Annotated in this window: 123 protein-coding genes, 1 tRNA gene and 1 other RNA gene (1 of these 125 running past the window's edge); 35 read left to right on the top strand and 90 right to left on the bottom strand. The window is 66.6% G+C overall.

All coding sequences use genetic code 11. The annotated features are described in order from the left end of the window. From N8I71_RS15065 to N8I71_RS15045, 5 genes are all read right to left on the bottom strand, one after another. On the bottom strand, positions 1 to 907 hold the 5' portion of the coding sequence (locus N8I71_RS15065; protein WP_262878831.1) for a LegC family aminotransferase. It extends 278 nt beyond the left edge of the window; only the first 907 of its 1185 coding nucleotides appear in the window; the start codon lies at positions 905 to 907; its stop codon lies off the left edge, out of view. Between the two features lies 1 nt (position 908). Continuing rightward, complete coding sequence (locus N8I71_RS15060; protein WP_262878830.1) at positions 909 to 1919, bottom strand: NAD-dependent 4,6-dehydratase LegB; 1011 nt, start codon at positions 1917 to 1919, stop codon at positions 909 to 911. Between the two features lie 83 nt (positions 1920 to 2002). Then, the gene (gene hisH, locus N8I71_RS15055) at positions 2003 to 2647 is read right to left on the bottom strand and encodes an imidazole glycerol phosphate synthase subunit HisH (protein ID WP_262878829.1); all 645 of its coding nucleotides are present in this window, start codon (positions 2645 to 2647) and stop codon (positions 2003 to 2005) included. Then, complete coding sequence (hisF, locus tag N8I71_RS15050; protein ID WP_262878828.1) at positions 2644 to 3417, bottom strand: imidazole glycerol phosphate synthase subunit HisF; 774 nt, start codon at positions 3415 to 3417, stop codon at positions 2644 to 2646. The genes hisH and hisF overlap by 4 nt, the downstream gene beginning before the upstream one ends. After that, complete coding sequence (locus tag N8I71_RS15045) at positions 3417 to 4742, bottom strand: N-acetyl sugar amidotransferase (RefSeq protein WP_262878827.1); 1326 nt, start codon at positions 4740 to 4742, stop codon at positions 3417 to 3419. The genes hisF and N8I71_RS15045 overlap by 1 nt, the downstream gene beginning before the upstream one ends. Positions 4743 to 4904: 162 nt before the next feature. On the opposite strand from N8I71_RS15045, the gene N8I71_RS15040 reads away from it, so the two are divergent. Beyond that, a complete protein-coding gene (locus tag N8I71_RS15040; protein ID WP_262878826.1) occupies positions 4905 to 6302 on the top strand; it encodes a hypothetical protein in 1398 nt (465 codons plus the stop codon). A 67-nt stretch (positions 6303 to 6369) separates the two neighbouring features. Here N8I71_RS15040 and N8I71_RS15035 read toward each other — a convergent pair whose 3' ends face one another. The 5 genes from N8I71_RS15035 to hemF all read right to left on the bottom strand — a co-directional run bounded on the left by N8I71_RS15035 (position 6370) and on the right by hemF (position 11531). Continuing rightward, positions 6370 to 7071, bottom strand: a complete 702-nt coding sequence (locus tag N8I71_RS15035) for an acylneuraminate cytidylyltransferase family protein (protein ID WP_262878825.1) — start codon at positions 7069 to 7071, stop codon at positions 6370 to 6372. Continuing rightward, the gene (locus N8I71_RS15030; protein WP_262878824.1) at positions 7068 to 7682 is read right to left on the bottom strand and encodes an HAD family hydrolase; all 615 of its coding nucleotides are present in this window, start codon (positions 7680 to 7682) and stop codon (positions 7068 to 7070) included. The genes N8I71_RS15035 and N8I71_RS15030 overlap by 4 nt, the downstream gene beginning before the upstream one ends. Then, positions 7679 to 9223, bottom strand: coding sequence for an N-acetylneuraminate synthase family protein (locus N8I71_RS15025; RefSeq protein ID WP_262878823.1), 1545 nt, complete (start codon positions 9221 to 9223; stop codon positions 7679 to 7681). Before N8I71_RS15025 ends, N8I71_RS15030 begins: the two co-directional genes overlap by 4 nt. A 7-nt stretch (positions 9224 to 9230) precedes the next feature. Next, positions 9231 to 10328, bottom strand: coding sequence for a Gfo/Idh/MocA family protein (locus N8I71_RS15020; protein ID WP_262878822.1), 1098 nt, complete (start codon positions 10326 to 10328; stop codon positions 9231 to 9233). Between the two features lie 321 nt (positions 10329 to 10649). Beyond that, positions 10650 to 11531 carry an oxygen-dependent coproporphyrinogen oxidase gene (gene hemF / locus N8I71_RS15015; protein WP_262878821.1) on the bottom strand — a complete coding sequence of 294 codons (882 nt, stop codon included), beginning with the start codon at positions 11529 to 11531 and terminating at the stop codon, positions 10650 to 10652. A 338-nt stretch (positions 11532 to 11869) separates the two neighbouring features. Between hemF and N8I71_RS15010 the strand changes: the two genes are divergently transcribed. Beyond that, entirely contained in the window at positions 11870 to 13276 is a 1407-nt protein-coding gene (locus N8I71_RS15010) for a D-alanyl-D-alanine carboxypeptidase family protein (protein ID WP_262878856.1), read from the top strand. A 63-nt stretch (positions 13277 to 13339) separates the two neighbouring features. Here the strand turns inward: N8I71_RS15010 and ccoS are convergent, their stop codons facing one another. The 9 genes from ccoS to ccoN form a co-directional block, all read right to left on the bottom strand. Then, complete coding sequence (ccoS, locus tag N8I71_RS15005) at positions 13340 to 13498, bottom strand: cbb3-type cytochrome oxidase assembly protein CcoS (RefSeq protein WP_262878820.1); 159 nt, start codon at positions 13496 to 13498, stop codon at positions 13340 to 13342. A 7-nt stretch (positions 13499 to 13505) separates the two neighbouring features. Beyond that, positions 13506 to 15713 carry a heavy metal translocating P-type ATPase gene (locus tag N8I71_RS15000; RefSeq protein ID WP_262878819.1) on the bottom strand — a complete coding sequence of 736 codons (2208 nt, stop codon included), beginning with the start codon at positions 15711 to 15713 and terminating at the stop codon, positions 13506 to 13508. Between the two features lie 22 nt (positions 15714 to 15735). Beyond that, the gene (locus N8I71_RS14995; protein ID WP_262878818.1) at positions 15736 to 16221 is read right to left on the bottom strand and encodes a FixH family protein; all 486 of its coding nucleotides are present in this window, start codon (positions 16219 to 16221) and stop codon (positions 15736 to 15738) included. Continuing rightward, positions 16218 to 17639 carry a cytochrome c oxidase accessory protein CcoG gene (ccoG, locus tag N8I71_RS14990; protein WP_262878817.1) on the bottom strand — a complete coding sequence of 474 codons (1422 nt, stop codon included), beginning with the start codon at positions 17637 to 17639 and terminating at the stop codon, positions 16218 to 16220. The genes N8I71_RS14995 and ccoG overlap by 4 nt, the downstream gene beginning before the upstream one ends. Positions 17640 to 17894: 255 nt before the next feature. Beyond that, complete coding sequence (locus N8I71_RS14985; RefSeq protein ID WP_262878816.1) at positions 17895 to 18323, bottom strand: hypothetical protein; 429 nt, start codon at positions 18321 to 18323, stop codon at positions 17895 to 17897. A gap of 298 nt (positions 18324 to 18621) precedes the next feature. Further along, positions 18622 to 19536: a cytochrome-c oxidase, cbb3-type subunit III gene (gene ccoP / locus N8I71_RS14980; RefSeq protein WP_262878815.1), complete on the bottom strand. Its 915-nt coding sequence runs from the start codon at positions 19534 to 19536 to the stop codon at positions 18622 to 18624. Then, positions 19533 to 19748, bottom strand: coding sequence for a cbb3-type cytochrome c oxidase subunit 3 (locus N8I71_RS14975; protein ID WP_262878814.1), 216 nt, complete (start codon positions 19746 to 19748; stop codon positions 19533 to 19535). The genes ccoP and N8I71_RS14975 overlap by 4 nt, the downstream gene beginning before the upstream one ends. A 15-nt stretch (positions 19749 to 19763) precedes the next feature. Next, the gene (ccoO, locus tag N8I71_RS14970; protein ID WP_262878813.1) at positions 19764 to 20495 is read right to left on the bottom strand and encodes a cytochrome-c oxidase, cbb3-type subunit II; all 732 of its coding nucleotides are present in this window, start codon (positions 20493 to 20495) and stop codon (positions 19764 to 19766) included. A gap of 14 nt (positions 20496 to 20509) precedes the next feature. Continuing rightward, positions 20510 to 22111, bottom strand: coding sequence for a cytochrome-c oxidase, cbb3-type subunit I (gene ccoN / locus N8I71_RS14965; RefSeq protein ID WP_262878812.1), 1602 nt, complete (start codon positions 22109 to 22111; stop codon positions 20510 to 20512). A gap of 211 nt (positions 22112 to 22322) precedes the next feature. Between ccoN and N8I71_RS14960 the strand changes: the two genes are divergently transcribed. Beyond that, positions 22323 to 23162 (top strand): universal stress protein, encoded by an 840-nt coding sequence (locus tag N8I71_RS14960; RefSeq protein ID WP_262878811.1) that lies wholly within the window; start codon positions 22323 to 22325, stop codon positions 23160 to 23162. A 115-nt stretch (positions 23163 to 23277) separates the two neighbouring features. On the opposite strand, the gene fnrL is transcribed toward N8I71_RS14960, so the two are convergent. Next, positions 23278 to 24021: a transcriptional regulator FnrL gene (fnrL, locus tag N8I71_RS14955; RefSeq protein ID WP_262878810.1), complete on the bottom strand. Its 744-nt coding sequence runs from the start codon at positions 24019 to 24021 to the stop codon at positions 23278 to 23280. Between the two features lie 84 nt (positions 24022 to 24105). On the opposite strand from fnrL, the gene hemN reads away from it, so the two are divergent. Further along, positions 24106 to 25461: an oxygen-independent coproporphyrinogen III oxidase gene (gene hemN, locus N8I71_RS14950; RefSeq protein ID WP_262878809.1), complete on the top strand. Its 1356-nt coding sequence runs from the start codon at positions 24106 to 24108 to the stop codon at positions 25459 to 25461. Between the two features lie 24 nt (positions 25462 to 25485). On the opposite strand, the gene N8I71_RS14945 is transcribed toward hemN, so the two are convergent. From N8I71_RS14945 to N8I71_RS14925, 5 genes are all read right to left on the bottom strand, one after another. Then, entirely contained in the window at positions 25486 to 27090 is a 1605-nt protein-coding gene (locus N8I71_RS14945) for an ABC transporter ATP-binding protein (protein ID WP_262878808.1), read from the bottom strand. Next, positions 27087 to 28361 (bottom strand): ABC transporter permease, encoded by a 1275-nt coding sequence (locus N8I71_RS14940; protein WP_262878807.1) that lies wholly within the window; start codon positions 28359 to 28361, stop codon positions 27087 to 27089. Before N8I71_RS14940 ends, N8I71_RS14945 begins: the two co-directional genes overlap by 4 nt. Before the next feature lie 4 nt (positions 28362 to 28365). Continuing rightward, positions 28366 to 29520, bottom strand: a complete 1155-nt coding sequence (locus N8I71_RS14935) for a microcin C ABC transporter permease YejB (protein WP_262878806.1) — start codon at positions 29518 to 29520, stop codon at positions 28366 to 28368. Positions 29521 to 29526: 6 nt separating this feature from the next. Then, positions 29527 to 31458: an extracellular solute-binding protein gene (locus N8I71_RS14930; RefSeq protein WP_262878805.1), complete on the bottom strand. Its 1932-nt coding sequence runs from the start codon at positions 31456 to 31458 to the stop codon at positions 29527 to 29529. A 183-nt stretch (positions 31459 to 31641) separates the two neighbouring features. Next, positions 31642 to 32151 (bottom strand): c-type cytochrome, encoded by a 510-nt coding sequence (locus N8I71_RS14925; protein WP_406676106.1) that lies wholly within the window; start codon positions 32149 to 32151, stop codon positions 31642 to 31644. A 117-nt stretch (positions 32152 to 32268) separates the two neighbouring features. On the opposite strand from N8I71_RS14925, the gene N8I71_RS14920 reads away from it, so the two are divergent. Together N8I71_RS14920 and N8I71_RS14915 are read left to right on the top strand one after the other, a co-directional pair. After that, on the top strand, positions 32269 to 33099 hold the full coding sequence (locus tag N8I71_RS14920; protein ID WP_262878803.1) for a prephenate dehydratase: 831 nt from the start codon (positions 32269 to 32271) through the stop codon (positions 33097 to 33099). A gap of 12 nt (positions 33100 to 33111) precedes the next feature. Continuing rightward, complete coding sequence (locus N8I71_RS14915; protein WP_262878802.1) at positions 33112 to 34065, top strand: DMT family transporter; 954 nt, start codon at positions 33112 to 33114, stop codon at positions 34063 to 34065. Between the two features lie 4 nt (positions 34066 to 34069). On the opposite strand, the gene N8I71_RS14910 is transcribed toward N8I71_RS14915, so the two are convergent. Both N8I71_RS14910 and nudC read right to left on the bottom strand, forming a co-directional pair. Then, positions 34070 to 34543, bottom strand: coding sequence for an SRPBCC family protein (locus N8I71_RS14910; RefSeq protein WP_262878801.1), 474 nt, complete (start codon positions 34541 to 34543; stop codon positions 34070 to 34072). Beyond that, complete coding sequence (gene nudC, locus N8I71_RS14905) at positions 34540 to 35592, bottom strand: NAD(+) diphosphatase (protein ID WP_262878800.1); 1053 nt, start codon at positions 35590 to 35592, stop codon at positions 34540 to 34542. Before nudC ends, N8I71_RS14910 begins: the two co-directional genes overlap by 4 nt. A 151-nt stretch (positions 35593 to 35743) precedes the next feature. On the opposite strand from nudC, the gene N8I71_RS14900 reads away from it, so the two are divergent. The 5 genes from N8I71_RS14900 to N8I71_RS14880 all read left to right on the top strand — a co-directional run bounded on the left by N8I71_RS14900 (position 35744) and on the right by N8I71_RS14880 (position 41577). Next, positions 35744 to 37678 carry a bifunctional 2',3'-cyclic-nucleotide 2'-phosphodiesterase/3'-nucleotidase gene (locus N8I71_RS14900; RefSeq protein WP_262878799.1) on the top strand — a complete coding sequence of 645 codons (1935 nt, stop codon included), beginning with the start codon at positions 35744 to 35746 and terminating at the stop codon, positions 37676 to 37678. Between the two features lie 230 nt (positions 37679 to 37908). Continuing rightward, positions 37909 to 38886, top strand: coding sequence for an ABC transporter substrate-binding protein (locus tag N8I71_RS14895; protein ID WP_262878855.1), 978 nt, complete (start codon positions 37909 to 37911; stop codon positions 38884 to 38886). A 72-nt stretch (positions 38887 to 38958) separates the two neighbouring features. After that, a complete protein-coding gene (locus tag N8I71_RS14890; protein ID WP_262878798.1) occupies positions 38959 to 39822 on the top strand; it encodes an ABC transporter ATP-binding protein in 864 nt (287 codons plus the stop codon). After that, on the top strand, positions 39819 to 40586 hold the full coding sequence (locus tag N8I71_RS14885) for an ABC transporter permease (RefSeq protein ID WP_262878797.1): 768 nt from the start codon (positions 39819 to 39821) through the stop codon (positions 40584 to 40586). The genes N8I71_RS14890 and N8I71_RS14885 overlap by 4 nt, the downstream gene beginning before the upstream one ends. 97 nt (positions 40587 to 40683) lie before the next feature. Next, positions 40684 to 41577, top strand: a complete 894-nt coding sequence (locus N8I71_RS14880) for a dienelactone hydrolase family protein (RefSeq protein ID WP_262878796.1) — start codon at positions 40684 to 40686, stop codon at positions 41575 to 41577. A 138-nt stretch (positions 41578 to 41715) separates the two neighbouring features. Here N8I71_RS14880 and N8I71_RS14875 read toward each other — a convergent pair whose 3' ends face one another. Both N8I71_RS14875 and ypfJ read right to left on the bottom strand, forming a co-directional pair. Continuing rightward, positions 41716 to 42816, bottom strand: coding sequence for a TauD/TfdA family dioxygenase (locus N8I71_RS14875; RefSeq protein ID WP_262878795.1), 1101 nt, complete (start codon positions 42814 to 42816; stop codon positions 41716 to 41718). Between the two features lie 128 nt (positions 42817 to 42944). After that, a complete protein-coding gene (gene ypfJ, locus N8I71_RS14870) occupies positions 42945 to 43781 on the bottom strand; it encodes a KPN_02809 family neutral zinc metallopeptidase (RefSeq protein WP_262878794.1) in 837 nt (278 codons plus the stop codon). Between the two features lie 97 nt (positions 43782 to 43878). Here ypfJ and ffs point away from each other — a divergent pair. After that, positions 43879 to 43975: signal recognition particle sRNA small type (gene ffs, locus N8I71_RS14865), an RNA gene on the top strand. Positions 43976 to 44102: 127 nt separating this feature from the next. On the opposite strand, the gene N8I71_RS14860 is transcribed toward ffs, so the two are convergent. Both N8I71_RS14860 and N8I71_RS14855 read right to left on the bottom strand, forming a co-directional pair. Next, positions 44103 to 44408 carry a hypothetical protein gene (locus N8I71_RS14860; protein ID WP_262878793.1) on the bottom strand — a complete coding sequence of 102 codons (306 nt, stop codon included), beginning with the start codon at positions 44406 to 44408 and terminating at the stop codon, positions 44103 to 44105. A gap of 96 nt (positions 44409 to 44504) precedes the next feature. Then, positions 44505 to 44846, bottom strand: a complete 342-nt coding sequence (locus tag N8I71_RS14855; protein ID WP_262878792.1) for a hypothetical protein — start codon at positions 44844 to 44846, stop codon at positions 44505 to 44507. On the opposite strand from N8I71_RS14855, the gene N8I71_RS14850 reads away from it, so the two are divergent. From N8I71_RS14850 to N8I71_RS14835, 4 genes are all read left to right on the top strand, one after another. Beyond that, entirely contained in the window at positions 44825 to 46726 is a 1902-nt protein-coding gene (locus N8I71_RS14850; RefSeq protein WP_262878791.1) for a DNA polymerase III subunit gamma/tau, read from the top strand. The genes N8I71_RS14855 and N8I71_RS14850 overlap by 22 nt on opposite strands. A gap of 106 nt (positions 46727 to 46832) precedes the next feature. Then, on the top strand, positions 46833 to 47177 hold the full coding sequence (locus N8I71_RS14845; RefSeq protein ID WP_262878790.1) for a YbaB/EbfC family nucleoid-associated protein: 345 nt from the start codon (positions 46833 to 46835) through the stop codon (positions 47175 to 47177). A 7-nt stretch (positions 47178 to 47184) separates the two neighbouring features. Continuing rightward, positions 47185 to 47802, top strand: a complete 618-nt coding sequence (gene recR, locus N8I71_RS14840; protein ID WP_262878789.1) for a recombination mediator RecR — start codon at positions 47185 to 47187, stop codon at positions 47800 to 47802. Between the two features lie 3 nt (positions 47803 to 47805). After that, positions 47806 to 48873, top strand: coding sequence for a class I SAM-dependent methyltransferase (locus N8I71_RS14835; RefSeq protein ID WP_262878788.1), 1068 nt, complete (start codon positions 47806 to 47808; stop codon positions 48871 to 48873). Positions 48874 to 48986: 113 nt separating this feature from the next. Here the strand turns inward: N8I71_RS14835 and N8I71_RS14830 are convergent, their stop codons facing one another. Next, positions 48987 to 49631, bottom strand: coding sequence for a ribonuclease T2 (locus N8I71_RS14830; RefSeq protein ID WP_262878787.1), 645 nt, complete (start codon positions 49629 to 49631; stop codon positions 48987 to 48989). A 149-nt stretch (positions 49632 to 49780) separates the two neighbouring features. On the opposite strand from N8I71_RS14830, the gene N8I71_RS14825 reads away from it, so the two are divergent. Further along, on the top strand, positions 49781 to 50551 hold the full coding sequence (locus tag N8I71_RS14825) for a DUF1013 domain-containing protein (RefSeq protein ID WP_262878786.1): 771 nt from the start codon (positions 49781 to 49783) through the stop codon (positions 50549 to 50551). A gap of 18 nt (positions 50552 to 50569) precedes the next feature. Here N8I71_RS14825 and N8I71_RS14820 read toward each other — a convergent pair whose 3' ends face one another. Genes N8I71_RS14820 through clpS form a run of 3 tightly spaced genes read right to left on the bottom strand, consistent with a single transcriptional unit; the run spans position 50570 to position 52773 of the window. Continuing rightward, positions 50570 to 51379, bottom strand: a complete 810-nt coding sequence (locus N8I71_RS14820) for an SDR family NAD(P)-dependent oxidoreductase (RefSeq protein WP_262878785.1) — start codon at positions 51377 to 51379, stop codon at positions 50570 to 50572. After that, a complete protein-coding gene (locus N8I71_RS14815) occupies positions 51376 to 52407 on the bottom strand; it encodes a class I SAM-dependent methyltransferase (protein ID WP_262878784.1) in 1032 nt (343 codons plus the stop codon). The genes N8I71_RS14820 and N8I71_RS14815 overlap by 4 nt, the downstream gene beginning before the upstream one ends. A gap of 21 nt (positions 52408 to 52428) precedes the next feature. Next, on the bottom strand, positions 52429 to 52773 hold the full coding sequence (gene clpS, locus N8I71_RS14810; RefSeq protein WP_406676105.1) for an ATP-dependent Clp protease adapter ClpS: 345 nt from the start codon (positions 52771 to 52773) through the stop codon (positions 52429 to 52431). A gap of 85 nt (positions 52774 to 52858) precedes the next feature. On the opposite strand from clpS, the gene N8I71_RS14805 reads away from it, so the two are divergent. From N8I71_RS14805 to N8I71_RS14795, 3 genes are read left to right on the top strand one after another with little or no spacing between them, the layout of a single operon-like run. After that, a complete protein-coding gene (locus tag N8I71_RS14805) occupies positions 52859 to 53581 on the top strand; it encodes an HAD family hydrolase (RefSeq protein WP_262878783.1) in 723 nt (240 codons plus the stop codon). Then, positions 53578 to 54189 (top strand): CDP-alcohol phosphatidyltransferase family protein, encoded by a 612-nt coding sequence (locus N8I71_RS14800; RefSeq protein WP_262878782.1) that lies wholly within the window; start codon positions 53578 to 53580, stop codon positions 54187 to 54189. The genes N8I71_RS14805 and N8I71_RS14800 overlap by 4 nt, the downstream gene beginning before the upstream one ends. After that, positions 54189 to 55307 (top strand): glycine cleavage T C-terminal barrel domain-containing protein, encoded by a 1119-nt coding sequence (locus N8I71_RS14795; protein WP_262878781.1) that lies wholly within the window; start codon positions 54189 to 54191, stop codon positions 55305 to 55307. The genes N8I71_RS14800 and N8I71_RS14795 overlap by 1 nt, the downstream gene beginning before the upstream one ends. Positions 55308 to 55312: 5 nt before the next feature. Here the strand turns inward: N8I71_RS14795 and N8I71_RS14790 are convergent, their stop codons facing one another. From N8I71_RS14790 to N8I71_RS14770, 5 genes are all read right to left on the bottom strand, one after another. Then, positions 55313 to 55972, bottom strand: a complete 660-nt coding sequence (locus N8I71_RS14790; protein ID WP_262878780.1) for a DUF4386 domain-containing protein — start codon at positions 55970 to 55972, stop codon at positions 55313 to 55315. A gap of 122 nt (positions 55973 to 56094) precedes the next feature. Further along, on the bottom strand, positions 56095 to 57348 hold the full coding sequence (locus N8I71_RS14785) for a DEAD/DEAH box helicase (protein WP_262878779.1): 1254 nt from the start codon (positions 57346 to 57348) through the stop codon (positions 56095 to 56097). A 309-nt stretch (positions 57349 to 57657) separates the two neighbouring features. Next, entirely contained in the window at positions 57658 to 59586 is a 1929-nt protein-coding gene (locus tag N8I71_RS14780) for a PhoX family protein (protein WP_262878778.1), read from the bottom strand. Between the two features lie 129 nt (positions 59587 to 59715). Then, complete coding sequence (locus tag N8I71_RS14775; protein WP_262878777.1) at positions 59716 to 60699, bottom strand: NAD(P)H-quinone oxidoreductase; 984 nt, start codon at positions 60697 to 60699, stop codon at positions 59716 to 59718. Positions 60700 to 60811: 112 nt separating this feature from the next. Beyond that, complete coding sequence (locus tag N8I71_RS14770; protein ID WP_262878776.1) at positions 60812 to 61492, bottom strand: COQ9 family protein; 681 nt, start codon at positions 61490 to 61492, stop codon at positions 60812 to 60814. Between the two features lie 117 nt (positions 61493 to 61609). Here N8I71_RS14770 and rpsU point away from each other — a divergent pair, with 117 nt between their 5' ends. Then, positions 61610 to 61816 (top strand): 30S ribosomal protein S21, encoded by a 207-nt coding sequence (gene rpsU, locus N8I71_RS14765; protein WP_025310998.1) that lies wholly within the window; start codon positions 61610 to 61612, stop codon positions 61814 to 61816. A gap of 134 nt (positions 61817 to 61950) precedes the next feature. On the opposite strand, the gene N8I71_RS14760 is transcribed toward rpsU, so the two are convergent. Further along, a complete protein-coding gene (locus tag N8I71_RS14760) occupies positions 61951 to 62628 on the bottom strand; it encodes a cobalamin B12-binding domain-containing protein (protein WP_262878775.1) in 678 nt (225 codons plus the stop codon). 573 nt (positions 62629 to 63201) lie between these two features. Here N8I71_RS14760 and N8I71_RS14755 point away from each other — a divergent pair. Next, entirely contained in the window at positions 63202 to 64290 is a 1089-nt protein-coding gene (locus tag N8I71_RS14755; RefSeq protein ID WP_262878774.1) for a response regulator, read from the top strand. Positions 64291 to 64537: 247 nt separating this feature from the next. Here the strand turns inward: N8I71_RS14755 and N8I71_RS14750 are convergent. The 4 genes from N8I71_RS14750 to N8I71_RS14735 form a co-directional block, all read right to left on the bottom strand. Continuing rightward, positions 64538 to 64614: transfer RNA gene (locus N8I71_RS14750), tRNA-Arg, on the bottom strand. Positions 64615 to 64670: 56 nt separating this feature from the next. Continuing rightward, positions 64671 to 66056: a sensor histidine kinase gene (locus N8I71_RS14745; protein ID WP_262878773.1), complete on the bottom strand. Its 1386-nt coding sequence runs from the start codon at positions 66054 to 66056 to the stop codon at positions 64671 to 64673. A 22-nt stretch (positions 66057 to 66078) separates the two neighbouring features. Beyond that, a complete protein-coding gene (locus N8I71_RS14740; protein ID WP_262878772.1) occupies positions 66079 to 67494 on the bottom strand; it encodes a dihydrolipoyl dehydrogenase family protein in 1416 nt (471 codons plus the stop codon). A gap of 30 nt (positions 67495 to 67524) precedes the next feature. Then, a complete protein-coding gene (locus N8I71_RS14735; RefSeq protein WP_262878771.1) occupies positions 67525 to 68259 on the bottom strand; it encodes a TVP38/TMEM64 family protein in 735 nt (244 codons plus the stop codon). Between the two features lie 166 nt (positions 68260 to 68425). Between N8I71_RS14735 and N8I71_RS14730 the strand changes: the two genes are divergently transcribed. The 4 genes from N8I71_RS14730 to yidD all read left to right on the top strand — a co-directional run bounded on the left by N8I71_RS14730 (position 68426) and on the right by yidD (position 69835). Further along, positions 68426 to 68917: a DUF523 domain-containing protein gene (locus N8I71_RS14730; protein ID WP_262878770.1), complete on the top strand. Its 492-nt coding sequence runs from the start codon at positions 68426 to 68428 to the stop codon at positions 68915 to 68917. A 152-nt stretch (positions 68918 to 69069) separates the two neighbouring features. Further along, the gene (gene rpmH, locus N8I71_RS14725; protein ID WP_025311815.1) at positions 69070 to 69207 is read left to right on the top strand and encodes a 50S ribosomal protein L34; all 138 of its coding nucleotides are present in this window, start codon (positions 69070 to 69072) and stop codon (positions 69205 to 69207) included. 23 nt (positions 69208 to 69230) lie between these two features. Continuing rightward, positions 69231 to 69617 (top strand): ribonuclease P protein component, encoded by a 387-nt coding sequence (rnpA, locus tag N8I71_RS14720; RefSeq protein WP_262878769.1) that lies wholly within the window; start codon positions 69231 to 69233, stop codon positions 69615 to 69617. Next, positions 69614 to 69835, top strand: a complete 222-nt coding sequence (yidD, locus tag N8I71_RS14715) for a membrane protein insertion efficiency factor YidD (protein ID WP_262878768.1) — start codon at positions 69614 to 69616, stop codon at positions 69833 to 69835. The genes rnpA and yidD overlap by 4 nt, the downstream gene beginning before the upstream one ends. Here the strand turns inward: yidD and N8I71_RS14710 are convergent. Both N8I71_RS14710 and N8I71_RS14705 read right to left on the bottom strand, forming a co-directional pair. Then, positions 69832 to 70365 (bottom strand): DUF3833 domain-containing protein, encoded by a 534-nt coding sequence (locus N8I71_RS14710; protein ID WP_262878767.1) that lies wholly within the window; start codon positions 70363 to 70365, stop codon positions 69832 to 69834. The genes yidD and N8I71_RS14710 overlap by 4 nt on opposite strands. Before the next feature lie 71 nt (positions 70366 to 70436). Then, positions 70437 to 71327 carry an alpha/beta fold hydrolase gene (locus N8I71_RS14705; protein ID WP_262878766.1) on the bottom strand — a complete coding sequence of 297 codons (891 nt, stop codon included), beginning with the start codon at positions 71325 to 71327 and terminating at the stop codon, positions 70437 to 70439. Between the two features lie 97 nt (positions 71328 to 71424). Between N8I71_RS14705 and ttcA the strand changes: the two genes are divergently transcribed. The 8 genes from ttcA to N8I71_RS14665 all read left to right on the top strand — a co-directional run bounded on the left by ttcA (position 71425) and on the right by N8I71_RS14665 (position 79459). Continuing rightward, complete coding sequence (gene ttcA / locus N8I71_RS14700; protein WP_262878765.1) at positions 71425 to 72276, top strand: tRNA 2-thiocytidine(32) synthetase TtcA; 852 nt, start codon at positions 71425 to 71427, stop codon at positions 72274 to 72276. A 141-nt stretch (positions 72277 to 72417) separates the two neighbouring features. Then, complete coding sequence (locus N8I71_RS14695; protein ID WP_262878764.1) at positions 72418 to 73950, top strand: GGDEF domain-containing phosphodiesterase; 1533 nt, start codon at positions 72418 to 72420, stop codon at positions 73948 to 73950. A gap of 132 nt (positions 73951 to 74082) precedes the next feature. Next, positions 74083 to 75912, top strand: a complete 1830-nt coding sequence (gene yidC / locus N8I71_RS14690) for a membrane protein insertase YidC (RefSeq protein WP_262878763.1) — start codon at positions 74083 to 74085, stop codon at positions 75910 to 75912. After that, a complete protein-coding gene (locus N8I71_RS14685) occupies positions 75909 to 76652 on the top strand; it encodes an MOSC domain-containing protein (protein ID WP_262878762.1) in 744 nt (247 codons plus the stop codon). Before yidC ends, N8I71_RS14685 begins: the two co-directional genes overlap by 4 nt. Next, complete coding sequence (yihA, locus tag N8I71_RS14680; protein ID WP_262878761.1) at positions 76649 to 77302, top strand: ribosome biogenesis GTP-binding protein YihA/YsxC; 654 nt, start codon at positions 76649 to 76651, stop codon at positions 77300 to 77302. Before N8I71_RS14685 ends, yihA begins: the two co-directional genes overlap by 4 nt. A 92-nt stretch (positions 77303 to 77394) precedes the next feature. Continuing rightward, positions 77395 to 78255, top strand: coding sequence for an acetylglutamate kinase (gene argB, locus N8I71_RS14675; RefSeq protein WP_262878760.1), 861 nt, complete (start codon positions 77395 to 77397; stop codon positions 78253 to 78255). After that, the gene (locus N8I71_RS14670) at positions 78248 to 78919 is read left to right on the top strand and encodes a ferredoxin (RefSeq protein WP_406676104.1); all 672 of its coding nucleotides are present in this window, start codon (positions 78248 to 78250) and stop codon (positions 78917 to 78919) included. Before argB ends, N8I71_RS14670 begins: the two co-directional genes overlap by 8 nt. A gap of 27 nt (positions 78920 to 78946) precedes the next feature. Next, positions 78947 to 79459, top strand: coding sequence for a SixA phosphatase family protein (locus N8I71_RS14665; protein WP_262878759.1), 513 nt, complete (start codon positions 78947 to 78949; stop codon positions 79457 to 79459). Between the two features lie 112 nt (positions 79460 to 79571). Here N8I71_RS14665 and N8I71_RS14660 read toward each other — a convergent pair whose 3' ends face one another. From N8I71_RS14660 to N8I71_RS14610, 11 genes are all read right to left on the bottom strand, one after another. Continuing rightward, on the bottom strand, positions 79572 to 80375 hold the full coding sequence (locus N8I71_RS14660) for an amino acid ABC transporter ATP-binding protein (protein WP_316249255.1): 804 nt from the start codon (positions 80373 to 80375) through the stop codon (positions 79572 to 79574). Positions 80376 to 80389: 14 nt separating this feature from the next. Continuing rightward, the gene (locus tag N8I71_RS14655; protein WP_262878758.1) at positions 80390 to 81706 is read right to left on the bottom strand and encodes an amino acid ABC transporter permease; all 1317 of its coding nucleotides are present in this window, start codon (positions 81704 to 81706) and stop codon (positions 80390 to 80392) included. A gap of 1 nt (position 81707) precedes the next feature. After that, positions 81708 to 82925, bottom strand: a complete 1218-nt coding sequence (locus N8I71_RS14650; protein ID WP_262878757.1) for an amino acid ABC transporter permease — start codon at positions 82923 to 82925, stop codon at positions 81708 to 81710. A 141-nt stretch (positions 82926 to 83066) separates the two neighbouring features. Beyond that, positions 83067 to 84083, bottom strand: coding sequence for an amino acid ABC transporter substrate-binding protein (locus tag N8I71_RS14645; protein ID WP_262878756.1), 1017 nt, complete (start codon positions 84081 to 84083; stop codon positions 83067 to 83069). Positions 84084 to 84320: 237 nt separating this feature from the next. Next, positions 84321 to 85037, bottom strand: a complete 717-nt coding sequence (locus tag N8I71_RS14640) for an ATP12 family chaperone protein (protein WP_262878755.1) — start codon at positions 85035 to 85037, stop codon at positions 84321 to 84323. Then, positions 85034 to 85714 (bottom strand): HAD-IA family hydrolase, encoded by a 681-nt coding sequence (locus N8I71_RS14635; RefSeq protein WP_262878754.1) that lies wholly within the window; start codon positions 85712 to 85714, stop codon positions 85034 to 85036. Before N8I71_RS14635 ends, N8I71_RS14640 begins: the two co-directional genes overlap by 4 nt. Next, positions 85711 to 86751 carry an RluA family pseudouridine synthase gene (locus N8I71_RS14630; protein WP_262878753.1) on the bottom strand — a complete coding sequence of 347 codons (1041 nt, stop codon included), beginning with the start codon at positions 86749 to 86751 and terminating at the stop codon, positions 85711 to 85713. The genes N8I71_RS14635 and N8I71_RS14630 overlap by 4 nt, the downstream gene beginning before the upstream one ends. Beyond that, positions 86748 to 87128: a fluoride efflux transporter CrcB gene (gene crcB / locus N8I71_RS14625; protein ID WP_262878752.1), complete on the bottom strand. Its 381-nt coding sequence runs from the start codon at positions 87126 to 87128 to the stop codon at positions 86748 to 86750. Before crcB ends, N8I71_RS14630 begins: the two co-directional genes overlap by 4 nt. 91 nt (positions 87129 to 87219) lie before the next feature. Further along, the gene (locus tag N8I71_RS14620) at positions 87220 to 88539 is read right to left on the bottom strand and encodes a replication-associated recombination protein A (RefSeq protein ID WP_262878751.1); all 1320 of its coding nucleotides are present in this window, start codon (positions 88537 to 88539) and stop codon (positions 87220 to 87222) included. A 35-nt stretch (positions 88540 to 88574) separates the two neighbouring features. Beyond that, positions 88575 to 89162 carry an acyl-homoserine-lactone synthase gene (locus tag N8I71_RS14615; protein ID WP_262878750.1) on the bottom strand — a complete coding sequence of 196 codons (588 nt, stop codon included), beginning with the start codon at positions 89160 to 89162 and terminating at the stop codon, positions 88575 to 88577. A gap of 84 nt (positions 89163 to 89246) precedes the next feature. After that, a complete protein-coding gene (locus N8I71_RS14610) occupies positions 89247 to 89858 on the bottom strand; it encodes a helix-turn-helix transcriptional regulator (protein ID WP_262878749.1) in 612 nt (203 codons plus the stop codon). Between the two features lie 146 nt (positions 89859 to 90004). Here N8I71_RS14610 and N8I71_RS14605 point away from each other — a divergent pair, with 146 nt between their 5' ends. Continuing rightward, positions 90005 to 90202 carry a hypothetical protein gene (locus N8I71_RS14605; RefSeq protein ID WP_262878748.1) on the top strand — a complete coding sequence of 66 codons (198 nt, stop codon included), beginning with the start codon at positions 90005 to 90007 and terminating at the stop codon, positions 90200 to 90202. 95 nt (positions 90203 to 90297) lie between these two features. Here the strand turns inward: N8I71_RS14605 and rplQ are convergent, their stop codons facing one another. The 32 genes from rplQ to N8I71_RS14445 all read right to left on the bottom strand — a co-directional run. Beyond that, positions 90298 to 90723, bottom strand: coding sequence for a 50S ribosomal protein L17 (gene rplQ / locus N8I71_RS14600; RefSeq protein ID WP_262878747.1), 426 nt, complete (start codon positions 90721 to 90723; stop codon positions 90298 to 90300). 114 nt (positions 90724 to 90837) lie between these two features. Next, positions 90838 to 91854 (bottom strand): DNA-directed RNA polymerase subunit alpha, encoded by a 1017-nt coding sequence (locus tag N8I71_RS14595; RefSeq protein WP_262878746.1) that lies wholly within the window; start codon positions 91852 to 91854, stop codon positions 90838 to 90840. 111 nt (positions 91855 to 91965) lie between these two features. Beyond that, entirely contained in the window at positions 91966 to 92355 is a 390-nt protein-coding gene (rpsK, locus tag N8I71_RS14590; protein ID WP_262878745.1) for a 30S ribosomal protein S11, read from the bottom strand. Positions 92356 to 92370: 15 nt separating this feature from the next. Further along, complete coding sequence (rpsM, locus tag N8I71_RS14585) at positions 92371 to 92739, bottom strand: 30S ribosomal protein S13 (protein WP_262878744.1); 369 nt, start codon at positions 92737 to 92739, stop codon at positions 92371 to 92373. Positions 92740 to 92965: 226 nt separating this feature from the next. Beyond that, positions 92966 to 93607: an adenylate kinase gene (locus tag N8I71_RS14580; protein WP_262878743.1), complete on the bottom strand. Its 642-nt coding sequence runs from the start codon at positions 93605 to 93607 to the stop codon at positions 92966 to 92968. Further along, positions 93604 to 94971, bottom strand: coding sequence for a preprotein translocase subunit SecY (gene secY, locus N8I71_RS14575; RefSeq protein ID WP_262878742.1), 1368 nt, complete (start codon positions 94969 to 94971; stop codon positions 93604 to 93606). The genes N8I71_RS14580 and secY overlap by 4 nt, the downstream gene beginning before the upstream one ends. A 130-nt stretch (positions 94972 to 95101) precedes the next feature. After that, entirely contained in the window at positions 95102 to 95575 is a 474-nt protein-coding gene (gene rplO, locus N8I71_RS14570) for a 50S ribosomal protein L15 (protein WP_262878741.1), read from the bottom strand. 263 nt (positions 95576 to 95838) lie between these two features. After that, positions 95839 to 96027, bottom strand: coding sequence for a 50S ribosomal protein L30 (rpmD, locus tag N8I71_RS14565; protein WP_262878740.1), 189 nt, complete (start codon positions 96025 to 96027; stop codon positions 95839 to 95841). Between the two features lie 5 nt (positions 96028 to 96032). Further along, positions 96033 to 96617: a 30S ribosomal protein S5 gene (rpsE, locus tag N8I71_RS14560; RefSeq protein WP_262878739.1), complete on the bottom strand. Its 585-nt coding sequence runs from the start codon at positions 96615 to 96617 to the stop codon at positions 96033 to 96035. A gap of 219 nt (positions 96618 to 96836) precedes the next feature. Beyond that, positions 96837 to 97196: a 50S ribosomal protein L18 gene (rplR, locus tag N8I71_RS14555; protein ID WP_262878738.1), complete on the bottom strand. Its 360-nt coding sequence runs from the start codon at positions 97194 to 97196 to the stop codon at positions 96837 to 96839. A gap of 11 nt (positions 97197 to 97207) precedes the next feature. Further along, positions 97208 to 97741: a 50S ribosomal protein L6 gene (rplF, locus tag N8I71_RS14550; protein WP_262878737.1), complete on the bottom strand. Its 534-nt coding sequence runs from the start codon at positions 97739 to 97741 to the stop codon at positions 97208 to 97210. 13 nt (positions 97742 to 97754) lie between these two features. Continuing rightward, on the bottom strand, positions 97755 to 98147 hold the full coding sequence (rpsH, locus tag N8I71_RS14545) for a 30S ribosomal protein S8 (RefSeq protein ID WP_262878736.1): 393 nt from the start codon (positions 98145 to 98147) through the stop codon (positions 97755 to 97757). 12 nt (positions 98148 to 98159) lie between these two features. Further along, positions 98160 to 98465: a 30S ribosomal protein S14 gene (rpsN, locus tag N8I71_RS14540; RefSeq protein ID WP_262878735.1), complete on the bottom strand. Its 306-nt coding sequence runs from the start codon at positions 98463 to 98465 to the stop codon at positions 98160 to 98162. 19 nt (positions 98466 to 98484) lie between these two features. Then, entirely contained in the window at positions 98485 to 99045 is a 561-nt protein-coding gene (gene rplE, locus N8I71_RS14535; RefSeq protein WP_262878734.1) for a 50S ribosomal protein L5, read from the bottom strand. After that, entirely contained in the window at positions 99038 to 99349 is a 312-nt protein-coding gene (gene rplX / locus N8I71_RS14530; protein ID WP_262878733.1) for a 50S ribosomal protein L24, read from the bottom strand. Before rplX ends, rplE begins: the two co-directional genes overlap by 8 nt. Beyond that, complete coding sequence (gene rplN / locus N8I71_RS14525) at positions 99349 to 99717, bottom strand: 50S ribosomal protein L14 (RefSeq protein ID WP_088650278.1); 369 nt, start codon at positions 99715 to 99717, stop codon at positions 99349 to 99351. Before rplN ends, rplX begins: the two co-directional genes overlap by 1 nt. Positions 99718 to 99799: 82 nt before the next feature. Next, entirely contained in the window at positions 99800 to 100033 is a 234-nt protein-coding gene (gene rpsQ / locus N8I71_RS14520; RefSeq protein WP_262878732.1) for a 30S ribosomal protein S17, read from the bottom strand. A 2-nt stretch (positions 100034 to 100035) separates the two neighbouring features. After that, positions 100036 to 100242, bottom strand: a complete 207-nt coding sequence (rpmC, locus tag N8I71_RS14515; protein WP_262878731.1) for a 50S ribosomal protein L29 — start codon at positions 100240 to 100242, stop codon at positions 100036 to 100038. Between the two features lie 147 nt (positions 100243 to 100389). Further along, positions 100390 to 101022 carry a sulfotransferase family protein gene (locus tag N8I71_RS14510; protein ID WP_262878730.1) on the bottom strand — a complete coding sequence of 211 codons (633 nt, stop codon included), beginning with the start codon at positions 101020 to 101022 and terminating at the stop codon, positions 100390 to 100392. Between the two features lie 57 nt (positions 101023 to 101079). Then, on the bottom strand, positions 101080 to 101703 hold the full coding sequence (locus N8I71_RS14505; RefSeq protein ID WP_262878729.1) for a TIGR02466 family protein: 624 nt from the start codon (positions 101701 to 101703) through the stop codon (positions 101080 to 101082). Positions 101704 to 101742: 39 nt separating this feature from the next. Continuing rightward, a complete protein-coding gene (locus N8I71_RS14500) occupies positions 101743 to 102261 on the bottom strand; it encodes a GNAT family N-acetyltransferase (RefSeq protein WP_262878728.1) in 519 nt (172 codons plus the stop codon). Positions 102262 to 102295: 34 nt separating this feature from the next. Then, complete coding sequence (locus tag N8I71_RS14495; RefSeq protein WP_262878727.1) at positions 102296 to 102964, bottom strand: dimethylsulfoniopropionate lyase; 669 nt, start codon at positions 102962 to 102964, stop codon at positions 102296 to 102298. A gap of 91 nt (positions 102965 to 103055) precedes the next feature. Next, positions 103056 to 103469 (bottom strand): 50S ribosomal protein L16, encoded by a 414-nt coding sequence (rplP, locus tag N8I71_RS14490; RefSeq protein WP_262878726.1) that lies wholly within the window; start codon positions 103467 to 103469, stop codon positions 103056 to 103058. A 13-nt stretch (positions 103470 to 103482) separates the two neighbouring features. Continuing rightward, positions 103483 to 104187, bottom strand: coding sequence for a 30S ribosomal protein S3 (gene rpsC / locus N8I71_RS14485; protein ID WP_262878725.1), 705 nt, complete (start codon positions 104185 to 104187; stop codon positions 103483 to 103485). Then, entirely contained in the window at positions 104187 to 104567 is a 381-nt protein-coding gene (gene rplV / locus N8I71_RS14480) for a 50S ribosomal protein L22 (RefSeq protein ID WP_262878724.1), read from the bottom strand. The genes rpsC and rplV overlap by 1 nt, the downstream gene beginning before the upstream one ends. 3 nt (positions 104568 to 104570) lie before the next feature. Beyond that, complete coding sequence (gene rpsS, locus N8I71_RS14475) at positions 104571 to 104849, bottom strand: 30S ribosomal protein S19 (RefSeq protein ID WP_262878723.1); 279 nt, start codon at positions 104847 to 104849, stop codon at positions 104571 to 104573. Positions 104850 to 104852: 3 nt separating this feature from the next. After that, the gene (gene rplB, locus N8I71_RS14470; RefSeq protein WP_262878722.1) at positions 104853 to 105695 is read right to left on the bottom strand and encodes a 50S ribosomal protein L2; all 843 of its coding nucleotides are present in this window, start codon (positions 105693 to 105695) and stop codon (positions 104853 to 104855) included. A 160-nt stretch (positions 105696 to 105855) separates the two neighbouring features. Then, positions 105856 to 106152, bottom strand: a complete 297-nt coding sequence (locus tag N8I71_RS14465) for a 50S ribosomal protein L23 (protein ID WP_262878721.1) — start codon at positions 106150 to 106152, stop codon at positions 105856 to 105858. Next, on the bottom strand, positions 106149 to 106769 hold the full coding sequence (rplD, locus tag N8I71_RS14460; RefSeq protein ID WP_262878720.1) for a 50S ribosomal protein L4: 621 nt from the start codon (positions 106767 to 106769) through the stop codon (positions 106149 to 106151). The genes N8I71_RS14465 and rplD overlap by 4 nt, the downstream gene beginning before the upstream one ends. Continuing rightward, on the bottom strand, positions 106766 to 107617 hold the full coding sequence (gene rplC, locus N8I71_RS14455) for a 50S ribosomal protein L3 (protein ID WP_262878719.1): 852 nt from the start codon (positions 107615 to 107617) through the stop codon (positions 106766 to 106768). Before rplC ends, rplD begins: the two co-directional genes overlap by 4 nt. A 15-nt stretch (positions 107618 to 107632) precedes the next feature. Next, entirely contained in the window at positions 107633 to 107941 is a 309-nt protein-coding gene (rpsJ, locus tag N8I71_RS14450; protein ID WP_168624037.1) for a 30S ribosomal protein S10, read from the bottom strand. Between the two features lie 142 nt (positions 107942 to 108083). Continuing rightward, positions 108084 to 108260, bottom strand: a 177-nt coding sequence (locus tag N8I71_RS14445; protein ID WP_454824047.1) for an EF-Tu C-terminal domain-related protein, incomplete at its 5' end; no start/stop codon positions are given.

Raw genomic sequence — 108260 nt, 5'->3', positions numbered from 1 at the left:
AGGCCTTTGTGTACTGGCCGGCGAGGCGCCGCTTGCGGGCGAGCCGATCCGGCAATGCCTCCATCTGCGCGACGCCGAGTGCGGCGTTGAGGTTGGGCAGTCGATAGTTATAGCCGACCTCGTCATGGTCGAAGGCCCAGCGATGCGGCCTTTTCGCGGTGGTCACGAGGTGCCTGGCCCGGCGCGCCCATTCGCCGTTCGAGGTGATGACGGCACCTCCGCCACCGGTGGTCAGGATCTTGTTGCCGTTGAAGGACAGCGCCGCGATCTGGCCGAGGCTTCCGCATGGACGGTCGTGATAGAGGCTGCCGAGCGCTTCGGCCGCGTCCTCGACGACGGGGAGACCGTAGTCCTCGGCGACCGCGTTCAGCGCCGCCATGTCGACCGGATGGCCGAAGACATGCATGGGAACGATGGCGGCGAGGCGCCGTCCCGTGTTCCGATTGACAAGCCCGTTGCCCGTTCGCTCGGCCACGCGCGCCAGGTGTGCGGAGAGTGCGAGCGGACACAGGCCCAGCGTCTCGATGCTGCTATCGAGGAAATGCGGCACCGCCCCGGCATGGCAAACGGCATTCGCCGTGGCCACGAAGGACAGGGCCGGCACCAGGACCTCGTCACCGGGCCGCACGCCCGCAACGATCAGGGCGATCTGCAGCGCGCTGGTGCCGTTCACGGTGGCGACGGCGTGCTCGGTCCCGCAGGCCTCCGCAACCGCCGCCTCGAACGCATCGACATGCGAGCCGACCGAGGAAACCCAGCCGCTATCGATGCAATCGGTCACCATCGCCCGCTCACGAGGTCCGAATTCGGGCGCGTGCAGCGGTACGGGATCGCTCGTGCCGATGGCCGCCCTGACGCGGGCGGTCAGGTCGGCAACAAGGTCGGCGGGCGTGACAGCAATGGCCATTTCAGATGTTGTAACGATCGATCTTGTAGGCTGCGAGGTTCGCAGGATCCTCGAACCAGCGTGCCGTCTCCTCAAGACCTCTCTCGAACCCCTCCGGCCCGCCATAGCGCGGCTCCCAGCCGAACAGACGCCTTGCCTTCGTCGTGTCGGCGAACAGCCGGTCGACCTCGCTGGCTTCGGGCCGCAGGCGTTCGGCTTCGCATACGATCTCGATCTCGGCGCCCATGACCCTTGCGATCGCCGCCGCCGTGTCTTCGACGGAGATCTCGAAACCCGAACCGATGTTGACGACCTCGCCGATCGCGTCGTCGCATGCCGCGATCGCGGCAAAGCCCCGCGCGGTGTCACGGACGAAGGTGAAGTCGCGGGTCGGCGAAAGCGCACCAAGCTTGATGGTGCGCGCGCCGCTCGCGACCTGGCCGATGATGGTGGGGATGACCGCGCGCGCCGATTGCCGGGGTCCGTATGTGTTGAACGGCCGCAGCACCGCCACCGGCACGTCGAAGGACCGGTGAAAGGCCAGCGACATCTGGTCGGCCCCGATCTTCGTCGCGGAATAGGGCGACTGCCCCTTGAGCGGATGCGCCTCGTCCATGGGCACGTATTCCGCGCTTCCGTAGACTTCGGACGTGGAGGTGGTCACCAGGCGCTCGACACCCTGTCGCCGGCAGGCCTGAAGGACGTTGAGGGTACCCGTGACGTTGGTGGCGACGTAGGCATCCGGCGCGTGATAGCTGTAGGGGATGGCGATCAGCGCGGCGAGGTGCAGAACCACCGCGCATCCCTGCACGGCATCCGCCACGCCATGGGGATCGCGGACATCGCTTGCGACGACTTCGATCGCATCGCGGACCTCGGGCGGAGCGCCGTCCAGCCAGCCCCAAGAATTGAAGGAATTGTACTGAACCAGGGCACGCACATCGTGGCCGGTCTCGACGAGATGCTCCACCAGATGCGATCCGATGAACCCGTCCGCGCCGGTGACCAGGATCTTTGCGCCGCTGAGTTTCATCAAGCCCAACCACCGTTGTTCGCGCTTCCCCTACGGAATTCGCCTGTCAGGTTCAACCGTTTCCCACGGCCGCCAAAACCCCGCTAGAACGCCATGAAGCGTTGCAGGAACCGCTGCCCCTCGCCGGCGGACCGTTCCGGATGGAACTGCACGCCGAAGACATTGTCCTTGCGCAAGGCCGCGGCGATGGCGCGCCCCTCGACGGCGATCTCGCCGCAGAGATGGCCCGGGTCGGCGGGCCGTACGCTGTAGCTGTGGACGAAATAGTAGAAGGGCGTCCGGGCCTCCTGGGGGAAGGGCGTATCCGCCCAGTCCGAACCTTCGCTGGGCTGGACCGGGTGCCAGCCGATGATCGGCACGCGCATCGGTGGCAATCCCGGCACGGCTTCGGGGACCCTTTCGACCGTTCCCGGCACCACGCCGAGGCCCGCATGATCCCCGAACTCCTTGCCGGTCTCCATGAGCACCTGCATCCCGACGCAAATGCCCAGAAACGGCCTCTCGGCCTCGATGTGGCGGACGACCGCCTCGTCGAGACCCGTCTCGCGCAACTTCGTCATCACGTCGCCGAACGCGCCGACACCGGGCAGGATCACCCTGCTTGCGCCCGCGATGGCGGTATGGCTGCTCGTCAGGTACGCATCCACGCCGATCCGCTTGAGCGCGTGCAGCACCGAGTAGACGTTGCCGCTCCCGTAGTCGACGACGACGCAGGTCTGACCTGTCATGCGGGCCCCTCCACGAGATCGCGCACCGAACAGCCCTCGGCGCGCAGGACGTCGCGCAGGTCTTCCATGCTGACGCGACCCCAGTGCAGGGCTTGCGCCACGGAGACGCCCGAGGCCTGGGTGCCGCGGATGAGCGCGCTGAGATGGTCCGGGTCGCCAAGTCCGCCACCGGCGATCACCGGAATGCGCACCGCATCCGAAACCGCCCGGACCAGATCGAGATCGAGCCCCTTGCCCATGCCTTCCGTGTGGATCGCGGTAAGGACGATCTCGCCGGCGCCCCTATCCTCGACTTCCTTTGCCCATGCCACCGCGCTTAGGCCGGTCTTGTTGCGGCCGTTGTCCGTCATGACGTGCCAGTCGGATCCCTGCCGCACGGCTTCGATCGAGATCACGGTCGCCTGAGCCCCGAAGGTCTCCGACATCGCGTTGACGAGGTCCGGGTTCTGCGTGGCAGCCGTGTTGATGGCGACCTTGTCGGCCCCGCATTTCAGAAGCGTTTCCGCATCTCCGAGTTGCCGAACGCCGCCGCCCACCGTCATCGGCACGAAGACCCGCGATGCCGTCTCCTTCAGCGTGTCGACCAGGGTGTTGCGCCCGTAGAGGCTGGCCACGACATCCATGAAGATCAGTTCGTCGCAGCCCGCCTCGGCATAGCGCTCGGCGAACTCGGCCGGGTCGCCCACCTTTCGCCAGCCTTCCATCTGCACGCCCTTGATGAGCTTGCCCATCTTGACGTCAAGCCGGGCGATGACGCGCAGGTTCCGCATCACGCCTCCTGCGTGATCCGGTGCCGCAGCGACCATCCGTTCTCGTCGCGTTGCCACAGATGCGGCGACCGGAACCTGTCGGTGAGCGCTTCGAAATACTCACGCGTCATCATCGGGTGTTCGAACATCTTGTGGGCGACCGGGAAGGATTTCTCGTCGATCGAGAGATAGGCGAAAATCTCGTCGGCCCACCGCTCCGGGAACTCGCCGTCGTAGCGATGGATCAGCGCCACCGCCTCTTCGCGTTCCAGGTCGCCCGAGCGGACCTCCTGGCTCGCATCATAGGTCGCGCGGCCGATCCCGAACTTGATGTACGTGGTGTAGTAGTGAAGGTCGTCGATCTTGTCGTCGATCGAGTTGTACTTCGAAAAGGTTCCCGCCGTCCGCTCGGGGGATGCACGGAAACCGCCGTTCTCGACGGCGAAGTAATAGGCCGCCTGGGGGTGCCATTTCAGGTAGTAGCCAAGGTAGTGCACTTCGGCGCCGAGGGCGTCCAGCTGGCTGACATCACTTGGCAGATAGGGCGAGAGATCGGCCTGGCTGAGACCGAATTCCGCCTTGAGGCTGGCGACGGACTCGCCGCCGAGAAAGAGGTTCTCCTCCGACTCCGTGGCGAAGTATTCGAAGGACCGCTTCGCGCTGGAATTGTCCTCGATCGGATTCCCGTATTCGGCTTCGTTCTCCCCGTAGAAGATGAGGGGGATGCCCATCTGCAATGCCATCTTCGGCGCAAAGCACTTCTGGCCGATGATGAAGGGCTGGAACGGGTGGAAGATGTTTTCTACCGCCAACCGCGTCAGGAGACGTTTTGAACGCCCCGACGGCGTCATCAGGTAGTTGTCCATGCCGGAATGGATCCAGGCGTTGAAATTGTGCCAGCCCCATTCTGTGTAGATGTTCGGAGCCCAGGTCACCGTCAGCGGGTTCATTCCGTATTTGTATTTCAGCATCCAGGACTGGTAGAAACTGTCCTTCCCCCCGGAGCCGGGCACGAGGCAGTCGTAGCTGCCATTGCGGCTGCGGAACCTGTCGCAGAGCGCGATCAACTCCCGCTCTCGCTCGTCCCAGTCGATCTCGGTCGCCTTGAGCCGCGCGGTCTTGCAGGCGTCGCACTCTCCCGCATCGTCGAAACGGATGGTCGTCTTCGTCGAGGTGGCCGTGTGCTTGAACTCGACGGCCGAATTCGGCCGCTGGTTCGACATGCCGCAAGAACTGCAGAACCGGATATCGGCGGGAAGGCCGTACTTGCGCGGCGGATCGTTGACCTGGGGCGCAAAGTCGGTGAGTGGCAGGTCTGTCGTCAGCGCGCTCGGTTTGAAGGGCATCGTCTCTCCAGCGGGCCGGGAACCCTGGACAAGGTCAGTCGTGAGATCGCCCGGTTTGACAACGCGGCATGGCCGAAGTCAACGCTCGGGCGGCGGTTTTCCGCTTTGCGTTCGGGCGCGGCGCTCGCTACTCAGCCTGCGTCAGCCGGAAGAGAGACCGCGATGCGTATGAAGCCCAAAATCCTGTTCGCGGTCACCGGACAGGAATTCGTGCGGAACTACTTCTCCACGGCCGCCCTGGCCGCGCTCGAGGCCGAGGCCGACGTGACCTTCCTGGTTTCGGACAGGCTGACCGATCCCGCTCCGGTCACCTCGGGGAACCGCAAGGTGCTGTTCTTCAGGTCGGACCCGCGCAAGACCAAGGCGCAGATGAACATCTACAAGGTGCTCATGTGGCGGTTCCGGCACCTGTCGAGCACCTTCCGGTTCCGCGCGGACCGGATCTTCGCGCCAAAACGGGCCTATCAGCCATGGCGCCCCGACACGATCTTGAAGAATTTCGACGCGTTTCGCGAACGGCTGGGGATCGCCTATCGTCGCCTGAGACTGCGGATCCTCGGCTCGCGGCTTGTCTTCCCGCTCTACCGCCGGATGTTCATCGATACGCTCAAGCCATCGCCCGACATCGCCGCCGCCTTCGCCCAGGTGCGGCCCGATCTGCTGGTCGCGCCGTCCAACGCCTACGAGCCCGACGGCAACGAGATGATCCTCCAGGCCCAGAAGGACGGCGTGCCGAGCCTCTTCCTGATCGACAACTGGGACAATCTCTCGAGCAAGGCGGTCCTGATGCAGCGCCCCGACCACCTGGCGGTCTGGGGCGAACAGACATTGGGCCACGCGACCGACATCCAGTCCTACGACGCGGCCGACGTGACCATTCTCGGCACACCGCGCTTCGATGCCTATTTCGAGGCACGCGATACCGAGCTTCCGTCGCCTTTCGACCACCCCTACATCCTTTTTCTCGGCACCTCCCTCGCCTTCGACGAGGTCGAGGCGCTCAAGCATATCGATGCGATCATGTCGGCGGACCCCGTCCGTTGGCAGGGCGTCAAGCTGGTGTATCGCCCGCACCCCTGGCGCCAGAGCCGCGACACCATCGCCGATACCCGGCTCGAGAACGTCATCCTCGATCCCCAGCTCGCGGACAGGCACCTGACCGGGGAACGACACACGGGGTTCCAGCCCGATCTGTCCTGGTACCCCCGTCTCCTCGCCAATGCCGAGTTCACCCTGGGCGGGCTTACCTCCATGCTGATCGAGGCGACGATCTTCGGAAAACAGTTCGTCGCGTTGACCTATGACGACGGAAAACACGTGACGAACCAGAAGACGGTGCTGGAACGCTCCGAGCATTTCCGCGGGGTCGAGCGTATCCACACCGTTTCGTTCTGCCGCGAGAAATCGGACGTGGAACCCCTGATGCGGGCCGCCTGGGACGGACGCAAGACCATCGACCGCGACCGGGTCGACAGGGAACGAAACTACATCCTGTTTCACGACGGCAAGGCCTATGACCGGAGGCTTGCCGAGCTCTGCGCGAGCTTGCTCGAAGAATGAGGCGTGTAGACCGCCCCGCTGGGGCTCTGCCCGGGCGGATGATGCGCCGGCGACGGCGGGGCGGCGATCACTTGCGCCGCAGGTGTGCCTCGACCAACTCGATGTCGTCCAGGGTGTCGATGGACACATGCACGTCTTCGATCACGACGGCGCCTGTGTCCGGCCCCATGATCGAGCCGTGGTGCAACAGGCAATCGCGCGTGAACGCGTAGGCCACGCCATTCCGGTGGTAGACCGGCGAAAGCTGCTGGCGCGCGATGATGCCGGCGCCGCGCGGATCGAAGAAGGACATCCGCCCGTCGTCCACCGACAGCTGCTTGAGCGGATGGTATTTCAGGTCCGTGGGCGACACCGTCCAGACGGCATCATGGCCGCCCTCGACGAGCTTCACGACCGTGTCGCGCACGTTGGCCGCCGTGCGAAGCGGCGAGGTCGGTTGCAGCATGACCACGATGTCGTAGCGGCAATCGTCGATCCGCTCCATCTCGATCAGGGCGTGGTGCAGCACCTCCCAATCGCCGACGCGGTCGCCGGACAACGCCTCGGGCCGGCGAAACGGAGCGGCGAGGCCGTGGGCCTCGGCCTCGGCCGCGATGCCCTCGTGATCGGTCGAGACCACGCTTCGGTCGATCTCGGGCACGGCGGCGGCGACAGCGGCCGCGTGCGCGACGAGCGAACGGCCTCCGACCTCGCGCAGGTTCTTGAGCGGAATGCCCTTCGAGCCGCCCCGGGCCGGCACGACGGCAAGGACGCGGCGCCCACCGATCATTGCGTCAGGACCTCCCGGAGCTCGTCGAGCGCGTAGAGCCGGCAACCGGAGAGCCGGTCGCCCACCGCGAAGAAGCGCGCGCCACACTCGGCGGCGCTGTCGCGGTCGTCCTCGCCGTCGCCGACAACGACGATGCGTCCGGGCGCCACGCCGTGTTCGCCGATCAGACGGCGAAGCGTCTCCGGTTTCGTCGCCGGGCGGCCGTGCAACCCGTCGAAGTGATGCGCCCATCCGCGCGCGTCCACGATCCTCTCCAGCGAGACAAGCGGGGTGGCGGAGCTGACGCGCAGATCCGCCCCCAATCCGCGCAGGGTTTCAAGAAGCACGGTCGCGCCCGGCATCTCGGGCGCGACCGTCACGCGATCATCGACAAGACGCGTATAGTCCTCCGCGATCCGGGCCCCTTCCGCTTCGGGCAGGCCGAGAAGGGCGGCGAAGCGATCGGCCACGGTGTAGCGGTCCGCGCCGGGAATGGCGCGGGCGTCGCGCATCGCTTCGGGACCGCCGGAATACCGGGCCGCGATGACGTCATATCCCTCGGATTTGATGGCGTTCGACTCCACGAGCGTGCCGTCGAAATCGAAAACAACGATATCGCACCCGAGCGTCATCGTGCCTTGAGTGCCTCGTTCAGCTGGAAGCGACCCCAGTGGTCGACGACCGTCTTGCGCTCGGAATGTTCCAGCCGGTTGATCGCCGGATCCCGGTAGACGGAGTCGCCGCGATGGGCGGTCGTGGAGATCTCCTCGAAGATGCAGCCGCCTTCGGTCCAGAAGCGATGCCAGACGCCCGGCCGCACCGTAAGCGTGTCACCCGGAACCAGCGTGCGCACCTGGCCGTCGAGCTCGATGCTGAGATCGCCGTAGACCACGAGGAAGGTTTCCTCCTTCAGCTTGTGGTAATGCAGCGGATGCGACTGTCCGGGAAGCTGGACAAGGATCTTCTTGGCGTATTCGCGGTTGACCACTGTGATCAGGACGGCGCCCACCTCGTTGAAGCGCTCCACCCCGTAGTGATGCGAATACTCCGTGGTGAAATCGTGGTTCAGGGGGACCCGTGCCTTCGTCAGCAACGCCTTCACCTCGTGCACGGCGCGTTTCAGCACCGCCTCGCGCCCGCGCTCGGGGACAGAGACCGCCTCGGGCGTCAGGGGCGCGTCGGCCGCGATCGCGGCGGTGGCCACCATGCCATCCGTCCATGCGCCCGAGGCCAGCTGCCCCTCGCGCCGCGGGAATGCGAAATAGACGTCCTCGGCCCGGATCGCCTGCCCCTTCTCGATGGGACCGCGCGCGAAGATGCCACGCGCAAGCCCGTCGATTGCCTCGGCCTCCTCGGGGCGGGGTGCGCCGCGGGAATGGCTGCCGATGATCGTCCGCGCGCGTGTCCAGGCGGCCAGCCAGTCGCGCGTCTCATCGGGTGTCGCGGAATAAGCGTTGAGCGTGATGTCGTCGGTCGGCACGCCGACGTGACGCTCGAACATCTCGGCGCCCAGCGCCTGTGCGAGGCCAACATGGACGGTATCGGCGGGGTTCTCGTGGGTCGACCAGCCGATCACGACGCCGCGGTAACGTTCCTTGAACTCGGCGATGTTGCCGAGATTGCAGGCGTCGTCCGGCGTCGGGTAGATCGACACGCAATGCATCAGCGCGAAGTCGCAGGCGCGGTGCTGCAGGAAGCTGTAGAGCGCGTCCACCTCCTGGATGGTGAGCCCGCCAGTCGACGCGATCACCGGCAGGCCGGAGGCGGCCACGCGCTCGAGCAGCGGCCAGTCGGCGGCCGAGCAACTCGCGACCTTGATGATGTCGAAGCCCATGCGCTCGATCTGGGCGACCGAGGCCTCGTCGAAAGGCGTGCACATGGCCAGCATGCCCTGCGCGCGCACTTCGGCCAGCATCTCCTCGTAGGCCTTCCAGGGCAGGCGCGTCGAAAGGAACCGCGGCACGTGCTTGTTGGTCGAGGATTTCTGGTCGTCGGGGTGAACGAAGTCAGGCAGATCGCGGAACTGGAACTTCATCGCGGCGCGCACGCCGGCCTCGGCCACCGCCGCTCCATGCTCGCGGATGACCCGTTTGCCGTGCTCGACATCGCCCTGGTGGTTGTTGGCGAGATCGAGAACGAAGAGGTCGCGGAAATCGAAGTTGTTTTCGGTCATTCCTGCCTCACTCCGTCGATAGGGCTTCCGGGCGGCAGCCCTTTTCATGGTCGATGCGCACGCGCCGGCCGGTCCGGTCGCTCAGGTGCGCCGCCGCGATCACCAGCATCGTCTCCAGCCCGCGGTCGAGCGAGATCGGGCTGTCCGCCCCGCTATCGAGGCAGGCGTCGATGTGGGACAACTCGCGGATGAAGTCGTCGGGCCGTGTCTTGGAGACATCGAAGGTCTCGGGCGTCTTGCCGTCCATGGCCTCGACAACCCGGTCGATGCCCGGTTCGGCGCCACACTGCCATTCCACGAAACCGCCCTCGAACTGCAGGCGGGCGGACTTCCGGGTCGGCTTCGTCACCACGTCCTGCGTGCACTGGCCGATCAGGCCGCTTTCCGTCTCGAGGTGCATCGCGCACAGCCGGTCGTAGTCGACGCGCCCGTCGCGCACCCAGTCCATCCGAGCCGAGACCGCGGTGACCCGGCCCGCGCCGATCTGGTGGGCGAAATACTGCCACAGGTTGATCGCGTGGGAATGCTCGCCACTGGCGCCGCCACCGCGGGCAGAGAAGCCGAGGTAAGTCTCCCAAGGGCCCGCAAGCCAGGGATGGGCCGAGAAGATGCCGCCCCAGTACTCGCGGAAATCGACGTCGAGCGTCATGATCTGCCCGAAATCCCCGGAGGTCCCGCGCGCGCCCGCGCGTTCCGCCGCCGCGCCGACGACGTGATCGTATCCGGTGAAGGCCCGCACGCCTGCATCCTTCGCCGCCTGCCGCAGCTTCTCCGCCCCTTCGAGGCCAGGTCCGCACAACGGTTTTTCGACGAGGATCGCGGCCGGTTTCTCCTCCAGCGATGCGAGGGCGAGGTCCATGTGCACATCGGGCGGCGTCCCGATGCAGATCAGGTCGAACCCGCCTTTCGGCGCCTCTTCGGGAGTGCAGAGCGTGATCGCCTCGTCCCAGGCCCCATAGCGCGATGGATAGATCTCTTCCCTTGTCCGCGCGAGCGCACCGGGGTCGATGTCGCAGATCGTGACGGACCAGCCGAGCCGTCGTGACGCGTTCGCCAGGTGATTGCCGATCGATCCCGCCCCGAAGATCTTTACGTTTCCGATCATTTGAGGACTGCCCCCGCGCCTTGCCTATTGGCGTCCCTGCTACTTGAACGCGCCTCTCGCTTCCAGATCAAACTTCGGACCGAAGCCCCATCGGCAGGCGCCGGCAAAAAAGCGAAACGACGGCCTTCGGCCTTTCCGGGTGCCCCCGCACGAGCCCGCGTCATTCCCCGTTCGCGGCTCTTTCCCGCAAGGGCCTCGGGACCTGCGCACCACGGCGACAGATCCCTCGGAACCCGCCGCGATGCCGTGACGATGGCCGGACCCAAGTGGGCAACGGACGGTCCCCGCGATCGGGGAAGGTCGGGCGTGGCTCCGTCCGCCTTACGTCCACTTCGCGACAGGCGGCAGGCTCATCAGGACCGCGTTTGCGTCGTGTCCCGTCTCCAGCCCGAATTTCGTCCCCCGGTCGTAGACCAGGTTGTACTCGGCATAGAGCCCACGGTGCACCAGCTGTGCCTCGCGGTCGGCCTCGGTCCATTCGGTATGACGGCGCTTTTCCACGCAGGGCACGAATGCGGGCAGGAAGGCGCGCCCCACGTCCTGGGTAAAGGCGAAGTCCGCGTCCCAGTCGCCGGTGTTCAGATCGTCGTAGAATATGCCGCCCACGCCGCGGGCGCGGTGGCGGTGGGGAACGTAGAAGTACTCGTCCGCCCAGGCCTTGAACCGGTCGTAGTAGTCGGGCTGATGGCGGTCGCAATGGTCCTTGAGGACGGCATGGAAATGCGCCGTGTCCTCCTCGTACTCGATCGCGGGGTTGAGGTCCGAGCCGCCGCCGAACCACCACGCCACGGGGGTCCAGAACATGCGCGTGTTCATGTGGACGGCCGGCGCGTGCGGGTTGCGCATGTGGGCGACCAGGCTGATGCCCGAGGCCCAGAAGGTCGGGTCATCCTTCAGCCCCGACAGGTCCTTGCGCGCCGCCATCGCCTGCACCGCGCGGTCGCCGAGCTGGCCGTATACCGTGGAGACGTTGACGCCCACCTTCTCGAAGACGCGGCCACCGCGCATCACGCTCATCAGGCCGCCGCCCGCGTCCGAGCCGTCGTCCGAGTGGCGCCGCGTCTCGCTCACCTCGAACCGGCCTGCGGGCAAATCGCCACCCTGGGTGTCCTCCAGCGCCTCGAAGGCGGCGACGATCTCGTCGCGCAGCGTGCGGAACCAGGCGGACGCGCGGGATTTGCGGTCGTCGAATATGTCCTTCATGGCCGGAACTCCTCGGTCTCTTTGCCTTTCGTTACCACCTGGAGGCGAGGGATGCCACGCGGACAATCGTCGCTCTCGCGGCATGTGGCCGCGTCCCGGGGCGACCGGCGTTGCAACCGGACGTCACATGGAGAAATGCGGCGAAAGGCCGATTTCGGCAGTGGATTTCCGATGCCGTTTTGCCTAAGGTGCCGCAAGAAAGCCGCGACAGACGGCACACATAGGCAGGAACGAGCAGTTTCGTGACCACCACACGTTTCACGACCGCCCTCTTTGGGCTGATCCTCGTCGTGTGCCTGGCCCTCGCGGGTCCGGTGCGGGCAGCCCCTTATGCCGCCATGGTGATGGATGCGCGCACCGGCGAGGTGCTGCATTCGCGCAACGCCGACACGCGGCTGCACCCCGCCTCGCTGACCAAGATGATGACGCTCTACATCGCCTTCGAGGCGGTGCGCCTGGGCGAGATCGATCTCGACACCGAGGTGCGCATATCGGCAAACGCCGCGGCCGAGCCGCCTTCGGAACTCGGTCTGCGCGCAGGCTCCACGATCCGCTTCCGCTTCCTCATCCGCGCGGCCGCGATCCGGTCGGCGAACGACGCGGCGACCGCCATCGGCGAAGCGATCGAGGGCTCGGAGGCCGCCTTTGCCCGCCGGATGAACCGCACCGCGCGGGCGCTCGGCATGACGCGGACGACCTTCCGCAACGCCCATGGCCTGACCGAGGAAGGGCACCTCTCGACCGCACGGGACATGACGATCCTGGGGCGGAGGCTCGTTTACGACTACCCGCAGTACTACAACATCTTCTCCCGCCGCGAGGACAACGCCGGGATCGCGACGGTCCGCAACACGAACCGCGCCGTCCTCAACGCCTATGCCGGCGCCGACGGGATCAAGACCGGCTACACCCGCGCGGCCGGGTTCAACCTTGTCTCCTCGGCCCAGCGCGGGCAGGTGCGGATCATCGCCACGGTGTTCGGCGGACGATCGGCCGCGTGGCGAAACCAGCGGATCATGGAACTTCTCGACATGGGCTTCGCCCGTGCGCCGGCGAACGCGACGATCCGCGCGCCGGGCCTTCCCACCTATGACAACGAGGATCCCGTCGACACCGACGATCCGGCCTCCGGCCTCGTGGCGCGCAGTCTGCGCCCCGTTCAGCGCCCCCTGCCCGCCCCGCCGCCCGAACTGATCGCGGCCATAGGCGAGGCGGTCGGCGAAGCCGTGGGCGAGGCCCTGACGGCCGCGGAAACCGCGTCCGCCTCGGCCGCGCCGGTTCAACGGTCGATCACGCCTGCCCCGCGCCCCTCCGCCATCGCGCCCGAAGCCGTGGCCGAGGCGCTGACCCAGGCGCTGGAGCCCGCGGAGGACGAACTGACGGCGGCACTGGATTCCTCCGACCCCGACCGAATGCCACTGCCGCGCCCCGGGCCGGAGTCGGCGGTCGTCGTTCCGCCGCGCCCATTGCCGGCGCAACCCGAGGTCGTCACCCGCGCCTCCTCGACCGGATCGCGGCTTTTCGGCGTGTCGCTGGGGCGTCAGCCTTCGCATCACGCGGCAGAGCGTCTTCTCCTGCAGACGGCGCTGGCGGAACTCGGCACGTTCGACGAGGCGCTGCGCCGCGTCGTCCAGCGCAACGGCGGATACGAGGCGCGCTTTGCCGGCATGACCGAGGAGCAGGCCGCCCGCGCCTGCGCCCGCCTCTCGGCTCGCAACATGTCATGCGAGACCTTCGGCCCCTGACCAAGTGACGGTGACGTTTGGTTTCTGGAAGGCGGGGCGGAGTTCCCGGGAACTCCGGTGCGCTCAGATCTTCGGGTGGTCGTCGTAGTCGTCGCTGAGAATGCGGTTCGCGTCGCCCTCGGGGTCCTCGAACTGGCCGCGCTTCAGCATCCAGAAGAACGCCGCGAGGCCGACAAGCCCGAGAAACAGGCTGACCGGGATGAGGATGCCGAGGACGTCCATTCGTCTCTCACTTCAGCCGCAGGGCATTGAGCGAGACCGTAATGGAAGACATCGACATGGCCAAGGCCGCGATCAGCGGCGTGGCAAGCCCGGCGATGGCCAGAGGCACAGCCAGCACGTTGTAGACCGTGGCGATGGTGAAATTCTCGCGGATGCGGCGCGCGGCCGAACCCGAGGTCGTGATCGCGTCGGCGATGGGGGCGAGGCTGCGGCCCATCAGGACCATGTCGGAGGCCGTCCGCGCGGCATCGAGCGCCGAGGCAGGCGAGATCGAGACATGCGCGGCGGCAAGCGCAGCCGTGTCGTTAAGCCCGTCGCCGACCATGAGAACCTTTGCGCCGCCCGCCGACAGATCGCCGACCAGCGCGGCCTTCTCGGCCGGAAGCGCCTCGGCGATGACCTCGTCGATGCCGATGCGGGAGGCGAAGCTCTCGACCGCGCCCCTGGTGTCGCCCGAGATCAGGATCACGCGCTTGCCGCCCGCCTTCAGGGCCGCGACGGTCTCGGCCGCGCCCTCGCGCAGCGTGTCGGTGAAGCGGAAGGTCAGGGGCGCGCCCTCGCCGATCTTCAGGAAGGTCGCCGTCACGTCCGGCGCCTCCGCGCCGAGCCACGCGGCGCGGCCAAGGCGCACGGTCTCGCCCCGCCAGATGCCCTCGACCCCGTAGCCCGGAACCTCGCTCGCGTCGATCACGCGCGCGGGGCGCAGACCCCGGGCGCGCAGACCCTTCGCCAGCGCCTCGGCCAGCGGGTGGGAGGAACTCTCGGCCAGCGCCAGAGCGACGCGCAGCGCCTCCTCCGGGAGATCGTCGAGGGCCACGGGCTCGGGCGCGCCTGTGGTCAGGGTGCCCGTCTTGTCGAAGACGACGGTATCGGCCTCGGACAGGCGTTCGAGCGCGGTACCGTCCTTGATCAGAAGGCCCTTGCGGAAGAGCCGGCCGGAGGCGGCCGTCGTCACCGCGGGCACGGCGAGGCCCAGCGCGCAGGGGCAGGTGATGATGAGAACCGCCGCCGCGATGTTCAGCGCGATGCGCAGATCCTGCGTGTAGAGCCACCAGCCGACGGCGGCGGCTACGGACAGGATATGAACCCCCGGCGCGTAGAGCTTCGCGGCCTGATCGGCGAGAGAGTTGTAGTTCGCGCGACCGGACTCGGCCACCGCGACGAGGTCCGCGATACGGTGGAGCGAGGTGTCGCGGCCCGCCGCCTTCACCTCGATCATCAGGGGTCCGGTGAGGTTCACCTCGCCCGCGCTGACGGCCGTGCCGGGGCCCGCGTAGACGGGCAGGCTCTCGCCCGTCATCAGCGACCGGTCGAGCTCGGAGGTGCCCTCGGTCACGATCCCGTCGACGGGGATGCGCCCGCCGGGCTTCACCCGCACGATGTCGCCCACCGCGAGGTCGGCGGCGGCCACCGTCTCCTCGCCCGAGGCCGTGATGCGGAGCGCGCGCGGCACCTCCAGCGCGGCCAGTTCCTGCGCGGCCGACCGCGCGGAGGCCCGCGTGCGGTGATCGAGATAACGCCCGCCCAGAAGGAAGAAGCACAGCATGATCGCCGCGTCGAAATAGGCGTGATGCCCCGACATGATCGTCTCGTAGAGCGAGGTGCCCACCGCGAGCAGGATCGCCAGCGAGATCGGGACGTCCATGTTCAGCCGACGCCCCCTGAGCGCACCGAGCGCGGAGACGTAGAAGGGTTGTCCGGCGAAGATGACCGCCGGGATCGCAATGGCCGCGCTGATCCAGTGCATCATGTCGCGGGTCACGCCCTCGGCCCCCGACCAGACGGCGACCGACAGGAGCATGACGTTCATCATCGCGAAAAACGCGACGGCCAGGCGCATCAGGAGGTCGCGTCCCTGCCGGTCCATGGCGGTCGTGGCAAGCGTGCCGGGATCGAGTTCGTGCGCCTCGTAGCCCGCGCGGTCGAGGACCTGGGTCAGGGTCTCCGCCGTGACTTCGGGCCCTGCCTCCACCGCCGCGCGGCGCAGCGTCAGGTTCACCCGCGCCGAGCGGACGCCCGGCACGGCGCTCAGCGCCTTCTCGACCCCCGAGATGCAGCCCGCGCAGTGGATGCCCGGCAGCGACAGCATGAGCGTCGCGTCCTTCGGCAACTCGGCCAGGTGCTCGGCCGCCGGGGCGACGTTGCAGGCCGCGCAGACACCGGGCCTTGCCCGTTCCGCGTGTTCCAGTGCGCCGTGCTCGAAGGTGGCGGTCATGATGGGCGGGCCCTCCGGCGGCCTAGCCGCGAAGCTGGAACGTGATGTTGTGGCGATAGTCCGTGCCGTCGCGCGCCGTCCCCGTCAGGCGCAGACGCCAGCGCCCCTCGCTGACCTCGACGGGCGCGGTCAGCGTCCCGTTCGGTCCTCGATCCAGAACAAGGATCTGATCCTCGGTCTGGTTCGTCGGCCGGGTCAGGAGAGCGTTGAGCTCGGCCGGGTAGACCGGGCGTCCGGCGTCGTCCACCAGCGTCAGGACCAGCGTGTCGCCCTCGATGGCGACCGAGGCGTTCCAGCCCAGCGCCTGCTGCGCGAAACGGCGGTCATCGAAGGTCTGGCTGTCGGCATAGCTCGACGAGACCTCCATGCCGGGGAAGGTCGAGATGGCGTTGTAGGCCATGAACACATTGACCCCGATGATGATGCCGAAGCCGACGACGAAGATGGCGAGGACCTTTCGGCCGGTCAGTTCGCGGCGCGGCGCAGGCGCCTCGGTCTCGCTGCTCATTCCAGATCCCTCCCGAAGAATGTGGTGTCCTGATAGGTGCGCGTTTCGGTGCTCAGGTCCTCGACCCAGAACCTGAAATTCGTCAGGTTTTCGTCCGCCGCCGCGCTGCCCGCGGGTGCGATGACGTAGACCCGTTGCAGAAGCGTGCTGTCGACAGGAACCTCGACGGTGTTGTTCTCCTGTCCCTCGAGCTCGATCTGCAGCGGCTGGTCGGAGACGAGCGTGATCTCGAAGACGCTGTTCTCGTGGGTCATGTTCCGGATCCGCACATCGTAGGTGTTGCGGATCGACCCGTCCGACAGCATCACGAATTGCGGGTTGCGGACCGGCGCGACGGTCACGTCGATGTCCGAGCGGATGAACAGCAGAACCGTCAGGCCGACGCCGATCGCCGACCACAGAACGGTGTAGATGATCGTGCGCAGGCGGAAGATGTGCTTCCACACGGATTTCTTCTGATTGCCCGCGCGCTCGTTCGCCTCGTCGGTCAGCGCCATGTAGTCGATCAGGCCGCGCGGCTTGCCGACCTTGGCCATGATGTCGTCGCAGGCGTCGATGCACAGTGCGCAGGTGATGCATTCCAGCTGCTGGCCGTCGCGGATGTCGATGCCCACGGGGCAGACGTTCACGCAGGCGTTGCAGTCGATGCAGTCGCCGAGGTTCTCGCGGTCCTTGCCCTTGCCACGCGGTTCACCCCGCCAGTCGCGATAGGCGACCGTGATCGTGTCCTCGTCCATCATCGCGGCCTGGATGCGCGGCCAGGGGCACATGTAGATGCAGACCTGCTCGCGCATGAAGCCGCCGAAGACGAAGGTGGTGAAGGTCAGGATGCCGATCGTGGTGTAGGCGACAAAGGCCGCCTGCCCCGTGACAAGCTGTATGAAGAGCGTCGGGGCATCGGCGAAGTAGAAGACCCAGGCGCCGCCGGTGGCCACCGCGATCAGGAGCCAGACGATGTATTTCGTCAGGCGCAGGCGGATCTTGTGAAAATCCCAGCCCTGCCGCCAGAGCCTGAGACGCGCGTTTCGGTCCCCCTCGATCCAGCGTTCCACGGTGAAAAAGAGATCGGTCCAGACCGTCTGCGGGCAGGAATAGCCGCACCACACGCGACCCAGCGCCGAGGTGAAGAGAAACAGGCCGAGGCCCGCCATGATCAGGAGACCCGCGACGAAGTAGAATTCGTGCGGCCAGATCTCGATCCAGAAAAAGAAGAAGCGCCGGCCGCCGAGATCCAGAAGCACCGCCTGGTCGGGCAGGTTCGGGCCGCGGTCCCAGCGAATCCAGGGCGTGACATAGTAGATGCCCAGCGTGACGATCATGATGACCCATTTGAGGTTCCGGAACCGGCCCGAGACACGCTTGGGAAAAACGGGCTCACGGGAGGCATAGAGCTTTTGCGGCTCTTCGGTGGCACTCATGTCGGAATCACTCTTTCGATCTGATCGTCACTGTTCTGCGCCCGATGGGTTTAGGACGCGGGGGGCGCTTGCTCCTTGACGTGGATCAACCCCCCGGAGGAGAAAATTGTCTTTGCCAACCATGGGCCTGCGGCGCTTGCGCACAGGGCGCAGCCCGGCGCCGGCAACATAAAAAAAGGCGCCCCCGCGGGTGGGGGCGCCTTCCAGCCGGGCGGAGTATGGGTGGGGCAGCTTCCTGCCCGGCCGGGTCCTGTCTCAGGCGTTGGGATCGACGAGGCCGCGCGTGATGGCCTCGTCGCGGGCGATCCAGTACTCGTCGTGGTAGGTATCGACCGGGTGGCCAGAGCCCGGAGGCGCTTCGGAGTACTGCGCCATGTTGTTCATGTGGTTGAGGAGTTGCTGGTCCTCGAAACCGGCCATCCAGCCGGTGTATTCCTCGTAGATGCCGGGGTTGTTCATTTCCCACTGGCCGCTGACCCAGTCAACGCCGCCAGCTGCGGCGAACTCGGTCGTGATCTCCTGGTCGGTGAGCTGCGTGTCCACGTCCCCGGAGAGATCCGACACACCGCCCGACACGACCCCCATCGTCGCCATCCCGAGGCCGACGATACCGGCCGTAAGGACGACCCAGTCCACCGTCACTGCGCCGCTCTCGGCACTGACAAAAACCGCAACACGCTTCATCGCATGATCCCTCGTAAACAATTTTTCTGCGAGGGAAACTGCTGCCCGATCGCGGTCGCATCGGGACCGGCTGACGACCGAAAATAATCAAATCCGGGGAATTTTTCGGCATGGCCCAGGGTTTCCGCCGCATTTCAGCCACGGCGAAAAACTCAAAAACCCGGCGCTGGCCGGGCTCGGGAGGTCTCTGGATTGAGGAGGAAGGTAGGCACCGGTCCCGTAGGAAACGCGCGAACAGGACCGGGACCGGTGCCGATCCGGCGACCGGGAGGGGTCGCCGGATTCTTGGGGCGGGGGCCTACTGGCCGCCGCCAAGCGAGTGGACGTAGACCGCGACCGAGCGGACCTCGGCCTCGGAGAGGCGCCCGACCTCGGAGGCGTCGGCCGACCACGGCGGCATCACGCCGAAGCGGGCATTGCGCACCGTGTACTCGATCGCATCCTCCGATCCGCCATAGAGCCAGATCGCGTCCGTCAGGTTGGGCGCTCCCAGGAACTGGTCGCCTGTCCCGTCGTCCATGTGGCAGGCGGCGCAGTTGTCGTAGAAGACCTGCCCCCCGAGCTCGACCAGCGCGCCGTCATGCTCCTGCCCCGAGATGTTGCGGACGTATTGCACGACCGCGCCGATCTCTTCCTCGGTCAGGATGCCCTCGAACGCGGTCATCTCGGAATACCGGGCGTTCAGATCGTCCTCGTTCCGGATGCCGTGGCTGATGGTGTAATGCACCTCGTCGATGGTGCCGCCCCAGAGCCAGTCGTCGTCGAGCAGGTTCGGATAGCCCGAGGCCTGGACCCCCGCTGCGCCCGAGCCGTGACACTGAGAGCACCACGTCGCGAAGGTCGCGGCACCGCCCTGGATCGCGTAGTTGTAGAGATCCGGGTTGTCGGTCGGGTTGATCGCGGCAAGCTCGACCTCGGTGATCCGCTGACGGATGTCGGCGTTCATGTCGTCGAAGCGCTGGATCTCGTCGGCCACGTTGGCCCGCGTCGAGAAACCGAGCATGCCGGGCGTCGCCCCGTTGATCAGCGGCCAGGCGGGATAGAGCACCGTGTAGCCGATCCCCCAGACGATGCAGGCGTAGAAGGTCCACAGCCACCAACGCGGAAGGGGGTTGTTGAACTCCTTGATGCCGTCCCAGGAATGGCCGGTGGTATCCGGATCACCCTCCATGAGGACTTGCTCCTCGGGGTGCTTGTTCTTGTCTTCGGTCATTGCCGCGCCTCCTTGAACTGGCGGGTCATGGCAGGCTCGTCGTCCCCGGCCGGCCGGTCGTCATAGCGGAACGGGATGTTCGCGGTGTCGCGGTGCACCTGCCGGCTGCCGGGTCGCAGCGTGAACAGGATCACTCCGAGGAAGCTCAGGAGGAGGAACATCATCCCCCAGCTTCCCGCGAAGACCCGCATGATGGTGTAGGTGTCTTCCATCGTTCAGGTCCTCCCTTACCGGCTCGCCAGAGCTTCGTCTTCGGAGAAGGTCGAGAAGTCGACCAGCGTTCCGAGCATCTGGAGATAGGACACGAGCGCGTCCATCTCGGTTACCGCGGGGTTGCCGTCGAAGTCCCGCTGCTGCGCACCGGGGTAGCGTTCGACCACACCACTGTCACCGAAGTCCGTCGCCTGCTGCACGAAGTCGAAACGCGCCTCGGCGATCATCTCGTCGGTGTAGGGCACGCCCACGATACGGTGCGTCCGCATCAGGTCGGCGATGTATTCGCCGTCGATCTCGGCATTGGCGAGATACCCGTAGGAGGGCATCACCGACTCCGGGACCACCGATTGCGGATTGCGCAGGTGATCGACGTGCCACTCGTCCGAGTAGCGGCCGCCCACGCGGGCGAGGTCCGGACCCGTCCGCTTGGAGCCCCACTGGAACGGATGGTCGTACTGGCTTTCGGCCGCGAGCGAGTAGTGCCCGTAGCGTTCCACCTCGTCCCGCATGGGCCGGATCATCTGGGAGTGGCAGACATAGCAGCCCTCCCGGATGTAGATCTCCCGGCCGGCGAGCTCGAGCGGGGAGTAGGGGCGCATGCCCTCCACGTCCTCGATCGTGTTCTCCAGGTAGAACAGCGGGGCGATTTCCACGATGCCACCCACGGTGACGACCAGGAAGCTGAGCGCCAGAAGGAGGGTCGCGTTGGTTTCGATCTTCTTGTGACCGTCGAGGTTAGCCATCTGTCAGGCCCTCCTTATTCTGCCGGTGCCGCGACGGGCGCGTCCTTGCGGACCTCGCCTTTCTTCACGGTCATCCAGAGGTTCCAGGCCATGATCAGCGAACCGGTGAGGAACAGGACCCCGCCCAGGCCACGGACCACGTACATCGGGAATTTCGCGGCGACGGTGTCGGCGAAGGAGTTCACGAGGAAGCCCTGCGCGTCGACTTCACGCCACATCAGGCCTTCCATGATCCCCGTCACCCACATCGAGGCGGCGTAGAGCACGATGCCGATGGTCGCGAGCCAGTAGTGCCACGAGACGGCCTTGAGGCTGTAGAGGCGCTGCTTGTTCCACAGTTTCGGGAACAGGTAGTAGAGCATCCCGAAGGTGATCATCCCGTTCCAGCCGAGCGCACCGGAGTGCACGTGGCCGATGGTCCAGTCGGTGTAGTGCGACAGCGAGTTGACCGCGCGGATCGACATCATCGGGCCTTCGAAGGTCGACATGCCGTAGAACGCGACGGAGGTCACCATCATCCGCAGGATCGGGTCGGTCCGAAGCTTGTCCCATGCCCCCGAGAGGGTCATCAGGCCGTTGATCATGCCACCCCAGGAGGGCATCCACAGCACGACCGAGAACACCATGCCGAGCGTCGAGGCCCAGTCGGGGAGCGCGGTGTAGTGCAGGTGGTGCGGACCGGCCCAGATGTACAGGAAGATCAGCGCCCAGAAGTGGATGATCGACAGCTTGTAGCTGTAGACCGGCCGCTCGGCCTGTTTCGGGATGAAGTAGTACATCATGCCGAGGAAGCCGGCGGTCAGGAAGAAGCCCACCGCGTTGTGGCCATACCACCACTGCGTCATCGCGCCCTGCACGCCCGACATCACCGGAACCGAAGAGGAGCCGAAGATCGAGACGGGGATCTGCAGGTTGTTGACGACATGGAGCATCGCGACGGTGACGATGAAGCTCAGCAGGAACCAGTTCGCGACGTAGATGTGCGGCTCTTTTCGCTTGAGGAGCGTGCCCATGTAGACGGCGAGGAACGCAACCCAGACGATCGTCAGCCACAGGTCCACCAGCCATTCGGGCTCGGCGTATTCCTGGCCCTGCGTCGAGCCCAGAAGGTAGCCGGTCGCCGCCATGACGATGAAGAGCTGGTAGCCCCAGAACACGAACCACGTCAGCCCGCCGCCCCACAGACGTGCCGCGGACGTCCGCTGCACGATGTAGAACGAAGCCGCCAGAAGCGCGTTGCCCCCGAAGGCGAAGATCACCGCCGAGGTATGGAGGGGACGAAGCCGCCCGAAGTTGAGATAGCCCTGCGCCCACTCGAAGTTGAGCACGGGAAAGGCCAGCTGGAAGGCGATCGTGACACCGACCAGGAAGCCTACGACGCCCCAGAAGGCGGTGGCGATCGCGGCGGCCCGAACCGGACCGTCCATGTATTCGTTGGCCGGTGCCGGCACCCTGGGCTCGCCCGTGCGGCGCAGCTGCCACAAGAACACGCCACCCGCCGACGCCATGATGAGCAGGGCGTGGACGAGATAGGCCGCGTCCCTTGCGTAGTTGGCGGCGATCGCGGCACACACCACGACGACGCCAAGGATCGCTAGCTTCAGGTAATCAAGCATTGATCGTCCCTTCGTCATGCTCCGGTTCCGACGGGCCCACTACGACTCGGGCTCAGCCATCCAGAGCTGTTCCATCTGCCTCCACATCGCGGATGACGAATGGCCGGGCATTGATCCATGTCAAAACCTGAGGTTGAGTGCTTGACGCAGGTCAAGGTGCCGCAGACCGCCTCATCCTATCAGTGTCCGGAAAGGCACCGAGGAGGGTTCAATGGCCTACAAGAGCATTCTCACGATCCTGACCGAAACCGACGACGCCGAACCGGTTCTGGACGCTGCGATCAGCGTGGCAGACGCGGCCGGAGCGCATCTCGACGTTCTGTGTATCGGAATCGACCGTACCCAGACGGGTTACTATTTCGCCGGAGCCACGGCCTTGATGCTGGAGGAAACCCTCGCCCAGGCGCAGGCGGAGGCCGGCCGGATCGAGACGATTGCCCGCGAGCGTCTTGGCCGGGCATCCATCAGCTGGGGCGTGGAGGCGATGGTGGCGCAGTCCGCCAGCGTGACCACCATCGTCGCGCGCAGGGCCCGCTTCTCGGACCTCGTGGTGCTGCCCAAGCCCTACGGCGAAGACCTTCCGGCCGACGCCCCGGTGGTCGTCGAGGCCGCCATGTTCCAGGGCCACGCCCCGGTGATCGTGCTGGCCGAGGGCGCCCCCCCCGTCCTGACCCCGGAGACCGTGGTCATCGCCTGGAACGACTCTCCCGAAGCGCTGGCCGCGGTGCGCCGTGCCTTGCCGCTTCTCGTTGCGGCCAAGAAGGTCTCGATCTGCATCGTCGCGCCCGAGCGGCACGGGTCCGAAACGGCCGATCCCGGCGCCGAGCTGTCGAAGATGCTGACCCGCCACGGCGCGAACGTGGAGGTCTGCCTTCAGCCCCAGACCCTGCCGCGCGTCAGCGAGGTGATCGCCCGGCATGTCGAGGACATCGATGCCGATCTCCTGGTGATGGGCGCCTACGGCCATTCCCGCTTCCGCGAGGCGATCCTGGGCGGCGCGACACGCAACATGCTCGAGCATGCGAAGGTGCCGGTCTTCATGGCCCACTGACGCGGAAGGGCTTGAAAACAAAGAGCGCCCCGAACCCATCGCGGTTCGGGGCGCTTCTATTGAGCGGGCCGGGCAAGGACGAACCCATCCGGCATGGCGTTGGGACGGAGCGCCCCTAGCTGAGGATGCCGCCGTCGGCGTCGTCGCCCGTCTCGTCCATGAGCAGGTCGAAGTCCGGGATGACGATGTGCCGTTTGCCTTCCAGCCGGATCACGCCGTCCCTCTTCAGCCCCGACATCTGCCGGCTGACAGTCTCGAGCGTGAGGCCGAGGTAGTCGGCCATCGCTTCCCGCGTCAGGGGCAGATCGAAGGCCACATCGCCGTGGCCGCTGTTGTTGAAGGTGGCATCGCGCCTGGCAATGATGGACAGGAAACTCGCGATTTTCTCGCGCGCCGTCTTGCGGCCGAGAAGCAGCATCCACTCCCGCGCCGCGTCAAGCTCGTCGAGCGTCATCTCGAGGAGACGCTGCGCGATGTGCGGCGTATCGTCCATCATGTCGAGAAACGGAACCCGGCGGAAACAGCACAGCTGCAGATCGGTCGTCGCCGTGACGTCGTAGGCGACCGATTCGCGGTTCGGACGGCCGAGAAAATCGGAGGGCAGAAGCAGGCCGACCATCTGCCGGCGACCGTCTTCCATGGTCTGGGTCAGGGATGCGACGCCGTGCACCACCGAGGCGACGAAATCCATCTTGTCGCCTGCCCAGATGATGGTTTGTCCAGCTTCGTAACTCCTGTAATATTTGATGGCCTCAAGTTTTTCGAGTTCATCTGTTTCACAACGCGCACAAACCGCACGATGACGGATCGGGCAGTCGGCGCATTGCGATTGCGGGAAGGCGAGCTGCTTGCTGGACATGGAGAGCTCCTCCGGCCGGGATGGCTGGCCCCGTTTGATCCACATCAAAGTGAGGGCGCGCGTTCTACTCCAAGTAGTATCTTAATGGAGCATCTTGCGCAACTTCGCAGGCTCGGACTCTTCGATGCCAAGGTACCGCGGTATACCAGTTATCCGCCGGCCACCAAGTTCTCGAACGACGTCACGGGTGCTGTCTTCCGCGACTGGGTCAGCGCGATCCCCGAGGGGTCGGCGATCTCGGTCTACATGCATGTGCCGTTCTGCCGGAGGCTCTGCTGGTTCTGTGCCTGTCGAACGCAGGGCACCCGGTCGGACGCGCCCGTGAACGCCTATGTGGATAGCCTCAGGCAGGAGGTCGCGAACCTCGCTGCCATCCTGCCCGAAGGCGTGCGCATCGCGCGCCTGCACTGGGGCGGGGGCACGCCGACGCTGCTCAGGCCGGAACAGATGCACAGCCTCGCGGACACGATCCTCGAAGCCATGCCGCTTGCCCGTGGCGCCGAGTTCTCGGTCGAGATCGACCCGAACGAAATCGATGAGGCCCGCCTTGATGCGTTGGCCGCTATCGGCATGAACCGCGCCTCGATCGGGGTGCAGGATTTCGACGAGGACATCCAGAAGACGATCGGCCGGATCCAGGGCTACGAGGTTACGCGCGAAACGGTCGAGGCCCTGCGCGCCCATGGCATCCGCTCGCTCAACGCGGATATCCTTTATGGTCTGCCGCACCAGAACCAGGCCCGCATGGCCGAGAGCGTGCAGATGCTGCTTTCGCTCTCTCCCGACCGGGTCGCGCTCTATGGCTATGCGCATGTGCCGTGGATGGCCAAGCGCCAGGCGATGATCCCGACGGACGCGCTTCCGAGCCCCGAGGAACGTCTGCACCTGTTCCACACGGCACGGCGGCTGTTCCTGTGGGACGGCTACCAGGAAATCGGCATCGACCATTTCGCGCGGCCCTCCGACTCGATGGCCGTGGCCGCGCGCTCGGGTCACCTGCGGCGGAATTTCCAGGGCTACACCGACGACACCTGCGATGTGCTGATCGGTCTTGGCGCGAGTGCCATTTCGCGTTTCCCGCAGGGCTTCGCCCAGAATGCCAGCGGCACCGCGCAATACCAGGCTTCCGTCCGCGAGGGCCAGATGGCCACGGGCCGTGGACACATCTTCAAGGGCGAAGATCACTGGCGCGGCCGGATGATCGAGATGCTCCTGTGCGATTTCGCGATCGAGTCTGCGCCTCTCATCGCTGAGTATGGCGTGGACGAGTTGACGCTGCGCCGGCTCTACCGGAGCGTAGACGAAGCCTTCCCCGGCATGACGCGCACCACGCAAAACGGTTTCGAGATCACCGAGGAGGGGCGTCCGCTCGCCCGGATGATCGCGCGGGCATTCGACGGCTACGAGATGCGTGCCGAAGGGCATTCCGCGGCCTTCTGAGCCACCTGCCCCGCCCGTCTGCCCTCAGGCCGCGTTCCCGGGCGTCTGGCCGAATGCCGCGCGCATCAGTTCCCGCGTGTATTCGTGGCGCGGATTGCGGAACAGGTCCTCCGCGTCGCCGGTTTCGACGACATCGCCCTGCTTCATCACGATGACCTTGTGGCTCAGCGCGCGCACCACCTTCAGGTCGTGACTGATGAACAGATACGCGAGCCCGTGATCGGCCTGCAGCCGGCGCAGAAGCTCCACGATCTGCACCTGCACCGTCATGTCGAGGGCGCTGGTCGGCTCGTCCAGCACGACGAGTTTCGGCCGCAGGATCATCGCGCGCGCGATCGCGATGCGCTGACGCTGCCCACCCGAGAACTCGTGGGGATAGCGGTCCATCATGCGCGGGTCGAGGCCCACTTCCTGAAGGATGTCGGCCACGAGCCGGCGCCGCTCGCCGCGCGCGATGCCATGCACGGCTAGACCCTCGGAGACGATCTGCTCGACGGTCATCCGGGGGCTGAGACTGCCGTAGGGATCCTGGAAGACGACCTGCATCTCGCGCCGGACGCCGCGCAATTCACGCGACTTCAGCCCCTGGATGTTGCGCCCCATGAAGACGACCGGCCCCTGCGAGGAGATGAGGCGCAGCACGGCCAGCGCCAGCGTGGTCTTGCCCGACCCGCTCTCGCCGACGATGCCGAGCGTCTCGCCCGACCGGACCTGCACGCTGGCGGCGTTCACGGCCTTCACATGGCCCACCGTGCGCCGCATCAACCCGCGCTGAATCGGGAACCAGACCCGCAGGGCATCCGTCGAAACGATCTCCCGAGCACCTGCGGGGACGGGCTTCGGCGTCCCGGCAGGTTCGGCCGCGAGGAGTTTCTGGGTATAGGGATGGCGCGGATCGTCGAAGATCGTCGCCGTCTTGCCCTGCTCCACGATCAGCCCGTCCTTCATGACGCAGACGCGGTCGGCGATGCGCCGGACGATGCCGAGGTCATGGGTGATGAACAGAAGGCTCATGCCGAGGTCGCGCTTCAGTTCGGCCAGAAGCTCGAGGATCTGCGCCTGGATCGTCACATCGAGCGCGGTGGTGGGTTCGTCCGCGATCAGGAGCTTGGGGTCGTTGGCAAGCGCCATGGCGATCATCACGCGCTGCCGCTGCCCGCCCGACAACTGGTGGGGATAGGCGCCCAGGCGGCTTTCGGGGTCGCGGATGCCGACGCGGTTGAGGAGTTCGATGATACGGTCGCGCGCCGCCTGCCCGGTCAGGCCCTGGTGCAGCGCGAGGCTTTCCGCGATCTGTTTTTCCAGGGTGTGCAGCGGGTTCAGCGACGTCATCGGCTCCTGGAAGATGAAGCTGATGTCGTTGCCCCGGATGCCGCGCAGTTCCGCCTCGGCGGCGCCGACCATCTCCTGGCCTTCGTACCGCACCGACCCGCCGATCTCGGCCGCTTCGGGCAGGAGCGATACGGTCGAGAGCGCGGTCACCGACTTGCCGGAGCCAGACTCGCCGACCAGCGCGACGGTTTCGCCACGGCCGACCGTGAAGGTCACACCGCGCACGGCGCGGCTTGCCGAGGCGCCCTGGCGGAAGTCGATGGTGAGGTTGCGCACGTCGAGGATCGGATCGCTCATTTCGTGCCCCCCGCTTCGAGCGCGCCCGCATCGCCCGTATCCTCCGCCACGGCCGGGCCGCTGAAGGTCTTGCGCGGGTCGAACGCGTCGCGGACGCCTTCGAACACGAAGACCAGAAGCGACAGCATGATCGCGAAGGTGAAGAAGGCGGTGAAGGCCAGCCACGGCGCGTCGAGGTTGTTCTTGGCCTGCAGCGTCATCTCGCCCAGTGACGGTGCCGCCGAAGGCAGCCCGAAGCCGAGGAAGTCGAGCGAGGCGAGCGCGCCGATCGTCCCCGTCACGATGAACGGCAGGAAGGTCAGCGTCGCAACCATGGCATTCGGCAGCACATGGCGGAACATGATCGTGCCGTTGCCGACGCCGAGAGCGCGGGCCGCGCGGACGTATTCGTAGTTTCGCGCCCGCAGGAATTCCGCACGCACCACCCCCACGAGGCCCGTCCAGCCGAAGAGCACCATCAGGAACACCAGCAGCCAGAAATCCATCGTGAAGATCGCGGATATGATGATGATGATGTAGAGGCTCGGGGTGGAGTTCCAGATCTCGATGATCCGCTGGAAGATCAGGTCGAGAAGGCCGCCGTAATACCCTTGAGCCGCACCGGCCGCGATGCCGATGACCGACGTGAGAAACGTCACCACCAGCGCGAAGCTGACCGAGAGGCGGAAGCCGTAGATGACGCGTGCCAGCACGTCGCGTGCGGTGTCATCGGTGCCCAGCCAGTGGTCGGCATCCGGCGGCGAGGGGGCCGCCCGGCCGAGGTCGTTCACCGTGTTGTAGCTGTACGGGATGAGCGGCCAGACGATCCAGCCCGCCTCCACCGCCTCTCCGTTGAAACTGCCGGTTTCCTGCACCTCGGCGATCACCGCCTCGGGGTCGTCCCAGCAATCCTCCAGGCCGCCCGACACGATGAGGCATTGCACCTCGATATCCCGGTAGACGGCCTCGGTCCGGAAATCGCCGCCGAATTCCGTCTCCGGGTAGAAGTTCCAGATCGGCGTGTAGTACCCACCCTGGTACTGGACCAGGAGCGGTTTCTCATTGGAGATGACCTCGGCAAAGAGGCTGAGGCCGTAAAGGACCGCGAAGATCCAGAGCGACCAGTAGGCGCGGCGGTTGGCCTTGAAGTTCTGCCAGCGGCGGCGGTTCAGCGGCGACAGCCAGCCCTGCCGCGGCGGCGGCGCCACCTGGGGCGGCGTCGGCCTCAGGCCCGGCTCGGGATCGATCGGGGGCCTGGCCGGGTGGATGGGATCCTCGTCGCGCAGCGCCATCGCCTCAGGTCTCCCGCGTCTCGAAGTCGATCCGCGGGTCGATCCAGACATACATCAGGTCGGAAATGATGTTCACCAGAAGGCCGATCAGCCCGAAGACGAAGAGCGTGCCGAAGATCACCGGGTAATCGCGCTCCACCGCTGCCTCGAAGGCAAGCCGCCCCAGCCCGTCGAGCGAGAAGATCGTCTCGATGATGAGCGAGCCGCCGAAGAAGACGCCCACGAAAACGGCCGGGAACCCCGCGATCACGATCAGCATCGCGTTGCGGAAAACATGGCCGTAGAGGACCCGGCTTTCCTTCAGGCCCTTGGCCTTGGCGGTCATCACGTACTGTTTCTTGATCTCGTCGAGGAAACTGTTCTTGGTCAGCAGCGTCAGTGTCGCGAAGGCCGAGATCGTGGAGGCCAGCACCGGCAGCGTGATGTGCCAGAAATAGTCCGCCACCTTTCCGAGGACGCTCAGTTCCTCCCAGTTGTCGGACGTGAGCCCGCGAAGCGGGAAGACCTGGAAGTAGGAACCGCCCGCGAACAGGACGAGCAGAAGGATCGCGAAGAGGAATCCGGGGATCGCGTAGGCCACGATGATGACGCCCGAGGTCACCGTGTCGAAGCGCGTGCCGTCCCGCACCGCCTTGCGGATGCCGAGCGGGATCGACACGAGATAGGCGATCACCGTCGACCACAGGCCCAGGGTGATCGAGACGGGCAGCTTCTCGATCACGAGGTCCACGACCGAGATGGAGCGGAAATAGCTCTCTCCGAAGTCGAAGCGCATGTAGTCCCACATCATCAGGCCGAAGCGCTCCAACGCGGGGATCTCCTCGGCGACGCATTCCTCGGCATCGAGGTCGGGCCGGCCCGTATACCCCTCTTCGCAGACGATGCGCGCGAAGTTGAACTGCACCCTCAGTTCGTCGAGGAATTGCGGCGGAAGACCGCGCGCGCCCTGATAGCTGTCCTCGATCTCCGAGGCGCCGCCGCCCCCGTCGTTGCCCCCGCCCGAGATGCCTGCAAAGGCGTCTCCCTCACCCTCGAGCTGCGCCAGAACCTGCTCGACCGGGCCGCCGGGCACGAACTGGGTCAGCGCGAAGTTGATGATCATGATCCCGAGCAATGTCGGGATCATGAGTGCGATACGTCTGAGGATGTAGGCGCCCATGTCGCGTCAGAGAACGCCCTGGTCGCGCAACGCCTGCTCGGCCTCGGGGTCCACCCACCAGAAATCGAGGAAACCGATCCCGTAGGGCGGCAGTACCTCGGGGTAGCGGTAGTGATTGTAGTAGGCCACCCAGGCGCTGTCGTTGTACCACTGCGGGACACGCAGGCGATAGGCCCGCAACACGCGGTCGAGCGCGCGCGTGGCGATTTCCATCTCCTCTCGGGTCTCGGCCCGGATCACCGTTTCCAGAAGCTGGTCGACAGCCGGATCGGCGATCCCCGCCACGTTGAACAGCGACTCGTCGGCGCCGATCGTGCCGAAATACTGCCGCATGCTGGTGCCCGGCTCGTAGGACATCGGGAAATGGTCGGTCAGCATGTCGAAATCGGCGTCGCGCTGGCGCTGGCTCATCTGTGCGCCGTCGACCCGGTTCATGCGCGCGTCGATGCCGATGGCGCGCAGGTTCTCGACATAGGGGTTGATGATGCGGTCGAAGAGCGGGCCGGCATTGAGGAACTCGACCTCGAGCGTCCGACCCTCCGCGTTGCGCAGGAGACCGTCATCCCCGGGGGTCCAGCCCGCTTCCTCCAGCAACGCCGTGGCGCGCCGCGCCTGCGCCCTGTCGAACACGCGATCGGGGTTAGAGGGCGGCGTGGCGAACGGCGGATCGGTAAAGACCTCGTCCGGGATCGCGCCGCGCAGCGGTTCGAGAACCGCAAGCTCCTCCGGCGGGGGCAGGCCCTCGGCCTCGAGGTGCGTGTTCTCCCAGAAGCTGTCGATCGGCTGATAGAGCCCGTTGAAGAGGGTCTGGTTCGTCCATTCGAAGTTGAACATCAGCGCGATGGCCTCGCGCACGCGGGGATCCGCGAACTTCTCGCGGCGCAGGTTGAACACGAAGGACTGGCCCGAGGCGATCACGCCCTGGGGGATCGTCTCCTGGATGACGATGCCCTGGCGCAGACGCGGGAAATCGTAGCTGTTGGCCCAGTTCTGGGACGAGTTTTCCTGCCGGAACAGGTAGTTGCCGGCGGTGAACCCCTCGAAGGCCGCGATCGCGTCCGCGTAGTACTCGACGCGGATACGGTCGAAGTTGTGCCGGCCGCGATTGATGGCCAGGTCATTGCCCCAATAGTCGCGGTTGCGCTCGAACACGACCGAACGGCCCGGGTCGACAGCCCCCAGAACGTAGGGACCGGACCCCACCAGCGGCTCCAGCCGGCTTTCGTCGAAGTCGAGGCCGCTGTCGATATGGCTCTGCTGGGAGAAAACGGGCAGGCCGCCCGCCGCCTCGATGCGGCCGCGAAGCTGGCTGTCGGGGTTGAAGTCGAAACGGATCCGGCGCTCGTCCAGCACCTCCGCGCCTGCGATCGTGTTGGGGATGTTCGCGCGGAACGAGGGCAGACCCTCGTCGCGCAGGATCTCGTAGGAGAAGAGCGCATCCTGCGCCGTCACGGGCGTGCCGTCGGAGAACCGCGCTTCCTCCCGGATGGTGAAGATCACGTAGGAACGATCCTCGGGGTAGGCGATGCTTTCGCAGAGCAGGCAATAGGCCTCGCCGATCGTGTCCATCGTTCCTTCGAGCATCGACTCGAAGAAGATGTTGGCAAGGACGGCAGAGTTCCCCTGGTTCGTGTAGGGGTGCATCGAGTCGAACGATCCCCCGGCACTCGACCAGGAAAACGACATCTCCCCACCCTGCGGGGCGTCCGGATTGACGTAGGCGAGATGCTCGAAGTCGGCCGGATAGGTCAGGTCCTCGAGACCGAAGGTTGCGACCGCATGGGTCACGATCAGGTCGTCGTCCTGCGCCCGGGCCGGCTGGACGGCGAGGGCCCAGAGCAGCGCCGCGCCGGCCAGTGGCAGGGCGGCGAGCCGAACAAGGTGGAAAGCGCTTGGCGCGGCGGAAACGCAGGCATGGGCGGTGGGGCGATCTGGCATCAGGGTCTCCAAGCTCGTCCGGTGTTTCTCCCACAGATGTGGGCCGCATCACGTTAGTGACCAGTCCTGCCGGGGTTCAAGTTGAGATTGCGTGATCGACGGTGAACGCGCGGGAACCTTCCGGTCACGAAAAAGGCCGCTCCGGCAGGAGCGGCCCTTGTGAATTGGCGCGATACCGTCGGCTTACTGGACCGACGCGAGATATGCGATCAGGTTGGCCCGGTCCTCGACATCGGACATGCCGTTATAGGCCATTGCCGTGCCGGGCGCGTAGGCGCGCGGGTTGGCGATGAACTCGGAAATGTTCTCGGGCGTCCAGGCGCCGGTCGTGGCAAGGAGGCCGTCCGAATAGGAGAAGCCTTCCGCGCTGTGCTTCGGACGATCCACGACGCCGTGGAGGTACGGACCCACGCCGTTCTGGCCGGGGTTGAGCGAATGGCAGGCCTGGCACTGGCGGAACAGGCGCTCGCCGGCGGCCGGATCCGCGTTGGCGTAGACGTCGGCGAAGGCGACCTCGACGACCGGCTCCGCGGTTTCCGCACCGCCTTCGGCGTGCTCGTCGATGATGACGTAGCCGCGCACGTGGTCCTCGCCATGGGATTCGGTGTTGTAGAGGCTTTCGGCCACCCAGCCTCCGAGCAGGAAGATCAGCAGCGCCCCGCAGAACGCGCCGAAGGCCTTGGTGATGGTCATCGTATCAAGCATGGCTCACCCACTCGTGTCGCGATTTCGCGGGTATGTAGGGTGTTTCCACCCGGGGAGGCAAGGTGTAGGGAGCGCGACGAAACGCCCACATGCTCAGGTGGAGACATGACACAGCGCATCGCCTTTCAGGGAGAACCCGGCGCCTACTCGCACCAGGCCTGCCATGCCGAGCGCCCTCAGCTCGAAGCTCTGCCCTGCCCGACCTTCGAGGCGGTGATCGACGCGGTGCGCGAGGGACGCGCCACGCAGGCCATGCTGCCGGTCGAGAACACGACCTACGGGCGGGTGGCGGACATCCACCGTCTGCTGCCCGAGTCGGGGCTGCACATCATCGACGAGGCCTTCGTGCGTGTGCACATCAACCTCCTCGGCGTGCCCGGCACCGCCATTGCCGACGTGAAGGAGGCGTGGTCGCATCTCGTCCTTCTGCCTCAGTGCGCCCGCTTCCTGCGCGAGCACGGAATCACGGGGCGCGTCAGCACCGACAACGCGCGCGCCGCGCGGGACGTGGCGGAGTGGGCCGACCCGTCGAAGGCCGCTCTCGCCTCGGAGCTTGCGGGCGAGATCTACGGGCTCGACGTTCTGGCCCGCCATGTCGAGGACCACGACACCAACACCACGCGCTTCCTCATCATGTCGCGCGAACCCGACCTGACGCGCCGCGCCGAACACATGATGACGACCTTCGTCTTCCGCGTGCGCAACATTCCCGCCGCGCTCTACAAGGCGATGGGGGGATTCGCGACGAACGGCGTGAACATGACCAAGCTGGAAAGCTACATGGTCGACGGATCGTTCACCGCGACGCAGTTCTATGCCGATATCGAGGGCCACCCCGAGGATCCGCCCGTCCAGCGCGCGCTGGAGGAGCTGGACTATTTCACCAGTTACCTCAAGGTACTCGGCACCTACCCCGCCGATCCAGCGCGGGACTGAGCCCGAACCGACATGACCGAGCGCGCGCCGCCGACACTTTCGCCCACCTCGCCGCTCCGCGGGATCGGGCTGAAGATCGCGTCGGTCTGCATCTTCGTGGCGATGTCGGCCCTCATCAAGGCGACGTCCGAGGTCGTGCCGCCCGGGCAGGCGGTGTTCTTCCGGTCCTTCTTCGCGCTGCCGGTCATCTTCGGCTGGCTCGCGCTCAGGCATGAACTGCATACCGGCCTGAAAACGAAGGACCCGATGGCCCATGTCTGGCGCGGCCTCGTGGGCGCGAGCGCGATGGGCCTCAGCTTCACCGGCCTCGGCCTGCTGCCACTCCCGGAAGTGACGGCGATCGGGTATGCCGCGCCGATCCTAGTCGTGATCTTCGCCGCCATGTTCCTGGGCGAACAGGTGCGGCTTTTCCGGCTGTCGATGGTGGTGCTGGGTCTCGCCGGCGTCCTCGTGGTCCTGTCGCCGCGCCTTGCGGTCGATCCGGCCACTGCGGGGTCGGGCGAGACGCTGGGCGCCGTCGTCGTCCTTCTCGCCGCCGTCTGCGCGGCCCTCGCCCAGGTCTTCGTGCGCAAGATGGTGCATACCGAAAGCACCTCGGCGATCGTCTTCTACTTCTCGCTCACGGCAAGCGCGCTGTCGCTGCTGACGCTGCCATGGGGCTGGGCCTGGCCGCCGGCCTGGGCCTTCGCGCTGCTGGTGCTGGCGGGGCTGATGGGGGGCGTGGGCCAGATCCTGCTGACATCATCCTACCGCCATGCCGACGCCTCGCTGATCGCGCCGTTCGAATACACCTCGATGCTGCTGGCCATCATCGTCGGCTACACGGTGTTCTCGGAAGTGCCGACACGCAGCATGCTGATCGGCGCGGGCATGATCGTGGTTGCGGGCGTGCTCATCATCTGGCGCGAACGGCAGCTCGGCCTCGAACGTGCCCGCCAGCGCAAGGCAGGGCCGACACAGCCCTAGGGCGTCAGGCGCCGGATCGCGCCCGCCAGGTGCGTTCCACCGCCTGGGCCTGGCGCACCACCGCACCCTCGAGCCGCTGCATGACGCGGCGCCGCGCGATCTTCATAGTCTGAAGGAGGAGACGCGCCGACAGTGTCGTTGCGCGCAACTCCAGCATGACGGAAACCCGCGTCACATCCTGGGACAAGGGCACGAACGTCACCTCGTAGGTGCTGTCCATGCCGCCGATGCGGCTTTCGACGGTCAGGGTCTCGCCCGGCGCGAACACCGTGATCTTCGCCTCGATCGGCCGGGTCTTGCCGCGCACGGCGACCATGCCACGCCATGAGGCGCCGAGGCGCGCCTCGCGCCAGTCGCCGACGCGCGCGATCTCGGCGCCGCGCCCGCGGGCATCCTCCTCGACCGAGGCGAAATCGGTGAACCCGGTCCAGGTCGGACCCACCGGCGCCTCAACATCCTCCGAGACCCTGAACTTCACGATGTCCGCTCCGCCCTGTCGACGGCGCCTTCCGCGCCAGCCTCCTGTCGTGGCGGCAAAGCGGGGCGCGGGTCAAGCCGGTCCGACAGCCAGGCCTGCATCAGGAAATGGGCGATGGCACCCTTGCGCGCCCCGGCGATCTCGGGGTGACGGCCCATGAAGACCTCAAGCATCTCCGCGCGCGTGACCCAGCGCGCATCCTCCAGTTCGGAGGGATCGACGTGGATCTCGGTCGTCTCCGCATGGCCGTGGCATCCCAGCATCAACGAGGCCGGGAAGGGCCAGGGCTGACTTGCGAGGTACTGCACGGGCCCGACCTCGACGCCAGCCTCTTCCATCACCTCGCGGCGGACCGCGGCCTCGACGGTTTCACCGGGTTCCACGAAACCCGCCAGAAGCGAATACATCCGCTCGGGCCAACCCGGCGACCGGCCCACCAGCACCTTGTCGCCATGGGTGATCAGCATGATGACCACCGGATCGGTGCGGGGAAAATGGCTTGCGCCACAGGCTGGGCAGCGGCGCTGCCAACCGGCCTCCGACGGCTCGGAAGCCGCGCCGCAACGGGCGCAGAATCCATGCGTGGCGTGCCATTGCAGCAGGCCACGCGCCATCGCGGCGAGTTCCGCGTCCCGCGGCCCGAGCGCCGACATGATGGCACGCAGTTCGGCAAAGCCCGCGTCCGGGTCGGCTTCGCCCGGATGGCGCTGCACGGTTCGGTCGACGAAGGCGCCGACCTGCGCCTCGTCCACCTCGGCCGGCACCCATGGCGACACGTCGACCGCGAACAGGGGCCCGCCATCGGAAGCCAACCCGAGGAACACGGGCGCCTCCCCGGCCTCTGACAGGACGGGATGGCCGCCCCGCCGGAACGCCAGCCGGACCGGCCCCTCGCGCGGATCGCCGGTCACGAAGGGTTTGCCGCGCCAGACCGGCAGGATACCAGCCCCGCCCGCGAGCGCCGCTTCGATGAAAGACGCGTCACCGCGCAGATGAGCGGCCCGGTCCAGCCCCGATCCGCCGAAGACGACCTCTTGTGCACGCTGCATATCCGACCCCTGTGGCAAACCTGTCGATGACTATGGCACACCGGACACATCCGGCCACTCCAAGCCAGGATTTTTTTGGAATTTCCGAAAACAAGCTATTCCAAACCAGCGCTTACCGCCGTTTTCTTGCTTCGAAACGCTGGGTAACACGATGTCGCTTTGTGGCGATTTTGCAAGGAACCTCGGACAAGAAACCGAGGGTCTGTCGCGGGTGCATCTGCGCCTTCTAGCGACCAGCGACCTGCATGCCAATCTGCTGCCCTACAATTACTACACCGACAGCCGGGACGACGGCGTCGGGCTGCTGCGGGTGGCGGGCCTGATCGCGGCGGCCCGCGCCGAGGCGCCCAACTGCCTCGTGCTCGACAATGGCGATACCCTGCAGGGTGCGCCCCTGGGAGACGTCGCGGTCGCCGACATGCTGCCCTGCGGGGCGCCGCACCCGATGATCGACGCAATGAACGCCATCGGCTACGACGCCGCGACACTGGGCAACCATGATTTCGACTACGGGCTCGAAGCGCTGGAAGCGTCGCTGGCGGGCGCCCGGTTCCCGGTCGTCCTCGCCAACGCGGTCCGCCGCGACGACGGCACCTCGTTTCTGCCTCCGAGCATCCTGCTCACGCGTTTGCTGAGCGACCGGCGCGGGCAACTCCACGAGGTTCGCATCGGCATCACCGGCAGCGTGCCGCCACAGGTCGCGGCGTGGAACAGGACCATTCTCGGCAACAGGCTCGAATTCACGGACACGGTCTCCGGCGTGGCCCGCGAAGCCGCGGCACTCCGGGGGCGCGGGGCCGACCTGGTGATCGCGCTCGTCCATGGCGGGCTGGGCGATGGCGGCGACACGGGCGACCTGGCCGAGGGCGCCGAGAACACCGCGCAGGCCATCGCCGGCCTTGCCGATGTCGATGCCGTGGTCGCCGGTCACACGCACGAGGTCCACCCCACGACCTTCGATTGCCGCCCGGCCACGGATCGCACGCCGATCGTCCAGCCGGGTTTCTGGGGGTCGCATCTGGGGATCATCGACATCGCGATCGAGTCGGAGGAGCCGCAGAGGCGAGGAACGGCGCGCCGCTGGTCGATCGCGAAATCGCGGACCGAGGCGGTGCCGACCTCGGGCGACAACGCCGAGCGGGCGTCGGCACTGCGCCCTGTCTTGCGCGCCAATCCGCGCCTGCGCCGGAAACTGGCCGGTCAGCACCGCGCGACCCGGCGGTTCACGGGACGGGAAATCGGCGCCTGCCGGGTGCCCCTGAACACCTATTTCAGCTTCGTCGCGCCCTGTGCCGCGACACAGGTCGTCTCGGATGCTCAGATCGCCGCGGCCAGGTCGACCCTCGCACAGGATCCGATACTGAGCGGCCTGCCGCTGCTGTCGGCGGTTGCGCCGTTCCGGTGCGGCGGCCAGAACGGGCCGCACCACTATACCGACATTCCCGCGGGCGCGCTCCAGCTGCGCCATGCCGCGGACCTGTACGTCTATCCCAATTTCCTCGCGATCCTGCGAACCCGCGGCAGGGATCTGCGCTGTTGGCTCGAACGGTCGGCATCGCTCTATCGACAGATCGACCCGGACGACGCGTCGCCCCAACTCCTCGTCGACCATGCCTTCGCCGGCTACAACTTCGATCGGATCGATGGCCTGCTTTACGATATCGACGTGAGCCGTCCGGCCCGCACCAACGCGAGCGGCGATCAGCTCTTCGAGACCGACGGACGTATTCGCAACCTGCGCTACGGCGACGGCAGGCCGGTCCAGCCGGATGACCAGGTGCTCGTGGTGACGAATTCCTACCGCGCCGCTGGGGGGGGCCACTTCCGCATCTGCGAGGCATCGGAGACCGTGGTGACGGATGCAAACCCCGTGCGCGACCATCTCGTACGCTACATCCGCGAGGCCAACGCCGCCCTCTCCCCCCGCCCGTCGCCGACCTTCCGGCTGTGCGGCTTCGGGCGCGCAGAAGTCGTGGTCGAAACCGGGCCCGGCGCACTCGGCCACACCGAACGCGCGCGCGAGCTCGGCCTTGTCCACCGCGGTAGCGGCGAAGGCGGTTTCGAGCGCTTTGCGCTCATGGCGTGACCAGTCGCCACTTGCGACAGCTCAAAAATCAGGCACTCTGCTCGGGGATTGGGCATTTCCCGCGGCAAAATGAACCCGGCATGGGCCACTTGTTGACGGGTCGCCAAGGCGGGGTCTGAGTCAGGTCGGCGCCCGGTCCGATACGCCCGGCAACGCCGAGGCCACCCGGGACATCGAAAAAGGAGGATGCCTTGCTCAACCGTTTCACACCTTCCCTCGCCGCGGCGCTGATGGCAGCGACGCCCGCGCTTGCGCAGGACACCGAGATCCAGTTCGCGCTCGACTGGCGGTTCGAGGGCCCGTCTGCCCCCTATTTCCTCGCCATCGACAACGGTCACTTCGCGGCCGAGGGCCTTTCCGTGGAAGTCACCGCCGGCGAGGGCTCGCTCGACGCCATTCCGAAGGTCGCCTCGGGTGCGTTCCCGATGGGCTTCGCCGACATCAACAGCCTGATCCGTTTCCTCGACCAGAACCCGGGCGCGCCGGTCACCGCCGTCATGATGGTCTATGACAGCCCGCCCTTCGCGATCGTCGGGCGCGTCAGCCAGGGCATTTCGGGCATCGAGGACCTTGAGGGGTCCATCCTCGGCGCACCGCCGCCAGACGGCGCCTGGGCGCAGTTCCCGATCCTCGCCGCCGTCAACGACATCGACGTGTCCACCATCACGGTCGAGCCTGTCGGCTTCCCGACCCGCGAGCCGATGCTGGCTGAGGGCAACGTGGATTCGGTCACCGGCTTCAACTTCTCGTCCTACCTCTCGCTCTCGCGTCTCGGCGTTCCCGAGGAGGACATCACCACGATCATGTTCTCGGACCATGGCGTGGCGCTCTACGGCAACGCCGTGATCGCCAATACCGACTTCGCGGCGGCCAATCCCGAGGCGGTGACGGGCGCGCTGCGCGCCATCGCGCAGGGCTGGAGCGACGCGATCGCAGATCCGGCGGCCGGTGCTGCGGCCGTGCTGGAGCGCAACCCGGCGGGCGACCTCGAGCTTGAGACGCGGCGCCTGCAGCTTGCCATCGAGGGCAACGTGCTGACCGACTACGTGATGGAAAACGGCATGGGCAACATCGACCCCGACCGGATGGCCACCGCGCTGGAGCAGCTGCGTCTCACCTACGAGTTCCAGTCCGAGCCGGACATGTCGCTCTACTTCACCGATGCCTACCTGCCGGAGGCCGAAGTGCTGATGATCGCACCGCAGTGACGGCGCGCTGACGGATCGAACCTGCCCGGGGCCGCGACGACGGCCCCGGGAACACCTCTGCAAAGGACGGCCATGACGACGTCTCCCTACATGATCGAGCTGCGCGAGGTGTCTCACGCCTACCGCACCAAGGCCGGCGACCTGCCGGTGCTCGACGACCTCTCGCTCAAGATCCCCGAAAACTCGTTCTGCGCCGTCGTCGGACCTTCGGGCTGCGGCAAGTCCACTCTGACGCGTCTGGTTTCGGGGCTCATGAAACCGTCCGAAGGGCAGGTCTGGCTGCATTCGCAACTCGTGACCTCGCCACGGCCGACCGTCGGCATGGCGTTCCAGAACCCCGTTCTGCTGGAATGGCGCACGATCCTCGAGAACGTGCTTCTGCCCATGGAAATCGTGAAATCGACGATGTCGAGGGCGGAGGCCGAGAAACGCGCGCGCCATCTGCTCGAGCTCGTGGGGCTTTCGGGTTTCGAGGACAAGCGTCCGTCCGAGCTTTCGGGCGGCATGCGTCAGCGCGCGAGCCTCTGCCGGTCCATCATCCACAAGCCCGACGTCCTGATCCTCGACGAGCCGTTCGGCGCCCTCGACGCCTTCACGCGCGAGGACCTGTGGTGCACGATGCACGACCTGCGCGAGGAAGAACCCTGCACCTGCCTGCTGATCACGCACGACCTGCGCGAAAGCGTCTTTCTCGCCGATCAGGTCGTGGTGCTGTCCGGGCGGCCGGCGCACGCGCAATACGTGCTGGACGTCGACATCCCGGCCAAGCGCAAGCTTGACGATCTCTATACGCCCAGGGCGGTCGAGATGCTCGCCACGCTCCGTCACCAGATCCAGGTCGCGCAAGGTCGCGCGGCCGATGCCGATGCCCCCCTCGCCCAGCATGCGCCGCCCGCGAAACCCGTGCGTCGGCCGATTCCGGGGGCGATGCAATGAACGACACCCTGCGCAAGATCCTCGCCCCGACCATCTTCATCGTCGGCATCATCGCGCTATGGGAATGGGCGGTCTGGTACAACGATCTGCCGGACTACCGCATGGCCAGCCCTTCCGACCTGGTGCCGCGCTTCGTCCAGTTCTGGGACCTGTTCCTCATCAAGTCATGGGAGACGCTCTGGCGCACCGTGGTGGGCCTCGCCCTCGCCGTCGTCGTCGGAACGCTCATCGGCATGATCATGGGGTTCTCCCGCTTCGCGCGGGAGGGGCTCTATCCGATCCTCGTCGGCTTCAACGCGATCCCGAAGGCGACCGTCGTGCCGATCGTGGCGCTGATGTTCGTGGGACAGCACGATTTCAACACGGTGCTCGTCGCCTTCATGATCTCGTTCTTCCCGATCGCCGTGTCCGTCTCGATCGGCCTTTCCACGCTCGAACCCGAATACCGCGACATCCTGCGCTCGCTCGGCGCGTCGAACTTCACGATCTTCTGGAAGATCGCCCTGCCGAAGACGCTGCCGGAATTCTTCGGGGCGTTGAAGGTCGCGGTCACGCTCGCCTTCATCGGCACGAACCTGATGGAGATCGTCAGCCCGCATGGACGCGGCCTCGGCGACCTCTTCGATTCAGGGAGGATCAGCGCGGACTACCCGCTGATGTTCGCCGTGCTCCTCGCACTGGCGGCGCTGGGTATCCTGCTGTTCTACGTGGTGGTGATCCTCGAACGCATCTTCGCCGGCTGGGCCGAGCGCTCGCCCGGCTGACGTCACGGCATTTCAGCAAAAAACCGCCGCAAGGCCAAGGTTTGCTCGAATTCCGCGTCCAGTCCTGTACCGCGAAACGACCCGCGGAGTTCGAGTGATGAAGACCCTCTACCTGTCCATCGTGGCGCTGATCGGCGCGGCGTTCCTTGCCATGCTGGCCGTGGCATTCCTGCCCAGCGCCCCCTCGGGCGCAGGCGTCGAGGGCCCCGGGGAAACGGCGTCGGCCCCGGCGCCCGCCGCGCGGTCAGCGGTCGTGGCGCCCTTGCCCGACACCTACGCAGCGGGTCTCTTCACGGAAACCGACCGGAGCGACCTGCGCCCCCGCCCGGCGGAGACCCTGGAATACAGCCCCGATGTCGAAGGCGCCGAGCGGCATTTCCTCGTCCGCGGGTTCCGGCCGCGAAACTACAGCGCGTACGACGGCGGTACGGGCGAGGTCCCGCGACCGGTCATCGTCCTCTTCCACGGCGCCGGACGCACGCCCCTGTCGATGATCGACATGTGGCAAGAGGCGGCGGACGCAAACGGCCTGCTTCTGGTCTCCATCGCTTCGGCCACGGAGCAATGGACGCTGGAAGAGGCCGAGGCGGGGGTCGTGCTGGACATCATCGAGGATGCAGCAACGCAATACACGGTCGACGGCGAGCGCATCTTCCTCTTCGGTCATTCCTCGGGCGCGGTGATGGCGCAGTATCTCGCCAACCACATCGCGGGTCCGTGGAAGGCGGTCGCGGTCCATGGCGGCACCTATCCGACCACCGCGATCCGCCCGCGCGTCGATGCCGTCCCGATCCAGCACTATCTCGGCGGCAGCGACGCGATCTTCCCGAGCTACGACGCAAGGCTGTCGGGGCAGGCGATGGCGCAGGCCGGACACGACTTCGACCTCGCGCTGATCCCGGGGCACACCCACTGGTTCTACGTCGGCGGTCCGGCCTTCGCCGCCGACGCATGGTCCTGGTTCAGCGAACTGACCGCGGGCGGCGCTTGAACACGGCGCGTCGGGGCCTCGCCGCCGAGGGGCCGCCGAGGGGCCGCCGAGGGGCCGCCGAGGGGCCGTCGCGCGCGCATCATCGCCGACGGGGTGGCGTGGTCTCCCGGCCACCCCCCCGGCCTGACGATCCCAGGCTCAGCGCGCGAGCACGCGCAGGCGCGACAGCACCTCGCCCCGGTCGACGTAGCAGCCCTGCAGCCGCCGCCCGCCCGTCGACGGATCGAAGGCGTCCCGTCCATGCAGGACACGCCGGTTGTCGAACACCGCCATGTCCCCCGCCGCAAGCCGGAGGCGCACCTGGAAGCCCGGATCGCGGGTCAGCGCCATGAAGGCGCGGTAAGCGCGATAGTAGTCCGGCATGATCTCCGCGGGCATGTCGAAGATCCCCGCGAGATGGGCGTTCCACTTGATCTCGTGAACCTCGCCGCCATGGGTCAGGTTGATGACCGGCCGATGAACGCGGATGTCATGGTCCCGATCATGAAACCGGAACGGGATCGGCACCCGAGCGAGCATGTCGAAGGCATCCGGATCGGTCTGCCGCAACGCCTCGGCCATGGCGACACCGTCGGCGAAGACGGATCCACCGCCCTCGGCGTCGTTGGCGATGCAGTGCAGGAACTGGTAGCCGGGCGGAAGCTCCTGGTTGGCGAGGTCGGTATGCAGGGGCAGCGCCAGCGCCGTGTAGGCCAGGTTGTTGGGGTCGGGCTTGCTCACCACGTCGAAGTCGATGCCGAAGTTCGTGCGGCGCAGGAACCCGATCCGCTCGGCCAGTGCCAAACCGGCACCGGGTTCGGCCGCCACGCCGCCCACAATGGTGAGGCCGAAGATCACCGTATCCCGGAGCCAGGCCAGAAGCGCCGCGTCCTCCGTCGCGATTGCCACCGCGTCATGGCGGGGAACCGCAAGATCGCCGCGCCACGAAACATGCGGCAGATCCGCGGCGTCGGGCGCGGGATAACCCGGGCCATGCAGGGCAAGCCAGTCGAGGGCGTAACAGCTGCGCGCGCCATCGGACCACGCCACTTCGAGCCCGCCATCGCCAAGGCTTGCCGAGGCCGCCCTCGTGTTCGGGTCGACCGAAAGCAGATCGCCGACGCGTTCCTGCGTGTCGGGATGGAAGGCCGCCGGATCGTTGTCGCGCAGCCAGATATAGGGGTAGTCGCGCCGGCCGCCGTCGGGCCAGCCGAGCCCGAGCGCATCGCGCCCGAGCTCGATCGTGAAGGTCGTGGTCATGCAATGGGTCCTTGTTGTCCGGTTGGGGTCACGGGCCTCGGGGGCTCATGACGCAGCCGGCGGCGGCCACCATTGCTGGGTCTTGCCATAGGGCAGGCTGACCGGTCTCTGGGTGCAGGGGCGGCGCCTCACAGGCGGGCCGCTCCGAAGGTGTCGCAGGCCGCCGGGTCGCCGCTCTGGTAGCCGGTGACGAACCAGCGCATACGCTGCTCGGACGTGCCATGGGTGAAGCTGTGGGGGTTGGGCTGTCGCCCGGCGCGGGCCTGCAGGTAGTCGTCGCCGATCACCTCGGCGGTTCCGATCGCCTCCTCGATGTCGCCGGGTTCCAGGATGCCGTCGAGACGGCTCGCCCAGACGCCCGAAAGGCAATCGGCCTGCAACTCGATCATCACGGACACGCGGTTCGAATCGGTTTGCGACATCGCCGCGCGCGCCTGGTTGGCCTGGCCGAGGATGCCGAGTTCGTGCTGGACGTGGTGGGCGACTTCGTGAGCGATCACGTAGGCGGCCGCGAAATCGCCGCGCGCGCCGAGACGCTGCGCCATGAAGGCGAAGAAGGCCGTGTCGAGATAGGCGCGCTCGTCGGCGGGGCAGTAGAAGGGCCCCGAGGAACCCGAAGCGCCGCCGCAGCCCGACTGCGTCACCTCGGAAAAGAGGACAAGCCGCGGCGGCTGGTAGGTCGCGCCGAATTCCTCGGCGAAGATGTCGGTCCACACATCCTCGGTCGTGGCCAGAACCTGCGATGCGAAAACGCCGGCCTGCTCTTCCTCGGCCGAAAGCTGGACTGGGCCGCCGCTCGTCGCGCCGGGCTGTTGCTGGAGCAGAGGCGACACGTCGATGCCAGTGAAATAGGCGATGGCCAGGACCACGAGCAGGCCCGCCCCGCCAAGGCCCGCCGCACCTCCGGCGCGCCGACCGCGCCGGTCCTCCACGTTGCGGCTCTGCCGCACGCCTCTCAATCTCATGGCGCCTCCCCTTTTCCGGCCCGGCTCCCAGTGTCTTTGCCGGTCAGTCTAACACGCCGGGGTTGCGCATATGCATCGTTTTTCCTATCTCGGCTGCGAGAGGTTGGCGCGGGCAGGCGCCTCGCCAACCTGGTCAGGTCCGGAAGGAAGCAGCCACAACGAGCCCCGCTTGGGTCGCTGTCCAGCCTCTCACCCCAGCGCCCCGCCGAAGCCGCGGACGCGGCAGGCCGAAAACGGTCGGCCCGCGGGGGCGATCCCCTCCCCTTTATTGCGTGGTCGACGTCCATCGGCCTGCACGTTGCGCGGTTGCGATGGCGGAGTTCAGTCCCCGATCAGACCCACGGCCATCCATGTCCCGATCAGGACCAGCAGCGCCACCGCCCACCACCCCGGCACACGCGCCAGCCAGCGCAGGACCTCGCCCTTTCGCAGGGGTCGGGAGGAAAGCCAGAGAAAAAGCGCGAGAACCGCCGCGGGCAACTGCCAGCCGATGAAGCCCGCGACCCGGTTCAGTCCACGGGTGAAACCGTCACCGGTGGGCTCCGCCGTCAACGACAGGCAAGACAGGAGCATCGCCCCCGCCCAGAGGGCAAGGGCAAGCCAGATCGCCGTTCGGTTTCCAACCATGGACGGTAGCCTAGCACGCCAGCGGCGCCTCCGGCCATGTGTTGCGGCGGGCGCCGTCCGGGCCGGGACGCCAAGCAACGCGCGCCGGCGGCAGGTCTAGGAGAATCGCCCCATGAAGCTGGCGGCGAGATAGTTGAAGAACAGGCCGGTCAGCACCGCGCCCCAGAAATAGAGGACCGAAGCCTCCAGCGCGACGCGCAGGACCGGGCTCAAGTCCCGCCGCGTCCATTGCCACAGGAGAACCGCCACCACCGCCGCCGGGATGTGGAAGGCCGCGAACAGGCTGGTGAGGCCCGGTCCCATCGCCGCCATCACTCCGGAAAGTCCACCGGACCAGATGAGGGACAGCGACCAGAAGGCCAGCGCGGAGACCGCCATGACCCCGAGGAAAAGCGCCATCATCGCCACGAGTGCCCGTGGCGGGACATGTTCGGCCATCGGCCCTCCCTTTGCGCGGCGCGTGGCCATGGACCTCGCCCGCCGCCTCCCATAAGCTTCGCCCAACCCTCACCCACGCCCCCGAAGAGGCACCGCAGATGAGCGAGACATCCGAGGCAGGCTATCAGGTTCTGGCGCGCAAGTACCGCCCTCAGACCTTTGCCGACCTGATCGGCCAGGACGCGATGGTGCGGACGCTGAAGAACGCCTTCGAGGCCGACCGGATCGCGCAGGCGTTCATGCTTACGGGTATTCGCGGGACGGGCAAGACCACGACGGCACGGATCGTCGCCAAGGGGCTGAACTGCATCGGGCCGGACGGCACCGGCGGGCCGACAACGGAGCCCTGCGGCGTCTGCCAGAACTGCGTGGCCATCGCCGAAGGGCGCCATGTCGACGTGATGGAAATGGATGCGGCCAGCCATACGGGCGTCCAGAACATCCGCGACGCGATCATCGAGACGGTGAGCTACCGCGCGGCGCAGGCGCGCTACAAGATCTTCATCATCGACGAGGTCCACATGCTGTCGACGAGCGCGTTCAACGCGCTCCTCAAGACGCTTGAGGAACCGCCCGCGCACGTCAAATTCCTCTTCGCCACGACCGAGATCCGGAAAGTCCCCGTCACGGTCCTCAGCCGCTGCCAGCGCTTCGATCTCCGCCGGATCGAGCCCGAGGTGATGATGGCGCACCTGCGCAAGGTGGCGGGTCTGGAAGGCGCCTCGATCGCCGACGAGGCGCTCGCGCTGATCACGCGGGCCGCCGAAGGCTCGGTCCGCGACGCGATGAGCCTGCTCGATCAGGCCATCGCCCATGGCGCGGGCGAGACCGGGGCCGAGCAGGTGCGCGCGATGCTGGGCCTCGCCGACCGTGGCCGCGTGCTCGACCTCTTCGAGGCGATCATGGGCGGCGACGCACCCGCCGCGCTGGGAGAGCTTGCCGCGCAATATGCCGATGGCGCGGACCCGGTGGCCGTCCTGCGCGACCTCGCCGAGATCACGCACTGGATTTCGGTCGTGCGGATCACCCCCGAGGCGGCGGAGGACCCGACGATCTCGACGACCGAACGGCTGCGCGGCCAGGACCTGGCGGATCGTCTGCCGATGCGGGTGCTGACGCGGATGTGGCAGATGCTGCTGAAGGCGCTCGAGGAGGTGCGGCTGGCGCCCAACGCCATGATGGCCGCCGAGATGGCGGTGATCCGCATGACCCATGTCGCCGACCTGCCGACTCCGGGCGACCTCGTTCAGAAACTCGTGGACGCGCCGCCGCAGAGCGGTGGCACCGCGGGCGGCGGCCGCAACACATCCGCGCCCGCGTCCTCCGCGCCGACCGCCCGCGCCGCGCCGTCAGGGACACATCGCTCCGGCGGGAGCGGCCCGCAGGTGGCGGAACTGCGGGCCCCCGGCCCGGACCTCGCGCTCTACCCGACCTGGGAGAGCGTCGTGGCCCTGGTCGAGAACGCGCGCGACATGAAACTGCAGGTCGAGGTGAAGTCCTTTCTCCGCCTCGTCTCCTACGCCCCGGGCCGGATCGAGGTGGAGCCGACGCCGCAGGCGCCGCGCGACCTCGTCCACCGCTTCCGGCGGATTCTGGAAACCGCGACCGGCGCGCGCTGGGTGGTCACCGTCGGCACCGGCGGCGCGCCGACCGAAACGGAACGTGAGGAGGCCGCGCGCCGGGATCTGGAGGCCAGCGTCGCGCAGCACCCGCTGATGCAGGCGGTCAGCGCGGCTTTTCCCGGAGCGAAGATCACCTCGATCCGCACCCGCGAGGACCTCGCCCGCGAGGCCGAGGCCGAGGCGCTGCCTGAAATGCTAGACGACGACGCCGGCCCCGATGACGGCCCCGACGACTGGGACCCGTTCGAAGACGAATGATTTCGGCGGCGCGGCGCCGCACCGGCCGGCCGCACGCGCCCTGCGCCTTGTGACACGCGCCCATGGGGCGTATCTGGAACGAAACCGCATAAGGGGGATGTCCGAGATGCTGAAGGGACTGGGCGGGCTTGGCGACATGGCCAAGCTCATGAAACAGGCGCAGGAGATGCAGACGAAGATGGCCGAGATGCAGGACGCACTCGCCACCATGACCGTGACCGGCGAAAGCGGCGCGGGCCTCGTCAAGGCAACCGCGACCGCGAAAGGGGAGCTGACGGGTCTCGACATCGACCCCTCGATCTTCAACCAGGACGACAAGGAAGTGGTCGAGGACCTGATCCTCGCCGCGATCAAGGACGCGCAATCGCGCGCGCAGGAGAAGAGCCAGCAGGAGCTTGCGAAGCTCAGCGAGGAAATGGGCCTGCCTGCCGGCATGAAGCTGCCGTTCTGAGGCGCCCTTGACCCGCACACCGTCCCACGACGGCGCACCGCGCGACATCGAGGCGCTGATCGAGATCATGGCTCGCCTGCCGGGCCTCGGGCCCCGGTCCGCGCGCCGCGCCGTCCTGCACCTGATCGACCGCCGCGGCACGCTGATGGCGCCGCTGGCCGCCACAATGGCAAAGGTCGCGGAAACGGCGCGCGCCTGCTTCAACTGCGGCAACATCTCCACCGCTGATCTCTGCCCGATCTGCGCGGACGAGGCGCGGGCGCAGGGACAGATCTGCGTCGTGGAGGACGTGGCCGACCTTTGGGCGATGGAGCGCGGCGGCGCCTTCGCGGGACGCTATCACGTGCTCGGCGGGACATTGTCGGCGCTCGACGACATCGGGCCCGAGGACCTGCACATCCCGCGCCTCGTGGACCGGATCGCCGGCGAGCACGTGCGCGAGGTGATCCTCGCTCTCAACGCCACGGTCGATGGACAGACCACGGCCCACTACATCGCCGATGCGCTAGAAGGCACCGGCGTCTCCGTCACCTCGCTGGCCCAGGGCGTGCCCATCGGCGGCGAACTCGATTATCTCGACGACGGCACGATCTCTGCCGCCCTCAAGGCCAGAAAGGCGCTTTAATCCATGCCGATCGCTCCAGGATACACGGCGCTGATCTGCCCGGCCTGCACCGAGAACCAGCTCTGGATGACCGAAGAGGGGCTCGAGTGCCGCCGTTGCGGCCACGTCGTCCCGGCCGAGGCGGGCGTCCACGCGCTGAACCCCGCAGTGGGCGAAGTGCCGCCCGTGCCCGGCGCCTCCCCGGGACAGCCCGACGCCATCGTCCGCGCCTTCTTTCCGACCGAAGCCGCCCGCGCGAGCCACTATCGCGACCTCGACCTGATCCTCGGGCAGGTGCTGGGCAGGAAGAACCTGGGCGAAGTGCTTGAGATCGGCGCGTCCGGCGGCGCCTGGACAGAGGGCCTGTCCAATGATCCGCGCGTGCGGCGCCTCTATGCCACGGAAACCTCGCCTTCCGCCCTGTCCCATCTGGCCCAGATCACCGCCGGCGGCGCGGCGCTGGTGCTCGATACGGGCACCGACGGGCTGGGGATCGAGATGGCCACGCTCGATCTCGTCGTCGGCCGAGGAGCGCTCGCGCGGGAGGCCGATCCGCAAGTGCTCCTGACCAACGTGCGCCGCTGGCTGAAACCCGGTGGCGTCGCCGTTTTCCTGGAACCCTGCCTGCAGGGCAAGATCTGGAGCGCCTTCGTCATGGACCTCATCCGGCGCTTCGAGGCTCAGGGCGGCCCGGGCCCCTCGGGGGATGAAGGCGGCGGCTTCCTCGGTCGCAAGCCGGCACGCAACAAGGGCCTCAGCCAGCTCGCGCAGATGCGCCTCGAAGGTGCCGCGAGGCAGGTGATGCGCGGCGCGCAGGGCGAGGGAATGGGCGAGGATCGCGTCTTCGACATTTCCGCGCTCACGCATCTCGGCTACGAGATCGGGTACGCGGAATGCTACCCGATCGACCAGCCGCAGGAGGACGTGACCCCGCTCCGCCGGTTGCGAAATGCGCTCGACGGGCTGCTCGGCACCGAGAAGGGAGCGCTCGAGCGCTACGCGCCGGTGTTCGAAGCCCTGGAAGAGACCTTCGCGGCGCTGCCCGAAACGGCGCCCGTGGCGCCCAACATCTACTTCGTGTTCCGCGCCTGACCGCGCCATTCCGGAGGTCGCCGCGACCGCGGCGTCGCACATGCGTATTTCGGGAAAGATGAAGCGGGCCTGTCCTTCATCTTTCTTCAAATACGCATGGCGACCGCCCGGGTTCAGCGCATCGGACTGAAGATCGCGGCCTCGAGCGTGCAATCCCTGACCACGTCCGAGCCGCAGTCGCGCGGCTCCAGCGTGCGGGTGAGGCAGAGGCGCACCTCCTGCACCCGGCCCGCGCGGCAGGTGACGGTCAGCATGTCGGGTTCGAGACCGGGGTTGGCCTCGAGGAATGCCTCCTCGACAACGCGGGCGGGCAGGCGCACCTCGCGGTCGAGCCGGCGCAGGAGGTCCGGGCGCGCAACACGCTCGTAGGCCAGCCGGGAGAGCGCGTAGTAATCCTCCGACGACAGCCCCGTGCAGACGCCGTGCTTGCGCCACTGATGCCAGGCAAGTCCCGAGGTCCCCATGATGTCGGCCATGGCCGCGGTCTCGCGCCGCGACGGGGCGCGCGCCGATGTCGGGCAGTAGCTCGGCCAGCCCTCCTCGTATTGCGGCCAGAGCCCGTGCAGCGTGAAGCCGAAACCCTGCCCCGCCTCGCATTGCGGGCTATCGCGCGCGTCGCCTTCCAGCGCGCACCAGCTTGGCGTCCAGCTCAGCGAAAGGACGTAGTAGTCGAATTCGCCCGCCCTCTCGCCCTCCGCCATCGCCGCGAAGGGCCAGAGCGCGACCAGTGCCGCCAACGTCATGAGCGCCTTGCGCATTAGCCCTTCCCTCCGGCCCGATCCGGGCCTATATACGCTGCGATTTCCCCGAAATCGAGGATCGGCGGGCCAAAGCCCGCAGCCGCTCCGCCGGCCCTGACCTCTTTTTTCGGGTCCCGAAATAGCCGCGTCCCAAGGAGGCGACCGACATGAACAAACCGATCATGGCCAAGGCCACCGCCGTCTGGCTCGTCGACAACACCACGCTGAGCTTCAGGCAGATCGGCGACTTCTGCGGCCTTCACGAACTGGAAGTGCAGGGCATCGCGGACGGCGACGTCGCCGCGGGTGTGAAGGGCTTCGATCCGATCGTGAACAACCAGCTTACGCAGGAAGAGATCGACAAGGGCGAGGCCGATCCGCTGCACAAGCTGCAGCTGAAGTTCAACCCCGCCGCCGTCGGCGAGGAAAAGCGCCGCGGCCCGCGCTACACTCCCCTTTCCAAGCGTCAGGACCGGCCCGCAGCGATCCTGTGGCTGGTGAAGTTCCACCCGGAACTGACCGATGGCCAGATCTCCAAGCTCGTCGGCACGACGAAGCCCACGATCCAGTCGATCCGCGAGCGCACCCACTGGAACATCTCGAACATCCAGCCGATCGATCCCGTGGCCCTGGGCCTCTGCAAGCAGGGCGAACTCGATTCCGCGGTGCAAAGGGCGAACGCGAAGCGCGCCCGCGATGGCGAGGTGATGACCGACGACGAGCGCCGCAAGCTCGTCTCGACGGAACAGAGCCTCGGCATGGAGCCCGAACCGAAGATGCCGACCGCGATCTCCGGGCTCGAGACCTTCAGCCTGACGGGCAACGATGCGGATGACGACGACGAGGACGAGCGCCGCGGCTCCGAGCTGAACGCGGACAGCCTCTTCAACCTGCCCGACAGCGACGAGGATGACGACGACGAGGACGACCGGCGCTGAGAAGCGCCGGCCGCGCCGTCAGTGCGCGGCCACCGTCACGTTGTCGAGCAGTGTCCGGCCGCCATCGACCGTCAGTACCTGACCCGTCACGAAGCCCGCCCCGTCGGAGGCGAGGAACTGGACCGCATGCGTCACCTCGCGCGCGCTGGCGATGCGGCCGAGCGGCGTGCACTGCCGGATCTCCTGGCGCAGGCCGTCGGTATCGTTCAGGCTTTCCTTCAGGCTGGCCGACATGACCGAGCCGAAGGCGACGCCGTTCACCCGGATGCGGTGCGGGGCGAGAGCCACGGCCAGGCTGCGCGTGGCCTGGTCGAGCGCGGCGCAGGAGATCGAATAGCCCATCAGGTCGGGATGCGTGCGGCGCGCCGCGATGGACGAGATATTGACGATGGAGCCCACGGGGCCGTCCTCGTCTCCCGCGGTCTCGGCCTGCTGGATCATGCGGTTGGCCACGGCCTGGCTGAGCCGCAAAGCCGTGAACATGTTCTGGTCGAGAAGCGTCTGCACCGATCCGTCGGAAGGGTCGAGCGGGTCGGTCGGCAGGATCTGACGGCTCGCGTTCACGAGGACGTCGATCCGGTCGAAGGCGTCGAGCGTCGCGGAAAGAAGGTTCGCCACCGTCAGCTTCTCGCGGAGGTCGCCCGCGAAATACCGCACATGCCCCGCCTCGTCGGGGATCTCGCCGCATTCATCGGCCAGCCGTGCCTCGTCGCGATCGGCGAACATCACGCGCGCGCCCCGGTCGACGAAGTGCCGCGCGATGGCCAGGCCGATGCCGTTGGCCGCCCCCGTGATGATCGCGGTCTTGCCCTGGATCGAGAGTGTCATGTCCGTCGTCCCCTGGAAATGCGCCCTGCCTGCTTCGGCTTCGCCGCTTCGTAGAGCTTGTATCCCTCGAGCTCTCCGATAAGCCGCCCGGTGCCGAAGGCGTCCTTCAGCGCGGCCTCATAGGGCAGATGGCGGTTGGCCACCATGATGAACTTGCCGCCGGGCGCGAGCATGCGCGCCGCCGCGGCGATGAAGGCCCTTCCCAGCGCAGGATCGGCGCGGCGGCCGACATGGAAGGGCGGGTTGCACAAGATGGCGTCATAGGGCGCCTCGGGCTCGAACCGCGTGGCGTCGGCCCAGTGGAAGGCCGCCCGCGGATCGTCGACGTTGACGCGCGCGGCCGCCAGCATGGCATGGTCGGCCTCGATCAGGTCGAGATGCTCGATCCCCTCCTGCTCGGCCAGAATCTCGCCTGCGATATAGCCCCAGCCTGCGCCGAGATCCGCCACGCGGCCGGTCAGCTTCGGGACTAGGGCCACGAGGATCTCCGAGCCCCGGTCGGGACCATCGGCCGAAAAGCCGCCCGGCGCGGTGACATAGCCCTCCTCGGTGGTCTCCGGCAGGGCGATCCACTCCTCGAGGTCTGCGGGCAGCACCTCGGGGCGGGTCAGCCAGAAGAGCTTGCCATGCGACTTCGAAAACACCTCGTCCACGTCGAGATGGCCGCGCACCGCCTTGAGGATCGCCTCGATCCCCTCGTCCTTCGGACCATCCACCAGCAGGAGCCCGCCGGGCTTCAGGGCCGCCAGCGCCTCGGCCAGGGCCGATAGGGTCCGGACCTTCGACTTGACGATCTGCACCAGCGCGGTGTCGAAGCCACCGGCCTCGGGATCAAGCTCCGGGACGACATCGAATCCGCGCGCCGCGAGGCGGTCATGGTCCGGGCGGAACCCCTGCACCGCGAGCACCTCGTCCGATTCGAACGCGTCGAGGTCGGCCTCGCCATGCGGCATCAGCGCGAGAAGGCGGCCGCCGGGCCGCGGCAGCGCGCCGCTTTCCAGCGCGAGGGTCCATCTGTCAGGGGCCATGAGGCGGGCGGAGGACCTGTTTCAGTCCTCTTTCTCCATCGTGCATTGCAGCGGGTGCTGGTTGCGCCGGGCGAAATCCATCACCTGCGCCACCTTGGTTTCCGCGATTTCGTAGGAAAAGACGCCGACGACCGCAACGCCCTTCTTGTGCACCGTCAGCATGATCTCCACCGCCTGCGCATGGCTCACGCCGAAGAACCGCTCCAGAACGTGCACGACGAATTCCATCGGCGTGTAATCATCGTTCAGAAGCAGCACCTTGTACATCGGCGGGCGCTGCGTCTTGGGCTTGGTCTTGGTGATGACGTTGGTCTCGCCCTCGTTACCGGGCTTGTCCGCCATCATCGTCCAGGGGTCGGTGCGCATCGGCGGTCCGTTCGGCTGCGTGGTCTGTCGCTTGGCCGCAATATATAAGCCAACGAGCGATTCAGAAAAGAGGGGGTCGGCAGCGATGGTGTCCCGGATCACCACGATCGGTTTCGACGCCGACGACACGTTGTGGCAGAACGAGACGTTCTTCCGCATCACGCAGGACCGTTTCGCACGGCTTCTGGCCGACCATGCCGAACCTGCGCACCTCCAGGAACGGCTGCTCGCGGCCGAGCGGCGGAACCTCGGGCACTACGGCTTCGGCATCAAGGGCTTCATGCTTTCGATGATCGAGACCGCGATCGAGGTGACGGAGGCTCGCGTGCCCGCCGAGGTCATCTCGGAAATCCTCGCCGCCGGTCAGGAGATGCTAGCGCATCCGATCGAGCTTCTGCCCGAAGCCGAGGAAACGGTGCGGCACCTGGCCGAAAGCCACCGTCTGATCCTCATCACCAAGGGCGACCTGCTCGACCAGGAGCGCAAGCTTGCCCAGTCGGGGCTCGGCGATCTGTTCGACGCGGTCGAGATCGTGTCGGACAAGAAGCCCGCGGTCTATGCCCGCGCCTTCACAGCCCATGGCGACGGCGCGGACAGCGCGATGATGATCGGCAACTCGATGAAGTCCGACGTGATCCCCGCGCTCGAGGCCGGGGCCTGGGGGGTCTTGGTCCCCCACGGCCTGACATGGGAGCTGGAGCACGCCGCCGCGCCCGCGGACAACCCGCGCTTTCGTGAGGTGCCGAGCCTCGGGCACGTGCTAGCCTTGCTCGACGACATCGAAAGCCGAGCCGAAACCGGACAATGATCGACGCAGCCCTCCTGCCGCTACAGCGCCGCCTGTTGCAGCCGCCGGCCGAGTGGCTCGCGGCGCGGGGCGTGAACGCGGACCTTGTCACGCTGGCCGGGCTCGGGCTCGGCTTAATGGCGACCGTCGCGGCCGCGCTTGGGTTCTTCTGGCTGGCGCTGGGTGGGCTGTTGCTCAACAGGGTAGCAGACGGGCTCGACGGCGCGGTGGCTCGGCTGACGAACCCGACCGACCGGGGCGCCTTTCTCGACATCGCGCTCGACTTCGCCTTCTACGCGACCTTCCCGCTCGGTTTCGTTCTGGCCGATCCGGGGGCGAACGCGCTTCCCGGCGCTGTCCTGATCGCAAGCTTCGTCCTGTCGGGGACTTCGTTTCTCGCCCACGCCATCATCGCCGAGCGCCGTGGCCTGCGCGCCTCGGACTATCCCGCCAAGGGGATCTACTACCTCGGCGGCCTGACCGAGGGGGCAGAGACCATCGTGTTCTTCGCTGCCTTCTGCCTGTTCCCGGAGGCGTTCCCGGTCCTCGCGCTGGTCTTCGCCGCCGCCGCCACAATCACCGGCATCACCCGCTACGCCGCGGGCTGGCGCATGTTCGGAAAACCTTGATGCCCTACGCCATCCACATCGGTCCCAACGTCCGCACCTCGCCGTTCTTCGATGCCACGGTGGCGGACGGCGTGCGGGGCTTCTCCGTCTACAACCACATGTACATCCCCGGCCATTTCGGGGACCCCGATGGCGAGTATGACCGGCTGCTGCACGGCGTCGCCATGTGGGACGTGGCCGTGCAGCGGCAGGTGGAACTCGACGGCCCCGACGCCATGGCGCTGGCGCAACTCCTGACGCCCCGGCACCTAGGCGGCGCGCGGCCCGGGCAGGGGCGCTACGTCCCGCTGTGCGACCATGACGGCTGGCTCATCAACGATCCCGTCCTTCTGCCGCTTTCGGAAACGCGGGTCTGGCTTTCGATCGCCGACAGCGACGTGGAACTCTGGGCGCTGGCCATCGCGCGCGAGCGGGGTCTCGACGTCGCGGTGTCCGAGCCGGATGTCTCTCCGCTCGCCATCCAGGGGCCGCGCGCAATGGAGGTGGCGGCGGCGCTACTCGGGGAATGGGTCCGCGACCTGCGCCCCTTCGCCTTCCGCGAGACGGACCTCGACGGCATCCCGCTCGTGGTCGCGCGGTCGGGCTGGTCGAAACAGGGCGGGGTCGAACTCTATCTCCGCGACTGCACCCGCGGCACGGATCTCTGGGACCGGGTCAAACGCGCTGGCGCGCCCTTCGGCATCGGACCCGGTGCGCCCAACGACATCGAGCGGCTGGAATCCGGCCTCATTTCCTACGGGGCAGACATGCGGCGGCAGTGCCTGCCCGCCAATCCCTTCGAGATGGGGTTCGGTCCGATGATCGACCTTTCGGCGGGGCACGACTTCATCGGCCGCGCCGCGCTGGAGAGGATCGCGGCCGAGGGCCCGACGCGGCGGCGGATCGGCGTGTTTCTCGACGGGCCGCCTTTGGCTGGCAACCAGCGTCCGCTGGCCCTTCTCCGCGACGGGGTGGAGGTCGGCCACGTGACCGAGATCGCCCATTCCCGCCGGCTGGGGCGCAACATCGGCGTGGGTCTCGCCCCGGTGGAGCTGGCCGACGACACGCCGGGGCTTTCGGTACGGCTCCCCGACGGCGACAGGGCGGCCAGCCTGACCGCCCTGCCCTTCCTGCGCTGACCGTCTCAGGCGGCGGCCAACGTCCGTCGCGCACCTGCACCGGCGAAAAGCAGCCAGAGGCAGAAGGCGCTTTCGGCGAGGACGGGAACGCCATAGGCCGGGGCGAAGGCCTCCGCGATGGCCGGGTCCGCAAGGCGCAGCGCGCTTCCGGTCATGTAGACGAGGCCCGAGAGCACGATCCCGCCCGCGATCACACGCGCTACGCCGCCGAGACGGCAAAGAAGCATGCCCGTCAGGACCGAGTTCACGCCGAAGAAGGCGAGGCCGACGTCGTAGCCGACCCCGTGCATCTCGATCAGGGCCAGCGCCTGCGGCGCGAAATCGGGACGAAGCGCGGCGAAGAGGAACATCAGGCTTGCCGCGATCACGGCGCCCTGCATCAGCCGGAAGACCATCGCGGCCAGCGCGAGGCCGGTGCCCAGCGGGCGAAGGATGAGGAACAGGAGAACGGCGAGGCCCGCATCGGCCATCGCCATGACGGCGTCGGCGGCGATGGAGAGGCGCAGGGGCCCGGGCGCGGCGGCGATGGCGGCGGCGACCGCATCGGCGTCACCGGCGGCAAGGATCGGGCCGCGCAGGAGAACCTCGGACGAGATGCCGAAGACGATAATGACGAGGTAGAGAAGTCCGGCGAGGCGGAACATGGGAAGTGTCGGGGCGGGCATGGGGACCTCCGGGGAACAGGATGAAAGCTGCCCCCAACTAACCCATGCACCGAACCCCGGTTAATTCCCAAGATTCGCATTCATTCCATGCGCATCCGCATGGAATGAATCGAGCGGCCGTTTCAGGCGGCCTTGTTCGCGCGCCGCGGCGGACGGCTGCGGCGCGGGCGGCGTGCGGGTTTGCCCTGCTCGCCCCGGCCGGACCCACCGCCCCGGCCCGCCTTCTTTCGCGGCGCGTCGTGGCGTTCCCACGGCTCGCCGTGGCCGACCGGAATGACGAGGCCCGTGACCTTCTGGATGTCGCGAAGCTCGCCCATTTCCTCGGGCGTGCAGAAGGCGATGGCCGCCCCGTCGGCACCCGCCCGCGCGGTGCGCCCGATGCGGTGGACATAGGTCTCGGGCACGTTCGGCAGATCGAAGTTGTAGACGTGCTTCACATCGGGGATGTCGATCCCGCGCGCGGCGACATCGGTCGCCACCAGCACGCGCACCTCACCTGCCTTGAAGGCGCGGATCGCGCGGTCGCGCTGGCCCTGGCTCTTGTTGCCGTGGATCGAGGCCACGGCGAACCCCTCGGCCTCGAGCTTCTTGGCGAGCTTTTCCGAGCCGTGCTTGGTGCGGCCGAAGACGATGGCGCGTTCGTCGCGGTGCGTGTCGAGCAGGTTCACGAGGCGGTCGGCCTTCTCGTCCTTCGTCACGAAATGGACCGACTGGGTCACGCGCTCGACGGTCCGGCCGGGCGGCGTCACTTCGATGCGCAGGGGATTGGTCAGAAAGCTCGCGGCGAGGCTTTCCATCGCCTTGGGCATGGTCGCGGAGAACAGCATCGTACGGCGATCGGGCTGCAGCGCGGCGGCGATGCGGCGCAGCGCGTGGATGAAGCCGAGGTCGAGCATCTGGTCGGCCTCGTCGAGCACGAGCTGGCGGACCTGGCGCAGGTCGACGTCACGCCGGCCCATGAGATCCATCAGGCGCCCGGGCGTTGCCACCACGAGGTCAACGCCTCGCGCAAGCCGCCCGGCCTGCGCGTTGATCGAGGCGCCGCCGACGACGAGCACCACGGACAGCTTTCGCGGGCCGCGCAGCGGTTCAAGTGCGGCGACGATCTGCTTGGCGAGTTCCCGCGTGGGGGCGAGGATAAGGCCACGGGGCGTCTTCGGCACGGGCTTGCCCTCGGCGGCGCCCAGCGCCAGCATCAGCGGAACGCCGAAGGCGACGGTCTTGCCGGTGCCGGTCTGGGCCAGACCCAGAACGTCGCGGCCGCCCAATGCGGCGGGGATCGCGCGTGTCTGGATCGGGGTCGGCGCGGTCAGGCCGGCCTCGGCGAGGCGGGCAACCATATCGGCCGGGACGCCCAGGGATTGAAAATCGGTCATGTCTTCCTTTCGGGCCGCCCGGATGGACAGCCAATGGGTATTTCCCGCCGGGGATCGGCGGGACAGGCGGGGGCCGGGCCGGGACACGCCATTGAAATGGCGGGCCTCAAGGCGGCCGTTCTCCCCTCGCGTGATGTCGGGAAATCTGTCGTTCTCGCGCTTGATACCGGCTTTCGGCCGGGGCCTGCTCACGCGGCAGGGCGCCGAGGACGTATGCCGCAGGTAGAGGCGCGCGGGCTCCACGTCAAGCCCGGAACGGAAAAGGGGCGGCACACGTGGCGCCGCCCCCCGATGCGGTAACGGCCCGGATCAGCCCACGAGGCCGTTGTCGTCGCGCTTGACCGCCACGATGGCCGAGCGCGCCAGCGAGCCGCCATGGTCCGGCCAGTCGCCGCCGTTGTCGCCCGGGTGCTGGATGCCCACGAACATCGTGCGGCGATCCGAGGACCAGGTCAGGCCCGTCACCTCGCAGCCGTTCGGCCCGGTGAGGAAACGGCGGATCTCGCCGCTTACCGGGTCACCCGCAAGCATCTGGTTGTTGCCCATGCCCTCGAAGTCGCCTTCGTTGCTGTCGTCGCCATCGGTCTGGATCCAGATCAGGCCGGAGGTGTCGATCATCATGCCGTCGGGCGAGTTGAAGAGGTTGCCCGCGTTGATGTTCTCCGACCCCGCGCCGGGGCCTTCGAGGACGGAGGGGTTGCCCGCCATCACGTAGAGGTCCCAGGAGAAGCCGTCGGCACCGTGGTCGCCGCCATCGGGCCGCCAGCGCACGATCTGGCCGAAGTTGTTGGCCTCGCGCGGGTTGGGCCCGTTGACCGTCATCGCGTCGCCGCCCGCGTTCGTCCGCACGGTGCCGGCATCGGTCAGCACGCCGCGGCGCGAGTTGTTGGTGAGGCAGCAATAGGCCTCGGTCGCGGTCGGATTGACGGCGATCCACTCGGGCCGGTCCATGGTCGTCGCGCCCACGGCCGAGCCCGCCATGCGCGTGAAGATGGCGATCATCGCCGGGTCCATGCCGGTCGTCTCGGGGGTGAGCGGCACCCAGCGGCCGGTCAGATCGTCCTCGAACACCGCAACCGAGAGCGTGCCCTCGGACAGAAGCGTGGAGGTGTCGCCGCCGGGGACGTAGATGTCACGGCTGAGCCAGCGATACATGAACTCGCCCCGCTCGTCGTCGCCCATGTAGACCACGAGGCGGCCGTCGGGCGCGATCGCATAGGCCGCGTTCTCGTGCTTGAAGCGGCCGAGGGCGGTGTGCTTGACCGGCGTCGCGTCGGGGTTGGCCGGGTCGATCTCGACGACCCAGCCGGCGCGGTGCGGCTCGTTGGGGTTCTGGCTCACGTCCCAGCGGGCGTCCCACTTGTGGTAGTCGTAGCCCCAGCCGTCGGCGCCGATGCCGTAGCGCGTGTAGCCCGCGGCCACGACCTCGTCCGCCGGCATGTCGCCGGTCGCCCCGAAGTAGCCGTTGAAGTTCTCCTCGCAGGTCAGGTAGGTGCCCCAGGGCGTCCGGCCCGAACCGCAGTTGTTCATCGTCCCGAGCGAGGACATGCCGGTGGGGTCGGCCTCGGTCTGCATCAGCGGATGACCGGCGGCGGGGCCGTCGAAGGTCATCGGGCTGTTGTGGTGGATGCGGCGGTTGTAGGGGCTGTCGAGAACGACGGACCAGCCGTCCGGACCCTCGGCGATCTCCAGCACCGACACGCCCTGGAAGTGCTGCAGGATGCGCACGTCGTCGAGCGAGCCGGGAACGCCTTCGGCCGCATGGGGCAGGTTGACCTCGCGGTTGGTGTACTCGCTGTTGACCACGAGGATCTCGCGGCCGCCGATGTTGAAGAGCTCCATCCCGTCGGTGTTCTCGCCGAAGACGCGGTCGGACATCTCGACCGAGACGCCGTTCCGCGGATCGAAGGCGCCGACCGCGTCCGAGAACAGCGGGTCGCCCCAGCGCACGAGGACGTTCCAGTTATAGCCGGCGGGCACGTGGATGGTGTTGTCAATCTGTGGCGCGAGGGCCTCGAACGCGAAGCGCGAGGTCTGCTGTGCCATGGCGGCCGTGCCCTTGAGGAAGGACGTCCCCATCACGGCCGCGCCGGACCCGAAGGCCAGCACACCGCCGAGGAATCCGCGACGCGAGATCGCGCGCTCGACCACGCGGTCGAACTCCTGCACTTCGGGACGGGGGAAGTTCAGCTCGTCCCACTCGTCGGCCGACAGTCTGTTGGTATCGACATCTTTCATGTCGTTGCTCCCTGGCTTGAGACTTGGGTGGCAAGCGCCGGGAAGGCCGCGAGTCGGCCCCCTCCATCGCTCTGATGCCGGGTTAGTCAGCCAGGATCACAGGAACATGACGGCCTGCGAGGGTTCGTCCTAACGCACCGATAGGACAATCTTTCCGATATGGGCCGAGCTTTCCATCCGGGCGTGGGCGGCGGCGGCGTCGTCCAGGAGGAACGTCTCGTCCATCACCGGCGCCACGAGCCCTCCGTGGAGAAGCGGCCAGGCATGGGCGGCAAGCTCGGCGGCGATATCGGCCTTGGCCGCATCGGATTGCGGGCGGAGCGTGGAGCCCGTGATCGTCAGCCGGCGCACCATGAGCTGCGCGAAGTTCAGCTCGACCTTGGGGCCCTGCAGGAAGGCGATCTGCACCAGCCGCCCGTCATCGGCCAGCGCGCGGACGTTGCGCGGCAGGTAGTCGCCGCCGACCATGTCGAGGATCAGGTTCGCGCCGCCCTCGCCCCGCAGGATCTCGGCGAAGTCCTCGTCACGGTAGTTGATGGCGCGTTCGGCGCCAAGGCGGACGCAGGCGGCGCATTTCTCGTCCGAGCCCGCCGTGGCGAAGACCCGCGCGCCGAAATGGCGGGCGAGCTGGATCGCGGTCGTGCCGATGCCCGAGGACCCGCCATGGACGAGAAAGCGTTCGCCGCCCTGCAGACGGCCACGCATGAAGACATTCGACCAGACGGTGAAGAAGGTCTCGCACAGCGCCGCCGCCTCGCGCATGCCCATGCCCTTCGGCACCGGCAGGGCGTGGTCGGCGTGGGTCACCGCGTATTCGGCGTAGCCGCCACCGGGCAGGAGCGCCGTCACCGCGTCGCCCTCCTTCCAGCGGGTGACGCCGGGGCCGACCTTGGCCACGATGCCCGCGGCCTCCAGCCCCGGCAGGTCCGATGCGCCGGGGGGCGGCGCATAGCTTCCAGCCCGCTGGAGCGCGTCGGGCCGGTTCACCCCGGCATGGTCCACGGCAATCAGGATCTGGCCCGCCATCGGCTCGGGCACCGGACGTTCGCAGGGGCGGAGCACCTCCGGCCCGCCGGGTGCGGTGATCTCGATTGCGCGCATCGTCCTATTCATCTGTGCCTCCCTTGTCGTCCCTCTCCAAGGGATGACCGCCCGGGCGCGGCGAGGCAAGGCCACGCCGGGACATGCGTGCGATTCCCGACGGAAAAGCCGGGGTTTCCGCGCGTCAGGGCCGCCAGCGCCCGGGCAGATCGGCGGGCGCCTGCCGCGACGGGGCGCGCACCTGGGATGCGAACCATTCGGGGCCCGCAAGGAGCGGCTTGAGAAGCCGGTTCTCGCGCACCTGCTTCTTCAGCGTCTCGAAACGCATGACATCCTCGATCCGACGGTCGAGAAACGCCCAGGTCGAGGAATGCTCCATGGACTGGTCCCCAAGCCAGTAGAGCACCGTCGCCGAGTAGACGCCCGACAACGTCGCGCGCTTGGTGTACCAGTTGAGGTCTTCCGAGGTATCGCCCAGCGCGGTCCAGATCGCATCCGCGGTCTCCCAGACAGCGCGCGCGCCCTCGGCGGCATGCATGGGCAGCGCAAAGAGGGTCGTTCCCCGGCGCACCGCCTCCTTGTGCGGCTCCACGAGGTCGAGGCGCAGCTTCACGGCATGGGCGATCCGGTCGCGGAACCGGAGCGCCGAGAGATCTGCGGATTTCAGGCGCTCCACCATCTCGGCGTCGCCACGGCGATGGAATGCGAGCGCCAGGTCGAGCGCGCCGCGCGGGAAAAGCGCCCTTGCCTCGTCGAGCGGCACACCGGCATCCGCCGCGGCGGCGCGGAAGGCGGCGTCGGACCATCCGTCGAACGGGACGTGCATCAGTGCGGCGTCGAGGATGCGATCGGCGGTGTCGGTCATGGCATTGGCCTTTCTCGTTGTGCGGTCCGGTCGCTGGACAAGCTAGGGGGCCTTTGCTATAGGGCCACCTCCTGCTTTGAGACGCAACTTCAACCTAGAAAGGTGGTGACACCCACAATGCAGGTCAGTGTTCGCGACAACAATGTCGACCAGGCGCTCCGCGCGTTGAAGAAGAAGCTTCAGCGTGAAGGCGTTTTTCGTGAGATGAAGCTCAAGCAACATTACGAGAAACCCTCGGAGAAAAAAGCGCGCGAGAAGGCCGAGGCCATCCGCCGCGCCCGCAAGCTCGCGCGCAAGAAGGCGCAGCGCGAAGGTCTTCTCTGACGTCGCCGGACCGCCGGCATGGGGTGTCCCGAGGGGCGCGCCACCGGAACGGGAACCGACACGAAGAAGAGCCCCCGGGACATCGTCGCGGGGGCTGTTTTTTTGCGTCGGCGGATTGGACGCCGCGAGGCTGTTCAGGCGACCGAGGCGCGCCGCATCGACACCGGGGCCATGACTTCGGCCTCCAGGCGGGTCATCTCGGTTTCGGCCTCTTCCATCGTCCTGACGACGGCATCGGGCTCGGGGAGGCGTGAAAGAGCGGCCGGGTCGCCTGCGATCTGGCCGGACAGGATGATCCGCGCTCCCGGCCGCACCTCGCGCAGCGCCTGCATCAGTCGCTGAAGCGCCGCGAAGGAATGGTCGCCCGAGCAGCTGAGCCCAATCACGCAACGGTCATCACGCTCCAGCCGCGCGAGGATCTCGGCGTGTTCCAGGCCGAGAAGCAGGCCCACGTCCCAGCCGTTGCGGCGGAACAGGTCGGCGGCCATCATCACGCCAAGCGTGTGCTGCTCACCCGGAACGGCGCAGAACACCGCGGCTTTCGCCCCGAACGCGCGAACGGCGATGCCGCCCTTCGGCATTCTGCGCAGCAGGGACTGGATGCGCGAGGTGGCCATCGTGACCTCGGTGAACGGCACGCGGTCGTTCTCCCACCATTCGCCGAGACAGCGCGCGGCGGGCGCGAGATGTTCGAGGCAGATCTCCTCGACCGGGACGCCGGCGTCGATCAGGTCTGCGACCATCAGATCCGCGACATCCGTCTCATCGTCGCAGAGCGCGACCGCAAGCGCCGTGGCAATGGGGGACTTCATGCAAGCCCTCGCTTCCTGCGACAGACCACCTGCACCTGTTTGCTCCCGCAATCGGGCCATGGCCCTCGCGGCAAGATCGGAAAGGCCGACCTGGGATAGAGCGCGCATTGCGTCCTGGGACGTCATACGCGCGAGGACGCGGTCATCTGTGTGTCTGGTCACGGTCGTTCATCTTCCGTCGTGTGTGCGGGCCCCTTCCGGACCTGCGCACGCTGGCCTTGGTTCAAGGCAACAGTAACCCAGACACAGTGTCAATCAAGATTGACAATCAGTTTTTTTCCTTGTGGCCGTTACGGTTGCCTTGGTTCATCATTTTTATAATATTTTTCAATAATTTGATTGAACTTCAGGGGGCATCCACACGGCACCTGGACCGCCCGATTCGACGGAGAAAAAATGTCAGATCGAGTAGACATCTCTCCTTCGGCTTCCTTCGCCTCTTTCCTGAGCACAATTCGTGGAGCCGGGCCTCCCCGGAACGGCGGACGCAATCGATCATTTTCTCATCAACCTTTCGACAAGATTCGCGCCTATCGGTGGCCCTTGCACCAAGAAAGGGGGAATGCGATGTCCGTGCCAGACAGCGCTGCCGAAGACCTGCTCATCGACGACGAAATCGCGCCAAGACCGGCGCTGCGCATCCTCGTCGTGGACGACGAAATCGATATTTGCGAACTGCTTTCCACCGCGCTCGATGCGGTGGGAGGGTACACGACGCAGGTGGCCACATCCGCGAAGGCGGCCCTGCGCGCAATCGACGCCGAACCAACGCCGTTCGACGGCGTATTCCTCGACATACAGATGCCCGGCACCACGGGGATCGAGCTCTGTTCGATCATACGCAAGACACCGGGTTATGCCGACGTTCCGATCATCATGCTGACGGCGATGACCGAGCAGGGCTATCTCAAGGACGCCTTCGCCCAGGGGGCCAACGACTACATAGCGAAGCCTTTCGACATCGGCGCGATCCGCAAGCGCTTCGCCAAGGAGCGGACGCGCAGGCATCGGCGCACCTTCCTCAAGGACGGGAACGGGCCGGAGACGATCCGCGCACTCGAGGATGCCGTGACGCTCTTCCGGATCGAGCGCTGCATCAGCAAGGACGCCTTCGAAACCTACATCCTTCAGTCGAACCGGCGCTATGCGCCGCCGCTGACGGTGCGGGCCGTGAAGATCGCGCGTGTCTACGACCTCCATTCGAAGCTGCCCGCGACCGAGTTCCAGAAGATCGTTCACGCCATCGGCGAGATCATCTCGAAGCTGACCGGCAAGAGCGGCGATGTCCTGACCTATTTCGGCAACGGGGTGTTCTTCACCGCGACATCCGGCAAGAGCGCGCTGTCCCTCTCGGCCCTGTCGGACGCCCTGGAGAAGGACACGCGCTTCGCGGTCCTGTCCGAGCACGGGCTGAACCTTCGCGTTATCCTCGGCCAGGAGACCGTCCTCAGCACCGAGAGCAACGCCGAGGCGATCCTCTCGCTCGGCAGGGCGATCGAGACCGCAGAGGCGGACGAGAACACCCAGTTCGGCTGGAGTTCGTTCCGCGAATGGCTGTCGCACCGGAGATCGGTCGGCCAGGAGCAGTCGCGCATCAGCAAGTCGGCCTACGAGCAGATCCTCAACGAGTTCATCGAAGAGGGCGACCTGGGCTGGAAGTAGGCCCGGGTCGGACCACGTCTCCCGACGCGACCGGGCGGTTGCCCAACGCCGCTCGGACGTTGCGCCCCGCGCCGTTCCGTCGCGGACGTCTGCTTGGGTTCAAGCGGACAGGAGTTCGTCAGAGCTGAGAGGGGAAGTGGCGCACTTCGAAGACCTTCCTTCGAAAGCGGCACGCGCTCAGGTGGCCCTAATGTCACGTGGCCCTAAGGTCACGTGGCCCTAAGGGTGGTAGCTCATATTTGGGAAGTGGCGCACCGGGGAGGATTCGAACCCCCGACCCCTTGATTCGTAGTCAAGTACTCTATCCAACTGAGCTACCGGTGCGTGGGGCGTGGATGTAACCGCCCCTGCCGGGCAGCGCAAGGGGTTTCCGGACACCTTCAGGCGGCAAGTCCCTTGGGCAGGTGCAGCGCGAAGGTCGTGCCTTCGGGACCCGTCTTCACCAGCTCCAGGCGCCCGCCATGGCCGCGCATGATCTCGGCCGCGATGGCAAGTCCGAGGCCCGAACCGCCCTTGCGCGCGCCGCCATGGAAGGGCTTGAACAGGTGGTCGAGCGCCTTCTGGGGAAGGCCCGGTCCGGTGTCGCTGACCTCGATGCGCCAGCCCTCGCCATCCTCGAGGCCGCGAATGGCGATTTCGCCGGGGCCGCCCTGCGCCGCGATGGCCTGGCGAGCGTTGCGCACCAGGTTCGAGAGCACGCGGTGCAGCTGCTCGGGATCGGCCCGCAGGACCAGTGTCGCCGGCACCTCGCACACGAAGGCGATGCAGTCGCTTTCGCCCGAGAGCCGCTCGTTCTCGACCACGTCCTCGGCGATATCGGCAAGCTTCACACGGTCGAGCTTGGGCGCGGGTTCCTCGGCGCGTCCGAAGGCGAGGGTCGCCTCGGTCAGGTTCACCGCACGCGTGAGCGAGGCGAGGATCTTGGGCGTCGTCCGCTGTACCGTGGGGTCGTTGGACCCCTCGAGCCGGTCGGCCATGAGCGTCGTCACCGACAGGATGTTGCGCAGGTCATGGCTGATCTTCGCCACCGCCTCGCCAAGCTGGGCGAGCCGCTCGCGCTGCCGCAGCGCGCCGGTCAGCTGGGTCTGCAACGACTGAAGCGCGGTCTCCGCCTCGCGCAATTCGCGCACCGACCCGCGCGGCTCGATGATGCGCGAGGCGTCGTCGGGCGCCTCGGCATAGGAGGTCATGTGCCCGACCACGCGCTTGATGGGCAGAACCAGCAGCCGCTGCACGGCGACGAAGAGCAGCGTGGCGGTGAAGATCGAGATGATCGCCGACAACAGCAGGATACGCAGCCCGTAGTCGATCATCGCGTCTCGCAGCGGCCCCGAGGGCATGGTGATCTCGATCAGGAGGCCCGCCTGGTTCACGGGCTGGCCGATGACCCGGATCGTTTCCTCCCCGGTCGTGACGAGCCTGCGCATCGCGTCGCGGATCAGCGTCCAGGCGGACGGCTCGCGCAGGTCGAAGCTCCGGGCGATGGGCGTCATGTGATCGCTCGACAGGATCAGCTGCCGCGTGGCGTCCCGCAAAAGCACGACGTTCAGGACTTCGGCATTGTTCAGAAGCTCGGCCTCGAGGTCGTCGTCGATCATCCCGTCCGTGGCCAAGAGCGCGAGAGAGGCGATCTGCGCCCGTTCGAGGCGGGCGAGCAGATAGTCCTCGCGGTAGCGGGCGACGGAGGGGACGAAAATGAACACCTCTGCCAGCATCACGAAGATGACTGTCAGGATCAGGAAGCGTCCTGAAAGGGAGTTCACCACGCGGGACCGGCCTTTCCTAGCCTCAGGGTATCACACGCTGCACGAAGCGGACGATCCGTTTCACCAGCGCGCTGTCGAACAGCCTTGGCGAGAAATAGGCACCCGCGGCGCGTTTGTTAATCTCTCCCAGTGTCGGATAGGGCGCGACCATGCCGGCGACGGCCGACATCTTCAGCCCGTTCGCGATGGCCAGCGCCCAGGTCTGGATCAGTTCACCCGCCTGCGGGCCGACGATGGTGGCGCCGACGGGACGGCCCTTGACCACCATCACCTTGGCGAAGCCACGGGCCTGCCCGGTGGCGATGGCCCGGTCGTTGTGGGCGAAGTCGGCGCGCGCGACGAACAGCCCGTCACCGTGTTTCGCCCGCGCCTCGGCCTCGGTCATCCCGACCTGGGCAAGCTCCGGCTCGGTGTAGGTGACCCACGGGATATGGTCGGTCCGCGCCTTCGCGGGCAGGCCGAACAGCATGGGGCGGATGATGACGCCCGCATGGTAGCCCGCGACATGGGTGAACTGCAGCCCGCCCGCGGCGTCGCCCACCGCATAGACGCGCTTGTTCGTCGACCGGAGGCCCTTGTCCACGGTCACGCCGCGCCGGTCGTAATCGACCCCGGCCTTCTCGAGGTCCAGCCGGTCGACATTCACCTGCCGCCCCACCGCCACGAGAAGATGCGAGCCCTCGAATCGCCGCCCGTCTTCCGTCTCGACGATGATCGCGCCCTCCTGCCCGGACACTGAGGCGACCTTCGCCCCTTCCTCGATCGCGATGCCCTCGGCGCGAAGGTCTTCCAGCACCAGCGCGGCGGCCTCGGGATCGTCGCGGCCAAGCGCCCTTGCGCCCTCCAGCACCGTGACCTCGCAGCCGAGCCGGCGATGGGCCTGCGCCATCTCCATTCCGATCGGGCCGCCACCGATGACGATGAGATGCCGGGGCCGCTCCAGCAGCTCGAAGATCGTCTCGTTGGTGTGGTGCGGCGTCGTCTCCAGCCCCGGGATCGGCGGCACCAAGGGGCGTGACCCCGTGGCGACGACGAAACGGCGCGCACGGATGCGGTGCGGCCCCGCCTCGACCTCCGTTTCCGAGACGAAGCGGGCGAACTCGCGGATGACATGAACGCCGAGGCCTTCGAATCGCTCCTCGCTGTCGACGGGGGCGATGGTCTCGATGACCGCCTCGACATGGTCCTTGGCGGCGGCGAAGTCGGGCGCCGGGTCATGGCCCGCAACGCCGAAGGCCGCCTCCGCCGTCGCATGCGCCTTGTGACCCGCCGCAAGCAGAGCCTTCGACGGGACACAACCGTAGTTGAGGCAGTCGCCCCCCATCTTGTGGCCTTCGATCAGGACCACGCGCGCGCCCATCTGGACCGCGCCCGCCGCGACGGATAGGCCGCCCGATCCGGCGCCGATGATGCAGATGTCGGTATCGATGACGGACATGGGCGGTGGCCTTTCGGGACGGGGCGAGGCTCAGAGCCCGCGGGTGCCGCGCACGACCTTCAGAGCCACGGGCAGAAGCGCGAGCGCCGCGAGGCCGAGGATCGGCAGAAGGACGTGCGGCTCGAAGATGATGCCGAGGTTGGGCGTCTCGCCGCGGGCGAAGACCTCGCCCAGGCCGGCGCCGACCGAGGTGTAGACCACTGCGCCCGGCATGATGCCGAAGAAGGTCGAGACGACGTAGCGGCGCAGCGGCACCTCGAGGAAGGCGGGCACGAGGTTGGCGACGAAGAACGGCACCACGGGCACGAGCCGGATGAGAAAGAGCATCGACCACTGGTTCGCGTCGATCCCGTCCTTGATCCGCTTCACCATTCCCTCGGACCCTTCGAGTCGCGCGCCCAGCCTTTCGCCGACGCTGGTCTTGGCGGCGAGGAAGATCGCCGTGGCGCCGAGCGTGGCGGCCACGATGTTGAAGAGCGCGCCGGGGAAGGTGGCGAACAGGAAGCCACCCGTGAGCGTGGCGATGGTGGCGCCCGGCAGCGAGAAGGCGACGATGAGCGCGTAGACGGCGATGAAGGCCAGCACGGTGGCGGTATAGTTGGCGTCGCGGAAGGCGATCAGCGCCTCCCGGTTCTCGGCCAGCGCGGCGAAACTCAGCGTGTCGCGAAAGAGCCACCAGCCGAGACCGGCGCCCAGCGCGACGGCGACGAGCGGCAGGAAGCGGGCGAAACTGGTCTTGTCGGTCTGTGTCACGGCATCGGTCATGGCTGCACTCTTGCGCTGGGTCTCTACCCTAGATGCGCCAAGAGCACGCGGCGCGACAGGGGCCTCACGCCCGAGTGAAGGGACGTGACGCGGCACGGCGATTTCGTGACGGATCGGCCCCCATGTCGTAACAAAGCACAGCCAACCGGCGGAAAGCGAGACGCGAATGAAACGAATCCTGGTCAGCGCCTGCCTGCTCGGGCAGCCGGTGCGCTATGACGGGAGGGCCAAGGGGAAAGGCGAGGGCCTTCTTGCTCTGTGGCGGGCGGAAGGGCGTCTCGTGCCCCTTTGCCCCGAGATCGCGGGCGGTTTCTCCGTGCCCCGCGCGCCCGCAGAGATCGAGCCGGGCGCCTCCGGTGCGGAGGTGCTGACCGGCGGGGCGCGCATCCTCGACACCACGGGCCGGGACGTGACCGGTGGCTTTCTCGCGGGGGCCGAGGCGGCGGTGGCGCTTGCGCGCAAGACCGGATGCGCCTTCGCGCTCCTGACCGAGGGCAGCCCCTCCTGCGGCGTGGCGCGAATCCATGCCGGGCACTTCGATGGCACGACGCGGCCTGGCGAGGGGGTCGTTGCCGCCGCGCTCCGCACCGCCGGAGTGGCCGTCTACGGGCATGACCGCGCCGAGGAGCTCGCGCGGCGGCTTGCGCAGGTCGAGTGAAGGCCGGCCTGTCGTCCTCGCCACCGGGGCGAACCCCATCGCCCGTGTTGACAGCGCAGCGCCGAATCCGTATTGCCCGGGCTTCATCGGAGATTCACCGGCCGTCGAACCCGCGCATGGCGCGATCCGGTCGGCACTGACGGAGCGAGACAATGTCGAAGCGCACCTTCCAGCCCTCGAACCTCGTGCGCAAGCGCCGCCACGGTTTCCGTGCGCGCATGGCAACGAAGGCCGGCCGCAAGATCCTCAACGCACGCCGCGCGCGCGGCCGCAAGTCGCTGAGCGCCTGATCGCCGGCAACCTGCCCGGTGTCATGGCACCCGAGACGCCTCCGCCGACCGAAACGTCGACGGGGGTTTTTTCCGTTTCCGTCCTGAGGAAACGCGCCGACTTCCTGCGCGCGGCGCGCGCCCGCCGCGTCGGCACGCCCGCGTTCCTCCTTCAGGCACGGCAGAGGCATGGGGACGAACCGGCCGAAGGCATCCGCGTGGGTTTCACCTGCTCGAAGAAGGTCGGCAATGCGGTGGCCCGAAACCGGGCCAAACGGCGCCTGCGGGAGATCGCCCGCGCGATCCTGCCGCTGGAAGGACGGCCCGGCTGGGATTATGTGCTGATCGGCAAGAAGGACGAGACCGCCAGCCGCGACTTCGCCGCGATGAAGGCCGATCTCGTCCGCGCACTCAGGAGCGTCCACGGATGAGCCCTCTGGCCTATGTCGTCTCGCTGCCGGTCCGGTTCTACCGGCTGGTCTTCAGCCCGTGGGTCGGACATTCCTGCCGCTACCAGCCGACGTGCTCGGCCTACGCCATGGAAGCGCTGGAGAAACATGGGGCGATCCGGGGCACGTGGCTTGCGGCCCGCCGCATCGCCCGCTGCCACCCATGGGGCGGCTCGGGCGTGGACAACGTCCCCGACTAGCGCCGCTCGAAGTGGATGATGACCTCGCCCACCGGGATGCCGAAGCGCATCATGTAGGCACGGTTCAGAAGACGATCCTCGGTCAGTAGCCACATCCAGTCGTCGAAACTGACGCGGAGCGTCTCTCCGCCCGGAACCGGCAGGTCGATCGTGTACTGCCAGTTGAACATGTCGCCCGCCTCGCGGCCCGTAGCGGTGCCGATGACACCCGGCGCCGTGCCCTGCCAGGTCTCGTCCCCGGTCTTCGTGAGTGTCCACACGCGCCGTTCGGTCGATGCGTCCTCGTAGACGAAATCCTCCACCAGGGTCAGCGTCTCGCCGTCCCAGGTCCCCTCGATATCCACGGTGAAGCGCCGGCTGACATTGCCGAGCACGTCCTGGAACTGCCCGTAGGCCACGAGATCGCCCGCAAAGAACTCCTCGAGGTTCAGCTCCCGGTCCGACAGCGGCGGGGCGTCGAGAGAGGGGCGTCCGGCGCAGGCGGCGAGCGTCAGGACAGCGAGGAGGAGAAGGGCGCGCACAAGTGTCATGAAGGGCGAGCTAAGCCGCTTGACCGATTGGGCAAGGGACGCCCGCGCGCCAACGTGGGGAAAGCCCGGGACTAGAGCAGCACATGATCGGGGGGCACCGGCGCCGGGCCGCGTGTCGGCAATGCGCCGCCCGCCTTGCCCGCGATCGTCAGCGCGAGGTCTCTGAGCCATGGACCGTCGTCGAAGTAGAAGCTGTGAGAATAGACGCGTTCGCGTTTTCCGTCGTAGTCCGGCGACATGTAGCGGTCCGCGCAGGCGATGTCCTGCTGGTTCGCGCCGGTCGGATGCGGAAGACCGTCGCCGCCGATGCGCGGATCGCCGTGGATGATCTTCTCCGACAGGTCGAGCACCCGGTCCTTCGTGCTGTAGTAATTGGTGAAGCGGCCCGACCACGCGGACAGCAGACGCTCCCCCTGCTTGCCCGGCACGAACCACGGTTGGTCCAGGTCCGCGGCGACGAAGGCGACCTCGGACAGCTTGCGGGTCCCGGCGACACCCGACATCGCCATGAGGAACACATATGACCCCATGGAATGGCACAGGAGATGGACCCGCGTCTGCCCGCTGAGCGCCATGAGCGGCTTGATCCCGTCGGCATAGAGCGCCCGCGCGAAGTCCGGCACGCTGTCGCGGTCGGCGTGGTATTTCGAGAATTGCTCGCGGTTGGGCCAGGAATAGGCGACGATGCCGCCGCGATACCCGTGGTTGCGGAGGCCGGCCTTCACCTTGCGCAGGCGCCGCAGCATCCGGAACTGGGGGGTGTTGTAGCCATGCACGAAGACGACGACCTCGTCGGTTTCCATCTCGGACCGGAGTTTGCCGAGCCAGGTGGCCCTGTCCGTTCGGAAACCGGCATTGCGCCCCTCGTGGGGCAGGACGACATAGCTCGTCTCGTCGGCGATCTTCTTGGTGAACTCGTCCTTGGCCGCGTCATAGGCGCGGCTCGTGAAGAAGAAGAGCATTCGCGGTCCTCCTTCCCACCCTGGGCCGACGATAGCAGCATTTGCGACGGGCACCAAACCCGTTGCTCCGGATGCGGCCACTGGATATCAGGTCGCCATGCTCGACGAGACCGACGATATCCACCCGCTGTTCCACGGCGCGCCCCGCACGACGGAGTTCCGCAAGCTCCGCAAGCGGATCGTGCGCGACACACGCGAGGCGATCGAACGCTACGGCATGGTCGAGCGCCGCGCGCCCGACGCCCCGCGGGAGAAGTGGCTCGTGTGCCTGTCGGGCGGCAAGGACAGCTACACGCTGCTTGCCGTCCTGACGGAGCTGCAGTGGCGCGGGCTTCTGCCCGTGGACATCCTCGCCTGCAACCTCGACCAGGGGCAGCCGGGCTTCCCCGCGACGGTCCTGCCCGAATTCCTGGCGAAGATGGGCGTGCCGCACCGGATCGAGTACGCGGACACCTATTCTATCGTTATCGACAAGGTGCCGCAGGGGCGGACCTATTGCGCGCTCTGCTCGCGGCTCAGGCGCGGCAACCTCTATCGCATCGCGCGAGAGGAGGGGTGTTCCGCCGTCGTCCTCGGCCATCACCGTGATGACATTCTCGAGACCTTCTTCCTCAACCTCTTCCACGGCGGCAAGCTCGCCACCATGCCGCCGAAGCTCTTGAACGACGAGGGCGACCTCTTCGTGCTGCGTCCCCTCGCCCACGTGGCAGAGGAGGACTGCGAGCGCTTTTCGCGCGCCATGGGCTACCCGATTATCCCCTGCGACCTCTGCGGAAGCCAGGACGGCCTCCAGCGGCAGGCGATCAAGCGGATGCTCGACGAGTGGGAGACGAAGGCGCCGGGGCGGCGGGGCAAGATGTTCTCGGCCCTGATGAACGCGAGGCCCTCGCACCTCCTGGACCCCGCGCTGTTCGATTTCGCCGGGCTGGTCCGGGAAACCGAGAATTAGAGCGATTCCGCGTCGCGCGCTTAAGCCCCTGTCAGGCCTTTTCGCATAGTCCGGACCCCGACGGCCCGCGCCTCAGGCACCGGGCCCAGGCGTCTTTGGGACGGATGGCAGCGGACCGATGGCAGGGGACGGCGGCGCGGAATGAGCAGGGAGTTGCGACAGGGACTTGCGCACTGGCACGCGCGGCTGGGAACAGCCCTGTTGCGGACAGAGGTCCTGGCACTCTTCCCGATCCTCATACTCCTCGCATACCAGACCGGGCGGGAGGGCGCGGTCATCGCCACGGCGATGGCACTGCCCACTCTGCTGGCGCTGCGCAACATCGGCGGGGCAATGGCGCACCCGATGTACCCGTCCGGCGACCGGCGCCCGAACCGGGACACGATGGCCGCGATGCTGGACAGGATCGCCGCCATGGCGGGCATGGACACGGCCTGCTTCGTGCTCGCACTCGATGACCGGGAGGCCCTGGTCACCCGCTGGGGCCGCGACACGGCGCTCGCCCTTCACGACCGCTGCCGCTTGCGGCTGGAGGGCTCCCTGAGGCGCGGCGACCTGCTGGCCGACCTCGGCGAAGGGCGGTTCGGTGTCGTCCTGCATCCCGTCGAGGTCGCGCGCCTGGGTATCCGCGAGGGGATCGCCGCGCGCCTCTGCGCCGTCGTGGCCGAACCGCTGATCGTCGGCGACGCGACGTTGCGCCTGACGGCCTCGGTCGGCCACGCGGCGCTGCGCCAGGGCGGGGCAGACGCCGCGAGCACGCTGACCGGCGCCGAGAGCGCGCTGGAAGAGGCGATCCTTGCCGGCCCGAATTCCATCCGCGCCCACGTCCCCGGCCGCGCATTGACCCGACCCGGCGAGGATCCCCTTGCCGAAGAAGTGGCCGAGGCCCTGACCTCGGGCGCGATCAGGCCATGGTTCCAACCGCAGGTCGACGCCGTGACGGGCCGCGTGACCGGTTTCGAGGCGCTGGCGCGCTGGCACCATCCGCGCCTCGGCCTTCTCGGCCCCGCCCGGTTTCTCGACGCCGTGGCCGAGGCCGGGCGGATGGAGGCCCTCGGCCTCGCCATGCGTCGACACGCGCTGGCAGCGCTCGCCACCTGGGACCGCCATGGCGCCGATGACATTACCGTCTCCGTCAATGCCTGCGCGGACGAGTTGCGCAGCCCCACCTATGCCGAACAGGTCGCCTGGGACCTCGACACGCACGACATCGCGCCATCGCGGCTGGCCATCGAGGTGCTGGAGACCGTCGCCGCGACGGCACGCGACGACAGCATCGTCGCAACCCTCGGCGCGCTGCGCGGACAGGGCGTGGCGATCGAACTGGACGATTTCGGCGTCGGCCAGGCCTCGTTGCTCGCGATCCGGCGCTACGGGGTGCGCAGGATCAAGATCGACCGGTCTTTCGTGATCGGCGTGGACGCCGACGGCGAACAAAAGGCGATGGTCGGCGCCATCCTTTCGATGGCCCGGGAAATGGGGATCGAGGCGCTGGCCGAGGGTGTCGAGACCGAGGAGGAACGCGCGACGCTCACCGCGATGGGCTGCGCGGCACTTCAGGGTTTCCTGATCGGCAAGCCGATGCCACTGGCAGAAACGCTGCGCTGGCTCGCCTCGCGGGAGGCCGGCCGGTCCGATGGTCCGGCCGAGCGGGCGCTGCGCCCGGCGCAATGACCGACCCCTCGGAATGCGGCTCCGCGACAGGAAGCGCCGCGCGCCACCGCCCCGGCGTCCAAAACGCCCCTTGACCTTTGCAGGCCCCTTCTGTTGAACCCTCGTGACTTCGGACAGAGGATTTGTGGCGTCATGGACGATCAGAACCGAAACCTGATCCTGGCCACCGCGTTGAGCATGGTGGTCATCCTCGTCTGGTTCCTGCTTTTCCCGCCACCCGAACCGCCCGTGGATCCCAACGCGATCCCCGCCGAGACGGCGCTGCAGGACGGCACGGGCGAGAACATCGCCCTGACGCCGCCCCCCGCGGGGACGGACACGGCCACCGTGCCGACCGAGACCGCGATGACAGAGGTCGCGCTGGACGAATCCGCGCGGATCCAGATCGAGACCCCCTCGCTTGAAGGCTCGATCTCGCTCCGGGGCGGACGGATCGATGACCTTTCGTTGCGCGAATACCGCGAAACGATCGAGGAAGACGCACCCATCGTGCGGCTTCTCGCACCGACCGGAGGCGCGGAACCCTACTACGCGCTCTACGGATGGGCGCCCGCAGGCGATCTCGACTTCGAGGAAGTGCCCGGCGCCGACACACCCTGGCAACTGGAAAGCGGCGAGCGGCTGACGCCCGAAACCCCGGTCACGCTGATCTGGGATAACGGCGCGGGCCTCGTGTTCCGCCGCACCGTCGCGGTCGATGAGAACTACATGTTCCGCATCACCCAGACGGTCGAGAACACGGGCGACACCGAGGTCCGTCTCGCACCCTACGGCATCGTTGCGCGCCACGGCCTGCCCGACGATCTGCAGAACTTCTTCATCCTGCACGAAGGCGTCGTGCGCAAAGTCGACGGCCAGCTTGACGAGATCGGCTACGACAACGTCACCGAGCTCGACTTCGTGGAGCGCGAACGCGCGCTGGCCGAGGTCGTACCGGTCGAGCAGAACGGCTGGATCGGCTTCACCGACAAGTACTGGATGACCACGCTGATCCCCGGTGACGGGCAACCCTTCACCTCGGTCACCCGCTATGTCGCCTCGGCCGACATCTATCAGACCGAGGCGCGCCTGCCCGTCATCTCCGTCGCCCCCGGTGCAACCGGCGAGGTCACGACCCAGCTTTTCGCGGGCGCCAAGGAATGGGAAACGATCCGCGACTACCAGAACGAGGGCGGGATCGACCGGTTCATCGATTCCATCGACTGGGGCTGGTTCTACTTCCTGACCAAGCCGATGTTCTGGCTGCTGCACAACCTCAACCTGCTGATCGGCAACATGGGCCTGGCCATCATCGCGCTGACCCTGATCGTGAAGGCCGTGCTGTTCCCGCTCGCGTACAAGTCCTACGCCTCGATGGCACGCATGCGCGAACTGCAGCCCGAGATGGAGAAGATCAAGGAGCGCGCCGGCGACGACCGGCAGAAGCTCCAGCAGGAGATGATGGAACTCTACAAGAAGGAAAAGGTGAACCCCGCGTCGGGCTGTCTGCCGATCCTGCTTCAGATCCCGATCTTCTTCTCGCTCTACAAGGTGATCTTCGTCACGCTGGAGCTGCGCCAGGCGCCGTTCTTCGGCTGGCTGCGGGACCTGTCCGCGCCCGATCCCTCGTCGATCATCAATCTCTTCGGCCTGCTGCCCTATGACTCCCCCGAACCCGGGAGCCTGATGGCACTGATCTTCATCGGTATCCTGCCGCTCCTGCTCGGCATCTCCATGTGGCTCCAGCAGAAGCTGAACCCGCAGCCGACCGACCCGACGCAGGCCGCGATCTTCGCCTGGCTTCCCTGGGTCTTCATGTTCATGCTCGGCAGCTTCGCCAGCGGCCTCCTGGTCTACTGGATCGCCAACAACACGCTGACCTTCACGCAGCAGTACATCATCATGAAGCGGCACGGCTATTCGCCCGACCTCTTCGGCAACATCCGCTCAAGCTTCCGGCGCAAGAAGCCGGACGCCAAGTGAGCTGGCGACTGGCGCAGATCTGGCGCCACCCGATCAAGGGGATCGGGGCGGAGCGGCTGGATCGCGTCGGTCTTCGCATCGACCGGCCGCTGCCCATGGACCGCGCCTGGGCCGTTCTTGAAGAAGGCGGCGAGGCGAGCGAAGGGTGGCGGCCGTGCCGGAACTTCCTGCGTGGCGCGAAGGGGCCCTCGCTCATGGCGGTGCGCGCGCGCGTCGAGGGCGACAGGATCCATCTGTCCCATCCCGAACGGCCCGATCTCGCGATCGAACCCGGCACCGAAGGCGCGGCGCTCGCCCTCTTCGCCTGGCTGAAGCCGATCTATCCCCCCGACCGTCATCCGCCCGCCGCGCTGGTGCGGGCACCCGACTCGGGAATGTCCGATGCGCCCTTCGCCTCCGTGTCGGTGTTGAACGAATCCTCCCTGCGCGCGCTCTCGCAGAAACTCGGCCAGAACCTCGACCCCCGCCGCTTCCGCGGCAATCTCTGGCTCGACGGTCTTGCCCCATGGGAAGAATTCGACCTCGTGGGCAAGCGCCTCCGGATCGGCGACGCCGAGCTCGAGGTGATCGAGCCGATCGGCCGCTGCCGCGCGACCGAGGCCAACCCGGATACGGGCCGGCGCGATGCCGCGACGCTCGACGCGCTGGAGGAAGGGTGGGGCCACACCAATTTCGGCGTTTATGCCATGGTGCGCCGCGGCGGGCAGATCGCGGTCGGAGACACGGCGGTGCGGGTATGACGTCGCTCCCCTTCCCTCTGGCCGAAGCGCCCGACGCCGCCACCGCCGAGCGCGGCCGCCTCCTCTTCGCGCAAGGCGCCGAGTTCCTGAAGGGCGTGGTCGCCATGGACGGCCTGCCCCCCGCCGACCGGGCCGAGGTCTGCTTCGCCGGGCGCTCGAACGTGGGCAAGTCCACCCTCATCAATGCGCTCACCGGCCGCCGTGCGCTGGCACGCGCCTCCAACACCCCGGGACGGACGCAGGAGATCAACTACTTCACAATCGGCGACAGCCATTACCTCGTCGACCTTCCCGGCTACGGTTATGCCGAGGCGCCCGTCGAGATCGTCAAGAAATGGCAGGCGCTTCTCAAGGCCTACCTCTCCGGGCGCGCCACGCTCCGCCGCGCCTTCGTCCTGATCGACGCGCGCCACGGCATCAAGGCGGTGGACGAGGAGATCATGAGCCTTCTCGACACCTCCGCCGTGCCCTTTCAGGTGGTGATCACCAAGGCCGACAAGGTGAAGGAAAAGGACCGCGCCCGCATCCTCGAACAGGTGCGCGGGAAACTCGGTCTGCACCCCGCCGCCTTCCCGGAGCTGGTCCTCACCTCGTCGGAAAAGGGCGACGGGATCGAGACGCTCCGCGCCATCGTCGCCGATCTCGCCTGATCCCTTCATCTTTCTTCAAATACGCATCGCAACGCTTCACTCCGGCGCCCCGCTCGCCTATTGAGGCTCGACCCCTTCCCGGACCCGCGCACATGAAGACACGGACCATGACCCGCGACGACATCGCCACCGCCCGGACACTCTCCGAGGCCCTGCCCTATCTCCAGCGCTTCAACGATGCCATCGTGGTGGTGAAGTTCGGAGGCAACGCCATGGGCGACGACGCCGCCATGGCGACCTTCGCGCGTGACATCGTGCTTCTGCGCCAGGTCGGCGTGAACCCGGTCGTCGTCCATGGCGGCGGCCCCATGATCAACGAGCTTCTGGGCAAGCTCGGCATCACGACGGAATTCGTGAACGGCAAGCGCGTTACCGACGCCGCCACCGTCGAGGTGGTCGAGATGGTCCTCTCCGGCCTCGTCAACAAGCGCATCGTGCAGGCGATCAACGCGCAGGGGGGCAAGGCGGTTGGCCTTTCCGGCAAGGACGCCAACCTCATCCTCTGCGACCCGGAGGACCCGGCGCTCGGCTTCGTCGGCGACCCCGTGGAGGTCAATCCCGCGGTCCTGACGAACCTTTTCGGGGATGACATGATCCCGGTCGTGGCCCCGCTGGGCGCCGGGCGGAACGGCGAGACCTACAACATCAACGGCGATACCGCTGCGGGAGCGATCGCCGCGGCGCTGAAGGCCGATCGGCTCCTGCTCCTTACCGATGTCGCGGGCGTCAAGGATGCGTCGGGCGAGATCGTGACCGCGCTCAGCGCGGCCGAAGTCGAGGAGATGACGCGCGCCGGCACGATTTCCGGCGGCATGATCCCCAAGACCGAGACCGCGCTCTTTGCAGTGCGCAACGGCGTGCGTGCCTGCACCATCGTCGACGGGCGGGTGCCGAACGCGGTGCTGCTGGAGCTTTTCACCGACCACGGTGCGGGCTCGATGATCCGTGCCTGAAGAGGGCACCGCGCCCGGCTACGAAGATATCGCGGCAAGGGTCGCGGCCCATCAGCTCGGCATCTTCGGCGCTTTCCATCCGGGTCCGGATGACGGCGCCCCCGCCGACACCGGCACCCTCATCCTGCTCGGCCCCTCGGAGCCCGGGTTCTGGCCCCATCTGACGGGACAGCCGGAATGGCGGAATGCAGATCCCGATCCGTTCGACCGCTGGTCTCGCAGGGTCATCGGGCAGATCGCCTGCGATCTCGGGGCCAAGGCGCTCTTTCCCTTCGCCGGCCCGCCCTGGCAGCCCTTCATCGCGTGGGCGAAGCGCTCGGGCCGCGCCTGGGAAAGCCCGGTCGGCTTTCTGGTCCACGACCAAGCGGGGCTGATGGTTTCCTATCGTGGCGCGCTCGCGCTGAAATCGCGCCTCGACCTGCCGGCGCCTCCCGCCGAGGCGCCCTGCGCCATCTGCGACAGGCCCTGCCTCGCCGCCTGCCCGGTGGGCGCGCTTTCGGCCAACGGCTACGACGCCGCCTCCTGCCATGGCTTTCTCGACACGGAGGACGGAAAGGACTGCATGGAGACCGGCTGCGCGGTTCGAAGAGCTTGCCCCGTCAGCCGGACTTATGGACGATTGCCTTGCCAGTCGGCCTATCACATGCGCCGGTTCCATCCCTGACACCGTGACAAGGACCCGAGCGCCAAGATGATCCGCACCCTGATCCTGATCCGCCACGCGAAATCCGACTGGGACGATGCGGCGCTCGACGATCACGATCGCCCGCTGAACATCCGTGGACTGCAAAGCGCGCCACGCATCGGCGCCTGGCTGAGCCGGATGGGGGTGAAACCCGAGGCCGTGCTGTGCTCCACCGCCCGGCGCACGCGGGAGACATGGGCCGGTATCGCCTCGAGACTGCCCCATGCGCCCGAGCCGGAATTCCGGCGGTCGCTCTACCTCGCCGCGCCATCGGAGATCCTGTCGGCCATCCGCGATAGCGACGCCGGAACACTGGCCGTGATCGGGCACAACCCGGGCATCGGCGCGTTGGCATGGTCGCTCTGCCGCACACAGCCCGAACACCCGAAGTTCGGCCTCTATCCCACGGGCGCCACCCTGATCCTGCAGTTCGAGGCGCCGCACTGGGCCGACATCATGCCGGGGATGGGCCTTGTCGCAGGCTTTGCGGTGCCGCGCGAGCTGCCCGATCCGGACTGACCGGCCCATCATCTTTCCAGAAATACGCACCGCTTGAAAAGCGGAGGGCCGCGGGGGGCTCGATGCCCACCGCGGCCCTGTTCCGGTCGCGCCCCTTGGGGCGGGAAACCCCTCAGTGCCCGAGAATCTGGCTCAGGAACAGTTTCGTCCGGTCCGACTTGGGATTCATGAAGAATTCCTCGGGCTCGTTCTGCTCGACGATCTGGCCCTGGTCCATGAAGATCACGCGGTTCGCCACCTGGCGGGCGAAACCCATCTCGTGGGTCACCACGAGCATCGTCATCCCGTCTTCGGCCAGCTGGATCATTGTGTCCAGCACCTCCTTGATCATCTCGGGATCAAGCGCCGAGGTCGGCTCGTCGAACAGCATGATCCGGGGCCGCATGCACAGCGAGCGCGCGATGGCGACCCGCTGCTGCTGACCGCCCGAAAGCTGGCCGGGATACTTGTTGGCCTGCTCGGGGATCTTCACCTTCTCGAGGAAATACATCGCCGTTTCCTCGGCCTCGCGCTTGGGCGTCTTGCGCACCCAGATCGGCGCCAGCGTGCAGTTCTCGAGGATCGTGAGATGCGGGAAGAGGTTGAAGTGCTGGAACACCATCCCGACTTCCGAGCGGATGCGGTCGATGTTCTTGAGGTCGTTGGACAGAAGCGTTCCGTCCACCGTGATGGAGCCCTTCTGATGCTCTTCCAGCGCGTTGATGCAGCGGATCAGCGTCGACTTGCCCGAGCCCGAGGGTCCGCAGATCACGATCCGCTCTCCCCGGTTCACCGTCAGGTCGATGTCGCGCAGCACGTGGAACGTACCGTACCACTTGTTCATGCCGGCGATTTCGATGGCCACCTCGTCGGAGACCTGCATCTGCGACCGGTCGATCTGACGTTCCTCGACGGGGTTGGTGTGTGCCTCAGCCATGTGTCAGGTCTCCCTTAACGGTGATCGGTGCGGAGCTTGCGCTCCAGCCATTGCGAATACTGGCTCATTGCGTAGCAGCAGACGAAGAAGCAGAGCCCGATGAAGATGAACAGTTCCCAGTAGATACCGTTCCAGTCGGTCGTGGCCCGGATCGCGTTCGACAGGCCGATGGGGTCGAGAAGACCGATGAACACCACGAGCGTCGTGTCCTTGAACAGGCCGATGAAGGTCGACACGATCCCGGGGATCGAGATCTTCAGGGCCTGCGGCAGGATGATGAGGCGCATGGACTGCCAGTAATCGAGGCCGAGGCTGTCGGCACCTTCGTACTGGCCGCGCGGAAGCGCCGCGAGGCCGCCGCGCACAACCTCGGCCAGGTAGGCCGCGGAGAACAGCGTCACCATGATGATCACCCGCAGCATGAGGTCGAAGTTCGTCCCCGGCGGCAGGAAGTAGTTCAGCAGGAGCGAGGCCGTGAAGAGCCACACGATCAGCGGCACGCCGCGGATGACCTCGATGAAGATCACGCTGAACTTGTTGATGATGAAGAGGTCCGACTGCCGGCCGAGCGCAAGCAGGATGCCCAGCGGCAAGGACAGGATGATGCCCGCGATACCGATGACGAAGGCCAGCATGAAGCCGCCGAAGTCGTCGGAAGGCACGAACTCGATCCCGATCGGGATGGCATTGCCGAGCGCGCCCGCAATCGGGCCGACCGCGAAGAACCAGTAGAGGATCGGCACCACGAATGCCGCGACGATGCCGCCAAGGTCGCCGATCACGGGTGTCGCGAAACGCAGGACGGCCCAGCCGATGGCGAACCCCGCCGCCACCGCGAGCGGCCCCCAGATCGTGCCACCCCACAGAAGGAAGAACAGGACGAAGGGCGACGCCGCGGTGAACCACAGCATCTTGCGCGGCAGGCTGTCGTAGAGAACCGGCGCGATCGCCACGAGAAACAGGACGAGGGCGAGGACCGGGCGCCAGTAGAGTTCGGAGGGATAGAAGCCGAACATCAACTGGTCCCAGCGATCGGTCAGAACCGCCCAGCAGGCCACGCTGGCGCCTTCGCCATAAGTCGCATCGCGGACCTCGCGGCATTCGCTGAGGCTTCCGGCATCCCAGATCCCGAAAAGCATCCAGCCCGCGACGTGACTGACGACCCAATAGATCACGTACAGCGACACGACCGTCAGGATCGCGTTCAGCCAGGACGAGAACAGGTTCTCCCGCAGCCACTTGATGGCGCCCGCCTCGGTCGGCGGGGGCGCCTCCTGGGGAATCATCGTGTCGCGGACATAGGCGACGGTTTGTGCGTGCACCTCGCTCATGTCAGCGCTCCTTCAGCTTGACGGAGTTGTTGTAGACGTTCATCGCGCCCGAGATGATCAGCGATGTCGCGAGGTAGAAGCATCCCAGAAGCAGCATTCCCTCAAGCTCGCGGCCCGTCTGGTTGATCGTGATCCCCCCGAGCGTCGAACGCACGTCCATGTAGCCCACGGCGATGGCGAGCGACGAGTTCTTGGTGAGGTTCAGATACTGCGAGATGAGCGGCGGAATGATGACCCGAAGCGCCTGCGGCAGGATCACCAGGCTCATCGTCCGGTTCGGACGCAGGCCCAGCGCGTACGCGGCCTCCGTCTGCCCCTTGGAAATCGCCAGGATACCGGCGCGCACGATCTCGGCGATGAAGGCGCCGGTGTAGAGCGACAGGGCGAACCACAACGCGATCAGCGAGTTCCGCAGCTGGATACCACCCTCGAAGTTGAAGCCCGCAAGCTCGGGATAGCGCAGCGAAACCGGCTGGCCGAGCACGAAGTAGGCGAGGATCGAGGGCACGAAGAAGAGGCCGAGCGAGATCCAGAACACCGGCAGGATTTCTCCGGTCTCCTCCTGCCGCTTGTGCGCATAGCGGCGGAAGGCCCAGATCGCCACGAGCGAAAGCAGGAATACCGCGACGAGGATGCCGGAATTCGGCCCCCAGATCGGCGCGGGAACGAAGATGCCGCGGTTCGTGACCGCGACCGAATCGAACAGGATCATCGATGCGCTGGCGTCCTCGCCGCGGAAGTCGCGGGGCTGAGGCGCGGATTCGGTCATCACCGCGAAGATGACGAGGATCCACAGAAGCAGCGGGATGTTGCGGAAACCCTCGACATAGACCGCCATCAGCTTGGCCACGAGCCAGTTCTTCGACAGGCGCATCACCCCCGCGAAGATGCCCAGCACGGTTGCCACGATGCAGCCCAGGAAGGCGACGAGCAGGGTGTTGAGGATGCCGACCATGGCGGCTCGGCCATGGGTCGAGTTGTTCGAGTACTCGATCAGGCGCTGATTGATGTCGTAGCCGGCGCGATTGCCGAGGAACCCGAAGTCGAAATCCTTGCCCAGCGCCTGCAGGTTCGTGACCACGTTCATGAACAGGAACGCGATGCCGAGCATGATGAAGATGGACGCCACCACCTGGATCGTCAGGGATCGGTACCGGGTGTCATAGATCAGCTGGCTGAGCCGGAAGCCCTCGCTGGGCGGGTCGGTTATCGTCGCCATGAGTCGTCAGCCCCCTGTCTGTTGGAAATGCGCGATGTCTACGAGACGCCTGTGCAGCGTCCCGCGCGGCAATTTCCGAGCGGCAAACCTGAAGTCATGAAGAAAGGGGCGCGGCGTCGGCCGCGCCCCTTGTCGTCGATCTTAACGGAACGGCGGCGAGTAGAGCAGGCCGCCGTCGGTCCACTGCGCGTTCAGGCCGCGCGCGAGGCCGATCGGGGTGTTCTCGCCGATGTTGCCTTCGAAGATCTCGCCGTAGTTGCCGACGGACGAAATGACGCGAACCATCCAGTCGCCGTCGAGGCCGAGCATGGCGCCGTATTCACCTTCGGTGCCGAGCATCCGGTTGATTTCCGGGTTGTCGGTGCCGGTGGCAAGCTCTGCCACGTTGGCGGAGGTGATGCCGAGTTCTTCAGCCGAAACGAGGCCGTTCAGCGTCCACCGGACGATGTCGCCCCACTGGTTGTCGCCATGGCGCACGAGCGGGCCGAGCGGCTCTTTCGAGATGATCTCGGGCAGGATGACGTGTGCCGACGGATCCTCGAAGGTGGCGCGCGTCGCGGCAAGGCCGGAGGCGTCCGTCGTGTAGACGTCGCAGGCGCCGGCAAGGTACTGCTGCTGCGCCTCGGCGTTCGTCTCGATCGGAACCGGCTCGTAGCTCATGCCGTTCGACGAGAAGAAGTCGGCGAGGTTCAGTTCGGTCGTGGTGCCGGTCTGGATGCAGACGGTGGCGCCGTCGAGTTCCATGGCCGACGAGACGCCGAGGTCGCGCGGAACCATGAAGCCCTGGCCGTCGTAGTAGTTCACACCGACGAATTCGAAACCGAGATCGACGTCACGGCTGAACGTCCAGGTCGTGTTCCGGGCCAGCATGTCGATTTCACCGGACGCGAGCGCGGTAAAGCGCGTCTGGCCGGTGGTGGGCACGAATTCGACGGCCATTGCATCGCCGAGGACGGCTGCGGCAACTGCGCGGCACATGGCCACGTCGAAACCCTGCCACTCGCCGCTGGCGTCCGGTGCCGCGAATCCGGTCAGGCCGGTCGACACGCCGCAGTTGAGCGACCCGCGCTCCTGCACCTCGGCCAGCGTCTGGGCCGAGAGCGTGCCGGCCGCAACGGCGGCGACGGCGAGCGTGCCATAAAACACAGATTTCTTCATTTCTTACCTCTTCCTGATGGACTGCCCTTTGGGCTTGGTTTTGGTGTGCCCTAGGGGCATCGGCGAAAGTCCGTGAGAGCCTTTTCCCCCTCACCGCCCGCAAAATGGGCAAATAGGTCGCATAAGGTCAAGGGCTACGCGCCGTCGATTGACCCTGCGTAACCCGCAATCGTGCACGAAATATCGGCGCACGCCCGAAATTTGTGCAGTGTTATCATGAAACTGACGGGTTGGAGATCAGGATTCGGAGGAAAGCGACCAGAACCGCGAGGCGTGAAGGAATTGCTCAAGCTTGAACGCCGCGGCCTCTTCCGCCTCCTCATCGGCGCCCCATTGCTCGATCTGCCAGTCCTCGTCGATGCGGCTGAGCCGCCAGCCTGTGGTGGGTTCGATCCGCCCTTCCGCCACCGCGAGGCCGAGGATCAGGGAGCCTGACAAGGTCACCAGATCGTGAAGCGCGGTCAGGCGGAACACGTCGTGACCACGCACCGCCGCGTCCAGCCGCGCCAGCGACGCTTCGGGCTGTGCCACAGGCAGGATGCCGGCGGTCGGCACGAGGCGCGCGTCGTAGGCCTCGGCGGCCCAGTCGAGCAGCGGGTCCCAGCCTTCGGCCTGACGGAGAACCAGGGCCTCGGGGCTTTCGGCGCGATGGCACAGGAGGTCGGTCTCCGCATAGGCGGCCAGCATTCCCGCCACCTCGTCGCGCTGGGGCAGGACACGGTCGATCGCCGAATTGGCCGACCGGGTCACGGGCATGCGGCGCGGGTCGATCTCGTCACCGACGACCTCCCATTCCTCCGCCACGGCGCGGGCCATCGCCTCGGTCGGCAGGTCCATCGCCGCCTTCGCGGGCGTGCGCACGGGCCGCGCGTCAAGCAGGACCTGCCAGCCGTGATCTGCCTCGATCACGGTCACCTCGCGCCAGAAGCGCTTCGCCTTCCATCCTCCGGTCATGACGCCTGTAAAACCAAGTCGATGGCGGAGGGCAAGGCGGCAAAATCGTCGACGACAAGGTCCGCACCCACGGCGCGCAGCGCGTCGGCCGCATGGTAGCCCCAGCTGACGCCGATGGTGCGCAACCCCGCCGCACGGCCCATCTCGATATCGTAGGTGGTGTCGCCGACGATCACGGCACGGGCCTTTTCGACGCCGGTTTCGGACAGGCAGGCCTCCAGCATCGCGGGATGCGGCTTGGACGGATGGCCATCGGCCGTCTGCATCGTCTGGAAGACACCGTCGAAGCCGTGCAGCTCCACCAGGTGAGACAGACCGCGCCGCGACTTGCCGGTCGCGATCCCGAGAAGCGTCCAGGGATCGGCGGACAGCGCAGCCAGGCAGTCGCGCGCGCCGAGATAAAGCGGCGAAAGCGCGACGCCGGCGCCGTCCAGCCTGAGGGCGGCGAAAGCCTCCTTGTAGGCCGCCACGAGATCCCCGGCTCCGGCGCCCAGGTCCGGGGCGAGGCGTGCCATCGCCACGGGCAACGACAGTCCCACGATCGCCAGCACCTCCCCCCGCCGCGGCGCGGGCCGACCCATCGTCGCGAAGGCCCGATCCATCGCCGCAAGGATATGCGCCTGGCTGTCGACGAGGGTTCCGTCCACGTCGAACACGACGAGGCGAAGCTCGCTCATTCGTCGTCCTCGAAGGGATCCTCGGGCACGTCCGAGGCCGACCATTCCAGCGACGCCCAGGTCCGGGCCATGTGGTCCGGAAGCGGCGCGGTCAGGTGCAGGCGCGCGCCGGTGAAAGGATGGGTCAGTGTCAGGGACCGCGCATGCAGGTGCAGCTTGCGGCTGATCTCGCCTCCCAATTGCGCGCCCCAGCCGTCGCCGAGGTTTTCCTGACCGGACCCGCCATACTTGCCGTCGCCCACGATGGGATGGCCGATCTCGGCCATATGCGCGCGAAGCTGATGCGTGCGCCCCGTCACCGGAACGAGCGCGCACCAACTGGCCCGGGTGCCCAGCGCCGAAAGGACGGCGTAGTCCGTCACGGCGCGCTTGGCGTCGGGCGTCCGGTCGACCTCGTCGGGGTGGATGCAGCGCATCTTCTCGTTCTCGCCGCCCTTGCCGTGGCCAGGCGCCTTGACGAGGCCGTAGCGGATGGTGCCCTTGCGCGGCTGCGGCACGCCGGCGACGGCGGCCCAGTAGATCTTGCGCGTTTCCCTTCCGCGGAAGGCTTCGGTCAGCGCCTTGGCGCCGGCGCGGCTACGCGCGAGCAGGAGGACGCCGGAGGTGTCCTTGTCCAGCCGATGCACGAGGCGGGGCTTCTCGTCGTTGCCGAACTTCAGCGCCTCGGCAAGGCCGTCGACGTGCCGCGTCTGACCACTCCCGCCCTGGGTCGGCAACCCCGGCGGCTTGTTGAGCGCGATGATATGCTCGTCGCGGTAGATCACGGCGGCGCGGATCATCTCGGCATCTCGGTCGGAGACGGCCGTGCGTTGCGTCGGCGGCGCCGCTGCTTCGGGCAGGGGCGGGACGCGGACGGAGTTGCCTTCCTCGACGCGCGTCGCGGGCTTGGCGCGGGCGCCGTCCACGCGGATCTCCCCCTTGCGGCAGGCCTTCTCGATGCGGCCCTGCGTCAGCTGCGGAAAGCGCCGCTTGAGCCAGCGGTCCAGACGCTGGTCGCCCTCGCCCTGGCCGACGGTCACTGTCTGCACTCCGCTCATGCCGCAAGGCTCCGTGACAGGGCGAGGCCGGCGAACAGCGCGCCGACCGAAAGGACCACGTTCGCGACGACATAGAGCGCGGCGAGGCCCAGCGCGCCGCGTTCCCACAGCGTCACGGCCTCGAGCGAAAACGCCGAGAAGGTGGTGAAACCGCCGAGGATGCCGGTCGCCACGAAGGGCGAGAGGTGCGTAAGCCCACGATGCGCCGCAAGGCCGATGAACAGACCCATGGCGAAGGAGCCGGCCACGTTCACCGTGACGACGCCAAGCGGGAAGGCGGTGTGCCCGAACATCCGCACGACGCCGATCCCGGTGAGATACCGGAGAACGGCGCCGATGGCACCGCCAAGCGCGACCTGGAGGACGGGGGCGATCATGGGCGCGTGATGGTTGGGGCAAGGGGCGGTGTCAATGGCCGGCGGGACAACCGGAGTCCTCCCGCCCGTATTCCTGCAGGCAAACGGCCTCTCATTTCGGCCCGCGCTTCTTCCTGAGACCCTCGAACCATTCGAGGCGCTTCTTGAGGTCCCGCTCGAAACCGCGTTCCACGGGTTCGTAGAAATGCGCCCGGCTCATCCGTTCGGGAAAGTAGTTCTGCCCCGAGAACCCGTCTTCGGCGTCGTGGTCGTAATCGTAGCCCGCGCCGTATCCCTGTTCCTTCATCATCTTCGTCGGGGCATTCAGGATGTGTTTGGGCGGCGGCAGGGAGCCCGTGGACTTCGCACTCGCCCGTGCGCCCTTGTAGGCGACATAGGCGGCGTTCGATTTCGGGGCGAGCGCCAGGTAGATGACCGCTTGCGCCAGCGCCAGTTCGCCTTCCGGGCTGCCCAGCCGCTCGTAGGTCGCCCAGGCATCGAGGCAGAGGCGGTTGGCCTGCGGATCGGCCAGCCCGATGTCCTCGACGCTCATCCGCGTGATGCGCCGGGCGAGGAAGCGCGGGTCCTCGCCGCCCTCCAGCATCCGCGCGAACCAGTAGAGCGCGGCGTCCGGGTCCGATCCGCGCACCGATTTGTGCAGCGCGGAGATGAGGTTGTAGTGCCCCTCGCCCGACTTGTCGTACTGCGCGGCCCGCCGCTGCAGCCGATGCGCCAGCGCGCCGGCGTCGAGCGGCGCCGGCGTCTCCCATGCCGCGACCTGCTCCACGAGGTTCAGCAGCGCGCGGCCGTCGCCATCGGCCATGCCGATGAGGGAGTGCCGTGCTTCCTCGGTAATCGGAAGCTTGCGGTCAAGCTCGGCCTCCGCCCGGTCGAGGAGGGCTGTCAGGTCCTCCTCGGACAGCCGCTCCAGCACCAGAACCTGCGCACGCGACAGGAGCGCCGCGTTCAGCTCGAAGGAGGGATTCTCGGTCGTGGCGCCCACCAGCAGGATCGTCCCGTCCTCCATGTGCGGCAGGAACCCGTCCTGCTGCGCCTTGTTGAACCGGTGGATCTCGTCGACGAACAGTAGCGTCCCCTGCCCGTTCGCGTGCCGGTGCCGCGCGGCCTCGAAGACCTTCCTCAGCTCAGGCACCCCGGTGAAGATCGCGCTGATCTGGACGAAGTGCAGGTCCGTCTCCTGCGCGAGCAGCCGCGCGATGGTGGTCTTGCCCACCCCGGGCGGCCCCCAGAAGACGAGCGAGGGCAGCGAGCCTCCGTCGAGCATGACGCGCAGGCTGCCCTCGGGGCCCAGAAGGTGGCCCTGCCCGATCACCTCGGACAGGCGTTTCGGCCGCAGCCTGTCGGCGAGCGGGCGGGGTCCCCGCTCCGCCCGTTCCTCCGGTCCGCCCGTGCTGTCGAAAAGGTCCGCCATGGCGGGCGGAGCCTAGACCCGGGCAGCCCCGGGCTTCAATGCATCTTGGTGGCCATCGACACGAAGTAGCAGCGGTGCGGAACGCCGTCGAAGTCCATCTCGGGGCCCGCCTCGGCCATGTCGATGCCAAGCCGCCGGGCCAGCCTCGGGATCAGCGTGGGCAGAAGCCCGATGAGGATCGAGGCGCCGTAGCCGCGGGCCGAGCGGATCATCTCGCTCATGATCGACATCTGCACCCGCCGCCGCATGGCCTGATCCACGTCGGAGACGACGAACAGGCGGTTGGCGTCCCAGATGTGCGGCGCGACAGGTGCCGCGTCCCACAGGAGGTTTCCGGGAATGGTGTCCAGAAGCCCGCGCTGCGCATCGCGCACCATGTAGGAATAGACGCCGCACCGCGCGGTTGTCGGCGTCAGACGCACGCCGGCCATGACCCGGCCGTTCTCGTGCACGATGCACCATCGGCTTTGCGCAGTGTCGTACTGATCGAATTCCATTCCCAGTTCGGCGGGCAAGTCCCAGTTCTTCATCTCTATGAAGGTGCGGTGCCGCGCGCGCAGCATGTTGGGAAAGAGCGCGCCGTGTTCGTGCATGTTGTCGAAGGACAGGGTCGCGGTTTGCATGGGCAGAGGTCTCCTTTCGGTGGATGCGATCGGTCGCGTCACACCGCGGGAGGACCCCCCACTGCCTCGATTTTCGCAACGGGCTCAGATGAACCCGTACTCCCTCGCCCTTTGCACCGCTTCGGCGGTGGTGCGGGCCATGAGTTTCTGTCTGGCAGACGTCAGACGCGCCTTGAAGGCGCTTTCGGATATGCCAAGCTTGGCGGCGGCAGCAGCATGGCGGTCCCCTTCCGCGATGCATCTCAGGGCATCGGACTGCGCCTTGGACAGGCGCGCCGGCGGTTCCGAAAGGTCGTGCATGCGCAGCACGATCCGGTGAATGTGCTCCATCTCCTCGGCCGTGAACTCGCGGTCAGCGCGGCTCGCTCCGGCAATTGTTCTGGAAGACATAGGGCCAATCGAGGCGATCATCCCGTATACGAGCCCATGGCTGGCCGCTTCGGGCAGGATGCCGAAGGGGTCGGGAAGGCCGATCTCGCTCCAGCGCCGCGTGCCGGTATGGCTGAGGCCCCAGGCAAGAGTGGGATCGCGGAGACCGTAGAGCTTGGCGGTGTAAACCTCCTGCCAGCCATCGGGATAGGTGTTCACCATGATGAGCGGCGACACGTAGCGGATGTGCAGCCCGACGGCGAAGCCTGCCGGTGCAGCGAGCGAAAGTTCATGCAGAAGCAGGTCAAGGACGGGAGCTTTCGACATCAACCTACCGCGTGTCCGTTGCGCACAAGAAGCCCCGCAAGACCTACCCAAAAGGACATATCCAAAAGGACATGCCCATTTAGACTAGTTGCCAGCGCGCCGGTCAACCGGTGTCTTCACAACATTCGACTAGTGATGGTGAGAACATGACCAAAAGGATCGATGGCGATCTTTTTGCGCGTCTCATGCGTCTGTCGGCGAGGGAGCGCAAGGATATCCTGGAGTTCCTGGGGCAGTCGCCGGTCTCGGCGGACGACATGCTGCGCCGGATCAGTGGTGGGGAAAAGGACTTGTTTCCCGTGGACCTGTCCCGGCTCCCGGCCGTGGCGCAAGGCGCGCGCTAAACTGAACCCCCGAAACGAAGTATCCCCGGCCGCGAGGCCGGGGATACTTCGAATTCAAGGGCTGTGACGCCAGGCGCGGCCTGATCCGTCGCGGCTCAATCCTCTTCGGCGAAATCCGCCTCGGCTTCGACGCGGGCGCGATCTGCGGCACCTTTTGCCTCGGGGTCGCGATCGACGAATTCGATGATCGCCATCGGCGCCATGTCACCATAGCGGAAGCCGGCCTTCAGGACGCGGACATAGCCGCCCTGGCGTTCGGCATAGCGGGGGCCGAGCACCTCGAAGAGCTTGGCGACATGGGCGTCCTGCTTGAGCTGCGCCGCGGCCTGGCGGCGGGCATGCAGGTCGCCGCGCTTGGCGAGCGTGATGAGCTTCTCGACGACCGGGCGCAATTCCTTGGCCTTGGGCAGGGTCGTCTTGATCTGTTCGTGTTCGATGAGCGAGCCGGCCATGTTGGAGAACATCGCCTTGCGATGTTCGGCAGTCCGGTTCAGGCGGCGGTATCCGCGGGCGTGACGCATGGGTCAATCTCCATTCACATTTTGCTTTGTCCGGAGGTCCGTGCGTGCAGACCTCTCACCTATTGGGGCGCTATTGCCCGGGGTCGGGTAAGGGGGCCGAGGCCCCCCGCCCCATCAGAAGTTGTCTTCGTATTTCTTGGCCAGTTCCTCGATGTTGTCCGGCGGCCAGTCGACGATATCCATCCCGAGATGCAGGCCCATGCCCGAAAGCACTTCCTTGATCTCATTCAGCGACTTGCGGCCGAAGTTCGGGGTCCGGAGCATCTCGGCCTCGGTCTTTTGGATCAGGTCGCCGATGTAGACGATGTTGTCGTTCTTCAGGCAGTTGGCCGAACGCACCGACAGTTCCAGCTCGTCCACCTTCTTGAGGAGGAGCGGGTTGAACTCCAGATCGTCCTCGTCATCCGAACGGCTGGCCGATTCCGGCTCGTCGAAGTTGACGAAGATCGAAAGCTGGTCCTGCAGGATGCGCGCGGCATAGGCCACGGCATCATCCGGCGTGACCGATCCGTCGGTCTCGAGCTTCAGCGTCAGCTTGTCGTAGTCGAGCACCTGCCCCTCGCGGGTCGGCTGCACGTCGTAGGAGACCTTGCGCACCGGCGAGTAGATCGCGTCGATCGGGATGAGGCCGATCGGTGCATCCTCGGGCCGGTTCTTGTCGGCCGAGACATAGCCCTTGCCCGTCGAGACAGTCAGCTCGATGTACAGGTCGGCGCCATCGTCAAGGTGGCAGATCACGTGATCCTTGTTCAGAATCTCGATGCCCGCGCTTTCCGAGATGTCGCCCGCGGTCACGACCTTGGGGCCGCGCGCCGAGATCGACAGGCGCTTCGGGCCCTCCGTCTCCATCCGCAGCGCGACACCCTTGAGGTTCAGGACGATGTCGGTCACGTCCTCACGGACGCCCGCCACCGACGAGAACTCGTGCAGGACGCCGTCGATCTGTACCGACGTGATGGCCGCGCCCTGAAGCGAGCTCATCAGCACACGGCGAAGGGCGTTGCCGAGCGTAAGGCCGAAGCCGCGCTCCAGCGGTTCTGCCACGACGGTCGCCTTGCGCGACGGATCGTTGCCAGGGCTGACCACCAGCTGTGCGGGTTTGATCAGCTCTTGCCAGTTTTTGTGGATCATGCGTCGCCTCCATTCATGTGCCGGGGGGATCCGTCCCTGACACGCCCGAGGATAAAATGACGTCGGCGGGCCGCGCAGAAACCGCGCAGCCCGCCCGTTGATACCGGTGCCTCAGACGCGGCGGCGCTTGGGCGGACGGCAGCCGTTGTGCGCGATGGGCGTCACGTCGCGGATCGACGTGATGGTGAAGCCGCAGGCGGCCAGCGCGCGCAGCGCGGACTCGCGACCCGAACCGGGGCCCTGAACCTCGACCTCGATGGTCTTCACACCATGCTCCTGCGCCTTCCGGCCCGCATCTTCAGCGGCCATCTGCGCGGCATAGGGGGTCGACTTGCGCGAACCCTTGAAGCCCATCGTGCCGGCGGACGACCACGAGATCGCGTTGCCCTGCACGTCGGAGATGAGGATCTTGGTGTTGTTGAACGAGGAGTTCACATGAGCAACGCCTGCGGCGATGTTCTTGGAAACCTTGCGCTTGGCGGGACGACGATCGCGTGCCATGGACCTGTTCCTCCCTTATTTCTTCTTGCCGGCGATCGGCTTTGCCGGGCCCTTGCGGGTGCGCGCATTGGTATGCGTGCGCTGGCCGCGGACCGGCAGGTTGCGGCGGTGACGAAGCCCGCGATAGCAACCAAGGTCCATGAGCCGCTTGATGTTCATCTGCGTCTCGCGGCGCAGGTCACCCTCGACGGTGTAGTTGGCGTCGATGTGCTCGCGGATCTGCAGCACCTCGGCATCGCTGAGCTCGTTCACGCGCCGCGCATGGTCGATGCCGACCGAATCGCAGATCTCGCGGGCCGAGGCCTGCCCGATGCCGGTAATGTAGGTCAGCGCGATCGGAACGCGCTTGGAAGTGGGGATGTTGACCCCTGCGATACGTGCCAAGGAGTGTCTTCCTTCAGGTTGCGAGCCCGTAATGCCAGGCCCTTTTTTCACAACGAAAGGGACCTAGCCGTCCATGCGGCTGGACCCTGATTTCAGGTGGATTGCGGCGGACGCGAATCCGCGCGCGATCTGGGTTTCCCGGAGGGAAGCCGCGACATAGGTCGTTTTGGAAAGGGCGTCAAGGGCACGGGCGCGCCCTGTCAAGCCTTTTTCACCGGGCTTTCGATCAGTCGATGATCGCCGCGATCTGGCCCGCGACCTCGTCGATCTCGCCAAGCCCGTCAACGCCCTTCAGAAGACCCTTCGCATAGTAGTAGCCGATGAGCGGCGAGGTCTTCTTGTAGTATTCCATGAGGCGCTGCCTGAGGCTTTCCTCGTTGTCGTCGGCGCGGCGCTTGAACTCGGTCCCGCCGCAGTTGGAGCACTTGCCGTCGGCCGGGATCGGCTTGGTGACGTCGTTGTAGACTTCGCCGCAGCTGCCACAGGTCGACCGAGCGGTGATCCGGCTTACAAGTGCGGCGTCGTCCACCTGCATCTCGATGACGGCCTCGAGGGTCTGCCCCTCCTCGGCCAGAAGCGAGCCGAGCGCGTCGGCCTGGGCCAGCGTCCGGGGAAACCCGTCGAAGATGAAGCCGCCGCCGTTTTCGCCTTCCAGCTTCTCGCGGATCAGGCCGATGACGATCTCGTCGGTGACAAGCTCGCCACGTGCCATGACCTCGGCGACGCGCTTGCCCATCTCGGTTCCGCTGTCCTTCGCCTCTCGCAGCATGTCGCCGGTCGAGAGTTGCACCATGCCTCGTTCCTCCACGAGACGGCGCGCCTGGGTTCCCTTACCCGCGCCGGGCGGGCCCAGTAGTATGATATTCATCGCCGAGCTGGCCCTTTCCGCGGCTTTGCACCGCCTTTCCTCCCCCGGAGCTGGCTTTTTTCCAGCAGTCCCTCGTACTGATGCGCCAGCAGATGAGACTGGATCTGCTGAACCGTGTCCATGCCGACCGACACGATGATCAGGATCGACGTTCCGCCGAAATAGGCCGTGATGGCAAGCTGGGTGCGCACCATCTCGGGCATAAGGCAGACGAAGGCGAGGTAGGCCGAGCCGAGGACGAGGATCCGGTTCACCACGTATTCGAGGTATTCGGACGTCCGCTTGCCCGGCCGGATGCCCGGAATGAAGCCGTTCTGGCTCTTCAGGTTGTCCGCCACGTCATCGGTCTTGAACGACACGTTGAGGGTGTAGAAATACGTGAAGAAGACGATCATCGACGCGAAGAACAGCAGGTAGAGCGGCTGTCCCGGGCCGAAGTTCGCGAGGATCCATCCCATCACGGGTCCGCTCGCCTGACCGCCGCCGAAGGTCGTCAGCGTCGTGGGCAGCAGCAGGAGCGAGGAAGCGAAGATCGCGGGGATGACACCCGCGGGGTTCACCTTGACGGGCAGGTGGCTCGACCCGCCGTCATAGACCTTCATCCCCACCTGCCGGCGCGGGTACTGGATGTGGATCTTCCGGAGGCTTCGCTCCATGAACACCACGAAGAACAGGGTCGCGGCCAGCATCGCGATCACGCCCAGAATGGCGGGCGTCGACAGCGCGCCGGACCGGCCGCTCTCGAAGAACTGCGCAAGCGCCGCAGGAATTTCCGCGATGATGCCGACGAAGATGATGAGCGAGATGCCGTTGCCGATGCCGCGCTGGGTGATCTGCTCGCCCAGCCACATCAGGAACATCGTGCCGCCGACCAGCGTGATGACGCAGGCGGCGCGGAAGAACCAGCCCGGATCGGTGACGAGACCGCCCGACTCCATGCTGACGGCAAGCCCGTAGGCCTGTGCGGTCGCCAGCGCCACGGTGCCGTAGCGCGTGTACTGGTTGAGCTTCTTGCGCCCGGCCTCACCCTCTTTCTTCAGTGCTTCCATGGACGGCACCATGGCCGCCATGAGCTGCACGATGATCGAGGCAGAGATGTAGGGCATGATCCCCAGCGCGAAGACCCCCATCCGGGAGAGAGCGCCGCCGGTGAACATGTTCAGGACACCGCCGAGACCCGCCGCCGCCTGATCGAAGAAGGCACGGAGTTCGACGCCGTCGATACCGGGCACCGGGATATAGGTCCCGATCCGGTAAATGATCAGAAGGCCAAGCGTGAACCAGATGCGCTGACGTAGTTCGGTGGCCTTGCCAAAGGCCCGCCAGCTCATGTTCGCGGCCATTTGCTCCGCTGCTGATGCCATGCCGCCTCTCTCATGAACGGCGCGCCGCAAGACCGAGAAACGGGTCCCGCGGCGCGAAATTGGTCAGGTGTGATTTAGGCTGCGAGAACGCCGCCCACAACCTTCCCGGGCCATGAAAGGCCCGAAAGGGTTATTCCGCCGCAGCCGGCTGTGCCGTCTTGAGCGAGCCACCGGCCTTTTCCACCGCCGCGACGGCCGCCTTCGAGGCGCCGGTCACGGAAATGTTGAGCTTGGAGGTCACGTCGCCCTTGGCCAGCACGCGGATACCGTCGAGCTTGCGCCGCACGAGACCGGAGGTCACGAGCGCGTCCTCGGTGATCTCTGCCTTCGCGTCCAGCTTGCCGGCTTCGACGAATTTCTCGATAAGGCCCAGGTTCACCACGGCGAATGCCTTGCGGTTCGGCTTGTTGAAGCCGCGCTTGGGAAGACGCTGGTAGAGGGGCATCTGGCCGCCTTCGTAGGCGCTGATGGCCACACCCGAGCGGGACTTCTGGCCCTTGATGCCACGTCCGCCCATCTTGCCCTTGCCCGAGCCCGGGCCACGGCCGATCCGCTTGGATTTCTTGGTCGCGCCGGGATTGTCGCGCAGTTCGTTCAGTTTCATGTCGCTTCTCCTTGGCCGGAACTGCCCCCGAAGCGATATGGGCAGACGCGGCATTTCTTGATTTTCGGATCATGGGCCCCTTCGGGCCACCGCGGGCGTATAGACGCCGCGCGTGGCAGGATCAAGTCCCGTCCGCAAGCGCCGTCCGCCCCCCCCCGGGGAGCACGGCGGAACCGGCGCGGAGCGTCCCTGAGTTGCCGAAACGAAAATGCCCCGGCCTTTCGGCCGGAGCATCGGTTTCGTTCGCTTTCGAGGATGCGGTCTCAGCCGCGCTCTTCGACGATTTCCACGAGATGCGGGATCTTCGCGACCATGCCACGGACCGAGGGGGTGTCCTCCAGCTCGCGGGTCTTGTGCATCTTGTTCAGGCCCAGGCCGATCAGCGTGGCACGCTGGTCGGCGGGGCGGCGGATCGGCGAGCCGATCTGCTTGACGACGATGGTCTTTGCCATGTGTCTCAGGCCTCCTCTGCAACCTGGCTCGACTCGGCCGGGGCCTCGTCGCGCTTGGGCAGGATGTCGGCCACCTTCTTGCCACGGCGGGCGGCGACCTGGCGGGGCGAGGTCTCCTTGCCGAGGCCGTCGAGGGTGGCGCGGATCATGTTGTAGGGGTTTTGCGAACCGGTCGACTTCGCAACCACGTCCTTGATGCCCAGCATCTCGAAAACGGCGCGCATCGGGCCGCCCGCGATGATCCCGGTACCTTCCGGGGCGGTGCGCATCACGACGCGGCCGGCACCATGATGGCCTTCCATGTCGTGGTGCAGCGTGCGGCCTTCCTTGAGCGGCACGCGGATCAGATTCCGCTTCGCCTGTTCGGTCGCCTTGCGGATCGCCTCGGGCACTTCTTTCGCCTTGCCCTTGCCAAAGCCGACGCGGCCACGCTGATCGCCGACGACGACGAGAGCCGCGAAGCCGAAGCGCTTGCCGCCCTTTACGGTCTTCGAGACGCGGTTGATCGCAACCAGGCGGTCGGCGAATTCCGGGGTTTCCTCGCGCTCTTCGCGGCGGCGGCCCCGGCCTCTTTGTTCACGTTCTGCCATGTGATGGCATCCTTCTTGTCGGTGGCGCCGCGAAGCGCCGGTTTGTCCGATCCCGGTGGGCGCCCCAGACAAGAGGCCCCCGGATCATCGAGGCGAGCAGACCCGCCTGCGCCTTTCGTGCCGCGGAAGGCGGGCAGATCGCCCGCCTGTCGCGATTTGGCCGCACGGGGCGAAGCCTCCGGCGGATGTGATGGGGTGGGCGATCCGCCCACCCGGAACTCAGAACTTCAGCCCGCCCTCGCGCGCGGCGTCGGCAAGCGCCTTCACCCGGCCATGGAACAGGAAGCCGCCCCGGTCGAAGTAGCACTCCTCGACCCCGGCCTTCTTCGCCCGCTCGGCAATCGCGGCGCCCACCTTCGCGGCGGCCTCCACGTTGTTCTTGCCGACCACGCCGAGCGACGTCTCCAGCGACGAGGCCGAAGCCAGCGTGCGCCCTTCGGCGTCGTCGATCAGCTGGACGCTGATGTTCTTGTTGGAGCGATGGACGGACAGACGGGGACGTCCGTCGGCCATCGCGCGCAGTTTGTTCCGGTTGCGCAGGCGGCGCTTCTGGAACAGATCTCTCTTCGTCAGTGCCATTTGCGTCGCCCTTACTTCTTCTTGCCTTCCTTGCGGAAGATGTACTCGCCCTTGTAGCGGATGCCCTTGCCCTTGTAGGGCTCGGGCGCGCGCCACTCGCGGATGTTCGCCGCGACCTGGCCGACCAGCTGCTGATCGGTGCCCTCGACGATCACCTCGGTGTTCTTCGGGGTCGTCACGGTGACACCGGCGGGGATCGCGAAATCCACGTCATGGCTGTAGCCGAGCGACAGTTTCAGGACGTTGCCCTGTGCCTGCGCGCGGTAGCCGACGCCCTGGATCTCCAGCTCCTTCTTGAAGCCGTCGGTCACGCCGGTCACGAGGTTCTGCACCATCGTGCGGGACATGCCCCACTGCTGACGCGCGCGCTTGGACTTGCCGCGCGGTTCGACCGACACGGCGTTGTCCGAGACGCTCAGCGTGACGTCGTCGGTTGCGGTGAACGTGCGGGCACCCTTGGGGCCCTTCACTTCGATGGTCTGGCCGGAGACGGAGGCAGAAACCCCCGACGGCAGCTCGACCGGTCTTTTCCCAATACGAGACATTTGCCAGACCTCCTCAGAACACGGTGCAGAGCACTTCGCCGCCGACATTGTGCGCGCGGGCGGTCGCATCGGTCATCACGCCCTTGGACGTGGAGACGATGGAAACACCCAGGCCCTGACGGACCTGCGGAATGTCGGAGACGCCGAGATAGACCCGGCGGCCAGGCTTGGAGACGCGCTTCAGTTCGCGGATGACCGGGGTGCCCTCGTAGTACTTCAGGCTGATCTCGAAGGCCGGGTGGCCGTTCTCGCCGGTCGTCGCTTCGTAGCCGCGGATATAGCCCTCTTCGGCCAGGACATCCAGGACGCGCGCACGCTGCTTGGAGGCCGGGGTCATGACGGTGGACTTGCCGCGCATCTGTGAGTTGCGGATGCGGGTGAGCATATCGCCGATAGGATCATTCATCGTCCGATCTCCTTACCAGCTCGACTTGACCATGCCGGGGATCTGGCCGTTCGAGGCCAGGTCACGCAGCTTGATCCGGGAAATGCGCAGCTTGCGGTAGTACGCTTTGGGGCGTCCCGTCAGCTGGCAGCGGTTGTGGAGCCGGGAGGGCGAGGAGTTGCGGGGCAGCTTCGCCAGCTTGAGGCGTGCCTTGAACCGCTCTTCCATCGGCTTCGATTCGTCGTTTGCGATCTCTTTCAGCGCGGCACGCTTGGCGGCGTATTGTGCCACCAGCTTCTGACGCTTGAGTTCGCGTTGAACCATGGAAACTTTTGCCATGTGTCTCTCTCCTCTCGCGTCAGGCGTTGAAGGGCATGTTGAAGTGCTTCAGAAGCGACTTCGCCTCGGCGTCGGTGGCCGCATTGGTGACCATGATGACGTCGATGCCCCAGACCTCGTCGACCTTGTCGAAGTTGATCTCGGGGAACACGATGTGCTCCTTGATGCCCATGGCGAAGTTGCCGCGCCCGTCGAACGAGGGCTTCACGCCGCGGAAGTCGCGGATGCGGGGCATCGCGACCGTGATCAGACGGTCGAGGAAGTCGTACATACGGTCGCCGCGCAGCGTCACCTTGGCGCCGAGCGTCATGCCTTCACGAACGCGGAAACCTGCGATCGACTTCTTGGCGATCGTCGCGACGGCCTGCTGACCGGCGATGAGCGTCAGGTCGTCGACGGCCGATTTCGCCTTCTTGCTGTCCCGGACGCTTTCGGCGCCGCAGCCGATGTTGAGAACGATCTTCTCCATCCGCGGGATCTGCATGTCGTTCTTGTAGCCGAATTCCTCTTTCAGCGCGGGCTTGATCTGCTCGCGATAGAGGGCCTTCAGCCGCGGGGTATAGGTTGCCGTATCAAGCATCGATCACGTCCCCCGTGGTCTTGGCGACGCGCACCTTCTTGCCGTCCTTCACTTCGAAGCCGACGCGGGTGGGTTTGCCGTTCTTGTCCAGCAGCGCGAGGTTCGACAGGTCGATCGGCATCGCTTGCGGGATGCGGCCGCCCTGGGAACTGGCGCTCTGCTTGGTGTGGCGGATGGCGATGTTCACGCCGTCGACGATGGCCTTGCCGTCCTTGGGCATCACGCGAGAGATCTCGCCTTCCTTGCCCTTGTCCTTGCCGGCCAGCACGACCACGCGGTCGCCCTTCTTGAGTTTCGCAGCCATCACAGCACCTCCGGCGCGAGCGAGATGATCTTCATGAAGTTCTTCGCGCGCAGCTCGCGAACCACCGGCCCGAAGATACGGGTGCCGACCGGCTCGTTGTTGTTGTTGAGGATGACGGCGGCGTTGCGGTCAAAGCGGATGGCGGTGCCATCCTCGCGGCGCACTTCCTTGGCGGTGCGCACGACGACGGCCTTGCGGACGTCGCCCTTCTTCACGCGGCCACGCGGAATGGCCTCTTTCACCGACACCACGATGATGTCGCCGACCGAGGCGTACTTGCGTTTGGAACCGCCCAGGACCTTGATGCACTGAACTTTCCGGGCTCCGGAATTGTCAGCAACATCCAGATTGGTCTGCATCTGGATCATTTGGTTTCTCCCGACGTCCCGGACCGGCGCGTTGGCACATTGGCCCGGGGGTTTCGATCAAACCGAGGGGTGATGTTGCACGTCAGACGCGCTCGACCACCTCCCAGCGCTTGGATTTCGACTTCGGCGCACATTCCTGAATACGCACGGTCTCGCCGACCTTGTATTCGTTGTTCTCGTCATGCGCGCGGTACTTCTTGGACTTCCGGATCGTCTTGGCGAGAACCGGGTGCTTGAAGCGACGCTCGACCGAGATCGTCACGGTCTGGGCGTTGGCGTCCGAGGTGACGACACCTTGCAGGATACGCTTGGGCATGTTCAGGCCTCCCCTGCGGCGGCGGCCGCCTTCTCGTTCAGGATCGTCTTCACGCGGGCGGCGTCACGCTTGACGAGCCGCATGCGCGCGGTGTTCTCGAGCTGGCCGGTGGCCTGCTGGAAGCGGAGGTTGAAGGCCTCCTTCTTGAGCTGGACGAGCTGATCACGCAGCTGGTCCGGCGTCTTCTCGCGAAGTTCGCTGGCGTTCATCGCCTGGTCCTTTCAACATCACGGGGACGCCCCTGTGCGACAGGGTCACGCCGATTCCCGTGGAGTTCGGTGAATGAAGGGGGCGTATAGGCGCGGTTGGGATGGATGGCAAGCCATTCCTGACCGAATTCACCGCAGAGGGCAGCCCTAGGTCGCGCTCCCTTTCGCCCTCGCTTCGCCGAGCTCCTTGTCGCGGCGGTGGAACTCTTCGGTCGCGTTGCCTCTTGGATAGGTTTCCTCGGGCACCGGCACGCCAAGGAAATCGCAAAGCGGCTCCCAGCCCGAGCCCAGTTCGTAGGTCAGCAGGCGGTCGGGTCCAAAGCTGCCCTGAACCTCCGCGATGTTGCGCTCGTAGGTTGCGATGAGATGGTCCTTGTCATGGGGATTCCCACCGAAGGCGTTGTTGCACAAAGCGCGCGCCATCCCCGGATGGTTCTCCGGATCGCGCATGAAGGTCAGGATGGTCTTTTCCATGCTGGCATACCAGCTCTCGGCGCTCCGCACGGTCAGAAGGATCTTCGCCTCCGGGTAGTGGTCAGACAACTCCCGCCAATAATGCGCGCCGGGCCAGTCGACCGTGGCACGGTAGCCCGCGAAGGTCTCGTCCCATTTCGGGTCGGCGCCGTCGTCGAAGACCGAAAGCCAGTGTTCGTAGCGTCCCGGGTGGGGTGCGACCTCGTACATGTGGTAGCAGGGGCCGAACCCCAGCATCTCCAGCGCGCGCTTCATCGATTCCGTGCCGGTGCGGCCGAAACCCGCGCCAATGATGTCCAGTGCCATTCAATATCCTCTTTCGATGCAAGAGGATGGTAGCATGAAGATCCGGCTCGAGGCGTTCTAATCGGCCCACTTGTAGTTGAAACTGACGCTCACCCTGTCGTCCTCGTCCATGTTCATCGGCACCTCGTGCCTCAGCCAGCTTTCCCACAGCAACACATCCCCGTCCTGCGGTCCGGGGTAGACGAAGGAGCGCAACTCCTCGCGGCAATCCTTCTTCCGGTTCGGCGCCGCCATCATCATGGCGTGGCGCGGGTCCTCCAGCTTGATCGACTTGGCACCCGGCGGGACCTGCACGTAGGTCGTGCCGGAAATCACCGAATGGGGGTGGATGTGGCTGGTGTGGATGCCGCCCTCGGGCAGGATGTTGATCCAGATATCCTCCAGCACCAGCTTGCGCCCCTCTAGGTCGAATTCGAGATCCTCGGCGAAGGCCGCGACATGGGCGTCGAGCGCCTTCACCAGCGTCTCGAAGATCGGGAAGCGCCAGGGCAGGTCGGTCAGCGAAGCATAGGACGTATAGCCCGGATAGCCGTTCTCCTCGCACCACTCCTGTCCCGCTTCGTCGTCCTCGGCGATGGAGAAGCAAGACGCGTGGAGTTCGTCGGCATCGACGGGCGGGCCGAGCTCGGACAGTTTCGCGTGGTAGAGGCGGGTGACGAAGAGGGATCTGATGCTGGCCATTTCGCTTCAATACCAGAGCGGTCGGAAAGGGTAAGCCCCTCAGAGATCGAGGCGGAGGTAGATCAGCAGGTGGTCCATCTCGATGGGTTCGTGGCATTCCGGGAACCGGGGCACGCGCGAGAACCCGAGGCCTTCGTAGATCCCGAGCATCCGATGGTTGGACGTGATGGTGTTGGTGAAGAGCGTCTTGAAGCCCCTCTCGCGCGCAGCATCGATCCGTTCCTGTGCCAGCGCCTGACCGAGGCGCATGCCCCGCGCTGCCGGACGGACATAGAGACGCTTGAGATCGGCGACGCCGGGCCCGATGCGGCGCAGCGCGCCAGACCCCAGAAGGGCGCCGTTTCCGTCGAGGGCGAGAACCGTGACGCCATTCGGGGCGAGGAAATCCTGCGTCTCTTCCCAGAAGCGTTCCATCATCTGATCGACGGTACGCACCGGACCGCCGAGGGCGGCCAGATCCCTGGTGCCCACCTCGAACCACTCACGGCGAAGTGCCTCGAAATCCGCGTGATCGGGAATGTCTTCGAGTGCCTCGGCGGTCTTGAGAACGTAATCCATGATGCCCCCGGTGGCGGTGCAGGCCGCGCCGATCTTACATCTTCCTGCGCGTGAAGCTCATCTTCTGATTGGCCAGAATCTCCGGCGCGCCGACCCAGGCATAGGCGAGAAGCGAGGGCTGCTGGTCGGCGGTGGTGATCCGGTGCAGGTGGCCCGGCGGGTTGAAGATGAGGGAACCCGGGGCATAGACGCCGGCGTCGTTCTCGGACACGGCACCGGTCAGACAGATATAGCTTTCGGTGATGCCTTCGTGGGAATGGGCGGGATAGGTGCAGCCGGGCGCGAAGAGGACGAGGCCAAGGATCACGTCCTCCACCACCACTGGCCCGAACGGACCGGCGAGTTCGGCGAAGGCATATTTCTGCTCCAGCCCGCGCGGCACCTTTTCATATCCGTAGAGCCATTCGAGCTCCGGGCTCAGCGTCTCCAGCGTGGACATGAATGGGGCGTGGCGTTCAAGCCGCCCCCGCGCGAAGGCCCTGGGAAGATGCGCCGTGACGGGTTTCTGAATCGGAACCCTCTCACGCAATTCGGTATCGGACGTCAGGGCCTTGGAGATCCGCTCGCGCACGAGGCGCTGATGCGCCCGGATCTTCTTGCTGCCACCGGCCGGGATCGTGCGGTAGAACTCGTAGAGATCCCGCATCAGGTACATCCAGTCGGGGCGCGACGAAAGCGTCACCCTGGCGTCGGCACCATCCATTGCACGCACCTCCCGGATTCCTGACCCCAGACAAACGAAACCCCGCCAGTTTGGCGGGGTCCCGTGGTCGTTCAATCCCGTTTGCGACGGATCACCAGTCTTCGCGGACCACCGTGCGCGTCTTGATCGGCAGCTTCATCGCGGCAAGGCGCAGGGCCTCGCGCGCGACGGCTTCGGAAACGCCGTCGATCTCGAACATGATCCGGCCGGGCTTGACCTTGCAGGCCCAGTAATCGACCGAACCCTTGCCCTTACCCATCCGGACTTCGACCGGCTTCGAGGTCACCGGCGTGTCCGGGAAGATCCGGATCCAGACGCGGCCCTGACGCTTCATGTGACGCGTCATGGCCCGGCGGGCGGCTTCGATCTGGCGCGCCGTGACGCGCTCGGGCTGAAGTGCCTTCAGGCCGTAGGTGCCGAAGTTCAGGTCCGACCCGCCCTTGGCGTCACCGCTGATGCGCCCTTTGTGCATCTTGCGGAATTTCGTGCGCTTTGGTTGCAGCATCTCGTTTCACTCCTCAGCGGTCGCGGCGCGGGCGCGGGGCCCCGCCTTCCTGAAGCTCCGCCTGGCGACGGTCACGGGCACTGGGATCGTGCTCCATGATCTCGCCTTTGAAGATCCAGACCTTGATGCCGATGATGCCGTAAGGCGTCGAGGCTTCGGCGAGTGCGTAGTCGATGTCGGCCCGCAGGGTATGCAGGGGCACGCGGCCTTCGCGATACCACTCCGTCCGGGCGATCTCGGCGCCGCCGAGGCGGCCCGCGACGTTGACCCGGATGCCGAGCGCACCCATGCGCATGGCGTTCTGAACCGCACGCTTCATCGCGCGACGGAACGACACCCGGCGCTCGAGCTGCTGGGCGATCGACTCGGCCACGAGGGCCGCGTCGAGCTCGGGCTTGCGCACCTCGACGATGTTGAGGTGCAGCTCGCTGTCGGTCATCTTGGCGAGCTTCTTGCGAAGCGTCTCGATGTCCGCGCCCTTGCGGCCGATGATGACACCGGGACGTGCGGTGTGGATCGTCACGCGGCACTTGCGGTGCGGACGTTCGATGATGACCTTCGACACGCCGGCCTGCTTGCACTCTTCCTCGATGAACTCACGCATCCGGAGGTCTTCGAGCAGGAGATCACCGTATTCCTTGGTGTCGGCGTACCAGCGGCTGTCCCAGGTGCGGTTGACCTGCAGACGCATGCCGATCGGGTTGACCTTGTGTCCCATCAGGCAGTCTCCTCGATCTGGCGGACCTTGATGGTCAGCTCGCTGAACGGCTTCTGGATCTTGCCGAAGCGGCCACGCGCCCGCGGACGGCCGCGCTTCATCACCAGGTTCTTTCCGACATAGGCCTCGGCGACGATCAGCTCGTCGACGTCAAGCCCATGGTTGTTCTCGGCGTTCGCGATGGCCGACTGAAGGCACTTCTTCACGTCGATGGCGATCCGCTTCTTCGAGAAGGTCAGGTCGTTCAGCGCCTTCTCGACCTTCTTGCCGCGGATCAGGCCCGCGACGAGGTTCAGCTTCTGCGGGCTGGTCTTCAGCATGCGCAGCTTCGCCATCGCCTCGTTGTCCGCCACGCGGCGGGGATTTTTATCCTTGCCCATGGCTTACTTCCTCTTGGCTTTTTTGTCGGCCGCGTGCCCGTAGTAGGTGCGCGTCGGCGAATATTCCCCGAACTTCTGGCCGATCATGTCCTCGCTTACGTTCACGGGAACATGCTTCTGGCCGTTGTAGACCCCAAAGGTGAGGCCCACGAACTGGGGCAGGATGGTGGAACGACGCGACCAGATCTTGATGACCTCGTTGCGACCCGATTCACGGGCTTTCTCGGCCTTCTTGAGGACGTAAGCGTCGACAAAAGGCCCCTTCCAGACAGAACGCGACATCTGTTAGCGCCCCTTCTTCTTGGCGTGGCGCGAGCGGATGATCAGCTTCTGGCTCGCCTTGTTCTTGTCGCGGGTGCGACGGCCCTTGGTGTCCTTGCCCCAGGGCGTGACCGGCGTCCGGCCACCCGAGGTGCGGCCCTCGCCACCACCATGGGGGTGGTCGATCGGGTTCATCGCGACACCGCGAACCGAGGGACGCTTGCCCTGGTGGCGGGTGCGGCCGGCCTTGCCGAAGTTCTGGTTCGAGTTGTCGGGGTTCGAGACCGCGCCAACCGTCGCCATGCATTCCTGACGCACAAGACGCAGTTCGCCCGAGCTGAGGCGGATCTGGGCGTAACCGCCGTCACGGCCGACGAACTGGGCGTAGGTGCCCGCGGCGCGTGCGATCTGGCCACCCTTGCCGGGCTTCAGCTCGATGTTGTGGACGATCGTCCCGATCGGCATGCCCGAGAAGGGCATCGCGTTGCCGGGCTTGATGTCGGCCTTGGCCGAGGCCACGACCTTGTCACCCACGGCAAGACGCTGCGGAGCGAGGATGTAGGCCTGCTCGCCGTCATGATACTGGATCAGCGCGATGAAGGCGGTGCGGTTGGGATCGTATTCGATCCGGATGACCGTCGCCTCGACATCGAACTTCGTGCGCTTGAAATCGACGATGCGATAGAGACGCTTCGCCCCGCCACCACGGCGCCGTGCGGTGATCCGTCCGGTGTTGTTCCGGCCGCCGTTCTTCGTCAGGCCCTCGGTGAGGGCCTTGACGGGGCGTCCTTTCCAAAGCTCCGAACGGTCGATCAGCACCAGCCCGCGCTGGCCCGGCGTCGTCGGCTTGTACGACTTGAGTGCCATGCTTTCTGTCTTCCGTTTTGCGTCGGACCGAAGGTCCGCTCTTTGGTCCGAGCCGGGCAAGAAGCCCGGCTTTTCGGTTTGAAGGGCCCCGAAGGTCCCCAGGCGAATTCAAAAACGACGGCCCCGGATGAGTCCGGGGCCGGCGGGATGCCGCGATCTATTAAAGACCGGTCGACACGTCAATGGTGTTCCCCTCCTCGAGGGTCACATAGGCCTTCTTCACGTCTTTCCGCGTGCCGAGCCGGCCGCGGAAACGCTTCGTCTTGCCCTTGGTGATGGTGGTGTTCACCGCCTTCACCTTCACGCCGAAGAGCGTTTCCACCGCTTCCTTGATCTGCGGCTTGTTCGCGTCGATGGCGACCTCGAAGACAACGGCGTTGTTCTCGGATGCCATCGTGGACTTCTCGGTGATCAGCGGCTTGCGGATCACGTCGTAATGTTCGGGCTTCACGCTCATTTCAGTCGAGCCTCCAGAGCTTCGACACCCGCCTTCGTCAGCACGAGCGTATCGCGCTTGAGGATGTCATAGACATTGGCGCCCATCGACGGCAGCACATCGAGACCCTCGATGTTGCGGGCGGCCATGGCGAAGTTCTCGTCCACGGAAGCCCCGTCGATGATGAGCGCGCGCTTCCAGCCGAGCTCGCGCACCTGCTTGGCCAGCGCGCTCGTCTTGGGCGATGCGACCGAGGCCGCCTCGATGATGACGAGCTCGCCCGCGGCCATCTTGGCCGAAAGCGCGTGCTTCAGGCCCAGCTTGCGGAACTTCTTCGGCAGGTCGTGGGCGTGACTGCGCGGGGTCGGACCCTTGTAGACGCCACCCTTGCGGAAGATCGGCGCGTTCCGGTCACCGTGACGTGCGCCGCCGGTGCCCTTCTGGCGATAGATCTTCTTGGTCGAGTAGCTCGTCTCCGAGCGCGTCTTGACCTTGTGCGTGCCGGCCTGCGCCTTGTTGCGCTGCCAGCGGACCACGCGGTGCAGGATGTCGGCGCGCGGCTCGAGACCGAAGATGTCGTCGCCGAGCTCGACCGAACCGGCCTTACCGCCGTCCAGCTTGATCACGTCGAGTTTCATTCCTCACCGTCCTTCTTCTCGGCATCCTCGGCGGGCGCCTCGGTTGCTGCTTCGGCTTCGGCGGCTTCCATCGCGGCCTGCTCTGCCTCGGCTGCTGCCTGTGCCGCGGCTTCCGCCTCGGCTGCGGCCGCTGCGGCGGCTTCCTCGGCGGCCTTCGCCGCTTCCTCGGCTGCGGACTTCAGGGCCGCGGGCAGGATCGCGTTATCGGGGAAGGGCTTCTTCACCGCGTCCTTGATCGTGACCCAGCCACCCTTCGATCCGGGCACCGCGCCCTTGACCATGATGAGGCCGCGGTCGCTGTCGGTGCGCACGACCTGCAGGTTCTGCGTGGTCACGCGGGCCGCGCCCATGTGGCCGGCCATCTTCTTGCCCTTGAACACGCGACCCGGGTCCTGGCACTGACCGGTCGAGCCGTGCGAACGGTGGCTGATCGACACGCCGTGCGAGGCGCGAAGACCGCCGAAGTTGTGCCGCTTCATGGCACCGGCGAAACCCTTACCGATCGAGGTACCCGTCACGTCGACGAACTGGCCCTCGAAGTAGTGGTCGGCGATGATCTCCTCACCGACGCTCAGCAGGTTCTCGGGATCGACCCGGAACTCCGCCAGTTTCCGCTTCGGCTCCACGCTGGCCTTGGCGAAGACGCCGCGCATGGGCGCGGAGACCCGCTTGGCCTTGGCCGTGCCGGCGCCGAGCTGAACGGCCGAGTAGCCATCCTTCTCGGGCGTCCGCTGAGCGACGACCTGAAGCTTGTCGAGCTGGAGAACGGTCACGGGAATCTGCTTCCCGTCCTCCATGAAGAGCCGGGTCATGCCCAGCTTCTTGGCGATAACACCAGAGCGCAACATGTCTACGATCTCCCCTTACACCTTGATCTCGACATCCACGCCGGCGGCGAGGTCGAGCTTCATCAGCGCGTCCACCGTCTGCGGGGTCGGATCGACGATGTCGAGAAGACGCTTGTGCGTCCGGATCTCCCACTGGTCGCGCGACTTCTTGTCGATGTGCGGACCGCGGAGAACGGTGAACTTCTCGATCTTGTTGGGGAGCGGGATCGGCCCGCGGACCTGCGCGCCCGTACGCTTCGCGGTGTTCACGATCTCCTGGGTGGAGGCGTCGAGAACCCGGTAGTCGAACGCCTTGAGGCGGATCCGGATGTTCTGGCTGGCAATCGCCATGTCTTTTTCCTTTCAGTTGAGAGGAGGAGCTGATGCCGCCCCTCGTCGAACCGGTTTCGTTGTTCCCCGCCTTGGCGGGCAGGGAAGGCCGCGAGCTATCTCGCGGCCTTCCCGATTGCAAGAGGATCGTTGCCGATCACTCGATGATCTTGGAGACGACGCCTGCGCCGACGGTGCGGCCGCCTTCGCGGATGGCGAAGCGCAGGCCGTCTTCCATCGCGATCGGCGCGATCAGCTCGACCGTGAACTTCAGGTTGTCGCCCGGCATCACCATCTCGGTGCCCTCGGGAAGCTGAACCGTGCCCGTCACGTC

The sequence above is a fragment of the Roseicyclus sediminis genome, from assembly GCF_025515305.1.
GTDB lineage: Bacteria > Pseudomonadota > Alphaproteobacteria > Rhodobacterales > Rhodobacteraceae > Roseibacterium > Roseibacterium sediminis.
This window is presented reverse-complemented; position numbering and strand designations above follow the sequence as displayed.

Excerpts from the sequence above, each read along its gene's own strand:
- N8I71_RS15035 (WP_262878825.1), bottom strand. The coding sequence starts at position 7,071 with ATGATCGGTGGGCGCCGCGTCCTTGCCGTCGTGCCGGCCCGGGGCGGC.
- hemN (WP_262878809.1), top strand. The coding sequence starts at position 24,106 with ATGGAGCATCTTGCGCAACTTCGCAGGCTCGGACTCTTCGATGCCAAG.
- fnrL (WP_262878810.1), bottom strand. The coding sequence starts at position 24,021 with ATGTCCAGCAAGCAGCTCGCCTTCCCGCAATCGCAATGCGCCGACTGC.
- N8I71_RS14855 (WP_262878792.1), bottom strand. The coding sequence starts at position 44,846 with ATGGCCGAACATGTCCCGCCACGGGCACTCGTGGCGATGATGGCGCTT.
- N8I71_RS14660 (WP_316249255.1), bottom strand. The coding sequence starts at position 80,375 with ATGGCTGAGGCACACACCAACCCCGTCGAGGAACGTCAGATCGACCGG.
- N8I71_RS14960 (WP_262878811.1), top strand. The coding sequence starts at position 22,323 with ATGGCCTACAAGAGCATTCTCACGATCCTGACCGAAACCGACGACGCC.
- N8I71_RS14655 (WP_262878758.1), bottom strand. The coding sequence starts at position 81,706 with ATGAGCGAGGTGCACGCACAAACCGTCGCCTATGTCCGCGACACGATG.
- rpmD (WP_262878740.1), bottom strand. The coding sequence starts at position 96,027 with ATGGCAAAGACCATCGTCGTCAAGCAGATCGGCTCGCCGATCCGCCGC.
- N8I71_RS14740 (WP_262878772.1), bottom strand. The coding sequence starts at position 67,494 with ATGTCCGTCATCGATACCGACATCTGCATCATCGGCGCCGGATCGGGC.
- N8I71_RS14925 (WP_406676106.1), bottom strand. The coding sequence starts at position 32,151 with ATGACCATCACCAAGGCCTTCGGCGCGTTCTGCGGGGCGCTGCTGATC.
- N8I71_RS15040 (WP_262878826.1), top strand. The coding sequence starts at position 4,905 with ATGCGTATGAAGCCCAAAATCCTGTTCGCGGTCACCGGACAGGAATTC.
- clpS (WP_406676105.1), bottom strand. The coding sequence starts at position 52,773 with ATGCGCACCGACCCCTGGACGATGATGGCGGACAAGCCCGGTAACGAG.
- N8I71_RS14820 (WP_262878785.1), bottom strand. The coding sequence starts at position 51,379 with ATGACACTCTCGATCCAGGGCAAGACCGCGATCATCACGGGGGCGGCC.
- N8I71_RS14800 (WP_262878782.1), top strand. The coding sequence starts at position 53,578 with ATGATCGACGCAGCCCTCCTGCCGCTACAGCGCCGCCTGTTGCAGCCG.
- N8I71_RS14645 (WP_262878756.1), bottom strand. The coding sequence starts at position 84,083 with ATGAAGAAATCTGTGTTTTATGGCACGCTCGCCGTCGCCGCCGTTGCG.
- rplP (WP_262878726.1), bottom strand. The coding sequence starts at position 103,469 with ATGCTGCAACCAAAGCGCACGAAATTCCGCAAGATGCACAAAGGGCGC.
- N8I71_RS14895 (WP_262878855.1), top strand. The coding sequence starts at position 37,909 with ATGGCAGCGACGCCCGCGCTTGCGCAGGACACCGAGATCCAGTTCGCG.
- N8I71_RS14935 (WP_262878806.1), bottom strand. The coding sequence starts at position 29,520 with ATGGGCGCCTACATCCTCAGACGTATCGCACTCATGATCCCGACATTG.
- ttcA (WP_262878765.1), top strand. The coding sequence starts at position 71,425 with ATGCTCGACGAGACCGACGATATCCACCCGCTGTTCCACGGCGCGCCC.
- N8I71_RS14790 (WP_262878780.1), bottom strand. The coding sequence starts at position 55,972 with ATGCCCGCCCCGACACTTCCCATGTTCCGCCTCGCCGGACTTCTCTAC.
- yihA (WP_262878761.1), top strand. The coding sequence starts at position 76,649 with ATGACGTCGCTCCCCTTCCCTCTGGCCGAAGCGCCCGACGCCGCCACC.
- N8I71_RS14615 (WP_262878750.1), bottom strand. The coding sequence starts at position 89,162 with ATGCAAACCGCGACCCTGTCCTTCGACAACATGCACGAACACGGCGCG.
- N8I71_RS14985 (WP_262878816.1), bottom strand. The coding sequence starts at position 18,323 with ATGAAGCGTGTTGCGGTTTTTGTCAGTGCCGAGAGCGGCGCAGTGACG.
- rpsE (WP_262878739.1), bottom strand. The coding sequence starts at position 96,617 with ATGGCAGAACGTGAACAAAGAGGCCGGGGCCGCCGCCGCGAAGAGCGC.
- rplR (WP_262878738.1), bottom strand. The coding sequence starts at position 97,196 with ATGGCACTGACGAAGAGAGATCTGTTCCAGAAGCGCCGCCTGCGCAAC.
- rplO (WP_262878741.1), bottom strand. The coding sequence starts at position 95,575 with ATGAAACTGAACGAACTGCGCGACAATCCCGGCGCGACCAAGAAATCC.
- N8I71_RS14835 (WP_262878788.1), top strand. The coding sequence starts at position 47,806 with ATGCCGATCGCTCCAGGATACACGGCGCTGATCTGCCCGGCCTGCACC.
- N8I71_RS14940 (WP_262878807.1), bottom strand. The coding sequence starts at position 28,361 with ATGGCGCTGCGCGACGAGGATCCCATCCACCCGGCCAGGCCCCCGATC.
- rplC (WP_262878719.1), bottom strand. The coding sequence starts at position 107,617 with ATGTTGCGCTCTGGTGTTATCGCCAAGAAGCTGGGCATGACCCGGCTC.
- N8I71_RS14630 (WP_262878753.1), bottom strand. The coding sequence starts at position 86,751 with ATGAGCGGAGTGCAGACAGTGACCGTCGGCCAGGGCGAGGGCGACCAG.
- rplQ (WP_262878747.1), bottom strand. The coding sequence starts at position 90,723 with ATGCGTCACGCCCGCGGATACCGCCGCCTGAACCGGACTGCCGAACAT.
- N8I71_RS14665 (WP_262878759.1), top strand. The coding sequence starts at position 78,947 with ATGATCCGCACCCTGATCCTGATCCGCCACGCGAAATCCGACTGGGAC.
- N8I71_RS14920 (WP_262878803.1), top strand. The coding sequence starts at position 32,269 with ATGACACAGCGCATCGCCTTTCAGGGAGAACCCGGCGCCTACTCGCAC.
- rplB (WP_262878722.1), bottom strand. The coding sequence starts at position 105,695 with ATGGCACTCAAGTCGTACAAGCCGACGACGCCGGGCCAGCGCGGGCTG.
- ccoN (WP_262878812.1), bottom strand. The coding sequence starts at position 22,111 with ATGCTTGATTACCTGAAGCTAGCGATCCTTGGCGTCGTCGTGGTGTGT.
- N8I71_RS14770 (WP_262878776.1), bottom strand. The coding sequence starts at position 61,492 with ATGACCGACACCGCCGATCGCATCCTCGACGCCGCACTGATGCACGTC.
- N8I71_RS14890 (WP_262878798.1), top strand. The coding sequence starts at position 38,959 with ATGACGACGTCTCCCTACATGATCGAGCTGCGCGAGGTGTCTCACGCC.
- N8I71_RS14845 (WP_262878790.1), top strand. The coding sequence starts at position 46,833 with ATGCTGAAGGGACTGGGCGGGCTTGGCGACATGGCCAAGCTCATGAAA.
- N8I71_RS14900 (WP_262878799.1), top strand. The coding sequence starts at position 35,744 with ATGTCGCTTTGTGGCGATTTTGCAAGGAACCTCGGACAAGAAACCGAG.
- rpsC (WP_262878725.1), bottom strand. The coding sequence starts at position 104,187 with ATGGGACACAAGGTCAACCCGATCGGCATGCGTCTGCAGGTCAACCGC.
- rplX (WP_262878733.1), bottom strand. The coding sequence starts at position 99,349 with ATGGCTGCGAAACTCAAGAAGGGCGACCGCGTGGTCGTGCTGGCCGGC.
- N8I71_RS15030 (WP_262878824.1), bottom strand. The coding sequence starts at position 7,682 with ATGACGCTCGGGTGCGATATCGTTGTTTTCGATTTCGACGGCACGCTC.
- N8I71_RS14695 (WP_262878764.1), top strand. The coding sequence starts at position 72,418 with ATGAGCAGGGAGTTGCGACAGGGACTTGCGCACTGGCACGCGCGGCTG.
- N8I71_RS14805 (WP_262878783.1), top strand. The coding sequence starts at position 52,859 with ATGGTGTCCCGGATCACCACGATCGGTTTCGACGCCGACGACACGTTG.
- N8I71_RS14580 (WP_262878743.1), bottom strand. The coding sequence starts at position 93,607 with ATGAATATCATACTACTGGGCCCGCCCGGCGCGGGTAAGGGAACCCAG.
- rpmH (WP_025311815.1), top strand. The coding sequence starts at position 69,070 with ATGTCGAAGCGCACCTTCCAGCCCTCGAACCTCGTGCGCAAGCGCCGC.
- N8I71_RS15000 (WP_262878819.1), bottom strand. The coding sequence starts at position 15,713 with ATGACCGCCACCTTCGAGCACGGCGCACTGGAACACGCGGAACGGGCA.
- N8I71_RS14605 (WP_262878748.1), top strand. The coding sequence starts at position 90,005 with ATGACCAAAAGGATCGATGGCGATCTTTTTGCGCGTCTCATGCGTCTG.
- hisF (WP_262878828.1), bottom strand. The coding sequence starts at position 3,417 with ATGCGGAACCTGCGCGTCATCGCCCGGCTTGACGTCAAGATGGGCAAG.
- N8I71_RS14730 (WP_262878770.1), top strand. The coding sequence starts at position 68,426 with ATGAAACGAATCCTGGTCAGCGCCTGCCTGCTCGGGCAGCCGGTGCGC.
- N8I71_RS14705 (WP_262878766.1), bottom strand. The coding sequence starts at position 71,327 with ATGCTCTTCTTCTTCACGAGCCGCGCCTATGACGCGGCCAAGGACGAG.
- N8I71_RS15020 (WP_262878822.1), bottom strand. The coding sequence starts at position 10,328 with ATGATCGGAAACGTAAAGATCTTCGGGGCGGGATCGATCGGCAATCAC.
- N8I71_RS14860 (WP_262878793.1), bottom strand. The coding sequence starts at position 44,408 with ATGGTTGGAAACCGAACGGCGATCTGGCTTGCCCTTGCCCTCTGGGCG.
- N8I71_RS14495 (WP_262878727.1), bottom strand. The coding sequence starts at position 102,964 with ATGGATGGTGCCGACGCCAGGGTGACGCTTTCGTCGCGCCCCGACTGG.
- N8I71_RS14975 (WP_262878814.1), bottom strand. The coding sequence starts at position 19,748 with ATGGAAGACACCTACACCATCATGCGGGTCTTCGCGGGAAGCTGGGGG.
- N8I71_RS14500 (WP_262878728.1), bottom strand. The coding sequence starts at position 102,261 with ATGGATTACGTTCTCAAGACCGCCGAGGCACTCGAAGACATTCCCGAT.
- N8I71_RS14915 (WP_262878802.1), top strand. The coding sequence starts at position 33,112 with ATGACCGAGCGCGCGCCGCCGACACTTTCGCCCACCTCGCCGCTCCGC.
- N8I71_RS14945 (WP_262878808.1), bottom strand. The coding sequence starts at position 27,090 with ATGAGCGATCCGATCCTCGACGTGCGCAACCTCACCATCGACTTCCGC.
- hemF (WP_262878821.1), bottom strand. The coding sequence starts at position 11,531 with ATGAAGGACATATTCGACGACCGCAAATCCCGCGCGTCCGCCTGGTTC.
- rplF (WP_262878737.1), bottom strand. The coding sequence starts at position 97,741 with ATGTCTCGTATTGGGAAAAGACCGGTCGAGCTGCCGTCGGGGGTTTCT.
- N8I71_RS14510 (WP_262878730.1), bottom strand. The coding sequence starts at position 101,022 with ATGGCACTGGACATCATTGGCGCGGGTTTCGGCCGCACCGGCACGGAA.
- N8I71_RS14640 (WP_262878755.1), bottom strand. The coding sequence starts at position 85,037 with ATGACCGGAGGATGGAAGGCGAAGCGCTTCTGGCGCGAGGTGACCGTG.
- N8I71_RS14825 (WP_262878786.1), top strand. The coding sequence starts at position 49,781 with ATGAACAAACCGATCATGGCCAAGGCCACCGCCGTCTGGCTCGTCGAC.
- N8I71_RS14785 (WP_262878779.1), bottom strand. The coding sequence starts at position 57,348 with ATGACCGATTTTCAATCCCTGGGCGTCCCGGCCGATATGGTTGCCCGC.
- N8I71_RS14885 (WP_262878797.1), top strand. The coding sequence starts at position 39,819 with ATGAACGACACCCTGCGCAAGATCCTCGCCCCGACCATCTTCATCGTC.
- N8I71_RS14775 (WP_262878777.1), bottom strand. The coding sequence starts at position 60,699 with ATGAATAGGACGATGCGCGCAATCGAGATCACCGCACCCGGCGGGCCG.
- rplN (WP_088650278.1), bottom strand. The coding sequence starts at position 99,717 with ATGATCCAGATGCAGACCAATCTGGATGTTGCTGACAATTCCGGAGCC.
- rpsQ (WP_262878732.1), bottom strand. The coding sequence starts at position 100,033 with ATGCCCAAGCGTATCCTGCAAGGTGTCGTCACCTCGGACGCCAACGCC.
- rpsN (WP_262878735.1), bottom strand. The coding sequence starts at position 98,465 with ATGGCAAAAGTTTCCATGGTTCAACGCGAACTCAAGCGTCAGAAGCTG.
- yidC (WP_262878763.1), top strand. The coding sequence starts at position 74,083 with ATGGACGATCAGAACCGAAACCTGATCCTGGCCACCGCGTTGAGCATG.
- rpsH (WP_262878736.1), bottom strand. The coding sequence starts at position 98,147 with ATGAATGATCCTATCGGCGATATGCTCACCCGCATCCGCAACTCACAG.
- N8I71_RS14760 (WP_262878775.1), bottom strand. The coding sequence starts at position 62,628 with ATGAAGTCCCCCATTGCCACGGCGCTTGCGGTCGCGCTCTGCGACGAT.
- ccoO (WP_262878813.1), bottom strand. The coding sequence starts at position 20,495 with ATGGCTAACCTCGACGGTCACAAGAAGATCGAAACCAACGCGACCCTC.
- ccoP (WP_262878815.1), bottom strand. The coding sequence starts at position 19,536 with ATGACCGAAGACAAGAACAAGCACCCCGAGGAGCAAGTCCTCATGGAG.
- rpsU (WP_025310998.1), top strand. The coding sequence starts at position 61,610 with ATGCAGGTCAGTGTTCGCGACAACAATGTCGACCAGGCGCTCCGCGCG.
- ypfJ (WP_262878794.1), bottom strand. The coding sequence starts at position 43,781 with ATGAGATTGAGAGGCGTGCGGCAGAGCCGCAACGTGGAGGACCGGCGC.
- N8I71_RS14620 (WP_262878751.1), bottom strand. The coding sequence starts at position 88,539 with ATGGCGGACCTTTTCGACAGCACGGGCGGACCGGAGGAACGGGCGGAG.
- rnpA (WP_262878769.1), top strand. The coding sequence starts at position 69,231 with ATGGCACCCGAGACGCCTCCGCCGACCGAAACGTCGACGGGGGTTTTT.
- ccoS (WP_262878820.1), bottom strand. The coding sequence starts at position 13,498 with ATGGACGTCCTCGGCATCCTCATCCCGGTCAGCCTGTTTCTCGGGCTT.
- N8I71_RS14735 (WP_262878771.1), bottom strand. The coding sequence starts at position 68,259 with ATGACCGATGCCGTGACACAGACCGACAAGACCAGTTTCGCCCGCTTC.
- secY (WP_262878742.1), bottom strand. The coding sequence starts at position 94,971 with ATGGCATCAGCAGCGGAGCAAATGGCCGCGAACATGAGCTGGCGGGCC.
- N8I71_RS15060 (WP_262878830.1), bottom strand. The coding sequence starts at position 1,919 with ATGAAACTCAGCGGCGCAAAGATCCTGGTCACCGGCGCGGACGGGTTC.
- rpmC (WP_262878731.1), bottom strand. The coding sequence starts at position 100,242 with ATGAACGCCAGCGAACTTCGCGAGAAGACGCCGGACCAGCTGCGTGAT.
- N8I71_RS15010 (WP_262878856.1), top strand. The coding sequence starts at position 11,870 with ATGGTGATGGATGCGCGCACCGGCGAGGTGCTGCATTCGCGCAACGCC.
- ccoG (WP_262878817.1), bottom strand. The coding sequence starts at position 17,639 with ATGAGTGCCACCGAAGAGCCGCAAAAGCTCTATGCCTCCCGTGAGCCC.
- N8I71_RS14995 (WP_262878818.1), bottom strand. The coding sequence starts at position 16,221 with ATGAGCAGCGAGACCGAGGCGCCTGCGCCGCGCCGCGAACTGACCGGC.
- N8I71_RS14595 (WP_262878746.1), bottom strand. The coding sequence starts at position 91,854 with ATGATCCACAAAAACTGGCAAGAGCTGATCAAACCCGCACAGCTGGTG.
- N8I71_RS14780 (WP_262878778.1), bottom strand. The coding sequence starts at position 59,586 with ATGAAAGATGTCGATACCAACAGACTGTCGGCCGACGAGTGGGACGAG.
- N8I71_RS14815 (WP_262878784.1), bottom strand. The coding sequence starts at position 52,407 with ATGGCCCCTGACAGATGGACCCTCGCGCTGGAAAGCGGCGCGCTGCCG.
- N8I71_RS14930 (WP_262878805.1), bottom strand. The coding sequence starts at position 31,458 with ATGCCAGATCGCCCCACCGCCCATGCCTGCGTTTCCGCCGCGCCAAGC.
- rplV (WP_262878724.1), bottom strand. The coding sequence starts at position 104,567 with ATGGGCAAGGATAAAAATCCCCGCCGCGTGGCGGACAACGAGGCGATG.
- N8I71_RS14710 (WP_262878767.1), bottom strand. The coding sequence starts at position 70,365 with ATGACACTTGTGCGCGCCCTTCTCCTCCTCGCTGTCCTGACGCTCGCC.
- yidD (WP_262878768.1), top strand. The coding sequence starts at position 69,614 with ATGAGCCCTCTGGCCTATGTCGTCTCGCTGCCGGTCCGGTTCTACCGG.
- N8I71_RS15025 (WP_262878823.1), bottom strand. The coding sequence starts at position 9,223 with ATGACCGAAAACAACTTCGATTTCCGCGACCTCTTCGTTCTCGATCTC.
- N8I71_RS14635 (WP_262878754.1), bottom strand. The coding sequence starts at position 85,714 with ATGAGCGAGCTTCGCCTCGTCGTGTTCGACGTGGACGGAACCCTCGTC.
- N8I71_RS15045 (WP_262878827.1), bottom strand. The coding sequence starts at position 4,742 with ATGCCCTTCAAACCGAGCGCGCTGACGACAGACCTGCCACTCACCGAC.
- N8I71_RS14875 (WP_262878795.1), bottom strand. The coding sequence starts at position 42,816 with ATGACCACGACCTTCACGATCGAGCTCGGGCGCGATGCGCTCGGGCTC.
- N8I71_RS14795 (WP_262878781.1), top strand. The coding sequence starts at position 54,189 with ATGCCCTACGCCATCCACATCGGTCCCAACGTCCGCACCTCGCCGTTC.
- nudC (WP_262878800.1), bottom strand. The coding sequence starts at position 35,592 with ATGCAGCGTGCACAAGAGGTCGTCTTCGGCGGATCGGGGCTGGACCGG.
- N8I71_RS14880 (WP_262878796.1), top strand. The coding sequence starts at position 40,684 with ATGAAGACCCTCTACCTGTCCATCGTGGCGCTGATCGGCGCGGCGTTC.
- rplE (WP_262878734.1), bottom strand. The coding sequence starts at position 99,045 with ATGCTTGATACGGCAACCTATACCCCGCGGCTGAAGGCCCTCTATCGC.
- rpsK (WP_262878745.1), bottom strand. The coding sequence starts at position 92,355 with ATGGCACGCGATCGTCGTCCCGCCAAGCGCAAGGTTTCCAAGAACATC.
- hisH (WP_262878829.1), bottom strand. The coding sequence starts at position 2,647 with ATGACAGGTCAGACCTGCGTCGTCGTCGACTACGGGAGCGGCAACGTC.
- crcB (WP_262878752.1), bottom strand. The coding sequence starts at position 87,128 with ATGATCGCCCCCGTCCTCCAGGTCGCGCTTGGCGGTGCCATCGGCGCC.
- rpsS (WP_262878723.1), bottom strand. The coding sequence starts at position 104,849 with ATGTCGCGTTCTGTCTGGAAGGGGCCTTTTGTCGACGCTTACGTCCTC.
- N8I71_RS14830 (WP_262878787.1), bottom strand. The coding sequence starts at position 49,631 with ATGCGCAAGGCGCTCATGACGTTGGCGGCACTGGTCGCGCTCTGGCCC.
- N8I71_RS14465 (WP_262878721.1), bottom strand. The coding sequence starts at position 106,152 with ATGAGCGTGAAGCCCGAACATTACGACGTGATCCGCAAGCCGCTGATC.
- N8I71_RS14505 (WP_262878729.1), bottom strand. The coding sequence starts at position 101,703 with ATGGCCAGCATCAGATCCCTCTTCGTCACCCGCCTCTACCACGCGAAA.
- N8I71_RS14650 (WP_262878757.1), bottom strand. The coding sequence starts at position 82,925 with ATGGCGACGATAACCGACCCGCCCAGCGAGGGCTTCCGGCTCAGCCAG.
- argB (WP_262878760.1), top strand. The coding sequence starts at position 77,395 with ATGAAGACACGGACCATGACCCGCGACGACATCGCCACCGCCCGGACA.
- N8I71_RS14610 (WP_262878749.1), bottom strand. The coding sequence starts at position 89,858 with ATGTCGAAAGCTCCCGTCCTTGACCTGCTTCTGCATGAACTTTCGCTC.
- rplD (WP_262878720.1), bottom strand. The coding sequence starts at position 106,769 with ATGAAACTCGACGTGATCAAGCTGGACGGCGGTAAGGCCGGTTCGGTC.